Genomic DNA, 98,267 nt, shown 5'->3' with positions numbered 1-98,267 from the left:
GCCCATGCCGGGCATGGACTCGATGATCTCGGCGCGGTCGTCGGTGCGGAAGGTCTCGCGGATCTCGCGGTCGTTGTCCTTGATCCGCTCGTCCAGCGCCAGGAGTTGGTGGGCCAGGTCGCAGACCAGCTTCGCGGCCCGCTTCTCACCGGGCAGTTCGGCCATCTGCGACTGCGCGGCCTCCACCGCCTTCGCGGCGACGACATCGGCGCCGCGGACCTTGCGGCGCTCCAGCCATCAGCCACACCCGGTCCTCCCGGACCGCCTCACATTCTTAGGGAACCGCCATGCACCTCAAGGTCCTCGGCCCCCTCACCGCCGACCTCAACGGCATCTCCGTCGTCCCCACCGCCGGCAAGCAGCGCCAGATCCTCGCCCTCCTCGCGCTCTACCCGAACCGCATCCTGCCCACGGCCACCCTGATCGAGGAGATCTGGGGCGACGACCCTCCCAGACAGGCGCTCACCACGATGCAGACGTACATCCTTCAGCTGCGCCGCCGGATCACCCAGGCCCTCGGGCCCACCCCGCACACCACCGCCAAGGACATCCTCACCACCCGGCACGGCGGCTACCAGCTCTCCACCCACCCGGACGACCTGGACGTCCACACCTACAACCTGCTGACCACGCAGGGCCAGCACGCCTTCAACCACGGCCGGGACCACCAGGCCGCCACCCACTTCCGCCACGCGCTGGCGCTCTGGCACGGCCCCGCGCTGGTCGACGTCCGGCCCGGGCCGATCCTCACCATCGAGATCATGCGCCTGGAGGAGAGCCGGCTGATCACCCTGGAGCGCCGGATCGACACCGACCTGCGGCTCGGCCGGCACAACGAGCTGATCCCCGAGCTCACCCACCTGACCCACCAGCACCCGCACCACGAAGGCCTGCACGCCCAGGCCATGGTGGCGCTCTACCGGGCCGGCCGGCAGACCAGCGCCCTGACCACCTACCACCACCTGCGCCACCGGCTGACCACCGAGCTCGGCATCCAGCCCTCCCCGCACCTCCAGCACCTCCAGCACGCGATCCTCACTCTGGACCCGGCCCTCAGCTCACCCACCACGGCCCACCCGACCACCTACAACCTGTACCCGGCCTGAGTCCCTCCGGCGGGGGCCGCCCCCGCCGATCTCTCCCCGCCCTCACCCACAGGACGCGCCATGACCACCGCACCCGAGAAACCCCTCGCCCTCATCACCGGCGGCACCCGCGGCATCGGTCTCGCCATCGCCCGCGAGCTCGGCAGCCGCGGCCACCGGGTCTTCATCTGCGCCCGCACCGCCCGGGACATCGACCAGGCCCTCGCCGGACTGCGCGACGAGGGCCACCAGGCCGACGGCCTCACCTGCGACGTGCGCGACCCCGCCCAGGTCGGCGAGCTGATCCGCCACGCGGTGACCGAGTACGGCCCGATCACCGTCCTGGTCAACAACGCCGGGCGCACCGGCGGCGGCCCGACCGCGACCACCACCGACGACCTCTGGTACGACGTCATCGACACCAACCTCAACGCCGTCTTCCTCGTCACCCGGGAGACCCTCCGGCACGGCCACATCACCAGCACCACCCACCCGCGGATCATCAACATCGCGTCCACCGCCGGGAAGCAGGCCGTCACCCTGGGCGCGCCGTACACCGCGAGCAAGCACGCCGTGATCGGCTTCACCCGGGCGCTGGCCAAGGAGCTGGCACCCACGGGCACCACCGTCAACGCCATCTGCCCGGGCTACGTCCAGACCCCGCACACCACCAGGATCCACCACGAGTACGCGACGGCCTACAACACCACCCCCGAGACCATCCACCGGCACTTCCAGGCGCACATCCCGCTCGGCCGCTACACCACGCCCGAGGAGGTCGCCTCGCTGGCCGGCTACCTCACCAGCCCGACCGCGGCCAGCATCACCGCCCAGGCGCTGAACGTCTGCGGCGGGCTCGCCACCCAGTAACCCCGGTGCTGTCCCGGCCGGTCCACGGGAAGGATGAGGGCTCCGGTGCCCGCTGACCACTCATGACGAACCGTCAGTTCTCCAGCGCACCCGTCACCTTGCTGGTGGTCGGCGCACCAGCGCCCGAGCCCTGCCTGCCCGCCCCCCGGCCTCCGGGACCGCTGGACGCCGGGGCGGTGCGCGCCGCGCCGGCCGGCGGCCCCGCAGCCCGGACCCGACTTTCCTCCGAACAGCCCGCGGCGGCGCAGGAGTTCACCCTCGTCGAACTGCACCGCCCTTACCCAGCGGAGAAGTTGCGCACCGCGCTGCGGGCCGTCGTGCCGCAGCCGCCCTCCGGGCCGGCGCCGGACCTGCTCTGGCAGCGGACGGTGGACGGCCCGGCCGGGCTCGACCGGGTGCTCGCCGAACTCGGGCGCGGCCTGGCCACCGGCCCCCCGCTCCGGGCCGTGCTGGTCGAGGACGCCCGGGACGGCCGGCGACGGCTCTTCGTCGGCCTCGCCCCCGGCCCGCCCGCCCGCGCCGTCGGCCTGCTGGAGGAGCTGCGCGACGCCGTGGCCCACCCGCCGGAGCCGGTCACCGTGCCGACCAGCGCCCTCCAGCGCGAGCTGCTGCGCCAGGTCATCGGCGCCCCGCGGCCCGACGGACGGCACGTCGAGCAGCTCTCCTGGAGCTGGCACGGGCCGCTGGACACCGACCGCTTCACGGCGGCCTGGCAGTCCGTGTTCGACCACGAGACGGTGCTGCGCGCGGCCTTCGACTGGGACGAGGGCGACGCCGGCGAGCCCTGGATGGTGCTGCACGAGCACGCCGCCCCCGAGGTGACCCGGCACCGGCACGACGCCGCCGACTGGGAGGAACTGCTCGACAGCGACCGCCGCCGCGGCTTCGACCTGCGCCGCCCCGCCCTGCTGCGCGCCACCCTGGTCGACGCCGCGCCGCAGGCCGGGGCCGGGCCGGTCACCCGGGTGCTGCTCACCTACCACCACGCGATGCTGGACGGCTGGAGCGTACGGCTGCTGCTCCAGTCCTTCTACCGCGCCTACCTGACCGGTGGCGTGCTGCCCGGCGGCGAGCGCCGGCCCGACGTACGCGACCACGCCCGCTGGCTGGCCGGCCGGTCCACGGACGCGGCGCGGCAGTTCTGGTCGACCCGGCCGGCCGCCGGCTCCGTCCTGCCGCTCGTCCCGGACCCGCTGCGGCGCGGCAGCGCGCGCACCAGGCGCCGGCTCACCCCGTACGAGGCGGTCCGGCTGCGCGGCTGGGCGGCGGCCTGGGGCGCGGGCGAGAGCAGCGCGCTCCAGGCGGCCTGGGCGCTGCTGCTGTACCGCGCCGAGCAGTCGGACCGCCCCCGCCGCCCGGGCCGGACCGGCCGGGCGGTGCGGGTCGGCTTCGCGGTGACGGTCTCCGGCCGGGGCATCCCGCTGGACGGCATCGACCGGCTGCCCGGCGCCCTGCGCAACCCGCTGCCGATCTCCGTACGGGTGCACCCGGGCACCACCGTGCCGCAGTTGCTCGCGGCGCTGCGCGACGGGGTGCTCGACCTCGCCTCCTACGAGTGGGTCTCGCCCGGCCAGGCCCACCGCTGGACGCCGGGCGCGCGCGGGCAGCGGCCGAACAGCCTGGTCGTGCTGGAGCACCAGCCGACCACCGCGCACCACCTGCGGCTGGAGAGCGACCTGGCCGCGCACGGCATCCACGTGGGGAGCCCGGTCCCGGCCGGCACCCTCACCTCGTACCCGATCACGCTGGCCGCCCACTACGACGCCACCGGCGGGCTGGTCCTCACCACCACCCACGACCGCGCCCTGCTGGCCGACCGGGACGCCGTCGAACTCCTCGACCAGAGCGCCCACCTGCTGCGCTCCTTCCCGGACCTGCCGAGCGGGCTGGGCACCACCGAGGTGCTGCGCTCCACCCTCGCCGGGCAGCCGGCGCCCCGGCTGGGCGAGCCGGCCGGCGCCGCCGCGAGGTCCGGGGAGACGGCCGCTGCGGCGGTGCGGCTGGACGTGCTGTGCCGGCCGGCCCGTCCCGGCGCGGGCTGGGTCCTGCTGCTGCCCCCGCCCGACGCCGCGCCCACCCGCTACCGAGGCGCCACCCGCGGCTGGCCCGGCCCGCAGGCCCTCGGCGTGCTGCGCCCCGCCGGGGACGGCCCGCCCCCGGCCGCGTACCGCCCGGTGCTCGGCCCGCTGCTGGAGTCGCGAGCGCCCGTCGCCCTGGTCGCGCCGCCGGGGCTCGGGGTCGCCGCGCACGAGATCGCCCGGTGGGGGGCTCCGGCGCGTGCGCCGCTGGTGGTGCTGGTCGAGGACGACGGCGATCTGACGGCGGTGGCGAGCCTGCTGGGGCGCCGTTGAGGCCCCGCTGCCGCTAAGGTGACGGACCGTGGCCCGTTTCGTCCTGATCCGCCGTTCCCCGCTGCCGCCCGCCGTGTGCTGGGAGCGACTGACCGCCTGGCCCCGGCACGGTGACCGGGTGCCGTTCACCCGGGTCCGGGTGGCCCGGGGCACCGGCCGGGAGGTCGGCGACCTCGTGCTCGCCCGGACGGCCCTGGGGCCGCTGCGCTTCGACGACCCGATGGAGATCACCGAGCTGGTCGCCCCCGGGCCGGGGCGGGACGGGCGGTGCCGGCTGGTCAAGCGCGGCCGCCCGGTGCGCGGCTGGGCCGAGCTGCGGGTCCGGGCGGCCGGCGGCGGCAGTGCGGCGGTCTGGACGGAGGAGCTGACGGTCACCGGCCTGCCCGGGCCTCTCGATCCGCTCCTCTCCCGGGCGGGCCGCCTGGTCTTCGGCCGGGTGCTGGACGACCTGCTGGGGGCGTAGGCCGGCTCGGCCGCACCCGGTCCGGGCAGCGCCCGCGCTTCCGGGCCGCGGGCCGCTCGGCCCGCCCGCCCGCTCAGGACGGCAGGAAGCGGGCGCCGGGGCCGGGGCTGCGGTAGACGGAGTCCGGGGACAGCCGGGTGTGGCCGGCGGCGCACTCCAGGACGAGGGTGACGGGTGCGTCGCAGCCGTGGCGGTCGTCGGCGGGCCCGTCGTGCTCCTCGGCCGCGCCGTGCCGGACGACGACCGACGGTCCCTCCTCGTCCGCGAGGTACTTGTCACCCCACTCCAGCAGGGCGATCACGGTGGGCCGCAGGTCGAAGCCCTTCCGGGTGAGGCGGTACTCGAAGCGCTGCCGGTCGCCGGGCTCCTGGTACGCCACCCGGTGCAGCACGCCTGCGGCGACCAGCCCGTCGAGCCGGGTGGAGAGCAGGTTGCTGGCGATCCCCAGCCGGGTCCGGAACTCCCCGAAGCGGCTGACACCGTCCAGGGCCTCCCGCACGATCAGCAGTGACCACCGCTCGCCGACCGCCGCGAGCGCGCGCCCGACCGAACAGTTCGCCGGGTCGATCCGCCGTTGCTTCCGCTGCTCCGCCATGGCTCGATCGTAGCCCGCCCGCCGCACCTGGGTTGACAATCTCCACTCAGCCGGGGCTAGGCTCCGGCACAGCTGAGTTGAGAAATTAAACCCAGGTGACCTCCAGGAGGCGACGGCCATGCCGATGCTCGACGTCCACATCCCCGATGGCGCCCTACGGCCCGAGGCGGAAGCGGCCCTGCTCAACCGCATCACCGAGATCCTGATCCGTCACGAGGGCTTCGACCCCGCCGACCCGGCCACCCGCGCGGTGTCCTGGCTCTTCCTGCACCGGCCCGCCGCCGTCTACGTCGGCGGCGAGATCGCGGACGCCCCGCGCTACAAGGTCGTCCCGTCCGTGCCCGAGGGCCAGCTCGACGCCCACAAGCGCGCGGGCGTCATCGCCGACGTCACGGAGGCGATCCTGGACGCCGAGGACGGCGCCTGGCCACGTGACCCCGGCCGGATCTGGGTCTTCCCCACCGAGATCCCCGAGGGTCACTGGGGCGGCTTCGGCGAGGTCAGGCCACTCGCCGCAATCCTCGCCAGGCTCACCGGCCACGACCGCGAACGGGCCCGCGCCCTCGCCGCTCGGCGCATCACCGAAAGCCGCGCCGAGCACGCCCGGCTGCCGTAGGGCGCCGCTTGGGCCGCACCCTCCGGCGCGGCCCGCGCCCGGCGGGCCGGGGCGCCCCCGGTCAGCTCTCCTCCCGACCGCCGCGGCGCCCGGACCGGGCCGGGCTCCGGGACCAGGCCAGGTACTGCTGGCGGACGTACCGCCGCGCGTCCTCGCCGTCGGCGGCGGTGACGCCGTCGTGCTCGGTGAGGCGTCCGGCGGCGAACCGTGCCTGCCCCGCCTTCGCGAGGGCGGTGTCGCCCTCGGCCAGAGCGGCGGTCCGGTCGGCGAGCGCGGCGCCGCGCAGCAGGTACTCGCGCCGCTTGCGGGGCGGGCTCTTCTCAGTGCTCCGCCAGGCCGCCAGGCGCCTCTCCTCCTCCTCGACGCCCGGGGCGTCCGCGTACGCCTCCTCGACCGTCGGCACCGGGCCGGCCGGCACGGCGCGCACCGGCTCGGGCGGCAGCCGCGGCAGCCCGTGGAGGGTGAGCACCGCGTTGGCGAACCCCGGTTCGTCGACGGGCAGTCCGCGCCGGCCGAACAGGGCGAACAGTTCGGCCAGGGCGGCCGGTTCGAAGCCGCGCGGCCGGTCGTCCTCGGTGACGTCGACCCGGCCGAGCAGCGGGCCCCAGAACCGGCCGGGCGGGTCCGTGAGGCGCAGCCGGAGGATCACCTCGTGGCCGCTGGTCTCGATCTCCTCGTGGAACTCCATGGCCAGGCCGCGGATCTCCGACCAGGCGTAGCGGCGCGGGACCAGCAGCCGGACCACGGTGAGGCCGCCCTCCTCCTCGCGCAGCCAGAAGGTGTGCGGCACCCCGACGGCGACGGCGACGGCGATCAGCACGCCGATCACGGTGGCCACCCCCGGGCTGGTGGCCCCGGATCCGCCCAGCGCGACCAACGCGACCAGGGCCAGCGCGCAGCCGATCCCGATGTTGCTCCCCCACCGGCGCATGATCGACAGCCGTATCGTCCGCATCCCGCCCCCTGGTGCCCTTGGTGTGGCTCCACGCTCCCGGGAGCGCCACGGCCCGGGCAAGCGCCGGTGGAGAGCTGTGACGGCCCCGTGACGAACCCGCAGCACGGCGGTTCGGCAGCACCGCCCGGCCGGCGAGGTCGAGCAGGGCGTCGGCGCCGTAGCACCCGGCCGCCAGGACAGCACCCGCACCGGGTCGCGGACCGCCGCAGGAGCGCGGCGAAGAGGACGTAAAAAGTCTTGCAGGTAAGGACTTTGACGCTACGTCACGACGCCTCGGAAGATGGAGTGGTCACGTCGGCCAACGTGCGAGTGGGAGTACGAACTACGTGCTAGCGTCCCCCTCATGGGACGACGCGGGGCTCGTGGGGTGGCGGCACGGTCGGCGATCGAGGGGATGCGGGAGCTCGCCGGGGCGGGGCTGACGGCGCCGGAGGTCTTCCGGCGGGCGGACGAACTGCTGAGGCCGGTGCTGGAGTTCGACGCGGTGTGCTGGCACACCGCGGATCCGGCCACCGGGCTGGTGAACTCGGTGCAGAGCGAGGACCTGACCCTCGACGGGTTCGAGCAGGCCGTGCGGCTGGAGGTGTGGGAGGACGATCTGGCGACCTTTCCCAAGATCCGGCGCAGCGGGGTGAGTGCCGAGACGCTGAGCCGGGTCACCAGGGGGCGGCTTGAGGAGAGCGTGCGGTTCCGGGCACAGATCTCGCCGGCCGGGTTCGGGGACGAGCTGAGGGCGGTGTTCGACGCGGCCGGCGGCATGTGGGGGTGCGCGGCGTTCCTCCGGGCCCCGGACCGGGGCCCGTACCTGGAGCGGCACCGCGAGGTGGCCGATGCCGCCGCCCGGCACCTGGGCCACGCACTGAGGGCGTGTCACGTGCCGGCCGGAGCACCGGACGGGCCGGAGCCCGCTCCCGCGGTGCTGGTGCTGGACCGGCGCAACCGCCTCCAGGCCCTGTCGGGACCGGCCGAGGAGCTGCTCGCCCGGCTGGCCGACCCCACCCCGAGCTCGCTCACCGTCCCGACCAGCGTGGCGATGGCCGCCGAGCACGCCCGCCGGACGGCGCACGGGCTGGCCGTGCCGCAGCTGCCGGTGCGGGTGCGGACCCGGGACAACCGCTGGTACCTGCTGCACGGCGCCGCCCTGCGCGGCGGCGAGGCGGCGGACGCGGTGACGGTGGTGGCCTCACCGGCCTCACCGGCCGAGGTGATGCCGCTCTACCTGGCCGCGTACGGACTGACGGCCCGCGAACAGGAGGTGGCGCTGCTGCTGGTGCGCGGCAGCGACACCCGGGACATCTCCCGGGTGCTCGCGATGGCCCCCTACACGGTGCAGGACCACCTGAAGTCGGTGTTCACCAAGACCGGAGTGGGCAGCCGCCAGGAGCTGGTCGCGCGGATCATGCTCGGCGAAGGCGGCCGCTGCTGATCCACGCCCCCGCAGGCGCGCCCCGGCAGGCGCGCCCCGCTGGTGTGCGCCCCGCTGGTGTGCGCCCCCCAGAAAGCTGGGATGGAGGGAACCCCGCCGCGAACGTGAAGATTTCCTTCACGGGGTTTTACGCCATGAACATGGCGTATCGGAGCGCGTCCCTTTCCACCGGAGGATCACCTTCATGAGTTCCCGCACCACGCGTGCCAGGCGCACCGCCCTCGCCTCTGGAGTCGCCGCGCTCGTCGCGGTCACCGGCCTCGGCCTCGGCGCCGCGCCCGCGCACGCCGACACCGCACCGCCGACCGCCACCTGTGACCCGGCCAAGGACTACCTCTGGGAGGACATCTCCTCGGTCCGCGTCGAACCGACCGTCACCGAGTTCCTCGCGGTCGCGATCGCCCCCGGCACCACGGGCAGCTACACCAAGACCCTCAGCGAGGTCGACTCGGTGAGCACCACGATCAACTCCAGCACGGAGGTGAGCGCCGAGTTCAAGGCGATCTTCGCCAAGGTGAGCGTCAAGGTCGGGTTCTCGGTGTCCAGCACCAAGGCGACCACGCGCACCACCACCGTGACCGACACCGTGAACTTCAACAGCCCCGGCTACTACGGCCTGTACCGCGGCACCCGCAAGGTCTCCGGTGAGTGGGTCCGGTACATCTGCGCCCGCAGCGGCAACACCGGCTACTGGGTCAACACCAATCCGAGCGGCGTCGGCACCTTCACCACCTTCGACGTCCCGGAGCAGGGCACCGTGGCCTGCTCCTTCCCGGAGCCGGCCGGCACCCTGCGGGCGGCCGCGCGGGCGCGGCTCGTCTGCTGATGACCGGAACCACCCGACCGGCCGCCCGACCCGCCCACCGCGAAAGCGAGTCCACGATGCCCCGTCCGCACCGTCAGCGCTCCCGCACCCGCCGCTCCCTGAACGTCCTCGGCACGGTGGCCGTCTCCGGCGCCCTGCTGTTCACCGCCGCCCCCGTCGCCCTGGCCGCCCCCGCGCCGGCCGACGGCCTCGCCGCCGACCCCACGAGCAACTACTCCTGCGACCACCGGCTCAACCGCATCATTCCGGGCGGAGGCGGCGTCCAGCGGCCGCTGACCGTCGCACTCTCCCCCGGCAACCACGGCTCGGTGATCCAGTACCAGCGCGAGGACCAGTCGAACCAGCTGTGGACGGTCTGCCGCAAGCGGGATTCCGACGGCCGTGAGCTGGTGTACCTCCAGGACGCCTGGCGGCGCTGGTGCATGGCGGTCGATCGCTGGGGCCAGGAGAACGGCAACTGGATCATCACGCAAGGCTGCGTCGACGAGGACGTCCCCAGGAACCAGTCGTTCTGGATGGTGAAGGTGGCGGGCAGCAACCTGTTCGCGCTCCAGGCCCAGGTCTCCGGCAAGTGGGTCGCCTCCTCGGCCCACACCAACGACATCAGCCAGATCGTCCAGGACAGCAAGCCGGACCTCTACTACCTGGAACCCGCCTGACAACCCGTCGGTGAGACCGTGGGCGGGGAGGACCGGGCCTCCCCGCCCACACTCCGGCCGCGTCGGAAGGGAGCCGTGGGGACGGAGTGGCAGAACGCCCGGACCGGGGAGTGGCGGCGGCACGACGGCGACGGCGACCGTGGCGGCGGCTGACCGGGGCCCGGCCCAGGGACCGTGGCGCCCGCCGGGTGTCACTCCACGCGGGCTGGGCATCACCAGCGTGGATCACACCCGAGCCGCCGCGAGGCGGCCCACGAAGCGACCGGCACTCCGGCCGGCCGGCGGTCGGGCCCGTCCGCGCGGTCGTGGGCGCCGGTCGCGTCGCGACGGCCACACGGAAGGGAACGCACGAACCGTGACCCAGAACCTGTTCCGGCGGTCCTGGCCGGCCGTCCTCTTCGCCGCGGCCACGGCCGTGGCCTGCGTCTGTGCCTTCGCCGTGCCGGCGGAGGGTGCGGCGGGCCGCTCCGCCGCCGGTGCCGTGGCACCCGTCGAACGGGATCCGGCCCACACCGACGTCCTGTTCATCGGGGCCCACCCGGACGACGAGTTCCAGTCGCTGGCCACCTTCGCCCAGTGGCGGGAGCGCGGCGGGCGGCGCACCGGGGTGGTGACCGTCACGCGGGGCGAGGGCGGCGGGAACGCCGTCGGGCCGGAGGAGGGCGCCCGGCTCGGCCTGATCCGTGAGACGGAGGAACGGGAGGCCGTCGGCCTCGCCGGGATCGACAACGTCTTCTACCTCGACAAGCCGGACTTCTGGTACACCCTCTCCGCGCCCCTGGTCTCCTCCGTCTGGAACCGGGCGCCCGGGCGGCCGACCGACACGCTCGAACGGATCGTCCGACTGCTCCGCGCGACCACCCCGGCCACCGTGGTGACGATGGATCCGCGCCCCTTCGACCAGCACGGCGGGCACCAGGAAGCCGCCCGGCTGGCCGTCGAGGCGTTCCGGCTCGCCGGTGACCCGACGGCGTTCCCCGGGCAGATCACCGACGAAGGGTACCGGCCGTGGCGGCCCTCCGAGTTGCTGGCCCAGAACTGGGGGTTCGACGGGCCCGTCGGACCGTCCTGCGCCGCCGCCCGGCTGACGGATCCCCACACGGGGCTGCCCGTGGAGGGTGTGTGGACCGGAGCCCGCTCCGGCTCCTCGGGCGAGACCTTCGCGCAGGTCGAGCGCGATGCCGCCCGCAGGTACCTGACCCAGGGCCTCGGCTCGCTGCCCGCCACCGTCGACACCCCGCCCGGACGGCTGCCGTGCGAGTGGTTCACCGTCCTCGCCCGGGCCGGCGAACCGGTTCCCGCCGCCGTCCGGGACCAGACGGGGTTGAGGCCGCTGTACGCCGAGTTCCGCGACTGGACCCGGCGCGTGGGCATGCCCTGGCTGGCGGATGGCGCCCAGCCCGACTACCCCGCCGCTCCCGCGACCGAGGTCCCGGCCCTCGATCGCCCACCCGTCGTCGACGGCGCGGCCGGCGCCGGGGAGTACCCCGGGCCCGAACTCGCGCTGCGGCACTGGGCCGGCCGGGACTGCGCCCCCGCCGACTGCTCCGCGACCGCCCGGATCTCCCGTCACGGGGAGGACCTCTACGTGCTCGTCCAGGTCACCGACGACCGGATGGGCAGCGCCCTGGAGGCCGGGAACGACTGCAAGCGGCACTGGCGCACCGACGCCGTCGAGATCGCCATCGATCCGCGCGGCGACTCCGACGACACCTCGACCACGTTCAAGACCGGCATCCTGCCGTTCACCGCGAACGGCGGCGGCCCCTGCGCGGAGCGCGACGGCGACAACCACCAGGGCCCGGCGGACACCACCGCCCCCGGGCTGACCGTCGCCTCCCGGGTCACCTCGCCCTACCGCGGCTACACCGTCGAGGTGCGGATCCCGCTGTCGGTCCTCCCGGCCGCCGTCGACCCCGAGCGGATGACCGCGAACGTCCTCGTGTACGACTCCGACACCACCGACCGGATCGGCAAGAGCCGTCTGGCCTGGTCCCCGTTCGGTAGCGCCCAGGCCGACCCGTACGCGTGGGGCACCGTTCGCCTGCCCGGCTACACCCCGCCCCCGGGCCAGCCGGCCTCGGCGCCGCGGATCCCGACGGAGGCAGCCCGGAGTCAGGATTCACCCGCCTCGGTCGCCCAGTCCGAGCGCCTCGGCGTACCGCTCGCCGCGGGGCCGCGCCTTCCCGGCTGATCGGTTCCCGGCCGATCCCGAGGGCGGGCCTGCGGCCCTCGGGGCGCCTCAGGGCCACCGCTGTCCGGCTCGAACCTCCCCGGCTCCGGTGGCGAGTCCTCACCGGCACCCCGCACGACGCTCCCCGGCGGGCCCTCAAGTGAGGTTCCGGGCCGGGCACCCGGAGCGGGCCGCGCGGTGCGGCGAGCGGTGACGCGCGGACCGGGAGCGGTGGAGAAGGGGCGGTAACCGACGGGCACACATCCTCGGCGTCCGGCCCGGCCGTGCCCGCAGGCCGGTGCGCACCTGCCACCGGGGCCGGGAACCGGAGCGGGGTCCCCGGCGACCCGCCACCGATCCGTGGCCCCCGATGGACACCGACCCATCGGCGCTTCGCCCGAAGGCGGCGGGGCGTGCCGTGGCGGACGCGGTCCGGGCGTGATGCTTCACGGGCCGTGGCCACGGCCTGGAGCCGGGAACAGCGGACCGGGAGGCGGGTGCCTTCAGGAACTCCCCTGGGCGGGCAGGGTTTTGGCCGGGACGGCCGGGTTCGGTCGCGGGCGGGTTCCGGTCCGGCCAGGCTCCGGTCGCGGGTGGGTGCGCTCAGGCCTCCGGGGCGGCCTCCCAGGCGCCGTAGCCGCCGATCAGGTCGTAGGTGTGCGGGTGGCCGTGGTGGCGCAGCAGACTGGCGGCGATGGAGGAGCGGCTGCCGCCGGCGCAGTGCAGGACGACGGGGCGGTCGGTGGGCAGTTCGCCGTGGCGGGCCGGGAGTTCGGCGAGCGGGAGGTGGACGGAGCCGGGGATGGCGCCGGCCTCGCGCTCGGCGGCGCCGCGCACGTCGACGACCAACGGGGGCCGCCGGCCGGCGAGTTCCCCACGAAGGGTGTGCACGGTGAGCCGGGCACCCTGGCGCATCAGCTCGGGGTGGGCGCGGAAGGCCTCCTCCGGGTCGGCGAGGTAGCCGGCCACCCGGTCGAAGCCGATCCGGGCCAGGCGGGTGACGAGTTCCGCGCCGCGCTCCTCGGGGGCGATGACCAGCAGTTCGTTCTCGGGCGCCAGCACGGTGCCGGACTGCTCGGCGAAGCGCCCGTCGGCGGGGACGTTGAACGACTGCGCGAGGTGACCGGCGGCGAAGGCGGCCGGGTCCCGGCCGTCCACCACCAGGGCGCCCCCGGCACGGCGGGCCAGGAACTCGGCACCGGTCAGGGCGCGGACGGCGTCCGGGTCGAAGAGCTCGCGCTCGCGGCGGTTGAGGTCAGCGTCGTAGCCGAAGTAGCCGGGGGCGGTGGGCTGGCCGTCGGTGACCAGGTCGACGAAGGCCGCCTCGTCCATCGGGGCACAGGCGTAGTTGGTGGCGCGCTCGCGGCCGATGGTGGACCGGCGGTCGGTGGAGAGGTTCTTGCCGCAGGCCGAGCCGGCGCCGTGCGCGGGGAAGACCAGGGTCTCGTCGGGCAGGCCCATCAGCTTGCGGTGCACGCTGTCGTACAGCATCGCGCCGAGTTCGGTGGCGGTGACACCGGCCGAGGCGAGCAGGTCGGGGCGGCCGACGTCGCCGATGAACAGCGCGTCGCCGGTGAGCACGCCGTACGGAACGGCGTCGTCGGGCTGCTCGAAGACCAGGATGCTGATCGACTCGGGCGTGTGGCCGGGGGTCTCCATGATCTCCAGGGTGACGTCGCCCAGTTCGATCCGTTCGCCGTCGGCGAGCTTGCGGATCGGGTACTCGGTCTCCGCGCGCCGCCCGTACCCGATCCAGGCGCCGGTGCGGTCGGCCAGTTCGAGGTGACCGGCCAGGAAGTCGGCGTGGAAGTGGGTGTTGATGACCGCCTCGACGGTGAAGCCGTGCGCCCTGGCGTCGGCGACGTACTCGTCCACGTCGCGGCGCGGGTCGACCACGACGGCGCGGCCGGTGCGCTCGTCCGCGATCAGGTACGAGGCCTGGGAGAGGCAGTCGAGGTAGAACTGGGCGAAGTACACGGGGAACCCTCCTGGGCGTCGGGCGCCACAGCGCCGTCTTGATACCCCCCACGGTATGTTTCCGAGCATACGGCTTGCCGTAGCGATACGGGCGGGGGTATGCCGAACGATTTCGATAATACCCCCGGGGGTACTATGGTGGGCGTCGAGGGGCAGCGTCCCGCCGCCGATCCAGGTACGGACGGGGCCGAGGACGCGCCGGTCACCCCGCCGCACCGGGCCGCCAGGCCGGTACGGACGCCCGCGGGACCCGCGCCGCCCCCACCACTCCGGACCACTGCGGTCCGGTCTGCACCACTGGAGAAACCGCATGCCTTCGCTGCCGCACACCCCCGGACCGAACGCCACGCCCGGCCGGGCCACGCCCGTCCAGGCGCACGAGCTGGCCCGCACCGGCGCCGCCGTGCTGCTCGACGTCCGGGAGCCCGCCGAGTTCGCCGCCGGGCACGCCCCCGGCGCGCTGCACCTTCCGCTGATCGCGCTGGTCGCGGGCGTCCCGCTGCCGCCCGAGGCGGCCGGGCGGACCGTGCTGGCGGTCTGCCGCTCCGGGCACCGCGCCCGGCGCGCGGCCGAGCTGCTCGCCGCACGCGGTGTCGAGGTGCTGAACGTGGCCGGAGGCATGGGTGCCTGGGCGCTGGCCGGGCTGCCGGTCACCACGCCCGGCGGCGACGCCGGGCACGTGATATGACCGCGCTGCTCCTGGCGCTCGCCGCCGGCGCGGTGGTCGGGCTCGCCCTGGGCGGGCTGGGCGGTGGCGGCAGCATGCTCGCCGTCCCCGCGCTGGTCTACCTGCTGGGCTTCAGCCCGGCGCTGGCCACCACGGCCAGCCTGGTGATCGTCGCCGCGACCTCGCTGACCGGACTGCTCGCCCACGCCCGGGCGGGCCGGGTCCGCTGGCGCACCGGCGCGCTGTTCGCCGCCGCCGGACTGCCCTTCGCGACGGCCGCCGGAGCGCTGTCCGCCCGTCTGCCGGGCGCGCTGCTGACCAGCGCCTTCGCGGTGCTGGCGGCGCTCGCGGCCTGGCGGATGCTGATGCCGCCCAAGGCGCGGGCGCAGGAACGTTCCGCCACAGGACCCGGCCGCTCGGCGGCGACCGGCGCCGGGCTCGGCGCGGTCACCGGACTGCTCGGCGTCGGCGGCGGCTTCCTCGCCGTCCCGGCCCTGGTCTCGGTGCTCGCCTTCACCATGGCCGAGGCCGTCGGCACCAGCCTGCTGGTCATCACCGCCAACTCCCTCGCCGCCCTGCTCCCCCGCCTCGGCGCGACCGGGGCGATCGACTGGGCCGTGGCCGCCCCCTTCACCGGAGCCGCCGTCCTCGGCGCCTGGGACGGCAAGCGGCTCGCCGACAAGCTCAGCGGGCGCGCCCTCCAGCGGACCTTCGCCCTCGCCCTGCTCGGCGTCGCCGCGCTGATGCTGGTCACCACCCTGAGCTGATCACCCCGTCGGCGCCGATCCCAGCCACCCCCGGCCGACCGCCGAACACCACCGATCCCCCACCCACCGATGGCCCCACCCGTCCCCGAAAGGACCCGGCGAACCCATGACCCCCACCCCGCTGACCGTCGAACAGCTCCAGCCCCGCCTCGGAGAACTCACCCTCATCGACGTCCGCTCCCCCGGCGAGTACGCCGCCGGCCACATCCCCGGCGCCCTGAACGTCCCGCTCGACCAGCTCGACCGCGCCCTTCCCGCCCTGCGCGAGGCCGCCGGGACCAACGAGATCGCCGTCGTCTGCGCCGCCGGACCGCGCGCCGAGAACGCCTGCCACCGGCTGGCCGAGGCCGGTGTCCCCACCCTCACCCTGACCGGCGGCACCAACGCCTGGGCGAGCGCCGGCCGACCGCTGGAGCAGGTCGCCGATGCCCGCCGGGTCTGGGCGCTGGACCGCCAGGTGCGCCTGGCGGCCGGCTCCCTGGTCCTCGCCGGCCTGCTCGTCGACCTCGCCAGGCCCGGCACCCGCTGGATCTCCGCGGCCGTCGGCGGCGGGCTGGCCTTCTCCGCGCTGACCAACACCTGCGCGATGGGCTCGCTGCTCTCCAAGCTCCCGATCAACCGGCCCCGCCCCGGCACCCCGGGCCTGGACCGGACGCTCGCCACCCTGACGAGTCGCCCGATCGAGCGCTGAGCCCCCGCGCCCCTCGCCGCCCCCGAAGGCCCCTGCCCGCCCGGGCAGGGGCCTTCGGGGCTACCGCCCGGAGCGCGTGGCCGGCGTCCGTACCAGGTCCGCCACGCTCAGGCCGAAGATCAGCACGCCCAGCGGCACATGGACCGCCGGAACGTGCGCGACGCCCAGGACCACCTGCGCCGAGGCGAGCGCCAGGAAACCGGAGGCGTGCAGGACCGGGCGCGGCGATCCGCCGCCCGGCCGCCGGGACAGCACCGCCGCGAGCAGGTAGAGCATCGAGGCGCCGTACATCACCCGCGCGCCGACGCTGTGCAGCGGCTCGCCGTAGGAGGTGGAGAGCAGCAAGCCGGCCGTGACCGCCTGGAAGAGGACGGCCGTGGTCTGGAGCGCGATCGAGACCCGCAGAAAGGCACGGGTGCGCCGCTCCACCGCCGTCCCCGCCGCCCTCCCCGACGCCGTCTCCGTGATCGCCCCTGCCGTGGTCGGGATGGCCATGACGTTCCCCTCTTCTGCCTCGCGGCACTCGATCGGTAGTGTCCCGGTGATCCGACGACACAGCCCGGCGAAGTGTGAGGCGGGGCTCCGGCGGCCCGGAGCGCAGGAGCGGCGGCGGACGAGACGAGGCAGGGAGCGGCCCGACCATGAATCCCCCATCCGAGCCCGCGCGGCGGCAGGGCGAGGCGGACCCGAGCGTGCTCCTCGGCGAGCGGCGGCAGCTGATCAACCTCGCCTACCGGCTGCTGGGCTCGCTGGCCGAGGCGGAGGACGCCGTGCAGGAGACGTACGCCCGCTGGTACGCGCTGTCGCGGCCGCAGCGGGAGGCGATCGTCTCGCCCGGCGCCTGGCTGACCACGGTGGCCGGCCGGGTCTGCCTGGACCTGCTCGGGTCGGCACGGGTGCGGCGCGAGCGCTACGTCGGCGAGTGGCTGCCCGAGCCGGTTCCCGACCGTGCCGAGTGGATCGGCGGCTCCACCGGCGGCGGACCGACCGATCCGGCGGACTGGGTCACCCTGGACGAGTCGGTGGACATGGCCTTCCTCGTCGTCCTGGAGTCGATGACTCCGGCCGAACGCGTGGCCTTCGTCCTGCACGACGTCTTCCGCTACCCCTTCCCCGAGGTCGCCGAGATCGTCGGCCGGACTCCGGCGGCCTGCCGCCAGCTGGCCACCTCCGCCCGCCGCCGGGTCCGGGCCGCCCGGGCGCCCGCGGCGCCCACCGCCGCGCAGGCCGGGCTGGTACGGCACTTCAAGGAGGCCTGGGAGGCCCGGGACATCGAGGGCCTGGTCGCGCTGCTCGCCCCCGGCGCCACGATGACCTCCGACGGCGGCGGCGTGGCCGGCTCCGCCCTGCGCCCGGTCCGCGGCGGCGCCCTGATCGCCCAGTACCTGCTCCACTTCGCCGACCGGGCACCCGGGCTCACCCTGCTCGAACGGTCCGTCAACGGCCGCCCCGGCCTGGTGGCCCGGCAAGCGGGCGTCACCGCGACCGTGGCGGCCTTCGAGTGGACGGACGGCCGGATCACCCGGATCTGGGCCATCCGCAACCCGGAGAAGCTGCGCCCGTGGACGGAGCGCGATCCGCGCGGTCACTGAAGGGGCGGACACACCGGGCCACCGCCGTTCCCCCGTGCCGGCCCGGTCGCCGCCCGTACCGAACGCCGTTGTCGGTACGGCGTGGCAGGCTGGGGGCATGTGCGGCCGTTTCGTCTCCACCACCACGCCCCAGGACCTCGTCTCACTGCTCGGAGAGCTCCGGTGGGATCCGGCCGAGACCTTCGCGCCGAGCTGGAACGTCGCCCCGACCGACCCGGTCCCGGCCGTCCTGGAGCGCGTCGACCGGGAGACCGGCGAGCTGCTGCGCCAACTGCGTCCGCTGCGCTGGGGGCTGGTCCCGTCCTGGTCCAAGGACCCGTCCGGCGGCGCCCGCATGATCAACGCCCGCTCGGAGACCGTCGACACCAAGCCCGCCTTCCGCAAGGCCTTCGCCTCCCGCCGCTGCGTGATCCCCGCCGACGGCTACTTCGAGTGGCGCGAGGTCCCCGCCTCCGCCGGCCGCGCGAAGTACAAGCAGCCGTACTTCCTCAGCACCGGCGGCGTGATGCTGATGGCCGGCCTCTACGAGTTCTGGCGCGACCGCACCCGTGCCGAGGACGACCCGCTCGCCTGGCTCGCCACCGCCACCGTGATCACCACCGACGCCACCGACTCCGCCGGCCGCGTCCACGACCGGATGCCCCTCACCATCGCCCCCGACGACCTCGCCACCTGGCTCTCCCCCGACCACACCGACCCCGCCGAGCTCCACCACCTGCTGCGCCGCCCGGCCGACGGCGCCCTGCGCGTGCGCGCCGTCCCCACCATCGTCAACAGCGTCCGCAACAACGGCCCCGAACTGCTGGACGCCGCCCCGGACCCACTGGGTCTGGCGGACCGGGACCGGACCGAGGAGAGCGGATGAACGGCACTTCCGTGAGCGTCGTCGAGGCGGCGTTCCGCCACTACCGGTCGCAGGACCGGGAGGCGGCCCTGCCGCTGTACGCCGAGGACTTCAGCTTCACCAGCCCGCAGGACGACCGCCTCGACAAGGAGGCGTTCTTCCGGCGCTGCTTCCCCACCGCCGACCGGTTCCGCGAGCAGCGGCTGCTGCACGTCACGCCCGCCGACGGGGAGCTCGTCTTCGCCTACTACGAGTACGAGTTGACCACCGGCGGGCGGTACCGCAACGTCGAGGCGATCACGGTGCGGGACGGGCTGATTCACGAGGTGCAGGTCTTCTTCGGCGGCCGGCAGGCGGATCCGGAGGAGCCCGCGGCGCGGTGAGCCCGCCGGCCCACCAACCCGCCGCCCCACCCGGCCGCCGGCCGTCAGGGAGCCGGAGTCGAGGTTCCCCCGGGCCGGCCCAGCGGGAGCAGGTACTGGATCGGTTCGCCCAGGTCGTCCAGGCCGAGGAGCTCGTGGGCGAGGTCGTCCTGGAGGCCGCCGAGGGGGGTGGTGCCGAGACCGAAGGCGGCCGAGGTCAGCAGCAGGTTCTGGGCCAGGTGGCCGGCTTCCAGCAGGCCCAGGCGCAGGGCCCGCAGGCCGTAGCGGCGCCGGAGGTGGGCGAGGTCGAGATAGACGGCGAGGACGGCGGGGGCGTCGTCGATGCCGATGGCGTCCGGAGTGCCGGCCGGGCGGGAGAGGTAGGAGGAGAGGGCCTTGAGGTCGTCGACGGCGGGGGCCGGGCCGATCGGGCGCAGGCTGCGGTGCTCCGGGACGCACTGGTAGGTGCCGGCGGGCAGGCCGTCCACGGCGAGGGCGAGCACCCGCAGCCGGACGGTGTGCAGGGCGCCCGCGCTGGGGTACGGGCGGTGGCCGGTCCCGGCGTCGGGGGCGAGGGCCGTCCAGAGCAGTCCGCCGAGGGCGCCGGCGGTGAGCGGCCCGGCCAGCGTGCCCCGGGTGGAGCGGCGGGTGCGCAGGGCGTCGGCGAGGGTGACGGGCGGCAGCGGGTCGGCGGGCAGCGGGAGGTCACCGGGGCGCGGGACCGGGGCCGGGCCGTACGGCAGGTCGCGCAGGGCGGTGTCCTCGCCGCGGCCGAACTGGAACTTGCTGCGCTCCAGGTACTGGTGGTCCGGGGCGTGGTGGTCGGTGGGGAAGAAGGTGAACGGCTGCCCGTTCTCCATCAGGGTGCGGGCGGCCAGGCGGCAGACCGCCCGTTCCTCGTCGGGGCCGACGCCGAGCCGGTTGAAGAGCATGTGCAGCTGGGAGGCCCAGACCCAGGACAGCCGTTCGTCGGCGTCGGCGGGCGCGGCGGCCCGCATCAGGGCGTCGGCCTCGGCGACCCGCGCCGCCCAGTCGGCGAGCCGGGGTGCGGCCGTACCGGCGTCCAGCGCGGCGCGCAGGGTGCGGGCGCGGTGGGCCAGGGCCTCGCGCTGCCGGGCGAACACCGTGTTGACGCGGGTGTGCACGGCGGCCCCGGGCAGCGGCCGGAACTCGGTGACCCACCGCCAGGAGGCGGCGTGGCGGCGCAGCCAGCGGGAGGCGGCGAGTTCGTCGAGGCCGAGGGCGTGGGCGGTGGTGTGGGCGAGGTCGAGGGCGAGCGACAGCCGCTCCCGGGGGGCCGGGCCGAGGGCGCGCAGGGCGCTGAGGGCGGCGCGGGTGGAGTGGGTGAAGACCTCCTCGGCGATCGGCAGCAGGGCCGGGCCGCCGTAGCGTTCGGTCTCCGGCTCGTAGGGCACCTCGGTGACCGTGCCGTGACCGTCCGCCCACGGTCCGTCGGGCGGGGTGCGGCGGGCGGCGAGGCGGGTGAGGTCGGCGGCGAGGGCGTCGGCCCGCCCGTCCGGGGCGCGGTGGCGGATGCGCAGGTGGGGGCCGCCCTCGCCGTAGCGGATGAAGAACCACTCGCCGTCCGCGAGGCCGTCCATCAGCGGGGCGAGGTCCTCGGTGAGGAAGGCGTCGGCCTCGCGGGCGGACAGCGGCAGCGCGAGGTGCAGGCTGTGCCAGCGGGTGACCGGCATCGGTCGGGTGGTCATCGCGGTCCTTCCGGGCGACTGGGCCGGCCTAGGGGAACGGGTGCGGGTGGAGGGGCAGTTCGTCGTGGCGCAGCGGCGCCGGGGTGCGGCCGAGGCGGTACGGGACTTCCAGCAGCCGGGGCAGGCCCCGGGTGCGGCGGTTGACGTGGCCGAAGGTCATCGGCAGGGTGCCGGGGACGACGACCTTGGCGCAGTGCAGGCCGAGCCGGTCGCGGGCGCCGGGCTCGTCCTGGGTGACCGCGATGACCTCCAGGCCCTCCCTCGCCAGCCGGGCGACGGTGCGTTCCAGCAGGTCGGTGAGGTCGGTGACCGGTTCGGGGGCGCCGGGCCAGCGCTCCGTCCAGGGCACCGGGGGCGGGCCGGCGAAGAGGAAGTCGAGGCGGGGCTGCGCCTCGGGCAGGGTGTTGAGGCCGACGTGGTCGTCCAGGCTGAGGACCAGCTCGGGCCGTTCCAGCATCGGGCGCAGCCGCTCCGGGTCGCGCGGCCCGCCCGGGGCGGTGTCGCGCTGCGGCGCCTCCTGGACGTTGGTGACCACCTCCGCGACGGCGGAGCGGATGGCCGCCCTGGGGTCGTGGTGGGCGCCCGCGGCCAGGAAGGTGCGCGGGGCTTCGGGGTGGTCGCCCCGGTGGCGGCAGAGGGCGACCACGGCGGGGATTCCGAGGTCGTTGGTGGCGTCGAGCAGGGTCAGGCGGTATCCGAACAGCCCGGCGCGGTCCGCGAGTTCGGCGATCTCCTGGTCCTCGGTGGGCAGGGCGACGGCGGGCAGCGGGGTGCGGGCGTACCAGGCCATCAGGAAGGCGTCGCGCTCGGCGACCTCGAACAGGCCGTAGAGCGCGGCCTCCTGGGGGCTGTTGCCGAGCCCGCAGCCGTTCGAGGACTCGTAGACGACGCGGGGGCGGTCTCGGCCCGGCACGTCCCAGTAGGCGACGTGCTCCGGGACGGCGACCGGGCGGCGGTGGGTGAGCGACCAGCCGTGCACCCAGTCGAGGACGAGCTCCGGGTCGTACGGGACGGTGGCCACGGCGGGGTGCCCCGGGTGGGCGGCGTCGGGCAGTCCGAGCCGCACCGGGTCGAGTACGGCGGCTGGGCCCAACTCCCGCTCCAGTGTGGCGTAGGAGGCCCGAAGGACGGTCCGGCGGCCGAGCGGCCGCATGCCCGCGTGGCGCTCCACGGCCTCGAAGAGGGCCACCCGCTCGCTGGCGCGGAAGTCCGCCGCCCGGCCGTACCCGCCGTCGTCGAGCCCCCGGCCGTCGGTGACCCAGGCGGTGGTGAGGGCGAAGGCGGAGTCCTCGCTGCGGAACAGCCGGCGGACCGGCCCGAACCGCTCGTCGTACAGCTCCTCCCTCAACTGCCGCACACCGGAGCGGTCGTTGGGGCCGCGCAGTACGGCCGGGTCGGGCAGCGGGCGGGGGCTGGCGGGCAGTCGGGCGGCGTCGGGGGTGTCGGCGGGCAGCGGGTGGCAGACCTCGCAGCCGCCGACCGGGCGCACCCGGTGGGTGGACCAGGTGGCCCAGCCGCCGTGCACGACGTGGACGGTGGCACCGGCCGGGTCCGGCGGGGCGGCGGCCAGGTCGGCGGCGAGCGCGGCCACCGCCTCGGCGAAGGCCGGGGTGCCGGTGCCGGCCAGCGCCAGGTCCGGGCTCTGCCACGGCACCCGTCCGCCGGCGGTGGCGAGCCGCTGGTACTCGGCGCAGGCGAGGCAGGCCGGCGCGCCGGGGGTGAGCAGCGGCCCGACCACGGTCAGCGCGCCGTCCTCGCACACCGGCACCAGCCGGACGGGGTGCGCCAGGGCGTGCCGGCTGAGCCGGGCGGCCAGGCCGAGGGTCCACTCGGTGAGGTGGACGGCGGCGGTGCCGCCGGTGGCGGCCAGGGCCTCGGCCGGGGTGAGGGTGGGGAGCGCGTTCATCGGGGGCCTTCCGCGAGGACGAGCACCGTGAAGCCGCAGCCGTCCAGGGCGTCGGCGATCGGCCGGGCACCCGGGGCGGAGGGCTGCCGGCGGGCGGTGCGCAGGCCGGTCAGACGCAGCAGCGCGGCGCGCAGGCCGGCCTCCCGGTCGGCGAGTTCGGCGAGCCACCGGCCGGTCCAGCCCGGTCCCGTCCAGGCCGCCGGGGCGCGCCCGGCGGCGGCGAGCGGGGCGGCGGCGCCGCAGAGGGCGGCGTGGTGGGCGGCGGTGAGTCCGGCGTCCCGGGCCAGCAGGCGGGTGAGCGCGTTCACGGCGGCGTGGGCGACGGCGTCGGCGGGGGTGGCCTCGACCGCGTGGACTCCTTCCACCCGGGCCAGGTACGCCTGTACGCCGCCGATCTGATGGACCGTCAGCTTCGGTCGGCGGCCCAGTCGGCGGGCCAGGACGCCGTACCAGTGGGCGGCCTGCGGGTGGTCCCGCCAGGTGCTCTCCGACACCGTGCGGTCGCCCCGGGCGGGCCGGGCGAGGACGGCTCGACGCAGCGCCCGGCCGAGCGCGTGGTCCGGGTCGGCGCCGACCACCGGCGCGGTGCCCGGGTCCAGCGCCGCCAGGTGGAGTTCGGCCGACCGGCAGGCGGCGGCCAGCCGGGCGAGGTCCGTCCGGGCGGCCCCGGCGGCGAGGGTGCCGGACGGAGTGGCGCAGGACACCAGGGCCACCGGCAGCTGGGGCAGTTCGCCGGGGACCGGCGCGTCCAGTACGCCCAGTCTGGGATCGCCGAGGGCGTCCACCCGGCGCAGCGCCTCGGCGAGGTCCCGGGGCGGCGCGGCGGCCTCCCCGGGGGCCGCCGCCCAGGGGCGGTGCTCGGCGCGCGGCGGGCGGGCCTCGGCGACCAGGACGGCCGGGCGCCCGGCGATCAGCCGGGGGTCGTCGGCCGACGCGCCCGGGTCCGGCAGCCCCGCGACGGCGCAGAGCAGCCGCTGGGCGCCGGCGGCGGCGAGCAGGGCGCCCAGCAGCGGCGGGGGCTCGGCGGCGGGGCGGAGGGCCAGCCGGGCGGCGAGCGCCGTGGCGTCCGTCCGCGCCCGGTCCGGGTGGGCGGGCTCGGTGACGAAGCCGCCGTCCGCGCCGCACTGCACGGCGACCGCCACCGGGCCGTCGGCCGTGGCCACCACCCGGCCGGCGGGCAGCGCGGGCTCGGCCACCACCGTGGGTCGGCCGGTACCGCCCCGGGCGAGGGCCCGTGCCACCGCGCGGGCCAGCGGGCCGTCCGGGTCGGCGGCGGCCACCACCGGCCGGGCGGCGGCCAGGGCGGCCGTGGCGCCGCCGGGATCGTCGGCCACCGCGCCGGCCCAGGGCGGCAGCGGGGATCCGTCCGGGTGGTCCACCAGCAGGTCGTGCTCGCGCAGCCGGGCGGTGACGGTGGCCAGCGCGGCCTCCACTCTCGGCTCGGCGGCGGGATCGGCGGGCTCGGCGGGCTCGGGCTCGCCGCCCGGCTCGGTTCCCGCGTCGGGCCCGAGCCGGGCGGCGAGCAGCCGCCACAGCGCCGGGAGCGCCCGGCTGCCCTCCAGGGTGAGGCTGGTGCCGCGCCCGCGCAGGTGCAGCCCGTCGCGCAGCGGTGTCACCGCCACGCCGGGGCGCAGCCGGGGCCGGGCGGGCCGCGGTGCGGCCGTCATGCCGTCCGCTCCGCGTACGCCGCCGCATCCACCGCCGCATCCCCCGCCGACCCGGCGCCGAGGAGCGTCTGCCACCGGTGCCCGGTCAGTTCGGGCACGCTGCGCACCAGCAGGTGCGCGGCGAGGTAGCGCTCCAGCGGGCGGACGTCGCAGATCGCCAGCAGCCGGTACAGGCCGTTGGTGGCGGCCCGGTTGATCAGGTAGTCCGGGCGGCGCCACATCGTGCCGCCAGGGTCGGCCCGGTGCAGCAGGTGGTGGAACTCGCTGTAGCGGGTGCGCAGTTCGGCGTCCCAGCGTTCGGCGGTCGGCCGGTCGCCGAGGGCCCGGGCGCGCTCACGGTACTCGGTGTGGCGGCTGCCGAGGTCGGCGCCGGCCGCGAGCCGCCGCTCGGCCAGGGCCCAGGCGGTCGCCGACCAGTGCGCCCAGTCCCGTTCCCAACCGCGCGCGCCGCCCTCGGTGATCCGGCGCACCAGCGTGGTGACCGAGCGGCCGGTGAGCGCCCACCGGCGCTCGAAGCCGGCCCGCAGTCCGCCGTCCGGGTCCTCGTGGACCAGGAAGTCCTCCAGGTGCGACAGCACCGAGTAGTGGGCTCCGACCAGCCCGTCCGGGTGCGCGGTGGCGTGCGCCGCCAGTGCCGTCACCACCAGGTGCACCCGGGCCTGCGGGAGGTCGCCGTGGGCGCCGAGGAAGTGGCAGGCCGAGTCGACGGCGGGCAGTCCGATCCGCAGCAGGTCCTCGCGCAGATCGGCGGCGTCGGCGCCGAGCAGGGTCCGCAGGGAGTGCTCGACAGCCTGGTCGACGGGGGCCGTCACCACGGTGTTGTCGGGCACCAGCGGCCCGTACGGCGGCGCGACCAGCTCCGACCGCCCGGCGACGGCGGCCTCGGCGAGCAGTTCCTCGTCCGACCGGTCGGCGACGGAGGGGTGGGCGTCCGCCCACTCCCGCAGCGCCTCGGCGGTCCCGCGCGCCGCGTCGGCCACCCGCGCCCGGGGGCCGCGCAGCCGCAGCCGCAGGTGCGGCCCGAACCGCCAGTGCCGCTCCACGTGGACGGCCAGCCCCTCGGCCGCCAGCCGCCGGGCCGCCGGCAGCACGGCTTCGCGCAGAGCGCGGGCCTTGTCGGGCTGGTAGTGGTACAGCACCACGTCCCAGGCGCCCACGGGCCCGTGGCCCTCGGCCGGATCACTCATCGTGCGCCTCCTCGGCACCGGAAGAACGGACGGAACGGCGGACAGCGGACGGCCGCCACGCAGCGCCTCCGCGCCAAGCGACCGCAGCGGTCGCCGGACGCGGACGGCCCCCGCCGGGTCACTCATCGCGCTCCTCCTCGGCCCGGCGGAACGGGCGGAACAGCGAGCACCGCCCGCCCCCGGTGCCGCCTCCGGGCCGCACGGCCGCCGGTGCCGCTCGGCAGAGGCGGACCCCGGCCGCCGAGCCGTCGGCGGACCGCCCTCGCGCACCGCACGGGCCCCGGCGGGCCGGCCCACCGTTGCGGCACCCCCGACCGGCCCGGTCACTCATCGCGGGCCCCTTCGACCGTGGCGCGGTGGGCGCGCGTGCTCCGCCCACGCCCCGGCCGGTACGTCTCCACCACCAGCTCGACGGCCCGGCGCGGCTCGGCCTGCCCCCCGATGCCCGGCAGGGCCTCCTCCAGCACCACGCCGCGCGGGTGCCGGGTGAGCCACCTGGCGAGGTGGCACAGGTGGAGCGGATTGCCGAGGTCGACGGGCTGCGGTTTGGGCGCCCGCAGGTGGGCCACGAAGGCGTCGCCCGGGGTGCCCGCCGGGTCGACGGCCGCCGGTACGGGGTGGAGGAAGAGCTGTTCGGGCAGGCCGAGCCGGGCCCGCCAGCGGGCGACGGCCGCGGCGGGGACGCCGTACGGTCCCGGGTCGGCGGCCAGGTCGGCCCGCAGGGCGTCGAGCACCCCGGCGGGCAGGTGCCAGCGGCGGCGGGCGAGCACGACGTGCCGGTGGCGCAGGCGCGGGGTGCGCTGGACACTGCCGCCGGGCGCGGCCAGCGCGGTGCGCGGCAGCATCGGGCGGAAGTCGACGGCGCCGTTGGGGTGGTCGTCGAGCAGCGGTCCCAGCCGTTGGGGCAGCATGACCGGGGCGAGGAACCCCAGGTAGAGGACGTCGAGCAGTTCGCCGGTGCTCCGCAGCCGCAGGCGGAGCTGGTCGTCCGTGAGGTCGTGCACCAGGTCGAGGTCGGCTTCGGCGAGGCTGGTCCAGCGCCGGTCGGGGCCGATCTCGTCGGCGAGCAGCAGCGGATGGAGGTTGGCGTTGAAGCCGCCGACCGGGCGGACCTGGGCCGCCCGGGCGCCGTCGCCGAGTCCGGCCCGCAGCGCCCGGGCGACTTCGCCGGCGGCCTGCGGGGCCGTGCCGTCGAGGAACCGGCTGGTGAAGCGCCCCCATCCGCCGTAGACGTGGTTGACGCACAACAGTCCGTCCACGCAGTCGCGTTGGAGGAACCAGGAGTAGCTGAGCGGCCGGGCCGCGGTCCAGTCGGGCAGCCGGTCCGCCAGGGCTCGGACCCGCTCGGCGGGAAGCAGCAGTTCGCCGTCCGACTCCGGGAGGTCGGCGAACTCGGCGCGCAGCGCGCCCAGTTCCTCGGGCGGCGCCGCCTCGGCCCAGGCCTGTGCCGCCTGTGCCCCGAAGTCCCACGGGGCGTCGCACACCCCGCCCGCCCCGTAGCGGGCGACGAACCGGTCGCGGGCCGCCCGGCGCATCAGATGGCCGTGGTCGAACAGCTCGGCGAGCGCCGTGAGTTCGGCGAGCGCCGCCCGGTCCGCCGGGCCCGGCCGGGGCTCCGGCGGCGCCGGTGCGTGGACGTCCTCGCCGAGCACGCTGAGCGGCGCGGCCCCGTCCGGTACGGGCCGTCCGGCGTCGGCCAGCACCCGCCGCCAGTCCTCGGCGAGCGCGGCCAGCAGCGCGGGTCGGCGGGCGCCCGGCGCTTCGGCCAGCGCCTGGGTGTCCAGGGCGAGGCGATCGATCCGGTCGGCCGTCCCGGTGTCCTCCGGCCACTGCCGCAGCCAGTGCGCGAGGCCGCGCAGCGGCTGGGGGTCCTGCGGGTCGACCGGCTCGGTGGGCACCAGCAGCCGGGCCGCCAGGAGTCGACCGACGAAGCGGTGCGCGGCCGGGTCCTCCCCCGGGCGGCCGAGGGCCTCGGCGAGCCGGGCGGCGAGCCGGTCCGGCCGGTCCGGGGTGGCCGCGAGCGTGGCGAGCAGGGCCAGTTCGGGCCGGTCGGCGAGTTCGACCTCCTCCTCGCGGGTGACCAGGTAGCGCCCGCCCGCGAACACCGCCTCGGCGCGGGCGTAGCGGGCCCGGCCATCGGCGGTGCGGGCGGCGCTGGTCATCCGGTGCGGCAGGGTCCGGCTGCGGCGCGGGTCGTCGAGCAGGGCCTGGACGAGTGCGGCGACCAGTGCCCGGTTCTCCCGGACGACCGCGCGCGGCTCGCCGACGGCCACCTCCCCCGAGGCCGTCTCCCCGGAGGCCGTCTCCCCCGAAGCCCAGCCGACGGCGGTGAACCAGGACAGCGGGCTGGTCTTGGCGGTGGCCCGCAGGGCGTGGCGCAGCACCGCCGCCTCCTCCTTGCGCGCCCGGCCGCGCGGCTCCCCGCTCGCTCCCGCCGTACGCTCCACCGCGCGCAGCAGTTCGGCGCTGGTGAGCGCGACGGCCCGGGTGAAGGCGGGCTCCCGGCAGATGCCCGCGAGCGCGGCCCGCTCGGCGGCCAGGGCGGGCGGGACGGCGTCCGCGAGCGCGGCCAGCAGCCAGGCCCGCAGCTGCCGCAGTTCCAGCCACTCGGCCAGTCGCGGGAGGCGGCGCGGCAGGTCGGCGAGCCGGTCGAGCAGCGCCGCCCGCGGGGGCCGCCGGTTGTGCAGGTCGCGGCGCAACGGCAGCACGACCCGGCGGTGGAACTCCTCGTCGTGTCCGGCCCGGCTGGCGAAGAGGTCGTCGCACAGGGGCTGCCGAAGGGCCTCGGCCGTGGTCTCGGCGGCGGCGAGTGCGGCCAGCAGCGCCCGGGCGCCGGCCGAGGCCGAGGACTGGGCGGGCCGGGCGAGGACGGTGGAGCGCACCAGGGTGTGGTCGGCGGTGTACGCGGCCGAGGCCGGCGCCTGGGCACCGCCGGCGGCCCGGTCGTCCCGGGGCGGGGCTGCACGGTTGGGCATGGCGGGTCCCTCCGACGGGGCCTGAGGCGTGGCGATGGCGGCACTGCTGGGACCGGCCGGCGAACTCGCGGGCCCGGCGGGGGCTCGCGCGGAGCGCGGGACGGACCCGGCGCGCCCGGGTGGACGCGCCGGGTCCGGGAACCGGGCCGACAGGATCAGCCGACGGCCGAACCTTGGTGGTGGGACGTCAGTCCGTCGTCACGGCCGGTGCCGGCGGGTGGGCGCAGGAGGACGAGCCCCGGCAGGAGCAGGAGGCGTCGGAGGCGCCGCCCTCCGGCAGCGCGACGGTGTCGCGCAGGGAGGTGACGGTCAGCTCACTGAGGTCGAGGTCCAGGAGGCCGAGGCCCTCGGCATCGGTGGGCCCGGTGGTGTCGGACATGGCGAACTCCCTTGTGACGGCGGGCGCCCCGGCCGAACCGGGGTGGGACGCCCGCGAAGCGGGTGTTGCGGGACGCGCCGGCCCCCACGGGTGCGCCGCGCACGGGGCGGATCCGGCACGTCCGGGAGGACGCGCCGGGTCCGCCTCGGGTGGCGGCGCCGGCCCCGCAGGGCCTGACCGACAGGATCAGCCTACGGCCGGGTTCATGACGTGGCGTCAGTCGATCGGGAGAACTCTGTCACCTGCCGCCGGGCACAGCAGGACGACCCCTCGGCAGGAGCAGGAGCAGGAGCGGCGGCGTCAGGCGGTCGGCACGTCCGGGAGCTGCGGCTGCGCACAGGAGGACGAGGCCTGGCAGGAGCAGGAGCCCCAGGAGGCGCCGTTCTCCGGCAGCGCGACGGTGTCGCGCAGGGAGGTGACGGTCAGCTCGCTGAGGTCGAGGTCCAGGAGGTCGAGGCCGTCGGCGGCGGTGGACTCGGTGGTGTCGGACATGTGGGCTCCCTCGGGATGGCAGGTGTGCCGGTCGGACCGGATGGTGTGGCTGCGAAGCGGGCGCCGCGCGATCTGCCGGCCCCGGGGGTGCGCCCGCTCGGGCCTCGCGGGCCCGGGCTTCGCGCCGCCCGTCGACTGACTCTAGGCAGCGGGAAGGCGGCCCCGACACGGGTGATCGACACCTTGGCCGGGGCCCGTCGCCCCGTCGGCTCAAGAACGGCTCGGCTCAAGCGGCGCCCCAGCGCCCCTCCACGGTTCCGCGATCCCGGCTCGTCCCGTCCACGACCGGCGACCGCGCGGGCGGGGGCCCGGCCGGTCCGAGGATCGCGGTGAGCCGGGTCCCGCCGCGAGGACACGTGGTGACCGTGGCAGGGCCGAGCCTCCGGCCGCGCCCCCGAGGCCGCTCAGCCCAGCGGCAGCAGCCCCGGCACCGGGCCGCCGCGCCGGGTGAGGCGCCGCAGGAAGGTGGCGACGCCGGGGGTGCCGACGGCCCAGGCCCGGGACTCGGCGTCGGGGCGGCGGCCCGGCAGCAGCGGCCGGTCCGGCGGACCGCCCGCGCGGGTCAGGATCAGCGCCGCCAGCTCCTCGGCGGCCGCCCAGTGCCGGGCGTCGCCCGTGGCCACCGCGAGGTCGACGAAGAGGTCTCCGACGCCCGCCAGGCCGCAGCAGCGGAAGACCTGCGCCGTCCTCGGGGCGAGCAGCCGGCAGGTGTCGGCCGCCTCGGCGGCCGATCCGAGCAGCGCGTCGTCCCCGTACCGCCGGGCGGCCTGGACCAGCAGGGTGCCGATCCCGGCCAGGCCCCGGCACCAGGCGAGGTAGCGGCGGGTCGCCCCGGGCGCGCGGGCGGCGGCGATGATGCCCGGGAGGTCGGCCGCGAGTGCGTCCACGATCCCGCGGGCGGTGGCCCGGGAGGCCTCGTCCGGCATGGCGAGCAGGAAGTGGGCGATGCCCGCGCGGCCGTGCGCGAAGCCCTCGGCGAGGGCGGCGGTGCCGGGGTTGGGCTCCTCCCCGAGGTCGTCGAGGGGGTGGCCGGCGAGCCAGGCGGCGTGGTCGGCCGCCGAGGCACGGTGCGGTGCGGCCTGCGGGACGGCGGCGGCGGCGAGCAGCAGGTGCCCGGTGCCGATCCCGGCCGCGCCGGCGATCTGGTCCGGGCCGCTCCCCTCGTACCGGCGGTGCTCGGGCGGCTCGGTGCCGAGGACGGCGGCGGCCTGCGCGAGGAACAGGTCGACGCCGCAACGCCCTTGGTACAGCGAGCCGTCCAGGCGGCCGAGGGCCGGGTGGGCGGCCGTCCAGCGGGCCAGCTCGGCGGCGGCCGACCGGGCGTCCGGGCGGTGCGGGTGCTGGAGCAGTTCGAGGCCGAGCCCGGCCGCGCCGTCGTACAGCGACAGCAGGGTCCGGGGCCGGTCACCGCCCGCGCCGGACGCGATCAGCTCGCGGGCCATCCGCACGCAGCCGGTGACGGTGTGGTCGAGCGCCTCGGCCAGCCGGCTGGTGCCGGGCCGCACCGGGGCCCCACGACGCGCGGGCACCCGGCCCTCCCGCAACAGCGCCGCCGTGGCGGTGCGCCGTTCCGGGTCGAAGCTCAGCAGGCCCTCGACCAGCCGCGCCGCCGGGTGGCCGGGCTCCGGGAGGGCGGCGCGCAGGCACTCCAGGGTGCGGTCGCGGTCGGTCGCCGGGTCCGGGTCGATCACGACCGGGTCGAGGCCGGTGAGGGCGTGGTGCAGGGTGGTGCCGAGCGCGTAGAGGTCCTCGGCGGGGTCCTTGCCGGTGGCGCCCGGCAGGCCGTACCCGGCCGTGGCGCCGGGTGGGCGTTCGCCGTCCAGCGCGCTCACGCCGAAGTCGACCAGGGCGGGCCTGCCGTCCGGGCCGAGCACCACGTTCGCGGGCTTGAGGTCGCACACCACCACGCCGCGCGCGTGCACCGCGTCCAGGATCCGCAGCAGTCGGCGCGCCAGCGTCCACCAGTCCCGGTACGGGCCGGAGGTGAGCACGGCGCGGCGCAGGTCGATCGGCCCGCAGGCGCCGCTGACCAGGTACTCGTCGGTGCCGTGCCGGAAGTAGTCGACCAGCGGCGGCACTCCGGGCACCCCGGCCAGCGCGGCGAGCACCCGGTGCTCGTGCCGCAGCCGGCCGCGCGCGTCGGTGCCCGCGCCGTCCTCCGCGACGAAGGCCCGGGCCTGCTTGACCACCACCTCGCGCCCGGTGGCGAGTTCGAGCGCGCGGTAGACGTGGCCGCCGGGGGCGCGGGTGATGCCGGCGGTGATCCGATAGCGGCCGGCGCCGACCCGGGTGGTCGCCGTGCGGGCGGGGGCGCCGGGCGCCTCGAACGGGTCGTCCGCCCAGGGCGGCCGGCGGTAGCGGGCCTCGGCCAGGCCGGGGAACATCGAGCCGTCCGGGCCGGTCATGCCGGCCTCCGCCTCGTCCTCGGTGACCCGGAACGGCCCGTAGCGGTAGTACACCGGGCTGTCCGCCCGCACCGGACGGTCGCTCACCACGGCGGGGCCGTCCCAGCCGGCCAGGGCCCGAGCCAACTCCACGCCCAGTTCCCGGACTTCCTCCTGCCGGGGGTAGACCGTGACGGCCTTGCCCACGGCGGCGGCGCCGTGCCGGCCGCTGTTGAGCTCCGCCAGCGCCGCCGTGCCGACCGCGAACTTCACGTCGCAGACGCGGCGCAGCAGGATCGGCAGCGCCGTGTCCAGCAGCGCCGCGAACCGCTCGGGGCGGGCGGACAGGTGCAGCTTCCAGCCGTGGGCGAGCGCCGGCATCCTGGGGTCCCGGAGGTACCACCACCGGCCGTCGCCGTGCAGCGGGCGGTGCGGGCCGGGGGCCCGGGCGGCCAACCGCTCGGCCCGGCAGCGCAGTTCGTCCTGCTGCGGGGCCTCCTGGCGCGCTGCCCCCGGTCGCGTTGCCACCGGTCGCGGTACCTCGGCGGAGCCGGGGTCGGGCGGTGTGCTCAAGGTCGCCTCCTCCCCCGCTCCGCCGTGGTCCACCGCTTCGGATCCGGATGGATCAGGAGTTGAACTCACAGGGGAAGCGGGTCGGGACGTACGTCACCCACGGGTCGGCGAGACAGGCGACCGGCGTGAGGTCGGCGTCGAACTCGTCCTCGAAGACGATGGCGTCCTCGTCGATCTCCAGCGGTCCGGCGTCGCGGATGTCGGTCATCACGGCACTCATGAGGGTCCTCCCGAGGAGCGGGTCGTTGGGTCCTGCGAGCTGAGCGGGCTCATGCTAGCCAGGCCTCCCGAGCCGGGACAGGCACCTGACAGACCCGCCGGATCGACTACGACAAAGGAGGGTTCCGTTTGTGGACGCCGCCTGCGCCCGCCCCCAGCGGGCCGTTCGCCCGGTCAGCCGCGCAGCCGGCGGGCCCGGAGGTACTCGCGGGCCAGCAGGCGCAGCGCGGCGGGCTTGGCGGGCCCGGCCGAGCGGCGCAGCAGGGCGCCGAGGTCGGCGCGGGCGGCGGCGCCGGTGAGCTCCTCCATCCCGACGATGCAGCGGACCATCGGCCGGTGCTCGGGCGGCACCAGGCCGATGACGGCCCTGCCCTCGGCGAGGGTGCGGCCGGCCCGGTCGAGCAGGGCGCCGAGCAGGGCCCGGACGGCGGGCAGGTCGCGGGCCCGCTCCAGGTCGGCGCGGGTGACGCCGTGTTCGGCGAGCGTCTTCTCGGGGATGGTCAGCCGGCCGTCCGCGAGGTCCTCGGCGAGGTCGTTGACGAAGTCGAGCCGCTGGCTGCCGTCGATGAAGGTGCGGCAGGCGGCGCGGTACTCGCGCTGGTCGCCGTCCGGGCCGATCAGCGAGGCGACCACCATGAAGGCGGGCAGCGAGTACCCGTCGACGTAGGCCTGGTAGTCCTCCTCGGTGGCGAAGCCGGTGAAGTCCAGGTCGGCCTCGGTCGCCGCGAGGAAGTCCAGCACCGGCACGCGCAGGACGGGGTGGGCGGCGACGCTGTTCAGCAGCGGCCGCAGCTCGGGGTCCTCGGTGCGGCCGGCGGCGAGGCCGTCGGTGACCTGCCGCTGCCGGAGGGCCGAGGCCGCCCGGCGCTCGGCGAGCGGGCCGCTGTCGATCAGGGTGTCGGTGCGGTGCATGAAGGCAGCGGCCGCGATCACGTGCGGCACCATCCGGGCGGGCAGCAGCAGGTCGGCGGCGAGGGTGATCTCCCGCTTGTACCGGGCGACCTGCTGCCGCTGCCGGCCGTAGTCGGCCCGCAACCCGGGCTCCCGTATGCCGGCCGCGTCCAGCGCCCGCTCCCACCTGCCCATTTCCCCGCTCACCCCATCATCCCATCGACGGGGACCGAGCGTAGCCGGTGGACGCGGGAGCGCCTATTCGAGGCCCGGGCCCCCAGCCGGGGCCGCGACCGGCCGGTCAGCGGCCGGCCGCGGCCGAGGCCAGGTAGGCGTCCGCCTTGTCCGGGTCGAAGTACCACTCCTCCAGGTCCGCCGGGTGGTCGAAGGCGTTGGCGAAGCGGTGGGCCACCGCGGGCAGTTCGGCCCCGGCGGCGAGGATCCGCAGGACGTGCGGGGGCGGCGGGCGGAGCAGTTCGTTGCTCCAGGTGGTGGCGGGGGCGGCGATCCGCCAGAAGCGGTCGAAGGCCGCCTGCTGGAACGCCCGGTCGAAGGGCCGGTCGCCGTGGGCGAGGATCGCCTCCAGGTAGAGCGCGGCGCACTTGGCGGCGTTGTTGGCTCCCTGGCCGGCGATCGGGTCGTTGAGGACGACCACGTCCGCGACTCCCAGGACGGCGCCTCCGCCCGGCAGTTCGCCGACCGGGCGGCGCACCACCGGGGTGATCCGGCCGGCCAGCGTGCCGCCGGCGTCGGTGAGTTCGACGCCGGCGCGGGTGCGGTCGTACTCCCAGGGCGTGAACTCCTTCATCAACTCCAGTGTCACCCGCAGGTGTTCGGCCGGGTCCCGGATCCCGTCGAAGGCGTCCGCCGGGCCACCGGGCAGGGCCTGCCAGACCATGGCGTCGCAGGGCCCGTCCTCGGTCAGGGCCGGCACCAGGAAGAGCTCACCGACGTCCGGCACCAGGTTGCAGCGCACCGCCGGGTAGTCGTGCTCGGGCCGGGGCGCCAGGCCGTGCACATAGCTGGCGGCGAGCGCGCGCTGTGGCCGCTCGTACGGGGAGCGCTCCGGGTCGCGCTCGAACAGTGAGGCCAGCGAGCCCTTTCCGGAGGCGACCAGCACCAGGTCGTACGAGCCGGCCAGGTTCTGGAGGTCGGCGGCGCTCACCCGGCGCAGTTCGACCCGGCCGCCGCGCTCGGCGAACAGCTCCAGCCAGGTGGACATCTTCAGCCGCTGGTCGACGGACTGCGCGTAGGCGTCCAGCCGACCGACCCAGTCGACCGCGCGCGCCGACTCCGGCCCGGCCACCGACACGCCGAGGCCCTCGATCCTGGGCGCCTGCCCGGCCCACAGGTCCAGGCCGAGGGCGCGCTCGGTGCGCAGCGCGGAGTCGAACATGCACTGGGTGGACAGCACCCGTCCGCCGCGCACCTCCTCCGGGGTGCGGTCGGTCATCATCGTCACGTCGTAGCCGTGGGCCTGGAGCCCCAGGGCCAGTTGGAGTCCCGCCTGTCCGGCGCCGACGATCAGCATCCTGCGCATCGTCCCTGCTCTCCTGGTGGTCGCGTCCCGAGCCGGCGGCCCTCGCCCACCCCGGCCGCCACCGGCCTGCTTACCAGGCATCGCCGCGCCCGTCCACGGGCCGGGCCGGTGCCCGGCGCCACCGTCACGCGGACCGGCCCGCCGACCGCCGGTCCCCAATCCGCCACGGCGGCACAGGCGTTCGATGCGTCGCCCCGGCCGCCGGGCGGCTCCTCAGCCCGTGACCAGCCGGCGCCCGCTGACCTTCTCCGGGTGGATGCGCACCCAGCGCGGTCGCTCCCCGCCCGCCCAGGGGGCCGCCCCGGGCAGGCCGGCCAGGCGCGTGCGCTCCTGGGGGTCCGTCACGTAGTGGGCCGGGCCGAGGGCGAGCACGCTCCAGCCGCGGCCGAGGTACTCGTCGAGGTGGTCGACCTGGAAGGAGACCGCGGCCCCCTCCTCGGGGGCGGTGGCGGTGTGCTCGGCGGTGCGGTAGGCGAAGCAGCCCTGGTCGACCACGTAGTTGACCGGCATGACCACCGGAGCCTGCTCGCCCGGCAGGGCGATCCGGCCGATGCCGTGGCTGCCGACCAGGTGCCAGCACTCCTGCTCGGTGAGGTCGAGCAGCCGGGGGCGCGGACCGGGGCCGCCCTGTCCGGGCGGGGCGTCGGCGCGGCCGGACAGCAGTTCGGCGCGGGTGCTGCCGAGGGCGGCGGCGATCCGCAGGAAGCCCGCCGGGTCGAACCCGGGCCCCGCGTCGAGCAGGGCCCGCAGGTACCGGGGGGCCATCGCGGCCCGGTTGGCCAGGGTCTCCTCGCTGAGGCCCAGCTGCCGGCGCCGCTCGGCGATCCGGCGGGCCACGACGGCGGGGTCAGGGGTGTCGTGCACGGTGGTGACTCCTCGGCTTGCCGGGGGGCGGTCGGGCCGCGTCCGGGCGTTGACCAGGCCGGGCCCATCCAAGCGCCCGGTCCTCGGCAAGTCGAGCAACGGCCCGGCCCGTGCGTGTCGGTCACGGCCCCGCGCCGGGGAGTTGACCACCCGTCCGCCACGGCGGAACTGTGGAAGCATGGCGCGGATGCTGAACATCGAGATCAACGGCCGGCCCGCGGACGTCGAGGACGTGCACCGGGTGGCGATACGGAGTTACGGGCACTTCACGTCGATGCAGGTGCGCCAGGGGGCGGTGCGCGGCCTGGACCTGCACCTGCGGAGACTGGCGGCGGCGACCCGCGCGATGTTCGGTGAGGAGGTCGAGAGCGACGGCGCCGCGGTCCGGGGAATGCTCCGGCACGCGCTCGGCACCGAACGTGACGCGTCGATCCGGGTGACCGTCGTCCCACGGGCCGACACCCCGCTGTCGCCCGACGTCATGGTGTCCGTGTCCGACCCGGTCTCCGACGCGCCGCGGCCGGCGCTGCGCGTCCGCACGGTGACGTACGAACGCGAGTTGCCCCACCTCAAGCACCTCTCGACGATGGGCCTGACCCATCACCACCGCCAGGCGCGGGCCGCCGGGTTCGACGACGTCCTGTTCGCGGGGCGGGACGGGCGCCTTCGCGAGGGCTCGGTGTGGAACGTCGCGTTCTGGGACGGCCGCCAGGTCATCTGGCCGGACGCGCCGGTGCTGCCCGGTGTCACGATGCGGCTGCTGCAACACGGCCTGACCAGGGTCGGTGTGCCCTGGGCCGTCCTGCCGCTGACCTCCGACGACCTGCCGGACCTGCGCGCCGCCGCGGCGGCCAACTCCCACTGCCCCTGCCAGCCGCTCGCCGGCATCGACCGGACGGCCTTCCCGGACGGCGAGGGCGGCCTGGTCGAGGCCCTGACCGCCGCCTGGGCCACCGTCCCCTGGGACGCGCTCTGACACCCGGCGCGCATCCGGCCGTTCACTCCGCGCGGCCCTCTCCGTCGCCGCTCCCCCGGACCGGGCGGCGGTCCCGCCAGGCCGGGGTGAGCGCGGCGAGCATCACCAACGCCGTCAGCACGAACGCCCACGGGTAGCCCGTCCCGCCCGCGACCGCCCCGAAGGCGACCGCGCCGACCCCCATCCCGCCGTCGTAGGCGACGTTCCACAGCGCCGCCACGGTGCCGTACCCGGCGGGCGGCACCCGGGTGTACATCAGGGCCAGCGTCGCGTTCTGGGCGACGCCGAAGCCCGCGCCGAACACCGCCGCCCCGGCCACCACCGCGACCGCGCTGCCCGTCCACGCCAGCAGCAGCACCCCGGCCGCCGCCACCAGCAGCGCGGGCAGCACCAGCCCCGCCGAGCCGCGCCGGTCCCCGTACCGCCCGGCCAGCCAGCGGGTCAGCAGGGCGGCCGCGGGCTGGACCAGCAGCGCCACCGCGACGACGGCGGCGGACGGCACGGCGAGCGGCAGGAAGGTGACCACGATCCCCGCCGCCAGCGCCGTGGCGCCGAAGACCACGGCCGGGCGCAGCAGTGCGCCGCTGCGCAGCCCCTGGCGCACACCCACCGCCGGTCCGGTGTCCCGGGTGCGGTCCGGCAGCCCCGGGACGGAGGCGACCGCGGCCAGCGGCGCCGCCGCCCCGATCCCGAACACCCAGGCCCAGCCGATGTGCTGGGCCAGCCAGACGCCGAGCGGCAGTCCGAACAGGGCGGGCAGTCCGGAGACCAGGCCGATCAGCGCGAGTCCCTCCCCGCGCCGCTCGGCGGGGATCAGCGCGGCGGTCAGCGCCCCGCCGGCCACCAGGGCGACGGCGAAGCCGAGTCCGCGCAGCAGGCAGACCGCCACCACCGCCGCCATGCTCCCGGTCCACACCAGTACCAGGGCGGGCGCGCCGAGCAGCACCAACCCGGCGGCCAGCACCGGGCGGTAGCCGAACCGGGCGGTCAGCGACGGGGTGGCCAGCTCGCCGACCACGGTGGTGAGCATCAGCGCGCCGGTGGCCAGGCCCGCCGCGTGCTCACCGCCGCCGGACTCCTGGGCGTACAGCGGCACCGCCGACAGCAGCAGGTTGAAACCGATGGAGGAGCCGAGCAGGGAGACGAAGCGCAGCAGCAGCGCCCTCGTCACCAGCGGCGGCCGGTCGCGGCCGGAGCCCGCCCGGGCGGAGTCGATCGTCGTGTCCACCCGGCGACGCTATCGGCCCCGGCGGCCCGCCGACAGGGGCGGCCGGTGTCGGGGACCACCGGGATCCGGCGCCCCGTCAGGAAGCCCGTGCGGCCGGTGGCCGCCCCCGCCCGGTCGTGGCGCATACTGGCCTGCGCGGCTCGCACCGTACGACCCGGGGCCCTCCCTCCCCGGCCCGGCCGCGTCACGCCCGCTCGGCCGGTCCCGGACGGGCGCCCGGACCGGCCGGCGAGCCATAGGCCAGGGCTATGACCCCATAGATCAACGCCACCTACTTCGCAGGTCATGCCTCCGGTTTGCTACAAAGGTCCAGACCGCCCTGTGCCGCGCCCGACCGGAGGACCATCCCGTCATGCCCCGCCCGATCCGAGTCGCGATCGTCGGAGCCGGCCCTGCCGGCATCTACGCCGCGGACGCCCTGCTGAAGTCCGACGCCGCCCAGGCCCCCGGTGTCTCGATCGACCTCTTCGAACGGATGCCCGCCCCGTTCGGTCTGATCCGCTACGGCGTCGCCCCCGACCACCCGCGGATCAAGGGCATCGTCACCGCCCTCCACCAGGTGCTCGACAAGCCCCAGGTCCGGCTGTTCGGCAACGTCGACTACCCGACCGACCTCGCCCTGGACGACCTGCACCGCTTCTACGACGCCGTGGTCTTCTCCACCGGCGCGATGGCGGACCGCGCGCTGGACATACCCGGCATCCACCTCGACGGCTCCTACGGCGCGGCCGACTTCGTCTCCTGGTACGACGGCCACCCGGACGTGCCCCGCACCTGGCCGCTGGAGGCCGAGAAGGTCGCCGTCCTCGGCGTCGGCAACGTCGCCCTGGACGTCGCCCGCATCCTCGCCAAGACCGCCGACGAGCTGCTGCCCACCGAGATCCCGCCGAACGTGTACGGGGGCCTCAAGGCCAACCGGGCCGTCGAGGTGCACGTCTTCGGCCGCCGCGGCCCGGCCCAGGCCAAGTTCAGCCCGATGGAGCTGCGCGAGCTGGACCACTCCCCCACCATCGAGGTGATCGTCAACCCCGAGGACATCGAGTACGACGAGGGCTCGATCGCCGAACGCCGCGCGGTCAAGCACGTCGACCTGGTCGCCTCGACGCTGGAGAACTGGGCGATCCGCGACGTGGGCGACCGCCCGCACCGGGTCTACCTGCACTTCTTCGAGTCCCCGACCGAGGTGCTCGGCGAGGACGGCCGGGTGGTGGGCCTGCGCACCGAGCGCACCGAGCTGGACGGCACCGGAAACGTGCGCGGCACCGGCCGCTTCACCGACTGGGACGTGCAGTCGGTCTACCGCGCGGTCGGCTACTACTCCGACGAACTGCCCAAGCTGCCCTTCGACCCGGTCTCGGGCACCGTCCCGCACGCGGCCGGCCGGGTCCTGGACGGCGACGGCTCGCACCGCACCGCCACGTACGTCACCGGCTGGATCAAGCGCGGCCCGGTCGGCCTGATCGGCCACACCAAGGGCGACGCCAACGAGACCGTCGCCTGCCTGCTGGAGGACCACGCGGGCGGCCGGCTGCCCGGCGCCGTCGAGCCGGACCCGTCGGCGATCGAGGAGCACCTGCGCGCCCAGGGCGTCCGGTTCACCACCTGGGACGGCTGGAAGCTGCTGGACGCCCACGAGCGCGCGCTCGGCGAGGCCGAGCAGCGCGAGCGCGTCAAGGTCGTCGAGCGCGAGGACATGCTCCGCCACAGCGGGGCCTGAGCCGACCGGCCCCGGCCACCGGGTGCCACCGCCGAAATCCCGTGGGAATTCCCTCCGGAACCACTCCCCCGGGATTTCGGCTTGTCACACGGACGGAAAATCCGAAGACTGCCGTCCTGCCGCCCTGGCGAAATCCCCCGCTCAGGGGCGGACGATCGGCAGCAGCAGCTCGTCCACGATCGCCGACGGATCGAGCCGCACCGCGTCCCCGCCGCACATCTTGATCCGGTACAGCATCAGCGCCGGCACCAGATCGGTGACCAGCGGGGTGACCGCCCCGGGGCGGACCTCACCGCGCGCGGTGCCGCGCTCCAGCACCTCGGCGATCAGCGCCGTCGTCGGCTCGACCACCCGCTCCACCACGATCTCCAGGAACGCGTGCGCCCGCTGGTGGTCGAGTTCGCTCATGACGGCCCGCACGGCCGCGCCCATCTCGCTGAACATGGCGGCGCGCAGCCTGGTGACCACCTCCAGCAGGTCCCCGCGCAGGCTCCCGGTGTCGGGGGCCGGGCCGGACGGCGGCAGGCTGGCCCGCAACGCGTCCTTGACGAGTTCCTCCTTGGACGACCAGCGCCGGTAGAGCGCGGCCTTGCCGGTCTGCGCACCGGCGGCCACCCCCTCCATGGTCATCCGGGCGTAGCCGCCGGTGATGAGCTGCTGGAGGACCGCCTCGTAGATGGCGCTCTCCAGCGCCTCGCCGCGCCGCCTCAGCGGGACGCCCGTCACCGGTCCGTGCCCGGTATCCGTTTCAGCGGTCATGGTCGCGCACCTTCTTCAATCGCCCTTCCTCGATGGCCGTCGCCCCGCGCATTCGCCCCGGTCCTCCGGAAGTCCGGAACCCCGGAAGTCCGGAACCGGCCGCGCCATGGTGAATCCATTTCCTATATCACGGTCATCGCCGGGGACTACTGTCGATGTTAGTGAACGAACCCGTTCCCGACGCCGCCCCGGCCCACCGTGACGCGCTCCGGTGTCCACCTCCGGCGGCTCCCGTCCGGCGCGGGGCCCACCCGCACGACGGGACCGGGAGGGGACCGTGGCCCCATGCGGCTGGGGCGAGGCCGGCGGTCGGATGGAAGAGCAGGTCGAAGCGGCCTGCCTGCGGAGATCCCGTGGAGGACCCCATGACCGACAGAACGGCCGGCACCGCACTGGTGGCCGCCGGTGTCGCCGCCGTCTTCGCCGCGGTGAGCGTCGCCGCCGCCATCCGGGCGTGCAGGTGCCCGGTGCACCGCGGCGAAGGCACCGCCGAAACGAAGCGGCCAGGCCCCCCGATCGTCAAACCTTTCTGCGCCAATCCGCCCTTCTGCTAGTGATTCCGTCGGCGGCTCTCCGCGCGGCCCCTGTCGCACCGGAGACGTCGCCCAGTCCCAGCCCCCGGCCCGCCGACCGTCGCGCCGGGGGCCCGTCGCGCCGGGGGCCGTCGTGCGGGACGCCCGTCTGCCCGGGGGCCATCGCGCCTGAGCCGGTCGTTCCCGCCGGGGGCGGTTGACGGGACGGCGGCCCGCTCGGGCCCCGGGCGCGGGCATCAGCCGCCGGCCGGGCGGCGCGGCAGCACCGCGTGGACCCGGGTGCCGTGCTGAAGCGCGTCCACGGTGCAGCTGCCGCCGATCTCCGCGGCCCGCTCGGACATCGAGCGCAGCCCGACCCCCGGGTGCACCGGCAGCCCGTGGCCCGGGCCCCGCCCGTCGTCCTCGACGTCGAGCCGCAGCTGCCCGGCGTCCACCCGGACGGACACCGTGGCGGTGCTCGCGCGGGCGTGGCGCACCACGTTGTTGAGCGCCTCCGCGGTGATCCGGTAGACCGCGACCTCGACGGCCGCGGGCAGCTCCGGCAACGGGTCGGGCTCCAGCCGGGTGGCGACCGTGAGGTCCGGTCCGCTGAACGTCTCGGCGAGCCGGGCCAGCGCCCGGGACAGTCCGTAGTCGCCGAGGGCCGTCGGCCCGAGCCGGTCGGTGATCCGCCGGACCTCCCGGACCGCCGTGGCCAGGTCGTCCGCGACCCGGTCCAGCACGGCGGAGTAGAGCGCCGGGTCGTCCACCGCGGCCGCCCCCTGGAGACGCAGCCGCAGCCCGGCCAGCATTGGGCCGAGCCCGTCGTGGATGTCGCGCCGCAGTTGTCGGCGCTCCTCCTCGCGGGCCGCGACGATCCGCTCGCGGCTGGCCCGCAGGTCCTCCGTCAGCTGGAGCGAGGCGACGGCGGGCGCGGCCTGGTCGGCGAGCGACCGCAGGATGTCGCGGTCGCTGTCGTCGAGCACCCGTTGGCCCTCGCGCGGGGCGGCCGTGAGCCGTCCGATCCGCTCCCCGCGGTGCACCAGCGCGAAGCCCTCGCCGCTGCCGGAGAGCTCTCCGACGGCGGCCAGCGACCTTTCGCCGCCGCGCGTGTGGACGCTCAACTCCACGCCGGGGAGGCGCAGTTCGTCGGCGATGGTGTCGCACAGCACGGTCGGCACCTCCTGCGGGTCCACGGTGTGGCTCACCCGTCCGGCCAGGTTGCGCAGCACCTGGTACGGCTGGGCGCGCGAGCCGTAGTACCAGCGGTCGACGAGCGCCGACGCCCAGCGCACGCCCCGGGGCAGGCCGACCGCCAGCAGGAAGACGGCGGCGACCACCGCCAGCGCTCCGAGGCCGCGTCCGGGCATCAGCATGGTGGAGAGCAGACAGGCCACCAGCACGAACACCACGGCCAGTCCGGCGGCCACCAGCAGGCCGACCAGCACCCGGCGGGCGGCCCGGTCGAGCCGCCAGGAGCCGTCCCGGACCACGACGACGGCCAGGGCGACGGTCCACAGGATCGAGGTGACCACGAGCGCGACGTACGAGGGCGTGCGCTGGTCGTCGAAGTAGTAGCCGAGCTCGGCTCCGGCCCACAGCAGGTAGACGCCCAGGCCGATCAGCACGTTCTGGCGCCGCCACCGGGACACCCCCCGGACGCGGAGGAGCGGAACGAGCCACACCAGCAGGACCATGGCGATGTACGCGGCGAGCTGGGCGATGTGCAGCCGTTGGTCGAAGTCCCGCAGCCAGGTCGCGACGGCGCTGCCGGCGAACGGGTTCGGCCGGCCGAAGACGGTGGGCTGGTAGACGTCGTAGCAGGCCTGGGGCAGCTCCCAGAGGGCCACCGCCCCGATCGCGAACCACCATCGCCCGCTCGGCAGCGTCCCGTACGGCAGCCACAGGGGAAGGGTGATCCAGATGGTGCCGCTGACGACGAAGCCCACCGACTCCAGGACCACCGCGGCCCCGACCGCGCGCGGGTCGCTCACCTCGACCCAGATCGGGGCCTGGACCGCCATGGGCAGGATCAGCGCCGTCGCGTACGCGAGCAGCACCCAGCCGAGCTGGTTCCCGGGCCGGTGGGCGTGCAGCAGCACCCCTCCGGCGACGGCGGCGAGGCCGTAGCCGAGCACCGTCAGGTGGTGGGCGGGCGCCGAGACCCCGGGCGCCCCCAGGTGGCTCACCACGTACCCGGCCCACAGGCCGCCGGCCACCAGGCAGAGGAGCGCGACCAGTCCGGACGCGGCCAACTGCCGCTCCGCCCGGCCGGACCGTGGCCGCCACCAGCCTCTTCGCACGCTCTCCGCAGCCATCTCCGCCCTCTCCACGCCGGGCCCCTCCGGATGGTTGAAGTCTGCTCCACCCGTTGTCCCGGGCGCATGAGGCAGCGGCCCCGGCGCTCCTCGCGGCGGTCCTCATGACAGCCCTCACGGCGGCCCTCACGGCGGCCCCGGGGGCGTCCGCCGGGCCGTCAGACCGGTGGCTGGGGGCGGGTCAGTCCGCGGTCGTAGGCGAAGATCACGGCCTGGACGCGGTCCCGGGCGCCGATCTTCGACAGCACCCGGCTGACGTGCGTCTTGACCGTCGACTCCGCCAGCACCAGGCGCTGGGCGATCTCGCTGTTGGACCAGCCGCGGGCGATGGCGACCAGGATCTCCCGCTCGCGGTCGGTCAGGGCGTCCAGCCGCGGGTCCGCGGCGGGTTCGGCGCCGGGCGGGCGGACCGGCAGCCGGTGGGCGTAGGCGTCGAGCAGGCGTCGGGTGACGGCGGGGGCGACCACGGCGTCCCCCGCGGAGACGGCGCGGATGCCGGCCAGCAGGTCCTCCGGGCGGGCGTCCTTGAGCAGGAAGCCGCTGGCCCCGGCGCGCAGCGCTGCGTGGGCGTACTCGTCGAGGTCGAAGGTGGTCAGCACCAGGATGCGGGAGCGCCCGCCGGTCGCCACGATGTGGCGGGTGGCCTCGATGCCGTCCATGCCGGGCATCCGGATGTCCATCAGGACGACGTCGGGGCGCAGGTCGGCGGTGAGCCGGACGGCCTCCCCGCCGTGGGCGGCTTCGCCGACCACCTCGGTGTCGGGCTGGCTCTCCAGCAGCATCCGGAAGCCGTAGCGCTGGAGGGGCTGGTCGTCCACGATGAGGACGGTGGTCACGTCGGGCCGCCTGTCGGGTCTGGGGTGAGGGCCTGGTCGGGGGTGGGAGCCGGGTCGGGAGTCGAGGCCCGGACGGGGGCGGACGACCGGCCCGGGGTGGGCGCCTGGCCCGGGGTGAGGTGCAGCACGGCCTCCACCGCCCACCCCGCACCGGGGACGGGGCCCGCCGTGACGGTGCCGCCGTAGAGGGCCGCGCGTTCGCGCATCCCCGCCAGGCCGTGGCCGAACCCCTCGGTGCGCCCGTGCCAGCGGGAGCCGGCGGGCGGGCCGGTGTCCTGGACGCGCACCCGCAGCCGGTCGGGGCCGGCGCTCACGGTGACACGGGCGCGGGTCTCGGTGCCGGCGTGCTTGAGGGTGTTGGTGAGCGCCTCCTGGACGATCCGGTAGGCCATCAGCTGGACGCCGCGGTCCAGTTGGTCCAGGGCGCCGGCGGCCGTGTACACCACCTGGGGACCGGCGGCCCGGATCCGGGCGCACAGCCCGTCGAGGTCGGCGATGCCGGGCTGGGGGTTGTACTCGGCGTCCGGCTCGCCCTGGTCGCGCAGGACCCCGAGCATCCGCCGCAGTTCGCCGAGCGCCTGCCGGCTGGTGTCGCCGATCAGCAGCAGCGCCTCCCGGCCTCGCTCGGGGGCGGCCTGCGCCGCGTAGGCGCCGCCGTCGGCCAGGGTGACGATGACGGACAGGTTGTGGCCGATGATGTCGTGCATCTCCCGGGCCACCCGGGCCCGCTCGGTGGCCGTGGCCAGCCGGCTGCGCTGGTCCCGCTCGATCTCCAGCCGGGCGGCCCGCTCGCGCAGCCCGGCGAGCTGGGCGCGCCGCACGCGCATCGCGATGCCCAGGGCCACGGCCGCCGTCGCGGCGCTGAGCAGGAAGAACAGCGCGTCGCCGACCGGCAGCCGGTGGCCCGAGACGGCCACGGCGACCAGCGACACGGCCACCGCCATGGCGGCGCAGCACCACGCGAGGTGCCGCAGCCGGCCGTGCAGCGCCAGGCTGTAGAGGGCGACCAGCAGGGCGGCGTCGGCGCGCAGCCCGACGTGCAGTGACCACTGGAGGACGAACACGGCCATGATCGCGGCGAACGCGGCGGTAGGCCGCCGACGGCGCCACAGCAGGGGCAGCACCAGGCCGATCTGTAGCGCCAGGATCTGCGGCAGCGGCGGCCGGACGAGCACGATCCGGTGGTCGCGCGCGCCGCCCTCGACACGGCCGTGGAGGAGGTCGGGTACGCAGAACAGCAGGAAGACGACGGCCAGCAGGGCTGCGTCGAGCCCCCAGGGGTGGTCGCGGGCCACCTGCCGAAGCCCCTGGCCGAACCTGGCCAGCCGGGCGACCAGCGGATGGCCGGACAGCTGGTCGAAGGGCGGGGCGCCGCCGGCCGCGGTGTCCACCGGCGGGTGGACGTCCGCGTACGGGCTCGTCGGGCTCGTCGGGCTCGTCGGGCTCATGGCGGTGGCGTGCTCGCTCATCGGTGGCACCTCCCTGATCGGCCTGGCCCACGTCGTCGTGGGGGCGGCGCCGGTCGCCCCGGCGCCGCGGTGGATCGTCTCGCCGTCGAGTCTCTCAGGCGTCGGTGCGTACCAGTCGCACGGCCGCCGCACCGAGGGCGAGGACCGTCCAGCCGAGGAAGACGACCAGGCCGGCTGTCGGCGAGAGCATGGTCGAGTCGTGCTGGAGGGCGAACATCGCCTGGCCCGCGTGGCTGGGCAGGTAGGGGCTGATGTGGTTCTGCCAGGAGCTGGGCAGCAGCGACGTCAGCCCGGGGATCAGCATCAGCGCGGCCACCAGCACCGCGATGCCGCCGGCCACCGAGCGCAGCAGCGCGCCGAGCGCCACCCCGATCACGCCGACCAGCGCCAGGTAGAGCCCGGCGCCCAGCAGGCCCCGCACCGCACCGGCGTCGGAGAGCGTCATCGCCGCGCGGGTGCCGGAGAGGATTCCGCTGTCGGCGACGAAGACGGCGAACGCCCCGGCGGTGGCGAGCACCAGCGCGATCAGCCCGTACACGGCGGCCTTGGACCAGAGCACCGGCAGCCGGCGCGGCACGGCGGCCAGGGTGGAGCGGATCATGCCCGTCGAGTACTCCCCGGCGGCGACCAGCACGCCGAGGACGCCGAGCGCCAGCTGGGCGAAGTTGGTGCCGAACAGCGACAGGCTCAGCGTGCTCGCGTCCGCGAAGTCCCGGTCCATCGGTCGGCCGGACGTCATCCGTGACTTGAACTGGTACGCGGCGATCAGGCCGAAGCCGACCAGGAACAGCAGGGACAGCCCGAGGGTGATCCAGGTGGAGCGCAGCGACCAGAGCTTCGCCCACTCGGAGCGCAGCACCCGAGCCGCCGTCACCTTGTAGGCGGGACGTGCGGGGCGCGGCGCGGCGGACGCGGACGGCCGGCTCTGTGCGACGGTGCTCATGCCACGCTCCTCGGGGATTCGGCGGCGGTGCCGACGGTGGTGGTGCCGTGGTACTCGACGGCGTCGCGGGTCAGGTCCATGAACGCCTCCTCCAGGGAGACCGTCCGGGGGGTGAGTTCGAAGAGCGCGATGCCCTGCTCGGCGGCCGTCAGGCCGATCTCGCGGGCGGTGCGGCCGGTGACCAGCAGTTCCTCCGAGCCGGCCCGGCCGGTGATCTCCACGCCGGGGCCGGCCAGCGCGGTGCGCAGCCGTGCCGGATCGGCGCTGACCACCTTGACGGCGTCGCCGCCGGCCTCGCGGACCAGGTCGTGCACGGTGGTGTCGGCCAGCAGCCTGCCCCGCCCGACGATGATCAGGTGGTCGGCGACCAGCGCCATCTCGCTCATCAGGTGCGAGGAGACGAAGACGGTGCGGCCCTCGGCGGCCAGCGAGGTGAGCAGGTTGCGGATCCACAGGACGCCCTCGGGGTCGAGGCCGTTGACCGGCTCGTCCAGCATCACCGTGGCCGGATCGCCCAGGAGGGCGGAGGCGATGCCGAGCCGCTGGCCCATGCCGAGCGAGAACGCCCCGGCGCGCTTGCGGGCCACCGAGGTCAGCCCCGTCAGCTCGATGACCTCCTCGACCCGGCGGCGGGGGATGCCGTGGGTGTGGGCCTGGGCCATCAGGTGGTTGAAGGCCGAGCGGCCCGGGTGGACCGACTTGGCCTCCAGCAGCGCGCCGACCTCCTGGAGCGGCGCGGCGTGCTCGGCGTAGCGGCGGCCGTTCACCCGCACCGAACCGCCGGTGGGCGCGTCCAGCCCGACGATCATCCGCATCGTGGTGGACTTGCCCGCGCCGTTCGGCCCGAGGAAGCCCGTCACCGTCCCGGGCCGGACCGTGAAGTCCAGCCCGTCCACGGCCGTCTTCTCCCCGTACCGCTTCGTCAGCTGGTGCGCCTCGATCATCGCTCACCCCAGTGCTCCCGGGCCGGTCCGTCCGGCCACCGTCGAGCTCCACGCTAAGTGCGGAGACGGCTCCGATCCGTGGTACCGGGGGCCGATCATCGGCGCGCCCGTAGTACCGCGGTACCACTCCCACATCCCGCCCCGGCAGGTCGGCGCACCTGCGGCCGACAGGCGGCGGGGCCGGGGGCCGCCGATACTGGGGCCTGTCGTCGGCCCTCGGACGGGCCCGGCGGCGGGCCGCAGGACGGCGATCCCCGGGAGGAAGCATGGACTACGGTCTCGGCGTACGACTCGACCGGCCGTTCGACCAGGCGGTGGAGGCGGTCACCGCGGCGCTCAAGGAGCAGGGCTTCGGTGTCCTGACCACGATCGACGTCCGGGCGACCCTGCGCGAGAAGATCGGCGCGGAGGTCGAGGACTACCTGATCCTCGGCGCCTGCAACCCGGCCCTGGCCCACCGCGCGCTCCAGGCCGACCGCCGCATCGGGCTGCTGCTGCCCTGCAACGTGGTGGTCCGGGCGGACGGCGACGGCACGGTGGTGGAGGCCGTCGACCCGCGGACGATGGTGACCCTGGCCGGTCCCGGGGGCGGGCTGGACGAGGTCGCGGACGAGGCGACCCGGCGGCTGGACGCCGCCCTGAACGAGCTGCGTGGATGAGGAGTCGGCCATGACCGGACCCGTCGTCGTCGGATTCGACGGCTCACCCGAGAGCGTCACCGCCACCGAGTGGGCGGCGCGGGAGGCACAGCGCCGCGACTGCCCGCTCGACCTCCTCCAGGCCTGGCCGTGGCCGCACAAGGACACGGTCGGCAGCGAGGAGACGTACCGGCGGGCCCTGGACCGGCTGGAGCTCCGGGCGGCGGAGTTGCGCGCCGCCGCCGGGGACGGCCCGATCACCTCGGCGATCGTGCCGACGGACCCGGCCGAGGCGCTGGAGGCCGCCGGGAAGACCGCCTCGCTGCTCGTCCTCGGCTCGCGCGGTCTGGGCCCGGTGCGCGGCTTCCTGGTCGGTTCGGTGAGCCAGGAGGTGCTGCGCCGGGCGAGCTGTCCGGTGGTGCTGGTCCGGGCGGAGCCGGTGGAGTCGGCGGGCGCGGTGCTGGTGGGCCTGGACCTGGCGCACTCCATGGACGACGTGCTGGCCTTCGCCTTCGACGCCGCGCTCCGGCGCCGGGCCCCGCTGCGGGTGGTGCACGTCTGGTCGCCGCCGGTCGGCAGCCAGTACATGGCGCTGGAGGCGATGGGCGGGGTGACGGGGGCGCTGTCCTCGGTGGAGCGGGCCCGGTTCGCCGAGCTGGTGGACCCCTGGCGGGAGCGCCACCCCGAGGTGGCGGTGACCGGCGACCTGATCCGCGGCAGCGCCTCCGTCGCCCTGGTGGACGCGGCGGCCGACGCCCGGCTGCTGGTGGTCGGCCGCCGTGTCCGCCGGACCCTGCTCGGCGCCCACCTGGGGCCGGTCGCGCACGCCGCGGTCCACCACGTCCGCTGCCCGGTCGCGCTGGTCCCGCACGCCTGAAGCGGAGCCGACGGGCGCCGCGAGGCCGTTCGCCGGCCCGGCCGGGCGCGGACGGCCGGGCAGGGACTCCCGGGCCGCCCGGCCGGCGTGCCGGCGGGCCGGTCGGCTCAGCGGAGGCTACGACGGCGGGCGAAGCGGGTGAGCGCCGAGCCGGACAGCAGCGCGACGGCACCGGCGGCGCCCACCGCGGCGACGGCCCCGCCGTGGGAGCCGGTGGCCGCGAGCTCCGCCGGGGCCGCGCCACCACCGGCGCCACCCCCGCCGTCACCGCGCCCGCCACCGCCACCGCCACCGGCGGCGCCCGCGGCCTCGCGGATCTGGCGGACGACGACGTCGGGGTGGGACATCATCGACACGTGCGAGGAGTCGATCTCGACGGTGTGCGACTTGGCGCGCTTGGCCTCGAAGCGCTCCAGGTCGGGGGCGATCGCCTTGTCCTGCCGGGAGACGACGAACCAGGACGGGATGTCCCGCCAGGCGGCCGCGGTGGCCTTCTCCGCGAACCCGGACTGGGAGAGCGGGCGCTGCTCGGCGGACATCAGCCGGGTGCGGGACTCGGGCAGGTCGGCGGCGAAGACCGCGCGGAACTTCCCGTTCTGGATGTACAGGTCCGTCCCGCTGCCGACGCGGTCCGTGAAGGGAACGGGGTTGAGCGCGGTGGCGAGGTCGCTGCCGGTGAACTTCGTCGACAGCTCGGCCGGGGACTCGCCCACGTCGGGTGCGAACGCCGACACGTAGACCAGGGCCTTCACGTTCGGGTTCCCGGCGGCGGCCTGGGTGATCACGGCTCCGCCGTAGGAGTGACCGGCCAGCACGATCGGGCCCTTGATGCTCTTGAGCACACTGGCCACGTCGGCGGCGTCACTGGCCAGGCCGGGCAGCTCGTTGGGCGGGGCGACGACCGGGTAGCCGTCGTCCATGAGGCTCGCGATGACGTCGTCCCAGCCGGAGGCGTCGGCGAAGGCCCCGTGGACCAGGACCACCGTCGGCTTCCCCGTACCGTCCGTCCTTCCGCCGGTGGCGGCGGCGTCGGCGGCCGACGCGGGGGACGCCGTGGCGGCGACCGCGCAGGTCGCGAGCGCCACCGTGACGGCGGAGGAGATCGAGCGGCGGGACAGCGATATGCCCATGGTTCCTGCCCTTTCAGAGGAGGTGGGGGGCTGGGACCACCCTGCCCACACGGTCTCCCGGGCGGCACATCACGCTGCGCACCCGAGTGATTCCGCTCCGCTGTTCGAGTTCCGCTGGGACTCCGCCGGGTTTGGCGGGCGGAGCCGCCGGTCCCGGTTCCGGGCGAAAGCCCGCTCCCGGCCGTGCGGGGAGCCCCGAAGCCCGGGCCCCGGCCCGGAGGTCGGCCGGAGGGGCCGTATCACGCCCGGCTGACGACCGTTAGCATGACGGGCATGGCGCCGGCGGTTGGCGCCGGTTCGCACGGATTCCACAGCGGTTTCGAGGAGTTGACGATGGGTCGCGCTTTCCCTCTGTTCCGGACGACCGGTCCCGTCCCCGAGGAGGAGCGCCGCACCATCCTCGCCGCGCCGGGCTTCGGCAGGCACTTCACCGACCACATGGCCTCGGCCACCTGGACGCCCGCCGAGGGCTGGCACGACCGCAAGGTCGGCCCGCTGGTGCCGTACTCGCTGCACCCCAGCGCGGCCGTGCTGCACTACGCCCAGGAGATCTTCGAGGGGCTGAAGGCGTACCGCCACGCCGACGGCAGCGTCTGGCTGTTCCGCCCGGAGTTCAACGCCCGCCGCTTCGCCCGCTCCGCCGAGCGGCTCGCCCTGCCGGTGCTGCCCGAGGAGGACTTCCTCGCCAGCGTCGAGGAGCTGGTGCGCGCGGACGAGGTGTGGGTGCCGGACGCCTCCGACGAGAAGAGCCTCTACCTGCGGCCGTTCATGTTCGCCGCCGAGGCCTTCCTCGGCGTGCGGCCCGCCGAGCGGATCGCGTACTCGGTCATCGCCAGCCCGGCCGGCCCGTACTTCGCCGGCGACGTCGCCGGCATCACCCTCTGGGTCAGCAGCAACTACACCCGCGCCGGGCGGGGCGGCACCGGCGCCGCCAAGTGCGGCGGCAACTACGCCGCCGGCCTGGCCGCGCAGCTGGAGTCCCGCGAGCACGGCTGCGACCAGGTGCTGTTCCTGGACGACACCGGCGGCGAGGGCGACCTGGAGGAGTCCGGCACGATGAACCTGTGCCTGGTCACCTCGGGCGGCGAGCTGGTCACCCCGGCGCTGGGCAACATCCTCGACGGGGTGACCAGGGACTCGATCCTGGCCCTGGCGGGCGAGTTCGGACTGACCCCGGTGGAGCGCCCGATCACCCTCTCCGAACTGCGCGCCGGTGCCGCCGACGGCACCGTCACCGAGGTCTTCGCCGCCGGGACGGCCGCCGTGGTCACCCCGATCGTCGGGTTCAAGGGCGAGGGCTACGGGTTCACCGTCGGCAACGGCACGCCCGGCAAGCAGACCATCGCGATCCGCGAGCACGTGCTGGACATCCAGTACGGGCGGGCCGAGGACGTCCACGGCTGGATGCGCCGGGTCGTCTGACCTCCCGGGGGCGGCCCTCCCCGGGCCGCACTCCCCCGGGCCGCCGCCCGTCCCCCCGGGCCGCACTCCCCCCGCGCCGGCTCAGATCCCCTCGGGCACGACGACCTCGCGCTTGAGGATCTTCCCTGTCGCTCCCTTCGGCAGCGCGTCGACGGTCCAGACCAGCCGCGGGTACTTGTGCGGGGCCACCCGCTCCCGGACGAAGTCGCGGATCTCCTCGGTGCCGGCCGAGGCGCCCGGGCGCAGCACCACGGCGGCGCCCACCTCCTGGCCGTGGGTGGGGTGGGGGACGCCGACCACCGTGGCCTCGGCCACCGCCGGGTGCTCGTACAGCACGTCCTCCACCTCCCTCGGGTAGACGTTGAAGCCGCCCCGGATGATGACGTCCTTGCGGCGGTCCACGATCCGGAAGTCGCCGCGCCCGTCCCGGGTGCCGAGGTCCCCGGTGTGCAGCCAGCCGTCCCGGACGGTCTGCGCGGTGGTGTCCGGCCGGCGCCAGTAGCCCTTCATCACGTTGTGGCCCCGGATCACCACCTCGCCGACGGTGCCGTCCGGGACCTCCCGGCCGGACTCGTCGACGATTCGCATCTCCACCCCCTCGATCGGGATGCCGACGGTGCCCGCGACCCGCTCCCGGTCGGCGCGGTTGACGCAGGCCAGCGGCGAGGACTCGGACAGCCCGTAGCCCTCCAGCACGACGCAGCCGAACTCCGCCTCGAAGCCGCGCAGCACCTCCGGCGGCGTCGGCGCGCCGCCGCACAGGCCCAGCCGCAGCGAGGAGACGTCGAACTCGGTGCGCCGCGGGTGGTTCAGCAGCAGGGCGTACATGGTCGGGACGCCGAGGAAGACGCTCACCCGGTCGCGCTGGATCGTCGCGAGCGCGGCCGGCGGGTCGAAGCGCGGCACCAGGGTCAGGCACGCCCCGACGGCCACCGCGCAGTTGAGGCCGAGCACCTGGCCGAAGGAGTGGAACAGCGGCAGCCCGCCGAAGACCACGTCGTGCTCGGCCGTCCCCAGGACCCGCACGCCGGCCCGGACGTTGCACACCACGTTGCGGTGGGTCAGCTCGGCGCCCTTGGGCGCCCCGGTGGTGCCGGAGGTGTAGAGGATGACGGCGGTGTCCGCTCCCCCGCGCGCGGCGGTCGGCGGGTCGGCCGGCTGTGCGGCGAGCGTCGCGGCGAGGGCGGCCGGCTCGACGGCGACCAGCGTGGTCCCGGTGCGCCGCGCTCCCTCGGCCGCCTGCTCGGCGCCCGCCCGCCAGGCGAGCAGCAGGGCGGCCCCGGCGTCGGCGAGGCAGTGCTCGACCTCCCGGGCCTTCAGCAGCGGGTTCATCGGGACGACCACCGCCCCGGCGCGCAGGATGCCGTAGTACAGCACCGCGGAGTCCGGCACGTTGGACAGCAGGACGGCCACCCGGTCGCCGGGCGCGACGCCGAGTGCGGCCAGCCAGTGCGCGGCCCGGGCGCTGAGCGCGTCCAGTTCGGCGTAGGTCAGCACCTGCTCGTCGAGCCGCAGGGCGGGGCGCTCCGGGCAGCGGGCGGCCGTCCTGGTCAGCAGCTCGGGGACGCTGTGCGGCAGGCCGGGGACGCTGTCGGACGGGTGGGAGTCGCTGTCGGACGGGTCGGCAAGGGTGGGCATGCGGGCGCTCCTCGGGTGGCGGGTGGTTCCTCGGGCGACGGTGGTTCCTCGGCTCGGCGGCGGGCCGTCCCCATGGTCATACCCTCGGACGGACGCCGCCGTGCGGAGCGGCGCTCTTCCCGGCCGCCCGCAGCGGCGGGCGGCATCCACGCGGCGATCCGCCCGCGCGACGCCGGCCCACGCGACCCCGCCGGTCCGCTCCCCGACGGTCCGGCACCCCTGCTCCCGGGCCCGGCGGCCGGACGGGCACGCCAGCCGGACGGGCCCGGAACGGAAAATACCGGGCGGGGTATATTGGGAGGGTGGCCCCGCCCCTGGGGGCTTCGAGAACGGAGAACGACATGTGCCGACGAGTCGCCTGCCGCACCTGCGGGAAGCCGACCTTCGCCGGGTGCGGGATGCACGTGGAGCAGGTCCTGGCCGGGGTGCGCAAGTCCGACCGGTGCGACTGCGCCGGACAGGGCCGCACCGGCAAGGGCTGGCTCGGCCGGCTGTTCGGCCGCCGCTGACTCCCGCTCCGCACCGTCCGCCACTCTGGCCGTACGCCGCCAACCGGCCAGGGTGGCGCGAAAGATGACAGTAAGTCGGCCGAACACACGATGTTTCGGACAGGAACTGATCTCGGCATTGATCCACCACCCGGCCGCCCCTAGGTTGCAGCGCAATGTCACACTGAGCTGCCGCAGGGCGGGCCCGGGGAGAAGACGATGCCGGACACCGCGTTGGAAACACCGCACCAGACCACGGACAAGCTGCCCCGGGTGTTCTACCGGCTGGCCGCCGGCGACGCCCTCTCCACCTACGGGAGCCAGCTCGACCTGGTCGCACTGAGCCTGTTCGCCTACGAGGCCGCCGGGAACGCGCTCGGCACCGCCGGGTACCTGGTCCTGCGACTGGGCGGTGGCCTCGCCGGCGGACTGGTCGCCGGGCGTCTGGTGGCCCGGCTGGAACGGCGCCGGCTGATGACCGGCTGCGCGCTCGCCCAGGCGATCGCACTGGTCGCGGTGGCCCTCGCCCCGGCCTCCGCCCGCATTCCGGTGCTCTACCCGCTCGCCCTTGTCCTCGGCGGCGCGGCCGCGGTGTGCGCCGTCGCGCTGCGGACCAGCATCCCCGAGATGGTCGGCACCGACCGCAGGGCCCGCGCCAACAGCCTGATGGCGAGCTGCCGTTCGACCGCGATGGTGCTCGGCTTCGCCTCCGCGGGCGTGGTCGCCGCCTGGGCCGGCTTCCGGGCCGCGCTGCTCATCGACGCGGCCAGTTTCGTCCTGTTCGCGGCGCTGGTGCTCCGGCTGCCGCTGCCCACCCGGGCCGTGCCGTCCGAGGAGGCCGCGGCCCGGCCGCAGGAGCCCGCCGCCGAAGCGGACGGGCCGACGACGGGTGCGAAGCGGCGCGGGAGCCGGTGGCAGGCCCTGGTCGTGCTGCGGGCCACCCCGGTGGTGGGCGCCATGGCCGGGATCCGGCTGCTGGACGCCTTCGGCTCGGCCGCCCACAACATCAGCCTGCCCGTCTTCGCCAACCAGTCCTCCCCCGGCAACCCGGCCGCGCTGCTCGGCACCTTCTGGGCCACCTGGGCGATCGGCAACCTCGCCGCCCAGCAACTCGTGTCCCGGTTCATGCTGCGGCGGGGGATCGAGCCCGGCGAGCGCGGCTTCGCGCTGGGCACCTGCCTGATGTCCGCCTGCTTCATCCTGGCCTTCACCGGGCTCCCGACCCCGCTCTTCCTGCTGGTCGCGATCGGCGCCGGGCTCGGCGACGGCTTCACCGAGATCTCCTACACCACCCGGATCCAGGCCCTCGCCGACGAGCGGCGCGGCGAGGCCTTCGGCATCCTCACCTCCGCCGAGAACGTCGGCATGGGCACCGGGATGCTGCTGAGCGGCTCGCTGCTGGCCCTGCTCAGCCCACTGACCGTGGTCGGCGTCTCGCACTCCGTCCCGATCGTGCTGGCGCTCGGCTTCCTGGTGATGGTCGCCCGCGCCCGCCGCCGCTGAGCGCGCCCCGCCGCCGCACTTCCCCGCAACCGCACACCCCGCACCGCCGGCGCCCCCGCGCCGTGAGCACCACCGACACCTCCGCTCCCCTCCCTCACCGGGGCGGCCCACACCCGCGCCCCGGCACCGATCCGAAAGGTGCCGAACCTGATGAGCCCCACCGGTCCCGACCACGGCCGGCTGCGCGCCCTGGAAGCCCGGCTGCTGCTGCGCCCGGAGATCGCCGACTGCGCGCTGCTGCCCGTCGAGCACGCCGACGGCCGGCCCGGCCTGCTGGCCTACCTGGTACCCGCCGTCGACGGCGAGCCCGAGGCCCTGCGCCGGCTGGCCGCCGCCGCGCTGCTGGACGCCGATCCGAGCGCCGAACTGCACCTCCTGGACGGCATCGTCCGCACCCCCGACGGGGAACCCGACGCCGCCGCGCTGGCCGCGGCGCTCGGCCGGGCACCTGCCGCACCCGGCCCCGCACTGCGCCATCTGCGCGAACTCACCGACCACTGGCGCCCGTTCGGCGAGGGCTCCGCGGCGACGGGCAGCGCCCCGGCGCAACCGGCCGCCGCGCCGGAGGCCCCGGGGGCGGAGGCCGTCGGCGCCCCGCTGCCCGAGCCGGCACCGGACGCGCCGCGGACACTGCCGGAGGCGCTGCTGCGCGCCGCCGAACGGCACCCGGAGCGCGGGCTGCACCTGATCCGGGCGGGCGGCGAGGCCACCAGGCTGACGTACCCCCGACTGCTCTCCCGGGCCCGCGGGATCCTCGCCGTGCTGGCCTCCTCCGGGGTCCGGGCCGGGGACCGGGTGATCCTCCAACTCCCGGAGCCGGAGGTCTACTTCCCCGCCCTGTGGGCCTGCCTGCTGGGCGGGATGCGGCCCGTCACGGTGGCCCGCCCGCCGGACTACCACGAGCGCAACCCCGTCCTGGAGAAGCTCTGGCACGCCTGGCAGACGCTGGAGGAGCCGCCGGTGCTCGCCTGCGGTCCGGCGGTGGCGGGCCTGGAACGGCTCGGGGAGCTGTACCCGGCGCCCGGCCTGCGGGTGATCGCGGTCGACCGGCCCGCCGAGGGCGACGGCCCCGCCGCCGAGCACGCGCCCGCAGCCGGGGACGCCCCCGCACCCGAGCACGCCCCCGCGCCCGAGGACGTCGCGATCCTCCAGCTGTCCTCCGGCAGCACCGGCCGGTCCAAGGCGGTGCAGATCACCCACCGGGGCATCCTGGAGTACGTGGCCGGCGCCGTCTCGCACGGCTGCGACCCGGCCGACACGACCGTCAACTGGCTGCCCCTGGACCACGTCGCCGGCCTGCTGATGTTCCACCTGCGCGATGTGGTGCTGGCCGCCGACCAGGTGCAGATCCCCACCGAACTCGTGCTCGCCGACCCGCTGGTCTGGCTGGACGCGCTGGAGCGCTACCGGGCGGCCCACTCCTGGTCCCCCAACTTCGGCTACCGGCTGGTCGCCGAGGCCGTCCGGGCCGCCGGGCCCGGCCGCCACTGGGACCTGTCCTCCGTCAAGTCCCTGATCAACGCGGGCGAGCAGTGCACCGAGGCGGTGCTGGACGAGTTCCTGTCCGCCACCGCCCCGTTCGGCCTCCGCGCCGAGCACCTGCTGCTCGGCTGGGGCATGGCCGAGACCTGCACCGCCATCGCCTACAAGCGCTACCACGAGGCCGGCGCCCGCCGGCTGGTGCGCACCGACTCGCTGAGCGGCCGGCTGGAGCCCCTCGACCCGGACTCGGCCGAACGCGGCACCGCCTTCCTCAGCATGGGACGGCCCGCACCCGGCACCCGGATGCGGGTGGCCGACGACGCCGGACGAGCGCTGCCCGAGCACTGGGTCGGCCGCCTCCAGGTCCGCTCCGGCCGGGTGACCCCGGGGTACCTGAACAACCCGGGCGCCAACCGGGAGGCCTTCGTCGGCGACGGCTGGTTCGACACCGGGGACCTGGCCTTCCTGGCCGACGGCGAGGTGGTGCTCACCGGCCGCCGCAAGGAGATCATCATCGTCAACGGCGTGCACTACTTCTGCCACGAGCTGGAGGACGTGGTGGCCTCGGCGGCGGGGGTGCGCTCCGGACACGTCGCGGCCTTCGGGGTGCCGGACGAACGCACCGGCACCGAGCAACTGGTGATCGCCTACGTCCCGAGCGACCCGGACGCACCCGCGCCGCCGGTCGCCGCCGAGGTGCGGCAGCTGCTGGCGGCCCGCCGGCAGCCCGCGCCCGCCCTGGTGCTCCCGGTGCCGGTGGCCGACTTCCCGCGCACCACCAGCGGCAAGATCCAGCGCACCGCGCTGCGCCGCCGGCTGCTGGACGGCGAACTCGACGAGCACATCGTGGCGCTGGACCTGGCCGAGGCCAACTCCCGTACGCTGCCCGACTGCGTACGGCAGCTGCGCTGGGAGCCCCGCCCGGCGCCTCGGGTCCCGGGGGTCCCGCCGTCCGAAGAAACGATCCTGCTGCTCGGACCGGCCGGACCCGGCACCCTCACCGAGGCCCTGGCCGCCGCCCTGCCGAACGCCCTGGTGGTCGACCGGCCGCCGACCGCCGACCCCGAGGAGTGGCTGCGGGCCCTCAGGGACCGGACGGCCGACCGGCTGGTCTACCTGTGGAGCGCCACCGCCGGGGCCTCGGCGCCCGGTCCGGACCGCGAGTCGGCGCCGCGCCCGGACGAGGCCCTGCTCGCCCTGCTGCGGGCACTCCCGGCGTGGCCACCGGTCCGCGAACTGGTCACGGTCAGCGCCGGCCTGCACGCCGTCCTCCCCGATGAACTCCCCACCCCCCGCGCGGCGTTGACCGCCGCCCTGACCGCCGGGGCACGGGCCGAGCAGCTCGTCCCGGCCGCCCGGCACCTCGACCTGCCCGACGGCGCACCCACCGCCGACCAGGCCGCCGCGCTGCTCGCCCTGCTGGCCGATCCCCGCCCGGAGCCCGAGTGCGCCTGGCGCGCGGGCCGCCCGTGGGTCCCCCGGCTGGCGGCGGTCGAGGCCGTCCCCGAGCCGTCCGAGCCGGGCTGCTCGCTGCTCACCCCCGGCGCCCGCTACCTCGTCACCGGCGGCCTCGGCGGGATCGCCGCCGAACTGCTGCCCGGACTGCTGCGCGAGTACGGCTCCCGGCTGCTGATCGTCGGCCGCGGCGACCTCGACGCGCCGACCGCCGAGGCCGCCGAGCGCCGGGCCGCGCTGAGCCGACTGGCCTCCCAGGGCGGCCAGGTCACCTACCGCCAGGTGGACGTGACGGATCGCCGACGACTGGAGGAGGTGCTCGCCGAAGCCGAACGGGAGTGGCGGGCGCCGCTGGACGGCGTGCTCCACCTGGCCGGCGGCTACCGGCTCGCGCTGCTCGCCGACACCGACACCGAGGGCTGGAACGAGGCCGTCCGGGCGAAGACCGAGGGCACCGACCACCTCGTCGAGCTGGTCCGGCAGCGGCCCGGCGCTCAGCTCGTCGCCTTCTCCTCGATGATCGGCCTCCAGGAGGCGGTCGGCTCCACCGGGTACGCCGCCGCCAACCGCTACCTGGAGAGCGCCGTCGACCGGCTGCGCCGGGAGACCGGCACCCCCACCTGGACGATCTCCTGGGGCCTGTGGCGCGGGGTCGGCATGAACCGCGACACCGAGAACGAACAGGCCGCCGCCGGGCGGGGCATCGCGGTGCTGAGCGCCGCGCACGGCCGCCGGCTGGCCGCGCTGCTGCTGGCCGGCGCCCCGGGCCACCGCTACGCCGGTCCGGACCCGAGCTCCCCCGCCGCCCGGCGCCGCCTGCTCGCCACCGCGCCGCGCCCGGTGTCCGGTGCCGCCGCGCCCGAGCCGGCCGCCGCGGCACCGGACACCCGGACCGCCGCCCGGCCGGCCGCCGAGCGGCCCGCGCCGTCCGCGCTGCGCCGGCTCGTCCTGGACGCCTTCGAGTCGGTCCTCGACACCCCGCTGGACCCGGGCCGCCCGCTCGCCGAACTCGGCATCGGCTCCCTCCAGTTGATGCGGGTGCACGGCGCGCTCAGCGCCGCCCTCCCGGCGCCCCCGTCGCCCACCGAACTGTTCCGCCACGCCACGGTGGACGCCCTGGTCTCCCAGCTGGCCGCCGAGCCGGAGGCTCCCGCCGCCCCGCTCGCCTCCCCCGCCGCCGGGCCGGGCGAGGACCGCCGGGTGGCGATCGTCGGCCTCGCGCTGCGCCTGCCGGGCGCCGACAGTCCCGAGCAGTACTGGCACAACATCGTCGAGGGCGTCCGGAGCACCACCCGGTTCACCGAGGCCGAGCTGGCCGCGGCGGGGCTCCGCCCGGAGGAGTACCGCCACCCCGACTACGTACCGGTCACCGGGGCCCTGCCGGACATCGACCACTTCGACGCCGAGGCCTTCGGCATCAGCGGCACCGAGGCCGCGCTGATGGACCCCCAGCAGCGCCTGCTGCTGGAGATCTGCCGCCAGGCCCTGGAGGACGGCGGCTACGACGCACCCGACCCCGAGCGCAGGATCGGCGTCTTCGCCGGCACCGGGATGACCCTGTACGCGCTGCGCACCTACTACCAGCACACCCTGGCCGCCACCGCCGACCCGGCCGAGCCGGTGGCCGCGCTCCAGACCGCGATCGGCAACCAGGCGGACTTCGCCGCCACCCGGGTCGCCTACCGGCTGGGCCTCACCGGACCGGCCGTCGGCGTGCAGACCGCCTGCTCCACCTCCCTGGTCGCGGTGCACCTGGCGGTGCAGTCGCTGCTGGCCGGAGACTGCGAACTCGCCCTGGCCGGCGCCGCCGCCCTGCACATCCCGCAGGCCGCCGGGTACCGCTACGAGGAGGGCTCGATCCTCTCCCCCGACGGTGCCTGCCGGGCCTTCGACGCCGACGCCGGCGGCACCGTCGGCGGCAACGGCGTCGCGGCCGTCCTGCTCAAGCGCCTGGACCGCGCGCTGGCGGACGGCGACACCGTGCACGGGGTGATCCTCGGCTCGGCCGTCAACAACGACGGCGGGCGGAAGGTCGGCTACACCGCGCCCAGCGTGGACGGCCAGGCGGCGGTGGTCGGCCGGGCCCTGGACCTGGCCGGGGTGCCGGCCGAGAGCATCGGCTACATCGAGGCGCACGGCACCGGCACCCCGCTCGGCGACCCGATCGAGTTCCGGGCACTGGAGCAGGCCTTCCGCGCCCGGACCGACGCCGCCGAGTTCTGCTCGCTCGGCTCGGTGAAGCCCAACATCGGCCACCTGGACACCTGCGCCGGGATGGCGGGCCTGATCAAGGCGCTGCTGGTGCTGCGGCACGGCACCATCCCGCCGCTGGTGAACTTCACCCGCCCCAACCCGGCCCTGGAGCCGGCCGGCAGCCCCTTCCGGCTCTCCGCCGAACGCCGGGACTGGCCGCAGGGCCCCACCCCCCGCCGCGCCGGGGTCAGCGCGCTCGGCGTCGGCGGCACCAACGCCCACCTGGTGCTGGAGCAGGCCCCGCCGCTCCCCGAGCCGGCCGCCGAACCCCGGCCGGCCCCGACCGTGCTGCCGCTCTCGGCCCGCACCGCCCAGGGCCTGACCGAGCTGGCCGAACGGCTGCGCGACCGGCTCGCCGCCGCACCGGCACCCGCGCCCGGCGACCTGCCGCTCACCCTCGGCGGCGGCCGGCGCCCGCTGCGACACCGGCTGGCCGTCACCGGCGCCGACCCGGCCGCCCTGGTCAAGGCCCTGGACGCCTTCCTCGCGGGACGGCCCACCGCCGCCGCGGCCCACCACGAGGCCGGGCGCGGCGAGGCCCGGCCGGTGCTGCTCTTCACCGGCCAGGGCTCCCAGTACCGGGGCATGGCCGCCGAGCTGTACCAGGCCTTCCCGGGCTTCCGCGCCGTCCTCGACACCTGCGACCGGCTGCACCGGGAGAACTGGGACGAGCCGCTGCTGCCCCTGCTGCTCGACCCCGCGCCCCGGGGCACCGAGGACACCTGGACCACCGAGGCGGCGCAGCCCGCCCTGTTCGCCCTCCAGGCCGCCTACCTGCGGCTCTGGCAGGACCTCGGGGTCCGGCCGGCCGCCGTCGCCGGGCACAGCGCCGGGGAGTACGCGGCCTTCCACGCGGCCGGGGCACTCGACCTGGCCGACGGGATGTTCCTCACCGCGCTGCGCGGACGGCTGATGCACCGGCTCACCGGCCCGGGCGCCATGACGGTCGTCCCGGCCGGCCTCGACCGGCTGGCCGGGCTCCTCGACGGGCTGCCCGGCGTGGAGGTGGCCGTGGTCAACGGCCGGGGCCAGTGCGTGCTGGCCGGGCCGCCGTCCGGGATCGCCGCCGCCGAGGCCGCCCTGGCCGCCGAGGGGCTGGCCACCGAACGGACGGCCACCGACCGGGCGTTCCACTCCAGCCTGCTCGACCCGGTGCTCGGCCCGTTCCGCGACCAGCTGGCCCGGCTGCGGCTGCGGCCGCTGACCGTACCGCTGGTCAGCAACCTCGGCGGCGAGGTGCTGGCGCCGGGGACCGTCCCGACGCCCGGGTACTTCGTCCGCCAGACCCGGGAGACCGCCCGGTTCGACCTCGTCCTCGCGGCGCTGGACGGGCAGGGCCACGAGCTCTTCCTGGAGGTCGGCCCGCACCCGACGCTGACCGGTCTGGGCCGCCGGGAGCTGCCGCACCGCCACTTCGTGCCCGGCGGGCGGCGCGGTGCCTCGCCCGAGCAGCGGTTCGACGCCGCCGCGGCCGAACTCTGGGTGCGCGGCGTGCCGCTCAACTGGGCCCGCTTCGCCGCCGCCCGGGACTGGCCGGACGGACCGGCCCGCCGCGTTCCCCTGCCCACCACCGTCTTCCAGCGCCGCCGCCACTGGTTCACCGCCCCCGCCCGGCCGACCACCGAGGACCCCGCCATGCGTCAGGAACCGCCCCAGCAGCAGCACGCCCCGGCCGCCGAGCCGACCCCGGGGCCCGGCCCGGAGGAACTGGCCGAGCAGGCCGTCCTGCGGCAGGTCGTCGAGCGGACGGCCCGCCAGCTCGGCTACGACGAGGCCGCGGTCGGCGTGGACGAGCCGTTCTTCGACCTGGGCGCCGACTCGCTCTCGATGATCAACATGATCCGGGACCTGGAGCGGGCGTTCCGGGTGCGGCTGTCGATGCGCGAGCTGTTCGAGGCGGCGGACACCCCGGCCCGGCTGGCCGGGCTGATCGCCTCCCGGCTGGATCCGGCGGTGCTGGCCACGCTGCTGCCGGCCGCCGAGCCGGAGCCGGTGGCGGCGCCCGAGGGCGCGCCGGTGGCGGTGGCGGTGGTGGCGGAATCCGAGCCCGTGGCCGCGGCGCCCGTCCAGGCCGCCCCGGCTCCCGTCCACGTCCAAGCCGTCCAAGCCGTCCAAGCCGTCCCGGCCACGCCGCCCGCCCCCGCCGCCCAGGCCCCGGCGCCCCTGCCCGGGCACCCCGCGCCGGCCGTCCCGCAGGCCCCGGCCGCGCTGCCACCGGTGGCGGACGGCAACACCGGCCTGATCGAGCGGCAGCTCGCACTGCTCGGCCAGTTCTCCGACCTGATGCGCGACCAGCTCGGCCTGCTGGCCGGCACCGCCGCCGTGCCCGCCCTCCCCCCGGCGGCCTCGCCCACGGTGCTCCCCCCGGCGGCCGCTCCGGTCGCCACCCCGGCCCCGGCGCCCGCCGCGGCACCCGTGCCCGCCCCAGCACCCGTGCCCACCGCGGCACCTGCCGCCCCGCAGGTGCACGGCCCCCGGGTGACCGTCCCCCGCGAGTCCGGCATGGCCGCCGGCGGCCTGACCGAGCAGCAGCGCGCCCACGTGGACGAGCTGGTCGCCCGCTTCACCGCCCGCACCACCACCTCCAAGGCGATCACCCGCCGCCACCGCCGCACCCTCGCGGACAGCCGCGCCGTGGTCGGCTTCCGCTCCGGGACCAAGGAGATGCTCTACCCCCTCGCCGCCCGCCGGGCCCGGGGCTCCCGGCTGGAGGACGTCGACGGCAACCCGTACGTCGACATCACCATGGGCTTCGGCGTCCTGCTCTTCGGCCACGATCCGGAGTTCGTCACCGAGGCCGTCCGCGAGCACCTGGCCTCCGGACTGCGGCTGGGCCCGCGCGGTCCGGAGACGGGCGAAGCCGCCGAGCTGCTGGCCGAGCTGACCGGCACCGAGCGGGTCGCGTTCGCCAACTCCGGCACCGAGGCGAACGCCGGGGCGATCCGGCTGGCCCGGGCGCACACCGGCCGGGACAAGATCGTCATGTTCGAGGGCTCCTACCACGGCCACTTCGACCACACCCTGGGCCGGACGCTGGGCCACGGCGCCGACCGGGAGACCGTCCCGGTGTCCATCGGCATCCCCGGCAGCGCGGTCGCGGACCTGCTGGTGCTGCGGTACGGCGATCCGGAGAGCCTCCGGGTCATCGAGGAGCACGGCGACCGGATCGCCGCCGTCCTGGTGGAGCCGGTGCAGAGCCGCCACCCCGGGCGCCGGCCCGTCGACTTCGTCCGCTCGCTGCGCGAACTGACCACCCGGCTCGGCATCGTGCTGGTCTTCGACCAGATGCTCACCGGCTTCCGCCCCCACCTGCGCGGCGCCGAGGGCTTCTGGGGCGTCACCCCGGACGTGTCCACCTACGGCAAGGTGCTCGGCGGCGGCTACCCGATCGGCGCGATCGCCGGGCGTGCCGACATCCTGGACGGGATCGACGGCGGGCACTGGGACTACGGGGACGACAGCTATCCGCCCAAGGACACCACCTTCTTCGGCGGCACCTACATCCAGCACCCGCTGGCGATGACCGCCGCGGGAGCGGTGCTGCGCCACCTCAAGGCCGCCGGCCCCGGCCTCCAGGAGCGGCTGAACGCCCGCACCGACGAGCTGGCGGCCACCCTCAACGGGTTCTTCGAGGAGGAGGAGTTCCCGCTGCGGCTGGCCCACTTCGGCTCGCTCTTCCGCTTCGAGCCCCGGGCCGACATGGAACTGCTCTTCCCCCACCTGCTGACCCGCGGGGTCTACGTGTGGGAGTGGCGCAACTTCTTCCTCTCCACCGCCCACACCGACGGCGACGTGGAGTTCGTGATCGACGCCGTCCGGGAGTCGCTGCGCGACCTGCGGCGCGGCGGCTTCTTCCCGGCCCCGCCCGGCGTCCGGCTGCCCGAGCCCCGGCCCGCCGCCCAGCTCCCCGCACCGGCCGGGGAGGTCCGCACCGAGGCCGCCCCGACCGCGTACCGGCCGGTCAGCGACCCCCAGCGCCCGGTCGACTTCAGCCTCTACTTCTTCGGCGACTACCCCCTGGACTCCCCGGAGGACGAGAAGTACCGGATCGTCCTGGAGAGCGCCCGCTTCGCCGACCGGCACGACTTCCACTCCGTCTGGCTGCCCGAACGCCACTTCCACTCCTTCGGCGGCATCTTCCCCAACCCCTCGGTGCTCGCCGCCGCCCTGGCCCGGGAGACCAGCCGCATCCGGCTGAACGCGGGCTGCGCGGTGCTGCCGCTGCACCACCCGGTGCGGGTCGCCGAGGAGTGGTCGGTGGTCGACAACCTCTCCGGCGGCCGGGTCGGCCTGGGCTGCGCCAGCGGCTGGCACCCCAACGACTTCCTGTTCTTCCCCGAGCACTACGGCAGCCACAAGGAGCTGATGCACCGGCAGGTCGACACCGTCCGGGCGCTGTGGCGCGGCGAGGCGTACCGGGGCCGCAACGGCAACGGCGAGCCGATCGAGGTGCGCCTCCACCCGCGCCCGCTCCAGGAGCTGCCGCCGATGTTCACCGCGATCGTCGGCAACCCGGACAGCTTCCGCGAGGCGGCCCGGCACGACCTCGGCGTCATCACCAACCTGATGACCCAGGACGTCGCGCAGCTGGCCGAGAACGTCGCGCTCTACCGGCGCACCCGGGCCGAGCACGGCCTCGACCCGGAGGCCGGCCGGGTGGTCGTGCTGGTCCACACCTACCTGGGCACCGACCTGGCCACCGCGCGCGAGCAGGCCTACCGCCCGTTCTGCCACTACCTGCGCTCCTCGCTCTCGCTGTTCGGGCAGATGGCCAACAGCCTGGGCCTGACCCTCGACTACGAGAACGCCCGCGAGGAGGACCTGGAGTTCGTGCTGGAGCGCGCGTACGAGCGCTACTGCGCCTCCCGCGCGCTGATCGGCACCCCGGAGAGCGTCCGGGGGGTGCTGTCCGAGCTGCGGGCGGCCGGCGCCGACGAGATCGCCGCCTTCGTGGACTTCGGGCTCTCCCCCGAGCTGGTCGCGGCCGGCCTGCCCCAGCTCGACGCCCTGCGCCGGGACACCCTGCGCGGCGCCCCGCTGTCCTACGCCCAGCAGCGGATGTGGTTCCTGCACCGGATGCTGCCGGACGGCGGCCAGTACAACGAGGTCAAGGCGATCGCCCTGGACGGCCCGCTCGACCCGGAAGCGCTGGACGGCGCGCTGCGCCTGCTGGTCGAACGCCACGTCGCGCTGCGCAGCGTCTTCCGGGAGCAGGACGGCGAACCGTTCCAGCAGGTGCTGGCGCCGCCCACCGGCCCGGTCCTCCAGCGGGTCACGGCCGACGGGGACTCACCGGACGCCGTCGCCGACCTGGTCGCCGCCGAGGGCGCGCACCGCTTCGACCTGGCCGAGGGCCCGCTGTTCCGGGCGCTGCTGCTGGAGCAGGCCGCCGACCGGCACGTCCTGGTGCTGTCGATGCACCACATCGTGATCGACACCCTGTCCACCGTGGTGATCACCCGGGAGCTGGGCGAGCTGTACCTGGCCGCCCGGGAGGGCCGACCCGCCCGGCTGCCGCTGCTCACCACCGCCCCGGCCGCCGAGGCCGCCCGGGAGCGGGCCCGGGTGGCCGCCGGCGAGTACGAGGAGAGCCTCGCCCACTGGCGCAAGGTGTTCGGCGGCGGCGACCTGCCGGTGCTGGCGCTGCCCACCGACCGGCCGCGCCCGGCCGTGCCGGACGGCCGGGGACGCGCCTTCGTCCACCACCTGCCCGCCGAACTCGCCGACGGCCTGCGCGAGTTGGCCAGGAGCCAGCGCTCGACCCTGTTCATGGTGCTGCTGACCGCCTTCGCCGGCGTCCTCCAGCGCTACGCGGGCCAGGACGAGATCGTGCTGGGCACCCCGGTGGCCAACCGGGCCGAGGGCACCGAGGACCTGGTCGGCTTCTTCGTCAACACCCTGGCGCTGCGCCTGGACCTGTCCGGAGAGCCGGACTTCGCCGAGGCGCTGGCCCGGGTCCGCTCCACCGCGCTGGACGCCTACGAGCACCAGGAGCTGCCCTTCGAGGTCCTGGTGCAGGAGCTGAACCCGCCGCGCGACACCAGCCGCAACCCGCTGTTCCAGGTGCTGGTCGAGTTCGAGAACCACGCCGTCTTCGAGCTGGACCTGCCCGGGGTGACGGCCCGCCCGCTGGACCACGTCGCGGACCGCTCCGCCTTCGACCTGACGCTCTTCCTGACCAGCCTGCCCGACGGCATCCGCTGCCACGTCGAGTACGCCGAGGCGCTGTTCGACCGGGCCACCGTCGACCGGCTGGTCGACGCGTTCCAGCGGCTGCTCGCCGCCGCGGTCGCCGACCCGCGGCGCCCGCTCGCCGAGCTCACCGCCGTACCCGCCGCCGAGGCCGACACCGCGCTGGAGTGCGGACCGGAGGCCATCCAGGACCCGCCGCACCCGCTGGCCACCATCGCCGCGACCGCGGCCGAGCGGCCCGGGCAGGCCGCGGTGGTCGCCGCCGACGGCACCGAGACGGACTACCGGACGCTGCTGGCCCGGGTCGAGGACCTGGCCCGCCGGCTGCTGGCCGCCGGCGTCCGCGAGGGCGACCGGGTGGGCGTGCTGCTGCCCCGCTCGGTGGACCAGGTGGCCGCCATGCTGGCCGTCCTGCGCCTCGGCGCCGTCCACCTGCCGATCGACCTGCTCCAGGGACCGGAGCGCTGCCGGCTGATCGTCGAGGACGCCGGACCCGCCGTCCTGGTCACCGCCTCGGACGAAGCCCCGGCGGCCCTCGGCCTGACCGTCCCCACGGTGCTCACCGGCGCCGCCCCGGCCGCCGCCGAGCCGGTCGAGCTGCCCCCGTTGCCCGTCCCCTCGCCGCGGGCGCCCGGGTACCTGCTGTACACCTCCGGATCCACCGGCCGCCCCAAGGGCGTGCTGATGCACTCCCTGGGCGTGGCCCACCTCGCGGCCTGGAACACCGCCGCCCACCCCGCCGCCCGTACCCTCCAGTACGCCTCCTGCGGATTCGACGTCAGCATCCAGGAGGTCCTGGCCACACTGGGCGCGGGCGGCACCCTGCTGCTGATCGACGAGGAGACCCGCTACGACGCCCGGGCGCTGGCCGCCGTGGTCCGGGCCACCCGGGCCGAACGGGTCTACCTGCCGTACACGCCGCTGGCCGCCCTGGTCGACGCCCTCGGCGAGGAGCCGGTGCCGCACCTGCGGGAGATGGTCTCGGGCGGCGAGCAGGTGCTGGTCACCCCCGGCCTGCGGACCTTCCTGCACCGCAACCCCGGGTGCCGGCTGATCAACGAGTACGGCCCGACCGAGACCCACGGCCTGACGGTCTGCGAGGTCGACCCGGACGGCCCCGAGCACGCGCCGGTCGGCCGTCCGGGCGTGGGCGTCCGGATCGTGCTGCTGGACGCCGCCGGACGCCGGGTGCCGCCGGGCGCGGTCGGCGAGATCCACGCGCTGGGCGTCCAGGTCGGCATCGGCTACCTCAACCGCGAGCAGGAGACCGCCGCCCGCTTCGTCGACACCCCCGACGGCCGCTGCTACCGCACCGGCGACCTCGGCCGGTGGCGGCCGGACGGCCTGCTGGAGTACCTCGGCCGGGCCGACCGCCAGGTCAAGATCCGCGGCTACCGGGTCGAGCCGGGCGAGATCGAGACGGTGCTGCGCGGCATCCCCGGGGTGGCCTCGGCGGTGGTGACGGCGCGCCGGACCGCGGCGGGCACGGCGCTCGCCGGGTACGTCGGCTGCCCGGCCGCCGAACTGCCCCGGATCGCCGACCGGCTGGCCGACCTGCTGCCCGACTACCTGGTGCCCTCCCTCTGGGCCACCGTCGACACCCTGCCGTTCACCACGAACGGCAAGCTGGACACCGCCGCCCTGCCCGAGCCCCGGCCGCTCGGCGCCGACCGGCCGCAGGCCGCGCCGGCCACCGACCTGGAGCGCACCGTGCAACGGCTCTGGGAGGAGGAACTCGGCCGCCCGGCCGGGGTGGAGACCTCCTTCTTCGACCTGGGCGGGCACTCGCTGGCCGCCACCCGGCTGCTGAACCGGGTCCGCGAGGCGACCGGGCTGCGCATCGGCGTGCTGGACTTCTTCCGCCGCCCGACCATCCGCGCGATGGCCGCCCACCGGCCCGCCGCCGAGCAGGCCCCGGCCTACGAGGAGGGCACCCTGTGAGCACGGCCGAGAAGGAGTGGGCCCGGCTCCTCGAACTGCTCGACGAGCGCGAGATCGTGCTGCGCACCACCGGCGAGCGGCTCGGCTACCTGGCCCCCGCGGGGGCGATGGACGAGGAGGTCACCGGCCTGGTCCGGGCCCACCGCGAGCGGCTGCTGTCCACCCTGACCGGTGCCGGGGCCGCCCTGGCCGCCGCGCCGGCCGGGGTGGCGCAGCACCGGATGCACGGCGCCCACGCCGCGTCGGCCGACCCGGCGGTGTGGAACATCACCGAGCGGATCACCCTGCGCGGACCGCTGGAGCCCGGGCGGCTGGCGGACGCCCTGACGGCGCTGACCGAGCGCCACGAGAGCCTGCGGACCCGGTTCGCGGACACCGCGCTCGGGGTGCTCCAGCAGGTGCTGCCGAACACCCCCGTCGAGCTCCCGGTCGAGGACCTGCGGGCGCTCGACCCCGCCGGGCGGGCGGCGGCCCTGGCCGCCGCCACCGACGCCGAGATCCGCCGCCCCTTCGACCTCGCCGCGCCGCCGCTGCTGCGCGCCCGGCTGCTGCGGTCGGCGGAGCGGGAATGGGTGCTGCTGCTGACCATCCACCACATCGCGGTCGACGGCTGGTCCCTGGCCACCGTGCTGGACGACCTGGGCGCGCTCTACCGCACCGGCGGGCCGCTGCCCGACGATCCCGGCCGGATGACCGACCACGCCTGCTGGGAGCGGACGGTGGTCACCCGGGCCACCGTCGAGGCGTGCGCCGACCACTGGGCCGAGGTCCTCGGCGGCGCCCCGCTCTCGGTGGACCTGCCCACCGACCGGCCCCGCCCCGAGCGGCGCTCCGGGCGCGGTGAGACCCTCGGGTTCCGCGTCCCGGCGGCCGTCGCCGAGGCGGTCGGCCGGTACGCCGCCGCGCACTCCACCACCGCCTCCGCCGTCCTGCTGGCCGCGCTCGCCCGGCTGCTCGGCTCGCTCAGCGGGGCGCCGCGGGTGCTGATCCTGCTCTCCAACGCCAACCGCACCCGGCCGGCCGACGAGAAGGTGGTCGGACTGCTCACCAACGGCCTGCCGATCCTGGTGCCGACCGGGGGCGAAGGCGGGTTCGGGGCGCTGGTGGACACCGCCGCCGAGACGATCGCCTCCGCCCTCGACCACGGGGTGACGCCGTTCCGGATGCTGGTCGAGCCGCTGCGAACGCGCGGCGTCGTCCTGCCCGCCTCGTACCCGCAGGTCATGCTCGCCGTCCAGAGCACCCCGCCCATCGCCCTCGACCTGCCCGGCCTGACCGCCGAGATCGAGGACCTCCCGGGCCCCTCCACCCGCGCCGACTGCTCGTTCGGCCTCACCCCGGACGGGGACGGCTACGCGGGCCAGGTCGAGTACGACGCCGACCTGTTCGACCCCGGCACGATCCGGGGCTGGCTGGACTCCCTGGTGGCGGACCTGGCGGCACAGTTGGAGGTGCCGCTGCCCTGACACCCGTGGGGCCCGGCGGTCGGCACCCCGACCGCCGGGCCCCGCCCGCGTCCGCGGTGGCGAGGGGGCGTGGGAGGACGGGGGTGTGCCGCTCACCGTCTCCCGCGCCGCCCGCGGCCCGTCGCGGTCACACGGGCGGGATCGGGCCGAGGTAGGTGCCGCCGGAGGCGTCGATCGCCTGACCGGTCACCCAGCGGCCCCGCGGCCCCGCCAGGAAGCCCACGACGTCCGCGACGTCCTCCGGCAGGCCGACCCGGCCCAGGGCGGTGATCGACTCCACCCAGGCCGTGGTCTCCGGGCCGCCGATCCACGGGGACGTCATGTCGGTGACGATCACCCCGGGGTTGACGGTGTTGACGGTGATCCCGCGCCGGCCGAACTCGTTGGCGAGCGGGGCGGCGAGGGCCGTCAGCGCCGTCTTGCTGACGGCGTAGCCGATCTGGACGGGCGCGCCGATCCGGGCGGCCGTCGAGGCCACGTTCACGATCCGCCCGCCGTCCCGCAGCAGCGGCAGGGCGCGCTGGATCAGGAAGAGCGGGGTGCGCACGTTGATCGCCATCACCCGGTCGAACTCCTCCTCGGTGATCTGCCCGATCGAGGCCATCAGGTGGATGCCCGCGTTGTTGACCAGGACGTCCAGGCCGTCCTCGCCGTGCTCCGCGAGCCCGGCCGTGAGGCCCTCGACCAGCCGGTCCAGCGCGCCGTCCTCGCCGAACCGGGCCCGCACCGCGAACGCCCGGCCGCCGGACTCGGCGATGCGGTCCACGGTCTGCGCGGCGGCCTCCTCGTTGCCGCCGTAGTGCACGGCGACCAGCGCCCCGTCGGCGGCGAGCCGCTGCGCGACCGCCCGCCCGATCCCGCGCGAGCCGCCCGTCACCAGTGCCGTCCTGCCGTCCAGTTCACCCATGGCGGAGCACTCCCCTTCTGTCGCCCCGGCCGGTTCCGGGGCGGTTCCAGGCCGTCGCGACCCGGTGCCGGACGGGCCCTCAGTCATGTACATGCCCGCGCTGGGCGACCTCGGACCGCGCGGACGGCCGGTTGGCCTGTATACGACCTCCTGGCCCGAACAGCGGCACGACGGCGGCTCTCCAGCCCCCGTGGCCCCAGCAGGCGCCCGCCGGTGGGCTACGAACCGGTGGGGGCGCCGCCGTCGAGGGCCCGGAGCGCGTCGCCGAAGCGCCATGCCGCGATGTCGCGGTAGTGGATCGGCCCGGGGCCCCGGCCGATGTTGCTGCCGACCAGGTGGAGGCGTTCGGTCCGCCAGAGGCCGCCCGTGAACCCGGTGAGCCCGGCCGCGGCCAGCGGGACGCTGACGGAGTCGTCGCGGCGGGAGCGCGCCAGCGTCAGGTGCGGGCGCAGCGGCCGCTCCCTGAACTCGATTCCGCAGGAGCGGACCAGGCGCCGGACGTCGGCGGCGAGCCGGTGCAGTTGCTCCAGGTCCCCGTCGATCCCGGTCCACAGCAGTCGCTGGTCGAAGTGGCCGCCGCCCCGCAGGGCCAGGTGCAGGGCGGGGTGCGACCCGGCCCGGTCGGCCAGCGCCTCGCGCAGCGGGGGCACCGCCGTGGACGGCTGTTCGCCGAGGAAGGCCAGGGTGATGTGCCAGTCCTCGATCCGGTTCCACCGCAGCCGCGGGTACCTGGCGTAGGCGGGCTCCAGGGCCCGGGCCAGTTCGTCCTTGGCCTCGTCGGGCGGAGCCAGGGCCACGAAGATCCGCCGGGTCGGGGGTTCGGTGTGATCGTCCACGAGGGGAGGCTAGCCGAGGGCGGGCCTCGGGGTGCCCGGCCCGGTGCCCACCGGTGGCAGCGCCCGTGTGCGGCCACCCCGCCGAGCAGCTCACCGGGCCCGTGCGGTACGGCTCATGACGATCCGTGGACGGATCTGGCGCCTTCCTTCACCGTTCCGCTACGGTCTGGACCAATCAGCGGCCGATCTTCCTCCGGTGCCGCTCCGCCGCGCTCCGAAAGCCCCTTGGGAGTCGTCATCAGCGCCCAGCCCGCCTCCGTCCCGCTCACGCTCCCCGCGCTCCTGGACCACCGGGCGGCGCTCCATCCCGACCGCACCGCCCTGCTCGTACCGGGCGGCGGGAGCCTCACCTACGGCCGGTGGCGCGAGCGCGCGGTGCGGGCCGCGCACGGGCTGGCCCGGGCGGGGGTCCGGCCGGGGGACACGGTGGCGCTGCTGTTCACCAACCGGGAGTGGGACGAGTACGCGGTGGCGTTCCTGGCGGCCCACTACGCGGGCGCGGCCGGGCTGGTGATCCGCGAGGACCTGGGCCCGGCCGACGTGGCGCGGCTCGTCGAGGTGGCCGGAGCGAGCCTGGCGATCGCCGGGAGCGGCCCGCGCACCGAGCTGCCCGGCTACCGGCTGGAGCGGCTGGAGGAGTCGGACGAGCCTGGCGGCCGGGGCGGCGAGGAGCCGCCGCACCGGGTCGGCCCCGGGGACCCGGCCCAGGTCATCGGGACCTCCGGGACGACCGGCACCCCGAAGGGCGTCCGGGCCGCGCACGCGAGCCTGACCGCCGGACTGGTCCTCGACCCCCGCCCCCGCCCGTACGCGCACTCCCGGCACGCGGTGCACGCCTTCCCGATCGGGACCAACGCCGCCCAGGCGGTCCTGGTGAACGCCCTGACCGCGCAGCCCACGACGGTCTGCCTGCCGCGCTTCGACGCGGAGGAGTTCGGGCGGGTGGTCGAGGAGTTCGGCGCGGGCACGGTCTTCCTGGTGCCGTCGATGGCGGTGGAGCTGCTGAACTCCGGGATCGCCGAACGCCGGGACCTCGGCAGCGTCCTGCTGGTCGGCTCGACCGCCGCCGCGCTCCCGCCGGCCGTCGCCGCCGGGCTGTCCGCCGCGCTGCCGAAGGCGACGGTCGTCAACACCTACACCTCGGCCGAGGCGTCCCCCGCCCAGATATCCGCGATCGTGGACCCGGGCCGCCCGGGATCGGTGGGCCGCCCGACCGACCCGGCGGACCTGCGGATCCTGGACGACGCCGGGGAGCCGGTGGAGCCCGGCGCGACCGGTGAGATCTGGCTGCGCCAGCCCGGCCCGCCGCGCGAGTACGTCGGCGCGGCCTCCGGCTCCGTCTTCCGCGACGGCTGGGTGCGCATGGGCGACCTGGGCCGGCTGGACGGGGACGGCTACCTCCACCTGGTCGACCGGGAGAGCGACATCGTCAAGTCCGGTGCGCTGAAGGTCTCGACGCTGCGGATCGAGGCGGTGCTGCACGAGCACCCGCAGGTCGCCGACGCGGCCGCGCTCGGCCTGCCGCACCCGGTGATGGGCCAGGTGCCGGTGGCCGCGGTGGTTCCGCTGCCGGGCGGGATCGACCTCGACGGCCTGCGGCTGTTCCTGAGCGAGCGGCTGGCCCGGCCCGAACTGCCGGTCCGCGTCCTGGTGGTGGACTCCCTGCCGCGCAACCCCAGCGGCAAGGTGGTCAAGCACCGGCTCCGGACCGCGTTCGACGAGCCCGCCCCGGCGGTCGGGCGGGCCCCGGAGACGGAGCGCGAACTCGCCCTGGCCGGCCTGTGGAAGACCGTGCTGGGGCGGCCGGTCCGCGCGGTGGAGGACGAGTTCTTCGCACTCGGCGGGGACTCGTTCCGCGCCGTCCAGCTGGCCGCCGCGATCTCCGCCGAGTTCGGCGTGGCGGCGCGCACCGCGCTGGTCTTCGAGCGCCCCTCGCTCCGCGCCCAGGCGGCCTGGCTGGAGCGGGCCGGGAACTCCCCGGCCGGGCCCGCGGACCGGCCCGGCGCCGAGGTGTCGGACTTCCTCCGCTCCCTGCGCGCCCAGCCGCACGACCTGCCGCTCACCTCGCAGCAGGAGAACTTCCTGCGCTGGATGGCCGAGGCGCCGGGCCGCAACGTCGGCTCGGTGGCCGTGATGTTCCGGGTGACCGAGGACCTGCGGACGGACGTGCTGGCCGACGCCCTGCACGAGGCGATCCGCCGCCACCCCGCGCTGCGGACCGGGTTCGTCCCGGTGCCCGACGCCGAACCCGGGGTGCTGCGGGCCGTCCTGCACGACGAGCCGCGCGCGGACGTGGTGCTGGTGCGGGCGCCCGGCGACAGCGACGAGGAGGTGTCGGCCCGGCTGGTCGCCGTCCGCGACCGGCCGACGGACCTCGCGTCGGACCCGATGACCAGGCTGGCCGTGGTGAGCCGGGGGCCCGGGGACCACGTCGTCCTGCTGGCCGTCCACCACCTCGTCAGCGACGGCTGGTCGCTCGGCCTGCTGCTGCGCGACCTGGGGGTGCTGTACTCGGCGCTGGGCAACGGCCGCCGGGGGCCGGCGGCCCGGCCCGGACCGGAGTACCGGGAGCTGGTGGAGTGGTCGAACGCCCACTGGCCGGCGTCCCGGACGCACTTCGCGGCGGCGCTCGCGGACGCGCCCGAGGCGATCGACCCCTTCCCCGGGCGCCGCCACACCGAGGTGGTGCTGAGCGCCGCCCACGCCTTCACGGTGCCCGCGCGGGGGGCGGACGCGCTGCGGGCCAGGGCGGCGGAGCTGGGGGCGACCCCGTTCCTCGCGGTGGCGGCGCTCTGGAGCGGCCTGCTGGCCGCCCGCAGCGGCCGGGAGGACCTCGTCCTGATGACGCCGGTGCCCGGCCGGACCCGGCCGGAGGCGGAACGGGCCGTCGGCTGCTTCGTCCAGTCGCTGCTGGTGCGGGTGGACGCCTCGGGCGCGCCCGGCTTCGCCGAACTGCTCGACCGCGTCCGCTCCGCCGCCACCGCCGCGCTCGACCACCAGCTGTACCCGTTCGCGGAGTTCAGCCCGCGGGTGCCGTTCGCGGCCTGGCTGAGGTACGAGAGCTGGAGCGCGCCGGCCCAGCTGCCGGGGGTGGCCTGCGCCGCCTGGGAGCTGCCGCGCAACGCCACCGTGCCGTACCCGCTGCCCGGCGGCGACCGGCACGTCCCGGAGCTCGCGGTCACCGAGCAGCCGGACGGCGAACTGCGCTGCTGGCTGCGGTACAACGAGCACGCCTTCGACGCGGGGACGATGGCGGCGCTGGCCGAGGACCTCACCGCCGCGCTGGCGGCGGCCGTCGGCGGCTGACGCGGACGCGCCGGGGCCCGGCCACCGCGTGCCGCGGAGCCGGGCCCCACCCCTTCGGCCGGTCAGCCGGTCAGCCGACCAGCCGCCTCCTCCTCGCTGAGCGCGTCGATCTCGGCGATCAGCAGCGCCTCGATCCGCGCCGCGAGGGCCGCCGGCGTGCTGCTCTCGAACACGTCGCGGATCGGGATGTCCAGGCCCAGGCCGGACCTGATCCGCGCGGCGACCCGGGTGACCAGCAGGGAGTCCCCGCCCAGCGCCAGGAAGTCGTCGAACACCCCGACCCGCGGCACCCCGAGGACCTCCTGCCACAGCTCGGTGACCAGCTGTTCGGCGTCGCCGCGCGGCGCGACGTAGCCCTCCCCGGCGGCCGTCCCCGGGTCCGGCAGGGCCGCGGGGTCGAGCTTGCCGTTCGCGGTCAGCGGCAGCCGGGCCAGGGTGAGCACGGCGTCCGGGACCATGTACGAGGGCAGCCGCAGGGCCAGGTGCTCGCGCAGCTCGGCCGGGCCGGGCTCGGCCCCCGGGCTCGGGACGGCGTACGCCACCAGCCGCCGGCCGTCGCGGACCAGCACCGCGGCCTGCGCCACGGCCGGGTGCGCGGTCAGCGCCGACTCGATCTCCGCGGGCTCGATCCGGTAGCCGCGCAGCTTCACCTGCGCGTCCGCGCGCCCCAGGAACTCCAGCCGGCCGTCCGCCCGCCACCGCGCCCGGTCGCCGGTGCGGTACATCACGCCGCCCGCGAACGGGTCGGGCAGGAAGGCGGTCGCCGTCAGGTCGGGCCGGCCCAGGTAGCCCCGGGCCAGGCCGCTGCCGCCGATGTACAGCTCGCCCTCGGCTCCCCGGGGCAGCAGCCCGCCGCGCTCGTCCAGCACGTGGAGCCTGACCCCGGGCAACGGCCGGCCCAGCGGGGGCCGGCCGTCGGCGTCCGCCTCCGTCAGCTCGGCCGCGGTGACGATCACGGTGGCCTCGGTGGGCCCGTAGGTGTTGACCAGCCGGACGGCGTCCCCGTGCCGTCGGCGCCAGCGGGCGACGGTGTCGGCGTGGGCCTCGGAGCCGCCGATGATCACCAGCCGCAGCGCCTGCGGCCAGCGGGTCTGCTCGCCGAGGCCGACGAGCTCCTCCCAGTAGGCCGTCGGAAGGTCCAGCACGGTGACGGAGCGTCCGGACGGGCCGTCCAGCAGGTCGGGCAGGGTCCGCCCGCCTCCGGGCAGCAGCACGACGCACGCCCCGGCCGCCAGCGCCGGCCAGAGTTCCTCCACGTGGGTGTCGAAGCCGAGGGAGGCGAACTGGACGATCCGGTCGGCCGGGCCCAGCGCGTAGCCGTCCGGGCCCGTCATCCAGTCGACCCGCGCCGCCACCGCCGCGTGGTCGACCGCGACGGCCTTCGGCGTCCCGGTGGATCCGGAGGTGTAGAGGACGTAGGCCAGGCCCTGCGGGTCCACCGGGGCCGGCTCGGCGGGGGTCCCCGGGTCCGGCAGGTCCGTCCCGGTGAGGGTGAGCACGGCGCCGGCCTCGCGGACCATCAGGGCCCGGCGGTCCTCGGGGTGGGCCGGGTCGAGCGGCAGGTAGGCGGCACCGGCCTTCCAGACCGCCGTCAGGGCGACGACCAGGTCGACGGAGGGCGCCATCGACACCGCGACCACCCGGCCGGCCACCGGGCCGAGCCGGCGCGCCAGTTCGGTGGAGCGCCGGTCGAGTTCGGCGTAGGACAGCGTCCGGCCGTCGCACTCCAGCGCCGGCGCGTCCGGCCGTGCGGCGGCCTGCTCGGCGAACCGCTCCGGCACCGTGCGCACCGCGGCCGCGGCGGCCGGCCCCGAGCCCAGCGCGAGCAGCGCCGCGCGCTCCCGCGCCCCGACGAACCAGTCGCCGTGCAGCGGGAGTTCCGGGTCCTCGGCGATCCGCGCGTACAGCTCGCGGCACCGGCCGCCGAGCGCCTCGACCGTCTCCCGGTCGAACAGCTCGCGGTCGTAGCAGAAGGAGAGCGTGACCCCGCCGTCGGCGGTGCGCCAACTGTCCAGCAGCAGATCGGTCTTGGCCTGCTCGAAGCCGGAGTCCATGCTGGTCGTGCGGACGCCCTCGGGCAGTGCGGGCCCGCCGGAGCCGTCCGTCACCTCGTTCTGGCTCTGGTGCACGAAGACGGCCTGGTAGAGCGGCCCGGCTCCGGTGTCCGCGGGCAGTCCCAGGTGGGCGGCGAGCCGCTCGGCCGGGGCGTCGGGGCGGCTCAGCGCGGCGAGCACGGCGGACCTGGTCCGCTTCAGCACGCCGCGGAAGTCCGGGTCCCCGGTCAGGTCCGACCTGATCACCGCGGTGCGGTTGAAGTAGCCGAGCAGCGCCTCGTGCGCCTTCTCGGTCCGGCCCGCCAGCGGGGTGCCGACCACGAAGTCCCGGCAGCCGGTCCAGCGCGCGAGCACGCACTGGTAGCCGGCGAGCAGCACCATGAACGGGGTGCACCGCTCCTGCCGGGCCAGCCGGTCGAGGTCGGCGGTCAGCTCGGGACCGAGGTCCACGGTGACGAACCCGGCGGGCCGGGTGGGGGCCGAGGGCCTCGGCCGGTCGAAGGGCAGCCGCAGCGCCCCGGTGCCGGCCAGCCGCGCCGCCCAGAACCGGAACGCCTCCTCGCCCGACGCCCCGCCGGTCCTGGCCTGTTCGGCGCGGGCGAAGTCCCCGTACTGGAGCTGGAGTTCCGGGAGGTCGGCGGGCGCCTCGCCGATCGCCTCGCGGTAGAGGGCGAGCAGCTCGCGCCACATGGTGCGGAAGGACCAGCCGTCGGCGACGATGTGGTGGACCACGACGCTGACCGCGTGCTCCCGCTCCCCCGCGCTGATCAGGGTCGCCCGCAGGGGCGGCGCGGCGGCGAGGTCGAACGGCGCGTTGACGTACGGGCGGCAGGCGTCCGTGAAGTCCGCCTCGGTGGCGCCCTCGGGCAGCCGGAGCGTGACCAGGTCGATCTCGGCCGGGGGCTCGACCAGCTGGACGGGCTCCGCCGCGTCGGGGCCCTCGACCACGAAGCGGGTGCGGAGGATCTCGTGCCGCGCCGCCAGCCGGCTCAGGGCGGTGCGCAGGGCCCGAGGATCGATCGGCCCGCTCCAGCGCCGGTTGAGGTACATGTTGAACCCGGCGTCCTGCGGGTGGAGTTGCTGGAGGAACCAGAGCCGGCGCTGCTCGGCGGTCAGTGGGTGGGTGGCGGTGGTCACCGGACGGTCACCTCGGTCTCGGAGCGGTGCGGGAGTTCGGAGCGGTACGGCGGGGCCGCCTCGGCGGCCACCGCGGTCTCGACGGCGGCGACGGCGGCGGCCCGGTCCTGGAGGGTCTTCAGGCCGACCAGGTCGTCGGGCTCGGCGTCGGGCACGTCGCGGTCGAAGTGGCGCAGCACCGGGACGGCCAGGCAGACCAGCGCGAGGGCGGCCATGGCGAGGCCGAACAGCAGGTAGAGCAGGCCGATGCCGCGGCCGTCGCCGGTGCCGATGAGCCGCCCGACGGTGGAGGCGAGGGCGCCGTCACGGTCCATCAGCGGCTGGAGCAGCCCGGGGCCGAACGGGGCGACCACGGCGAACCCGACCGGCAGGGTCGACCAGGCCACCATGGTGTTGACGGCGATCACCCGGCCGTGGAAGCGCAGCGGCACCTTGGTCTGCACGATGGTCGCGTAGGAGCCGTTGAGCAGCGAGAGCGCGAAGGTCATGCCGAAGGCGCCGAGGGCGACCGTCCAGGTCGACGGCCGCAGCCCGGTGAGCAGGCAGGCCGCGGCGACCGCGAGGGTGGCGAGCAGCACCCCGCGCAGCTTCCGCCGGCGCGGTCCACCCCAGGCGACCAGGGTGATCCCGCCGAGCACCGCGCCGAGGCCGGCCGCCGTGGACACCCAGCCGGCCGCGGCGAGCGGGGCGAAGGAGAGCACGAGCGGGGTGGTGAGCAGGAACAGCGGGGAGAGGAAGACGTTCAGGACGGCGAAGTACAGCAGCATCGCCCGGAAGTGCCTGCTGCCGAGGGCCCGTCGGAATCCCTCCCGGATCTCGGCGGGGATGCTCTCCCGCCGGGTGGCGCCCATCACGTCCGGGAACCGTACGGCCAGGGTGACGCCGACGGCGACGGCGTAGCCGGCCACGTCGACGGCGAGGATGCCGCCGAGCCCGATCGCGGCGAGCAGGCCCACGGCGAACAGCGGGACGAGGAACTGGGCGAGGCCGAAGGCCATCTGGACCACGCCGTTGGCGCGGCCGAGGTAGCGCTTGGGGACGAGCTGCGGCACGGCCGCGTTCCAGGCGAGCCGCTGGAAGCAGAGGGCGGCGGACAGCACGGCGACGAGCGCGTAGGCGTGCCAGACCTCCAGCCCGCCGGTGGCGTACAGGACGAGCAGCAGCGCCTGGGTGGCGCCGGCGGCGAGGTCGCCGAGGAGCATGGTGCGGCGCCGGTCCCCCCGGTCGACGACGGCGCCGGCGAGCGGGGCGGCGAGGATGCCGGGCACCAGGCCGCAGGCGGCGAGCAGCCCGAACTGGGCCAGGGAGCCGGTGCGCAGGTAGATCCAGACGGGGAGGGCGAACTCGGTGAGCGCCGATCCGATCATCGACACCTGCTGCCCGGAGGCGACGGTGAGGAAGCGGCGCATGGTCGGGCGGACGGGTGCGTCCGCGTCCTTTGGCGCCGGCCGGTCGGCGTCCCGGGAGAGCCCGGCCAGCCACCAGGTCGCGCCGTCGGTGCGGCGGTGGCGTTCCTCCTCCCCTGCGGCGATGGACCGGTGGACGCCGGTGACGATGTCCGCGAGTTCGGCGGCCCGGTACTTGAGGTAGAAGTGGCCGGCCTCGTCGAGGACCACGACGGCCGTGGTGCCGGAGATCCGGTGCCACTCGCGGAAGCGCTCCTGGTAGAACTCGGTGGCCGGGTCCCGCTCGCCGCAGACGGCGATCACAGGCGCCTCGATCCGGCCGCCCTCCGTCGCGAACATCCGGGTGAAGTACCGTTCGACGTCCTTGGTGCCGGTGCGGCGGTTGCGGACGATCAGCCGCAGCTGCTCCGGGTCCAGGTCGTCGGTGTCCAGCCCGGCGGCGGCCAGGCCGTTGATCATGTCCTGGTCGCTGCGCATCCGGTCGAGGAGCCGGGCCCACCGTTCCCCCACGGCCGCGCCGCGCCCCTTGGGGCGGGCGAAGGGGAAGATGCCGCCGAGGTGGACGGCGTCGATCTCCCGCCCGGCGGCCTCGACCCGGCGGGCGATCTCGACGGCGAGGCGCACGCCGACGCCGCAGTGCCCGTACAGCACGATCCGGCCCTCGACGCTCTCGACGATCTCGCGGGCGCAGCGGTCGGCGACCTCCTCGACGTCCATCGGCTCCTCGCCGAGTTCGTGGCCGGGCACGGCGATGGAGTGCAGCGCCCAGTCCTCGGGCAGGGCGTCGGCGAGCGGTTTGTAGATCAGCGCGCTGCCGCCGCCGTAGGGCGCGCAGACCACGCTCGCGCGGGTGCGGCGGCGTTCGGGGGTGAGCCGGTGCAGCAGTCCCCGCGGCCCCCGGTCGGCGCCCGGGTCGGCGACGAGCCCGGCGAGGCCGCGGACGGTCGGGAAGCGGAAGAGGTCCATCACGCCGACCGGGGTGGGCAGGTCGGGGAAGGCGCGGCGCAGCCGGGCGACGACCTGGGTGGCGAGCAGCGAGTGCCCGCCGATCTCGAAGAAGTCGTCGAGGGCGCCGACCCGGGCGACGTCGAGCACCTCGGCCCAGATCGCGGCGATCAGGGTCTCGGTCCCGCCCTCGGGTTCGACGTGCCCGGCGGCCGGGGCGGCGTCCTCGGGCTCCGGCAGCGCCTTGCGGTCGATCTTGCCGTGGGCCAGCAGCGGCAGCCGGTCCAGGACGACGAACCGGGCGGGGACCATGTAGTCCGGCAGGACGGCGCCGAGTTCCGTCCGCAGTTCGGCCGCGGCCGGGAGGGTCGCGCCGTGCGCGCGTTCCAGGTAGGCGACGAGGTTCTGTCGGAGGCCCTCGCCCCGGACGGTGACGAAGGCCTGGGTGACGCCGGGCAGCGCGGTGAGCGCGGCCTCGATCTCACCGGGCTCGACCCGGTAGCCGCGGACCTTGATCTGGTCGTCGGCGCGTCCCAGGTACTCCAGGACGCCGTCCGTCCGCCAGCGGGCCAGGTCGCCGGTGCGGTACATCCGGCCGCCGGCGAACGGGTCCTCGACGAAGCGTTCGGCGGTCAGGTCGGGGCGGCCCAGGTAGCCGCGGGCCAGCCGCTGTCCGCCGAGGTGGAGCTCACCGGTCACGCCGGGCGGCACCGGCTGGCGTGCGCCGTCGAGGACGTAGCAGCGCGCGCCGGCGAGGGGGGTGCCGATCGGGGTGTTCCCCGGTGCGTGGTCCCCGGGGAGGACCTCGTGGACGGTGACGCCGACGGTGGCTTCGGTCGGGCCGTAGTGGTTGAACACCGCGCAGCCGCCCCGGCCGGCCAGGTCGGCGGCCCAGGCCTGGGCGGAGGCCTCCCCGCCGAGCACCAGGGCCCGGCGCGGCAGCAGCCGCTCGATCGGGGCGTCGGCGGACAGCGCGGCCAGGTGGGAGGGCGTCATCTTGAGGTAGTCGAGGGCCGAGGCCTCGATGTGTTCGGCGAGTTCGGCGCCGGCGATGCGGCGCGGCAGCAGGTGCACCCGCCCGCCGGTGGTGAGCGCCAGGTACAGCATCGTGATGCTGAAGTCGAAGGAGAGGGACTGGAGCAGGCCGTAGCGGGCGCCGGGCTCGATCCGCAGCCGTTCCCGCACGCCGGCCAGGTAGTTGAGGATCTCCCGGTGCTGGACGGCGACGCCCTTGGGCTGCCCGGTGGAGCCGGAGGTGTAGATGACGTAGGCGAGGTCGTCGGGGCCGGAGGCCTCCGGGAGCGGCGCTCCGTCGGGCCGGAGGTCGATCCGGTCCACCAGCAGTTCCGTGCCCCGGTACCCGGGGATGCGGTCGCGCAGGTCCGAGTCCGTGACCAGGACGCGCACGTCGGCGTCGGCCACCAGGTGGGACAGCCGCGCGGGCGGCTGCTCCGGGTCCAGCGGCAGGTAGCAGCCGCCGGCCTTCAGCACCGCGACCAGGGCGACGGCCAGCTCCGGGGACTGCTCCAGGCACACCGCGACCCGGTCGTCCCGGCCGACGCCGAGCTCCCGCAGGCGGCGGGCCAGTGCGGCGGCCCTGGCGTCGAGTTCGCGGTGGGTGACGGTGGCGTCCTCGAAGACCAGCGCGGGGCGGTCGCCCGCCCGCCGGGCCGCCGCCGAGAGCAGCGCGGTCAGCGTCCCGGCGTCGTCCTCGGGGAGCGCCGGGCCGGCCGCCCAGCGTTCGAGCACGTCGTGGCGCTCGGTGCCGGTCGTCACCGGCAGGGCCTCGACGCTCTGGTCCGGGTCGGCCGTCGCCGCCGTCATCAGGACCTCGAAGCGCTCCACGAGCCGCCGTACGGTGTCGGCGTCGAAGAGGTCGGTCCGGTAGGTGATCAGGCCGAACAGCCCGCCGTCCTTCTTCTCCCGCAGGTAGAACGCGAGGTCGGAGTGGCTGGTGGTGGCCGCGTGCCCGAATCCCTCGGCGGGGGCGCCGGGGGCGGTGGCGGCCGCGCGGTCGCCGTAGTTCTGGTAGGCGAAGGTCACCTGGAACACCGCCGAGCGGCTGACGTCGCGCTCGATGTCCAGGTCCGCGACCATCTGCTCGAAGGGCACCTCCTGGTGGGTGTAGGCGTTGAGCGTCGTCTCCCGCACCCGGCCGACCAGTTGTCCGAAGGTGAGCCCGTCCGCGAGCCGGGCCCGGATCGGCAGCATGTTGACGAAGGCGCCGACCACCCCCTCCAGTTCCCGGTGCAGCCGGCCCGCCACGGCGGATCCGATCGCGAAGTCCCGCCGGCCGGTGTGCCGGCCGAGCAGCAGCTGGAGCCCGGCCATCAGCACCATGTACGTCGAGGCGCCGTGGGCGCGGGCGCACTCGGCGACAGCGCGGGCGAGTTCCGGGCTCCAGTGCAGTTCGACGGCCGCGCCGTCGAAGGTGAGCAGCGGCGGCCGGGGGCGGTCGGCGGGCAGCTCCAGGGCGGGGACGTCGGCGAGTTCGGTGCGCCAGTAGTCGCGGGAGGCGGCCAGCGCGCCGCTGTCCAGCCGGTCGCGCTGCCAGCGCGCGTAGTCCCCGAACTGCACGGGGACGGGGGGCAGTTGTGTCTGGGAGCCGTGGGCGTGCCGGTCGTACAGCACGTCCAGTTCCCGGTTGAGGATGTCGATCGACCAGCCGTCGCCGATGATGTGGTGCATGACGAGGGCGAGGACGTGGTCCTCGTCGGCCAGCCGGACGAGCAGGGCCCGCACCAGCGGTCCGGCCGCGAGGTCGAAGGGGTCGGCGACCAGTGCCCCGATCTCCCGCGCGGCTCTTCGCTCGGGGGCGGGATCGTCCGAGGCGTCGACGAACCGGGCGGCGAAGGGACCGGGTTCGGCGACCAGGACCTCGGCCCGGCCGTCCTCGGTGGCCGGGAAGGTCATCCGCAGCCCCTCGTGCCGGGCCACCAGGTCGGTCAGGGCGGCGTCCAGCGCCGGGCGGTCCAGCGGCCCGCGCAGCCGGCGGGCCGGGGCGAGGGTGTAGGCCGTCCCACCGGGCGTGAACTGGTCCATGAACCAGAGCCGTTCCTGACCGCTGGACAGGGGCGGGGCGGTGCCCTCCGGGCGGGGCTCTACCACCCGCACCGGGGCCGTGGCGCCGCGCAGGCGCTGGGCGAGGAGGGATCGTTTGGTGGCGGACCAGTCCGCGGGCAGGTCCTGGGTGTCGGTCATCGGCAGTCCGTTCGGGCGTGGAGCGGGGAGGACGCGGCGGGGCGGTCGACGGCGGTCAACGCGGCTCTCGGACGACGGCGGCCAGGGCGGCCGGGGTGGAGGCGTCGAAGAACAGGTCGAAGGCGAGCTCGACCCCGAAGGCGTCGCGGATCCGGGCGGTGATCTGGATGATCGTCAGGGAGTGTCCGCCGAGGTCGAAGAGGTCGTCCTCGGGGCCGATGCCGGAGATGCCCAGGACCTCCTCCCAGATCGCCAGGATGCCCGCGGTGAGCTCGTCGGTCTCCGCGCCGGCGGGCTGCTCGGCGATGGCCTGCTCACCGGTGCCCTCCGCGGCGATGGCCTGCTTGGCGATGGCCTGCTCGGCGGACGGGCGCGGCGGGGCGGGCAGCGCGCGGCGGTCGAGCTTGCCGCTGGGGGTGAGCGGCAGCCGGTCGAGGGCCACGAACTGCCGGGGCACCATGACGGCGGGCAGGGTGCGCCGCAGGTGGTCCCGCAGGTCGGCGTCCGACAGCGGCGCGCTGCCGGGTGCGGGCACCCGGTAGCCGACCAGCGCGGAGGACCCGTCGGCCTGTTCGAACACCGTGACGGCCGCGGCGGCCACGGCCGGGTGTTCGAGCAGCGCGGCCTCGATCTCGCCGAGCTCGATCCGGTGGCCGCGGATCTTGACCTGCTCGTCGATCCGGCCGTGGAACTCCAGTTCGCCGTCCGGCGTCCAGGCCGCGAGGTCGCCGGTGCGGTACATCCGGCCACCGGCGAACGGGTCTTCGACGAAACGTTCCGCCGTCAGTTCGGGCCGGCCCCGGTAGCCCTCGGCGAGGCCGTCGCCGCCCAGGTGGAGTTCACCGGGGACACCGACCGGCAGCGGCCGGCCGTTCGCGTCCAGGACGTACGCCCTGGTGTTGGCGACCGGCCTGCCGATCACCACGGCGTCCGCTCCGGCGGGGACGTCGGCCCAGGTGGCGTAGATCGTCGCCTCGGTCGGGCCGTACCCGTTGACCAGCCGGTCGAGGGAGCCCCTGAGCTCGCGGGCCAGCGGGAGCGGCAGCGCCTCCCCGCCCACGATCCCGGTCAGCCCGGCCAGCAGCGGCCCGGCGCCGAGCAGCACGCGCCAGCCCGAGGGGGTCGCCTGGAGGTGGGTGACGCCCTCGCGGCGGATCAGCCCGACCGTGCCCGGCGCGTCCAGGGCCGCGCCCTCCGGCGCGAGGACCAGTCGGCCGCCGGTGGTCAGCGGCAGCAGGATCTCCACCCCGGATATGTCGAAGGAGAGCGAGGTCAGGCCGAGCCAGACGTCCCGCGGCCCCGAGTCCAGCAGCGCCGCGAACGAGGTCAGCAGGTTCACCAGGGCCCGGTGCCCGATCTCCACCCCCTTGGGCCGCCCGGTCGAGCCGGAGGTGTACAGCACGTAGGCGAGGCCCCCGGGCGTGGCCGGCGCCGCCTCGGCGGGCACCGGCTGCCCGCCGCCTTCCCCGAGCCGGAGTACGGCCGGGGCCGCCGCCACCACGCCGGGCGCGGGCTCCCGGTCGGCGACCAGCAGGGCCGCGCCCGAGTCGGCGAGGAGGAAGGCGAGCCGGTCGGCGGGGTGGGCCGGGTCGAGCGGCAGGTAGGCAGCCCCGGCGGCGTGCACCGCGAGCAGGACGGCGGGCAGGTCGGCGGAGCGCTCCAGGTGCAGGGCGACGACGTCACCCGGGCGGACCCCGGCCCCGCGCAGGACGGCGGCCAGTTCGTCGACGCGCTCCACGAGCGCCCGGTAGGTCAGCCGCTCGGCGCCCGCGCTGACGGCGGGGGCGTCCGGCGTCTCGGCGGCCCGCTCCCGGACGAGGTCCAGCGCGGTGCTCCGGTGCGGGTGGGCGCGCGCGGTGTCGTTCCACCCCTCAGTCACCAGCCGCCGCTCGGCCTCGCCCAGCAGCGCCAGGGCGCCCAGCGGGGCGCCGGGCTCGGCCGTCGCGGCCTCCAGCAGGGCCGCGTAGTGCCCGGCGACGCGCTCCGCGGCCTCCGGCGCCAGGACCGCCGGGGCGTACTGGAGCGAGAACGCGATCCCGTCGGCGGTGTCGACCGCCTGGAGGTGGAGCGTGTTGCGGGCGGCGCCGTTGAACGCCGCCCGGTCCACCCGGACGGCGCTTCCCGGGAACACCGGCTCCACGGCCCGGCCGCGCCGGTAGCCGAAGGACACCGGCGCCAGCCCGGCCCGCGGGGTGAGACCGCCGACCGCCGCGCCGAAGGGCACCGAGCGGAACGGGTAGCCGCCGCGGGCCTCGGCGCGCACCGCCCGGGCGTACGCGGCGAAGGGCGTCGCGGTGTCCACCCCGGCCGGCGCGTGCACCGGCAGCTCGTTGACGAACAGCCCGATCTCCCCGGCCTGTCCGGCCGTCCGGACGGACAGCGGCACGGAGACGGCCACCGCCTCGCCGCCGTAGCGCAGCAGCAGTCCGTGCAGGGCGGCGAGCAGGAACTCGAAGACGGTCACGCCGCAGCGCTCGGCGGCCTCGGCCAGTGCCGCCCGGCCCAGCGCGTCCGTCCGCCACCCGACCGACGCCCCGGAGGCCGGGGCGGTGACGGCGTGGGGCAGTCCGGGCAGGACGGGCTCGGTCGCCGCGGCCCACCGCGGTCCGTACCAGTCCGCCGCGCGGCGGACCAGTTCCGGGTCGGGCGCGGACGGCGGCTCGGGCGGGGTCCGACCGGGCGCGGACGGCGGCGCGGGCGGGGTCCGGTCGGCCGCCGGAACGGGCCCGCCCAGGGCCCGCGCGTAGGCGTCGGCGAGCTCGGCCACCAGGACGTCCTTGGACTCCCCGTCGAACACCGCGTGGTGCACGACCACCAGCAGGACCGCCGCCTCGCCGCGGCCCCGGTGCAGGGTGAACCGCGCCGGCGGGCCGGCTTGCAGGTCGAACGGTCGCGCCACGTCCTCGGCCAGCCGCTTCTCCCGGCCCTCCGCGCAGTCCCCGGAGGCGTCGACCACCTCCAGGACCGGAGCGGCGCCCGGCTCCAGGACGAGGTCGCCCTCGCGCTCCACGAACACCTGGGACAGCGAGGGGTGACGCTCCGTCACCGTCGCGACGGCCCGGGCGAGCGCCTCGGCGTCGACCCGGTCGAAGGAGAGCAGGAGCGGCATGTGGAACACCCCGTGCGCCCGGCCGAGGCGCTCGGTGAACCAGACGCCCCGCTGTGCGGGCGAGGCGTGCGGGGGGAGGGAGTGCGGCATGTGCGACTCGATTCGGCAGTCGGTGAATGGTGCGTTCCCCGTGGCCGGGCGCCGGCGTGATCGGCACCGCGGATGCTCTGGTGACGCGGCCGGCGGGCCGCTGCGGCCTCGGCCCGCCAGGCCCGCAGATCCCCCCTGCGGACCATCGGATCGGCGCCGGCCCTCTCCCCGGCGAAGAGACCGATCTTGGTCCAGACCTGCCGAGAGGTTCGCAGAGAACCCAAGCGCCGTCAAGGGTCGTCCCGCCCGCCGGAAAAGGCGTCATGCACGCGCCCAACCTGCGGGAACGCCGTGCCGTGACAGGGCTCCTGATCGTTCGTCATCGTCTCGACGGCGGCCCTCGGCCGGGGACCGCCGCGCCGCAGGAAGGTACCCGGCGGTAGCGACGCTCCGCGCCTCCCTGAACCCCGGTGCCCGGGCCGGCGTCACCCGGGCGGCGGACCGTGGTGGCGGAGGCGCCGGACGGCCAGCACCGTGGTGGGGGAGGCCGGCGACCCACAGGACGGTGCAGATGAACGCGAACGACTCCGCGCCCCGCGTCGTGGTCGGCGTCGACGGCTCGCCGTCGTCCTACGCCGCCCTGCGCTGGGCGGCCCGGCACGCCACGCTGATCGGCGGGGTGGTGGACGCGGTGGGCGCCTGGGAGCCACCGAGCCACTTCGGCTGGTCGGCACCGGTGGTCGACCCCACCTTCGACCGGGAGCTGGCCCAGCGCCGCTTCGCCGACGAGCTGCACACGGTGCTCGGCGACGACTGCCGGGCGGAGGTCCGCCAGAGCATGGTCCTGGGCGACCCCTCCGACGTCCTGCTGGACGCGGCCCGGGGCGCCGAGGTGCTGGTCGTCGGCAGCCACGGCCGCGGCGGCTTCACCAAGGTGCTGCTCGGCTCGGTGAGCATGCACTGCGCACAGCACGCCGACTGCCCGGTGGTCATCGTCCGGGCCCGGTGACCTCGGGTACCGGTCACCTCGGTACCGGCCACCTCGGTACCGGCCACCTCGGGGCCCGCGGGCGAGGGCGCGGAGGACACACCGCGGGCGAGGACGACGGCGCTCGGGACGCGTGACGCCTGTCCGTAATGAACGATTGTGTTCCCTATCACCCGGGGCTACCGTCGGTGGTGGTGAACGAATCCGTCCCCTGCCCGTCGTTCACTCCCGAGCCATTGGGAGACCTGCCATGGCCACCTCCCGAGCACTGGCCGAGGCCGCGCCCGCGACCGCACGCCGGGGCCAGCACCCAGGGATCGCACTCACCGTCATCGCGGCGACCCAGCTGATGGTCGTCCTGGACATCACGATCGTGAACATCGCGCTGCCGCACATCCAGCAGGCGCTGAGGTTCAACACCACCGACCTGTCCTGGGTCATCAACGCCTACACCCTGACCTTCGGCGGACTGCTGCTGCTCGGCGGACGGGCCGGCGACATCCTCGGGCGGCGGCGGGTCTTCGTGGTCGGCGTCCTGGTGTTCAGCCTGGCCTCGCTGCTCGGCGGCGTCGCGCAGTCCTCCGCCTGGCTGCTGACCGCCCGGGCCCTCCAGGGCGTGGGCGGGGCCATCGCCTCGCCGACCGCGCTGGCGCTGATCGCCACCAACTTCAAGGAGGGCCCGGAACGCAACCGGGCCTTCGGCGTCTACTCCGCCGTCGCCGGCGCGGGCGGCGCCGTCGGCCTGCTGCTCGGCGGCATGCTCACCTCCTGGCTGTCCTGGCGCTGGGTGCTGTTCGTCAACGTGCCGATCGGCATCGCGATCGCGCTGCTGGCACCGCTCTACATCAACGAGTCCGAGCGGCACCCCGGGCGCTTCGACCTGACCGGCGCGTTCTCCGCCACCGCGGGCATGGTCTCGCTGGTGTACGGCTTCATCCGCGCCTCCGACCACGGCTGGACGGACTCCGTGACCCTGACCGCCTTCGGCCTGGCGGTGCTGCTGATCGTGGCGTTCGTGGCGAACGAGCGGCACGCGCGGCAGCCGATCATGCCGCTGCACCTGCTGCGGGACCGCAACCGCTCGGGCGCGTACGGGCTGCTGCTCTGCGTGGCCGCCACGATGTTCAGCATCTTCTTCTTCATCACCCTGTTCGTGCAGGAGATCCTCGGCTTCAGCCCGCTGCGGGCCGGCTTCGCGTTCCTGCCGATCAGCGTCGCCATCGTCGCCGCCGCCCAGTTCGCCGCCCGCACCCAGCTGCGCTTCGGCCCCAAGCCCTTCCTGGTGGCCGGCTCGCTGCTGGTCCTGGGCGGGGTGATCTGGGCGACGCGGATCGAGATCGGCAGCGACTACGTCGGCGGCATCCTCGGACCGACCATGATGTTCGGCTTCGGCATGGGATCGATCTTCGTGCCCGCCACCCTCACCGTCGTCTCCCGGGTCGCCCCGCACGAGACCGGCGCCGCCACCGGGATGCTCAACACCACCCAGCAGGTCGGCGGATCGCTCGGGCTGTCGATCCTCGTCACGGTGTACGGCACCGCCGGCAGCAACGAGGCCCGGCGGCAGGCCGGGGCGTTCCTGCGGCAGGCCACCCCGCAGCAGGCCGCCCAGTTCCGGGCCACCGGCCGCCTCCCGGCGCCCTACTCCTCGCAGGTCCTGGTGCACGGCATCAGCAGCGCGTTCCAGCTGGGGCTGGTGTTCGCGGCACTGGCCGTGACCATCGCGGTGTTCGTGATCAAGGTCAGCCGGCTGCCGGGGCCCGTCGCCGCCGCCGACCACGAGGCCCGATGACCCACTGAGGTCGGCCCGGGCCCGATCGGCCGCGCGAGTCGGCGCGGTGGGTCCGCCGTCAGCCCTTCGAGGGGCCGCGCTTGACAGGGCGTCAGGGCGACCGGAAGAGTCTTCCTTGCAATGGTTTTCATCTTCGATAGCCGTTGCGGGTGACCGCTGCCCGCCACGGGCCGCTGCCCAGAGAGCCCGACGCATCCCCCGAAAGAGGACCTCCATGTCGCTCGACGTCTCCCCCGCCCTCCTCGCCCAGGCCCAGCAGGGCCGCGTCGACGAGGCCGCCTTCCTCGACACCGTCCGCGCCTCGCTCCCGTACGCCTACCAGGTCGTGGCCGGGCTCAGCACCGAACTCGCGGCCGGCGAGGCGGAGTTCACCACCGACAACACCACGCCCAGCGACGAGCAGCGGGCCCAGCTGCTGCGCGCGCTCGCCAGCAACGCGATCCGGGGCAGCCTGGAGGACCACTTCGGGGTGAAGCTCGCCTTCGTCAACTGCCACCGCGTCGGCGCCTTCCGCCCCGGCGCCGAGGACAGCGAGGCGTACCGCGAGTTCACCTCGCTGCACAACCAGATCCGCAACCAGAGCCCCGAGCTGCGCAGCTGCTGACGGCGCCCCGGCGGGGCGGCTCCCACCCGATCGGACCGGGTGGGAGCCGCCGCATGTGACACCCGCGTTTCGCCGCGTTGCGGGACGTGTCCGGATCCCGCGTCGATCTTGTCGGGCGGTGCGGCGGCTGCGTACGTTCGACAGCACGCACCACCCGACCGGCCCGCCCAGGGCCGCTTCCCACCCGCGGAGCCCACCATGTCGCCGATCCCTCGCCCACTGCGGAAACTCGGCTTCCTGACCATCGGGCTCTTCGACGAGGCGGACCCGCGCCGGGGCCACGAATCCACCCTCGACCTCATCGCCCTCGGCGAGAGCCTCGGCTTCGACAGCGCCTGGCTGCGCCACCGCCACCTCCAGTACGGCATCTCCTCCCCGGTCGCCGTCCTCGCCGCCGCCACCCAGCGCACCAGCCGCATCCAGCTCGGCACCGCCGTCACCCCGCTCGGCTGGGAGAACCCGCTGCGGCTCGCCGAGGACCTGGCCACCGTGGACGTGCTCTCCGGGGGCCGGCTCAACCCCGGCTTCAGCGTCGGCCCGCCCGTCCACTACGAGCAGGTGCGCGGCGCCCTCTACCCGGACACCGGCGACCAGGAGGACTTCAGCCCCCGGCGCGCCGAGCGGCTGATCGCCCTGGTCCGCGGCGAGGACGCCTCCGGCTTCTCCGGCACCGAGGGCATCGAGGTGTACTCCTCGCGGGTCCAGCCCCACTCCCCCGGGCTCGCCGACCGGCTCTGGTACGGCGCCGGCAGCCTGCGCTCGGCCCGCTGGGCCGGCGAGCAGGGCCTCAACCTGCTCACCAGCAGCGTCGTGAAGGCGCAGGGCGACGGCCCGCACGACTTCGCCGACATCCAGGCCACCCTGATCCGCGCCTTCCGCGAGCGGCACCCCGACGGCGAGCGCGCCCGGGTCTCCCAGGGCCTGGTCGTCATCCCCACCGACAGCGCCACCCCCGAGCAGCGCGCCAAGTACCGGGACTACGCCCTCGCCCGCACCCCGCGCACCCGCACCCCGCAGGGCCCGGCCCGGCTGCTGTTCGCCCCGGACCTGGTCGGGACCTCCGAGGAACTCGCCGAGCGGCTGCGCGCCCATGCCGGCTACCGCGAGGTCGACGAGGTCGCCTTCGCGCTGCCGTTCAGCTTCGGGCACGAGGACTACGTGCAGATCCTCACCGACCTGGCGACCCGGCTGGGGCCCGCCCTCGGCTGGGCGCCCGGCCGGGGCTGATCCGCCGGCCCCGTTCGAGGGAGCCGGCGTGAAGGGGCTCCGGCGTGCGAAGGGAGCCCGGCGCACGAAGGAGCCCGGCGGCCGTCGTCAACCGCGACCGGTCCGGTCCGGTCCGGTCCGGGGTGCGCCCCCGGCGGGTGCCGACGGCCGACCGGCCGGGGTGACCGGCCGGGGCGCCGTGATCGACACCCACTACCCGCTCCCCGGCGTCGGCAGGCCGTCGCGAGCGCCCTGTTCGTCCGCCGTCGCCGTCCCACCGCGCGGCGACGCCGATCGCGGACCGGCTGCCCCCGGGCCGGAGTCCTCCCGGGCCCAGGCCGGTACGGCGGCCGCTGCGGGGGCTGTCCGCCAGGGCAGGGCGCGGCGGCCGTTCGTCCTCGCGGACGACGGTGTTCGCGCGGCCGTGGCCGACGGTCCGGCGGTCGCGCCCGGGACCGGAACGGGCGGTCAGAGCCAGCCGCGCTCGTCGGCGATCCGCAGGGCCTCGGCGCGGTTGCGGGTGCCGGTCTTGGCGATGGCCGAGGAGGAGTAGTTGCGGACCGTCCCCTCGGACAGGTAGAGCTTGGCGGCGATCTCGGCCACCCCGGCGCCCGAGCGGGAGGCGTTCAGTACGTCGCGTTCGCGGGCGGTGAGGGGGGAGGCGCCGGCGGCGAGGGTGGCGGCGGCCAGTTCCGGGTCCACCACCCGCTCCCCGGCCGCGACCCGGCGGATCGCGTCGGCCAGCACCTCGGCGGGGGCGTCCTTGACCACGAAGCCGACCGCGCCCGCCTCCATGGCCCGGCGCAGGTAGCCGGCCCGGCCGAAGGTGGTGAGGATGACGACCCGGCACCACGGCGCCCGCTGGGCCAGCACGGCGGCTGCCGCCAGGCCGTCCAGCCCGGGCATCTCGATGTCGAGCAGGGCGACGTCCGGCCGGTGCTCCAGGGCCGCCTGTGCCACCTGGTCGCCGCGGCCGACGGCGGCGACCACGGCGAAGTCGTCCTCCAGGTCGAGCAGGGTGCGCAGCGCGGTGCGGACCAGTTCCTGGTCCTCGGCGAGCAGCAGGCGGATCGTCATGGCGTCCCTTCGCGGCCTTGGTGGCGTTGCTGGCATTGCTGGCGCTGCTGGCCCGGGTGGCGTCGGCGGCCTCCGCGGTACTCACGGCCTTCGCGACGTTCAGGGCCTTTCACGGCCTTTCACGTCCGTTTACCGCCTTTCACGGCCGGGGTCCGGGCCGCCCGAGGGGACGGTGACCAGCAGCCGCCACCCGCGCGGGTCGAGCGGGCCCGCCTCGACCGTACCGCCCGCCGCGGCGACCCGTTCCCGCAGGCCCGTCAGGCCCCTGCCGCCGGCCGTGCCGCCGGGGCCGCCCGGGGTACCGGTCCCGTCGTCGCGGATCTCCACCGAGGTGGCGGTGAGCAGCACCGAGCAGTGGTCCGCCCGGGCGTGCCGCACCACGTTGGTGATCCCCTCGCGCACCACCCAGCCGAACAGTTCGCGCACCCCCGGCGGGACCGCGTCCGCCGCCGTCGGCAGGTCGGCCACCACCCCGGCGGCGCGCAGCAGTTCGCGTCCGCGCGCGAGTTCGCCGGCCAGGGTCACCTCGCGGTAGCCGGTGACGGCGGCGCGGACGTCGGACAGCGCCTGCCGGGACAGCGTCTCCACGGCCGCCATCTCCGCGACCGCCTGGTCCAGGTCCTTGCCCGCGAGCCGCTGGGCCACCCGGGACTTGACGGTGATCGCGGTGAGCGAGTGCCCCAGCAGGTCGTGCAGGTCCCGGGCGATCCGGTCGCGCTCGGCCTCCGAGGCGAGCCGCGCCACCTCGGCCCGGGCGGCGAACAGGGCCTTGTTGGTGGCGGCGATCTCGGCGAAGGCACCGCAGGTGAGCGAGGTGAACAGCAGGGCCAGGGCCTGGAATCCGCCGGGCCCGGTGTGCCAGGGGCGCACCGCCCAGGGCACCACCAGCGCGGCCAGTGCGCCGGCCGCGACCACCCTCGCGGCGTGCCGGCGCCACAGGATGGCGACCGCGGAGACGATCACGGTGGCGAGGAAGAAGGCGTTCTCGTGGGCGAACGGCAGCGCGGCCAGGAACAGCGCCGTCATCGCCGCCAGCAGCGGCGCGATCCAGCCCCGCCGGCCGCGGCCGAAGGCGAGGACCAGGAGCACGTAGCAGACGCAGAAGGCCACGACCACGGCGTGTCCGGCGATCGCGGCGGCCCCGGAGACGGTGTTGCCGACGGCGACGGCGGTCAGCGCCGGAAAGACCACCATCCCGCTGCCCAGCAGGGCGCGTCGCCAGCCCTGCGCCCAGGGACGGGCGGGGCTCGCCGCGCTCCCGGGACCGGGGCGGGTGGCCTCCGGCCCGGGGGGCGTGGTGGCCGGCTGGTCCCCGCCGGAGCCCGCGTGGTCGAGGCCCATCACTCCTGCGTCTCCCTCTCAGCGCCCGGCGAACAGGCCACGCAGGTGCCGTCCGTTGATCACGACGGTCACGCCCAGCAGGGCGAGCCCGCAGACGCCCTGCTCGGCCTTCATCCACACCGGGAAGGTACCGGGAAACGCGACGATCGCCACGATGGCGGCGAGCATGACGGCCGAGACGATCCGCAGCCGCCGGAAGGCGCCCCGGGAGCCGTTGGCGGCCCGGACGGTCAGCAGGAGGGTGAAGGCGGCGCCGGCCACCACGATGGTGCCGCGGACCAGCACCGGAGCGGTGACCACCGAGGGGTGGTCACGGAGGGCGATGGCGCCCGCCAGCGTGGCGACGCTGAGGCCGAGGTAGGCGAGCACGAGCAGCCGCACGGTACGGAAGGCCCGACGGGTGTCGGGGTGTAGCAGGTCGGTGGAGGTCATGGCACCCATGCTGGTCGCCGGCCCGGTACGCGGGGCAGTGTGTTCGCGCACCGGCCCACCGTGACAATTGTCAGCCTCCGGCCGGCCCCGCCCGCTCGCCGTCCAGCAGGCGCACCATGTGCAGCTTCGCGACCGGCTGCCCGTCGACCAGGACGGCCCTCGGCTCCCGCCCCCACACCTCGAAGCCGCAGGCGGTGTAGAGCCGCAGGGCCGGTTCGTTGCCCTCCGAGACGGTCAGCAGCACCTGGCGCAGCCGCCCGTCCCGGACCGCCGTGCGCAGCACCTCCCCCACCAGGGCGCGGCCGATCCCCCGGCCGCCGGCACCACGGGCCACCGCCATGCCGTACAGGGTGCCCTTGTGCCGCTCCCGGCTCCGCGACGGCACCTTCAGGCCCGCGGTGCCGACCAGCGTGCCGGCCCCGTCGAACGCGCCGATCAGGGCGCCGGGGCCGGACTCGGCCTCCGCCAGCCGGCGCAGCGTCACGGACGGCGGCCTGGCGGCCTCCTCGGCGTGGCCGGAGGTGAAGGCGCTCGGCGTCGCGCGCAGCGCCTCCAGCCGGAAGGCCCGGTACGGTTCGGCGTCGGCGACGCCGAGGCGGCGCAGCAGCACGCCGCCCTGCCCGGCCGTCGGGCGCCCAGGACGCTCGGTGCACTCATGATGCTCAGAGCGTTCAACCGAGCCGGACACGGGTGCACCTCGTCACGTACGGCAGGGCGATCTCCTCGCGGCCCGCCAGGTCCGGGTGGGTGGCCAGCAGCTGTTCGACGTCGGCCAGCAGCCGGACCCGCTCCTCCTCCGGCAGGGCGATCACATAGCTGCGCGAGGCGACCATGTCGACGATCCCGGCCCGGGTGGTCGCGTGCTCCCAGCGGATCTCCAGCCGCTCGGGCGCGCCGAACGGGGCCGGCACGACCGGCCGGGTGTCGATCCGCTGCGGCGCCGAACGGTGCATCAGCACACCGAGTGCGGCGGCCCAGGGCTCGGACTCGTCCCGGACGTTCCACACCAGCGCGAGCGTCCCGCCGGGGGCGAGCACCCGGGCGATCTCCGGCACCGCGACGGCCGGGTCGAACCAGTGCCAGGCCTGCGCCACCACCACCGCGTCCACGCTGCCGTCCGGCAACGGGATGCTCTCGGCCGAACCGGCCCGGACCGCCGCCTTCGGCACCGCCGCTGCCAGCCGCGCCCGCATCCCCTGGTCGGGCTCGACCGCCACCACGTCCAGCCCGGCCTCGACCAGCAGGGCGGTCAACTTGCCCGTCCCGGCGCCCAGATCGAGCACCCGCCGGGCCTCCCGGGGCACCGCCGATCCGACCAGCGCCCGCGGATAGCCCGGCCGGCCGTGCTGGTACGCGTCCACGGCCTCCCCGAAGGACCGCGCCCGCAGCCGCCCCGCCCATCGCCGGGTCGCCCCCTGCCGCGTCATTCCGCAGGCCCGCCCGACCTCCTCCCAGGTCGCCTCCCGCCCGCGCCGCAGCTCCTCCACCAGCTCCGTCCGCCGCTCCTCCAGCGCCTCGATCACCCCCGACAGCCGCCGCAACCCCTCCAGCCCGCCGCCACCGGCCACGTCCTCCGCCACCCGCCGACCAAGATCGCCCGTGTCCATGGCCCGGGACTGTACGGACCGGCGGCCTCGGACGTCAACAACAATTGCCCGACCACGCAACGTCCGTTGCCTCCAGCGGGCCGCCGAGGGACACCCCGACGGCCCGCCCCTCACAGCGGACGGAGGGTGAGCGCGAACTGCGGAAGCGCCAGCAGCAGGAGGGCGGTACCGGCCTCGATCCACCGGTACTTCGCCCGGATGATCGCGCTGGTCCCGGCCAGCGCGCAGAGCAACGGCCCCGCCGGATCCTGCGCGGCGCCGCACCGAGGAGAAGGCGAGGCGGCGCACACGGCAAGACGGCTATGCTCTCAGGTCCGCAGCTGACCAACCGTCAGTTTCCGATGGTGACAGACGATCGAGGGGGCCATCTTGGAGACAGCTCGTGTTGCACTCGGCATCGCCGCGGCCGTGCTCGTCCCGTGGGGGCTGGGGTGGAACGGGCCGCAGTACGCGGCCGGCGAGCCCAGGCGGTACCCGCGCCTGACCTTGGCGCTCTTCGCCGCCTACGCCTCCTACACCATGATCGGCGCGCCAAGGAACCTCTGGCTCGTCGCGTTCGTCGGTGCGTGCCTCACCCTGGCCTCGGTCCTTCGGTCGAGGCCTTGGCCCCCACGCGGTACGGACGTGCGCCGGCACCTCTCAACCGCCTTCGCCACCATCGGACGCGCCGCCGCCGTGCCCCTCGTACTGGCTCTGCTGATCGCCGTCTGGGCTGCCGGGCCGTGGTCGACGATGCGCGCACACCACATAGTCCTCGACGACCGAGTCGCGGTGATGACTTCGTGCCTTCTTCTCACGGTCTTCTGCGGCGGGAAGGTAGCGCTCTGGGTGACGCATCACGTCAAGGTGGAAGTCGAAAAGCTGGACGATGCCAACCAGAGGACGCACGCACTGGACTTCATGCGCCGAGGGCTCGTGATCGGGTGGCTGGAACGAGGTGTGCTCTTCGCGTTCCTGATCGCCGGCCACTCCGAGGCGGCGGCTCTGGCCCTGGCCGCGAAGTCCCTCGCCCGGACTCCGGAGCTCGACAAGGGGGGCAAGTACGTGTCGGAGTTCTTTCTCCTCGGTACGCTGACCAGCGTCTCCACCGCACTCGCCATGGGTGTGGTCGCTCGCCTGGCGATGGGCCTGTCGCCGCTTTAGGAGGTCCGGTGGACCTGAGCCGGCACCCGCTGGTCCAGAAGCTCATGTCCCTGCACCTGCCGACCTGCGACTACGTCGTCGCGGGGAGCGGCCCACTGCTCGCACACGGCCTGAAGCTGAACGTCGGCGACCTGGACATCGTGGCCCGCGGTCGGGCATGGGAGATCATCACGGCGATCGCGCAGCCGATTCCCGCACCGTCCGGCCACGGACGAATGGCCCTGCTGTTCGATGGCGCGATCGAAGCCTTCGACACGTGGCTCCCGGGAACCTGTGAGCGCGACGAACTGATCGAGGAAGCAGAACTGATCCACGGCATCCCGTTCTCGCCCCTCCGTCGCGTCCTTCGCTGGAAACAGCTCTACGACCGCGGCAAGGACCGCGCCGACGTCGCACGGATCCGCAGGCACCTCGCAGAGTCGGGCGAGCCCCTGTACTGATCCGTGCCGGTTTCCGCCCGCCTCGTCAGCCCTCGTCGCGCGGTGCCGTGGCCGCGCGGCGGAGGGCGGCGAGGTCGGCGACGGCGATGGACTTCCGGCCGGCCTCGACCCGGTGGGCGGCAAGGGTCGTGAGTGCCGCGGTGACGGTGTTGCGGGAGACGCCGAGGTACTGGGCCAGTTCGTCCCGGGTGAGGGCGAGTTCGATCCGGCGGCCGGGGGCCGGCGCCGCCGCGGTGGAGAGGTCGGCCAGGGCGACGAGGGCCGCCGCCAGCCGCGGTACGACGTCGCCGCCGGTGCGGGCCAGGTCCGACTCCCGCAGCCGTCCCATGGCGTAGCGGACCATCACGGGGAAGAGCCGGCGCTCGCCGACGAGGCGCAGGAAGGCCTCCTTGGCGAGGACGGCGACCACGCAGTCGGAGATCGCCTGGACGCTCGCCGAGCGGACGCCGTCGTCCAGCACGGCGACCTCCCCGAGCAGTTCCCCCGGCCCCCGGAAGGCCAGCAGCCGGACGTCCCCGTTGCGCTCCCGCCGGCTCACCTTGGCCACTCCGGACAGCAGGGCGAGGACGTGGGTGCCCGGCTCGCCCTGGCGCAGGAGGGTGGCGCCGATCGGATGCCGGCGCTCGAACGCCTCGGCCAGCAGGCCCGTCCAGGCCGGTTCGCCCATGAGGTGGCGCAGGGTGCGGCCCGGCGCGTCCGGCCCGCGGCTGACGTGATCGGTCATTGGTAGTCAGGGGCGCGGTGCCCAGTGGGCCCGTTTCCCCGTTCCCCTTTCAATCCGTGCGTGCGGTTTTCCCGCACACGGCTTACCGAT

The 98,267-nt window shown here is 75.8% G+C and carries 69 protein-coding genes and 1 pseudogene; 32 read left to right on the top strand and 38 right to left on the bottom strand.

Annotation, left to right across the window (positions count from 1 at the left end):
* Nucleotides 1-237, bottom strand: a pseudogene (locus ACZ55U_RS20615) (IS110 family transposase); the annotation flags it as partial.
* A 50-nt stretch (nt 238-287) separates the two neighbouring features.
* On the opposite strand from ACZ55U_RS20615, the gene ACZ55U_RS20610 reads away from it, so the two are divergent.
* From ACZ55U_RS20610 to ACZ55U_RS20595, 4 genes are all read left to right on the top strand, one after another.
* Nucleotides 288-1,106, top strand: coding sequence for an AfsR/SARP family transcriptional regulator (locus tag ACZ55U_RS20610; RefSeq protein WP_465527591.1), 819 nt, complete (start codon nt 288-290; stop codon nt 1,104-1,106).
* A gap of 60 nt (nt 1,107-1,166) precedes the next feature.
* On the top strand, nt 1,167-1,955 hold the full coding sequence (locus ACZ55U_RS20605; RefSeq protein WP_465527590.1) for an SDR family NAD(P)-dependent oxidoreductase: 789 nt from the start codon (nt 1,167-1,169) through the stop codon (nt 1,953-1,955).
* 62 nt (nt 1,956-2,017) lie between these two features.
* Entirely contained in the window at nt 2,018-4,306 is a 2,289-nt protein-coding gene (locus ACZ55U_RS20600; RefSeq protein ID WP_465527589.1) for a condensation domain-containing protein, read from the top strand.
* A gap of 28 nt (nt 4,307-4,334) precedes the next feature.
* A complete protein-coding gene (locus tag ACZ55U_RS20595) occupies nt 4,335-4,769 on the top strand; it encodes an SRPBCC family protein (RefSeq protein ID WP_465527588.1) in 435 nt (144 codons plus the stop codon).
* A 73-nt stretch (nt 4,770-4,842) separates the two neighbouring features.
* Here the strand turns inward: ACZ55U_RS20595 and ACZ55U_RS20590 are convergent, their stop codons facing one another.
* Nucleotides 4,843-5,364 carry a winged helix-turn-helix transcriptional regulator gene (locus ACZ55U_RS20590; protein WP_465527587.1) on the bottom strand — a complete coding sequence of 174 codons (522 nt, stop codon included), beginning with the start codon at nt 5,362-5,364 and terminating at the stop codon, nt 4,843-4,845.
* 118 nt (nt 5,365-5,482) lie between these two features.
* Here ACZ55U_RS20590 and ACZ55U_RS20585 point away from each other — a divergent pair, with 118 nt between their 5' ends.
* Complete coding sequence (locus ACZ55U_RS20585) at nt 5,483-5,980, top strand: hypothetical protein (protein ID WP_465527586.1); 498 nt, start codon at nt 5,483-5,485, stop codon at nt 5,978-5,980.
* 61 nt (nt 5,981-6,041) lie between these two features.
* Here the strand turns inward: ACZ55U_RS20585 and ACZ55U_RS20580 are convergent, their stop codons facing one another.
* Nucleotides 6,042-6,935 carry a hypothetical protein gene (locus tag ACZ55U_RS20580; protein WP_465527585.1) on the bottom strand — a complete coding sequence of 298 codons (894 nt, stop codon included), beginning with the start codon at nt 6,933-6,935 and terminating at the stop codon, nt 6,042-6,044.
* A gap of 343 nt (nt 6,936-7,278) precedes the next feature.
* Here ACZ55U_RS20580 and ACZ55U_RS20575 point away from each other — a divergent pair, with 343 nt between their 5' ends.
* From ACZ55U_RS20575 to ACZ55U_RS20560, 4 genes are all read left to right on the top strand, one after another.
* Nucleotides 7,279-8,361, top strand: a complete 1,083-nt coding sequence (locus ACZ55U_RS20575; RefSeq protein WP_465527584.1) for a helix-turn-helix transcriptional regulator — start codon at nt 7,279-7,281, stop codon at nt 8,359-8,361.
* A gap of 184 nt (nt 8,362-8,545) precedes the next feature.
* Nucleotides 8,546-9,187 carry a hypothetical protein gene (locus ACZ55U_RS20570; protein ID WP_465527583.1) on the top strand — a complete coding sequence of 214 codons (642 nt, stop codon included), beginning with the start codon at nt 8,546-8,548 and terminating at the stop codon, nt 9,185-9,187.
* A complete protein-coding gene (locus ACZ55U_RS20565) occupies nt 9,187-9,846 on the top strand; it encodes an RICIN domain-containing protein (protein WP_465527582.1) in 660 nt (219 codons plus the stop codon). The genes ACZ55U_RS20570 and ACZ55U_RS20565 overlap by 1 nt, the downstream gene beginning before the upstream one ends.
* A 355-nt stretch (nt 9,847-10,201) precedes the next feature.
* The gene (locus ACZ55U_RS20560) at nt 10,202-12,040 is read left to right on the top strand and encodes a sugar-binding protein (RefSeq protein WP_465527581.1); all 1,839 of its coding nucleotides are present in this window, start codon (nt 10,202-10,204) and stop codon (nt 12,038-12,040) included.
* A 582-nt stretch (nt 12,041-12,622) separates the two neighbouring features.
* Here ACZ55U_RS20560 and ACZ55U_RS20555 read toward each other — a convergent pair.
* Nucleotides 12,623-13,996 carry an MBL fold metallo-hydrolase gene (locus ACZ55U_RS20555; protein ID WP_465527580.1) on the bottom strand — a complete coding sequence of 458 codons (1,374 nt, stop codon included), beginning with the start codon at nt 13,994-13,996 and terminating at the stop codon, nt 12,623-12,625.
* 310 nt (nt 13,997-14,306) lie between these two features.
* Between ACZ55U_RS20555 and ACZ55U_RS20550 the strand changes: the two genes are divergently transcribed.
* The 3 genes from ACZ55U_RS20550 to ACZ55U_RS20540 all read left to right on the top strand — a co-directional run bounded on the left by ACZ55U_RS20550 (nt 14,307) and on the right by ACZ55U_RS20540 (nt 16,121).
* Nucleotides 14,307-14,684: a rhodanese-like domain-containing protein gene (locus ACZ55U_RS20550; protein WP_465527579.1), complete on the top strand. Its 378-nt coding sequence runs from the start codon at nt 14,307-14,309 to the stop codon at nt 14,682-14,684.
* Nucleotides 14,681-15,430, top strand: a complete 750-nt coding sequence (locus tag ACZ55U_RS20545) for a sulfite exporter TauE/SafE family protein (RefSeq protein ID WP_465527578.1) — start codon at nt 14,681-14,683, stop codon at nt 15,428-15,430. The genes ACZ55U_RS20550 and ACZ55U_RS20545 overlap by 4 nt, the downstream gene beginning before the upstream one ends.
* A gap of 106 nt (nt 15,431-15,536) precedes the next feature.
* Nucleotides 15,537-16,121 carry a rhodanese-like domain-containing protein gene (locus tag ACZ55U_RS20540; RefSeq protein WP_465527577.1) on the top strand — a complete coding sequence of 195 codons (585 nt, stop codon included), beginning with the start codon at nt 15,537-15,539 and terminating at the stop codon, nt 16,119-16,121.
* Nucleotides 16,122-16,181: 60 nt separating this feature from the next.
* Here the strand turns inward: ACZ55U_RS20540 and ACZ55U_RS20535 are convergent, their stop codons facing one another.
* Nucleotides 16,182-16,616 carry a hypothetical protein gene (locus tag ACZ55U_RS20535; protein ID WP_465527576.1) on the bottom strand — a complete coding sequence of 145 codons (435 nt, stop codon included), beginning with the start codon at nt 16,614-16,616 and terminating at the stop codon, nt 16,182-16,184.
* Nucleotides 16,617-16,762: 146 nt separating this feature from the next.
* Here ACZ55U_RS20535 and sigJ point away from each other — a divergent pair, with 146 nt between their 5' ends.
* The 3 genes from sigJ to ACZ55U_RS20520 all read left to right on the top strand — a co-directional run bounded on the left by sigJ (nt 16,763) and on the right by ACZ55U_RS20520 (nt 18,940).
* Nucleotides 16,763-17,713: an RNA polymerase sigma factor SigJ gene (sigJ, locus tag ACZ55U_RS20530; RefSeq protein WP_465527575.1), complete on the top strand. Its 951-nt coding sequence runs from the start codon at nt 16,763-16,765 to the stop codon at nt 17,711-17,713.
* A gap of 97 nt (nt 17,714-17,810) precedes the next feature.
* A complete protein-coding gene (locus tag ACZ55U_RS20525) occupies nt 17,811-18,578 on the top strand; it encodes an SOS response-associated peptidase (RefSeq protein WP_465527574.1) in 768 nt (255 codons plus the stop codon).
* A complete protein-coding gene (locus tag ACZ55U_RS20520; protein ID WP_465527573.1) occupies nt 18,575-18,940 on the top strand; it encodes a nuclear transport factor 2 family protein in 366 nt (121 codons plus the stop codon). The genes ACZ55U_RS20525 and ACZ55U_RS20520 overlap by 4 nt, the downstream gene beginning before the upstream one ends.
* A 44-nt stretch (nt 18,941-18,984) precedes the next feature.
* Here the strand turns inward: ACZ55U_RS20520 and ACZ55U_RS20515 are convergent, their stop codons facing one another.
* The 12 genes from ACZ55U_RS20515 to ACZ55U_RS20460 form a co-directional block, all read right to left on the bottom strand.
* Entirely contained in the window at nt 18,985-20,628 is a 1,644-nt protein-coding gene (locus tag ACZ55U_RS20515) for a thiopeptide-type bacteriocin biosynthesis protein (protein WP_465527572.1), read from the bottom strand.
* A gap of 28 nt (nt 20,629-20,656) precedes the next feature.
* The gene (locus ACZ55U_RS20510; protein ID WP_465527571.1) at nt 20,657-22,534 is read right to left on the bottom strand and encodes a TOMM precursor leader peptide-binding protein; all 1,878 of its coding nucleotides are present in this window, start codon (nt 22,532-22,534) and stop codon (nt 20,657-20,659) included.
* Nucleotides 22,531-24,201, bottom strand: a complete 1,671-nt coding sequence (locus ACZ55U_RS20505) for a hypothetical protein (RefSeq protein ID WP_465527570.1) — start codon at nt 24,199-24,201, stop codon at nt 22,531-22,533. Before ACZ55U_RS20505 ends, ACZ55U_RS20510 begins: the two co-directional genes overlap by 4 nt.
* A complete protein-coding gene (locus tag ACZ55U_RS20500; protein ID WP_465527569.1) occupies nt 24,198-25,388 on the bottom strand; it encodes a hypothetical protein in 1,191 nt (396 codons plus the stop codon). The genes ACZ55U_RS20505 and ACZ55U_RS20500 overlap by 4 nt, the downstream gene beginning before the upstream one ends.
* 323 nt (nt 25,389-25,711) lie before the next feature.
* A complete protein-coding gene (locus ACZ55U_RS20495; protein ID WP_465527568.1) occupies nt 25,712-28,363 on the bottom strand; it encodes a lantibiotic dehydratase in 2,652 nt (883 codons plus the stop codon).
* A 187-nt stretch (nt 28,364-28,550) separates the two neighbouring features.
* Nucleotides 28,551-28,742, bottom strand: a complete 192-nt coding sequence (locus tag ACZ55U_RS20490; RefSeq protein WP_465527567.1) for a thiazolylpeptide-type bacteriocin — start codon at nt 28,740-28,742, stop codon at nt 28,551-28,553.
* Nucleotides 28,743-29,042: 300 nt separating this feature from the next.
* A complete protein-coding gene (locus ACZ55U_RS20485) occupies nt 29,043-29,234 on the bottom strand; it encodes a thiazolylpeptide-type bacteriocin (protein WP_465527566.1) in 192 nt (63 codons plus the stop codon).
* A 404-nt stretch (nt 29,235-29,638) separates the two neighbouring features.
* Nucleotides 29,639-32,146 (bottom strand): class IV lanthionine synthetase LanL, encoded by a 2,508-nt coding sequence (gene lanL / locus ACZ55U_RS20480; RefSeq protein WP_465527565.1) that lies wholly within the window; start codon nt 32,144-32,146, stop codon nt 29,639-29,641.
* Between the two features lie 97 nt (nt 32,147-32,243).
* Nucleotides 32,244-32,411, bottom strand: coding sequence for an SflA family class IV lanthipeptide (locus ACZ55U_RS20475; RefSeq protein ID WP_465527564.1), 168 nt, complete (start codon nt 32,409-32,411; stop codon nt 32,244-32,246).
* A gap of 173 nt (nt 32,412-32,584) precedes the next feature.
* Entirely contained in the window at nt 32,585-33,496 is a 912-nt protein-coding gene (locus tag ACZ55U_RS20470; protein WP_465527563.1) for a phytoene/squalene synthase family protein, read from the bottom strand.
* Between the two features lie 106 nt (nt 33,497-33,602).
* Nucleotides 33,603-34,841, bottom strand: coding sequence for a styrene monooxygenase/indole monooxygenase family protein (locus ACZ55U_RS20465; RefSeq protein ID WP_465527562.1), 1,239 nt, complete (start codon nt 34,839-34,841; stop codon nt 33,603-33,605).
* A 213-nt stretch (nt 34,842-35,054) separates the two neighbouring features.
* A complete protein-coding gene (locus ACZ55U_RS20460; protein ID WP_465527561.1) occupies nt 35,055-35,705 on the bottom strand; it encodes a helix-turn-helix domain-containing protein in 651 nt (216 codons plus the stop codon).
* Between the two features lie 178 nt (nt 35,706-35,883).
* Between ACZ55U_RS20460 and ACZ55U_RS20455 the strand changes: the two genes are divergently transcribed.
* Nucleotides 35,884-36,681, top strand: a complete 798-nt coding sequence (locus ACZ55U_RS20455; RefSeq protein WP_465527560.1) for an aminotransferase class IV — start codon at nt 35,884-35,886, stop codon at nt 36,679-36,681.
* A 22-nt stretch (nt 36,682-36,703) separates the two neighbouring features.
* Here the strand turns inward: ACZ55U_RS20455 and ACZ55U_RS20450 are convergent, their stop codons facing one another.
* Nucleotides 36,704-37,909: an MFS transporter gene (locus ACZ55U_RS20450; RefSeq protein WP_465527559.1), complete on the bottom strand. Its 1,206-nt coding sequence runs from the start codon at nt 37,907-37,909 to the stop codon at nt 36,704-36,706.
* 352 nt (nt 37,910-38,261) lie between these two features.
* Here ACZ55U_RS20450 and ACZ55U_RS20445 point away from each other — a divergent pair, with 352 nt between their 5' ends.
* Entirely contained in the window at nt 38,262-39,626 is a 1,365-nt protein-coding gene (locus ACZ55U_RS20445; RefSeq protein WP_465527558.1) for an FAD-dependent oxidoreductase, read from the top strand.
* 141 nt (nt 39,627-39,767) lie between these two features.
* Here ACZ55U_RS20445 and ACZ55U_RS20440 read toward each other — a convergent pair whose 3' ends face one another.
* Nucleotides 39,768-40,385 carry a TetR/AcrR family transcriptional regulator gene (locus ACZ55U_RS20440; RefSeq protein WP_465527557.1) on the bottom strand — a complete coding sequence of 206 codons (618 nt, stop codon included), beginning with the start codon at nt 40,383-40,385 and terminating at the stop codon, nt 39,768-39,770.
* 365 nt (nt 40,386-40,750) lie between these two features.
* Here ACZ55U_RS20440 and ACZ55U_RS20435 point away from each other — a divergent pair, with 365 nt between their 5' ends.
* Complete coding sequence (locus ACZ55U_RS20435; protein ID WP_465527556.1) at nt 40,751-40,939, top strand: hypothetical protein; 189 nt, start codon at nt 40,751-40,753, stop codon at nt 40,937-40,939.
* 215 nt (nt 40,940-41,154) lie between these two features.
* Here ACZ55U_RS20435 and ACZ55U_RS20430 read toward each other — a convergent pair whose 3' ends face one another.
* The 5 genes from ACZ55U_RS20430 to ACZ55U_RS20410 all read right to left on the bottom strand — a co-directional run bounded on the left by ACZ55U_RS20430 (nt 41,155) and on the right by ACZ55U_RS20410 (nt 47,407).
* Nucleotides 41,155-43,152 carry a sensor histidine kinase gene (locus tag ACZ55U_RS20430; protein WP_465527555.1) on the bottom strand — a complete coding sequence of 666 codons (1,998 nt, stop codon included), beginning with the start codon at nt 43,150-43,152 and terminating at the stop codon, nt 41,155-41,157.
* 221 nt (nt 43,153-43,373) lie between these two features.
* On the bottom strand, nt 43,374-44,051 hold the full coding sequence (locus tag ACZ55U_RS20425) for a response regulator (protein WP_465527554.1): 678 nt from the start codon (nt 44,049-44,051) through the stop codon (nt 43,374-43,376).
* Nucleotides 44,048-45,520 (bottom strand): sensor histidine kinase, encoded by a 1,473-nt coding sequence (locus tag ACZ55U_RS20420; protein ID WP_465527553.1) that lies wholly within the window; start codon nt 45,518-45,520, stop codon nt 44,048-44,050. Before ACZ55U_RS20420 ends, ACZ55U_RS20425 begins: the two co-directional genes overlap by 4 nt.
* A gap of 94 nt (nt 45,521-45,614) precedes the next feature.
* Nucleotides 45,615-46,463: an ABC transporter permease gene (locus ACZ55U_RS20415; protein WP_465527552.1), complete on the bottom strand. Its 849-nt coding sequence runs from the start codon at nt 46,461-46,463 to the stop codon at nt 45,615-45,617.
* Nucleotides 46,460-47,407, bottom strand: a complete 948-nt coding sequence (locus ACZ55U_RS20410; RefSeq protein WP_465527551.1) for an ABC transporter ATP-binding protein — start codon at nt 47,405-47,407, stop codon at nt 46,460-46,462. Before ACZ55U_RS20410 ends, ACZ55U_RS20415 begins: the two co-directional genes overlap by 4 nt.
* 266 nt (nt 47,408-47,673) lie before the next feature.
* On the opposite strand from ACZ55U_RS20410, the gene ACZ55U_RS20405 reads away from it, so the two are divergent.
* Both ACZ55U_RS20405 and ACZ55U_RS20400 read left to right on the top strand, forming a co-directional pair.
* Nucleotides 47,674-48,066: a DUF302 domain-containing protein gene (locus ACZ55U_RS20405; protein ID WP_465527550.1), complete on the top strand. Its 393-nt coding sequence runs from the start codon at nt 47,674-47,676 to the stop codon at nt 48,064-48,066.
* A gap of 10 nt (nt 48,067-48,076) precedes the next feature.
* Complete coding sequence (locus tag ACZ55U_RS20400; RefSeq protein ID WP_465527549.1) at nt 48,077-48,922, top strand: universal stress protein; 846 nt, start codon at nt 48,077-48,079, stop codon at nt 48,920-48,922.
* 107 nt (nt 48,923-49,029) lie between these two features.
* On the opposite strand, the gene ACZ55U_RS20395 is transcribed toward ACZ55U_RS20400, so the two are convergent.
* On the bottom strand, nt 49,030-50,052 hold the full coding sequence (locus ACZ55U_RS20395) for an alpha/beta fold hydrolase (RefSeq protein WP_465527548.1): 1,023 nt from the start codon (nt 50,050-50,052) through the stop codon (nt 49,030-49,032).
* 333 nt (nt 50,053-50,385) lie between these two features.
* Here ACZ55U_RS20395 and ACZ55U_RS20390 point away from each other — a divergent pair, with 333 nt between their 5' ends.
* Entirely contained in the window at nt 50,386-51,474 is a 1,089-nt protein-coding gene (locus ACZ55U_RS20390) for a branched-chain amino acid aminotransferase (RefSeq protein WP_465527547.1), read from the top strand.
* A gap of 81 nt (nt 51,475-51,555) precedes the next feature.
* Here ACZ55U_RS20390 and ACZ55U_RS20385 read toward each other — a convergent pair whose 3' ends face one another.
* Nucleotides 51,556-53,112 carry a long-chain-fatty-acid--CoA ligase gene (locus ACZ55U_RS20385; RefSeq protein ID WP_465527546.1) on the bottom strand — a complete coding sequence of 519 codons (1,557 nt, stop codon included), beginning with the start codon at nt 53,110-53,112 and terminating at the stop codon, nt 51,556-51,558.
* A gap of 341 nt (nt 53,113-53,453) precedes the next feature.
* Between ACZ55U_RS20385 and ACZ55U_RS20380 the strand changes: the two genes are divergently transcribed.
* The 4 genes from ACZ55U_RS20380 to ACZ55U_RS20365 all read left to right on the top strand — a co-directional run bounded on the left by ACZ55U_RS20380 (nt 53,454) and on the right by ACZ55U_RS20365 (nt 69,892).
* The gene (locus ACZ55U_RS20380) at nt 53,454-53,621 is read left to right on the top strand and encodes a hypothetical protein (RefSeq protein ID WP_465527545.1); all 168 of its coding nucleotides are present in this window, start codon (nt 53,454-53,456) and stop codon (nt 53,619-53,621) included.
* 198 nt (nt 53,622-53,819) lie between these two features.
* Nucleotides 53,820-55,103 (top strand): MFS transporter, encoded by a 1,284-nt coding sequence (locus ACZ55U_RS20375; RefSeq protein WP_465527544.1) that lies wholly within the window; start codon nt 53,820-53,822, stop codon nt 55,101-55,103.
* Nucleotides 55,104-55,253: 150 nt separating this feature from the next.
* Nucleotides 55,254-68,426, top strand: a complete 13,173-nt coding sequence (locus ACZ55U_RS20370; RefSeq protein WP_465527543.1) for a MupA/Atu3671 family FMN-dependent luciferase-like monooxygenase — start codon at nt 55,254-55,256, stop codon at nt 68,424-68,426.
* Entirely contained in the window at nt 68,423-69,892 is a 1,470-nt protein-coding gene (locus ACZ55U_RS20365) for a condensation domain-containing protein (protein WP_465527542.1), read from the top strand. Before ACZ55U_RS20370 ends, ACZ55U_RS20365 begins: the two co-directional genes overlap by 4 nt.
* 127 nt (nt 69,893-70,019) lie before the next feature.
* On the opposite strand, the gene ACZ55U_RS20360 is transcribed toward ACZ55U_RS20365, so the two are convergent.
* Nucleotides 70,020-70,799: an SDR family NAD(P)-dependent oxidoreductase gene (locus tag ACZ55U_RS20360; protein ID WP_465527541.1), complete on the bottom strand. Its 780-nt coding sequence runs from the start codon at nt 70,797-70,799 to the stop codon at nt 70,020-70,022.
* Nucleotides 70,800-71,017: 218 nt separating this feature from the next.
* Complete coding sequence (gene thpR / locus ACZ55U_RS20355; RefSeq protein WP_465527540.1) at nt 71,018-71,635, bottom strand: RNA 2',3'-cyclic phosphodiesterase; 618 nt, start codon at nt 71,633-71,635, stop codon at nt 71,018-71,020.
* Nucleotides 71,636-71,860: 225 nt separating this feature from the next.
* Here thpR and ACZ55U_RS20350 point away from each other — a divergent pair, with 225 nt between their 5' ends.
* A complete protein-coding gene (locus tag ACZ55U_RS20350) occupies nt 71,861-74,941 on the top strand; it encodes a class I adenylate-forming enzyme family protein (protein WP_465527539.1) in 3,081 nt (1,026 codons plus the stop codon).
* 62 nt (nt 74,942-75,003) lie between these two features.
* Here ACZ55U_RS20350 and ACZ55U_RS20345 read toward each other — a convergent pair whose 3' ends face one another.
* The 3 genes from ACZ55U_RS20345 to ACZ55U_RS20335 are packed head-to-tail and all read right to left on the bottom strand — an operon-like array spanning nt 75,004 to nt 86,883.
* Nucleotides 75,004-78,132 (bottom strand): non-ribosomal peptide synthetase, encoded by a 3,129-nt coding sequence (locus ACZ55U_RS20345; RefSeq protein ID WP_465527538.1) that lies wholly within the window; start codon nt 78,130-78,132, stop codon nt 75,004-75,006.
* The gene (locus ACZ55U_RS20340) at nt 78,129-83,684 is read right to left on the bottom strand and encodes an amino acid adenylation domain-containing protein (protein WP_465527537.1); all 5,556 of its coding nucleotides are present in this window, start codon (nt 83,682-83,684) and stop codon (nt 78,129-78,131) included. Before ACZ55U_RS20340 ends, ACZ55U_RS20345 begins: the two co-directional genes overlap by 4 nt.
* 55 nt (nt 83,685-83,739) lie before the next feature.
* Complete coding sequence (locus ACZ55U_RS20335) at nt 83,740-86,883, bottom strand: non-ribosomal peptide synthetase (protein ID WP_465527536.1); 3,144 nt, start codon at nt 86,881-86,883, stop codon at nt 83,740-83,742.
* A 511-nt stretch (nt 86,884-87,394) separates the two neighbouring features.
* Here ACZ55U_RS20335 and ACZ55U_RS20330 point away from each other — a divergent pair.
* From ACZ55U_RS20330 to ACZ55U_RS20315, 4 genes are all read left to right on the top strand, one after another.
* Nucleotides 87,395-87,832, top strand: a complete 438-nt coding sequence (locus ACZ55U_RS20330) for a universal stress protein (protein WP_465527535.1) — start codon at nt 87,395-87,397, stop codon at nt 87,830-87,832.
* A 229-nt stretch (nt 87,833-88,061) separates the two neighbouring features.
* The gene (locus tag ACZ55U_RS20325) at nt 88,062-89,603 is read left to right on the top strand and encodes an MFS transporter (RefSeq protein ID WP_465527534.1); all 1,542 of its coding nucleotides are present in this window, start codon (nt 88,062-88,064) and stop codon (nt 89,601-89,603) included.
* A 214-nt stretch (nt 89,604-89,817) separates the two neighbouring features.
* Entirely contained in the window at nt 89,818-90,207 is a 390-nt protein-coding gene (locus ACZ55U_RS20320; RefSeq protein WP_465527533.1) for an SCO5389 family protein, read from the top strand.
* Between the two features lie 198 nt (nt 90,208-90,405).
* Nucleotides 90,406-91,434 carry an LLM class flavin-dependent oxidoreductase gene (locus ACZ55U_RS20315; RefSeq protein WP_465527532.1) on the top strand — a complete coding sequence of 343 codons (1,029 nt, stop codon included), beginning with the start codon at nt 90,406-90,408 and terminating at the stop codon, nt 91,432-91,434.
* A gap of 447 nt (nt 91,435-91,881) precedes the next feature.
* On the opposite strand, the gene ACZ55U_RS20310 is transcribed toward ACZ55U_RS20315, so the two are convergent.
* The 6 genes from ACZ55U_RS20310 to ACZ55U_RS20285 form a co-directional block, all read right to left on the bottom strand.
* Nucleotides 91,882-92,490 carry a response regulator transcription factor gene (locus ACZ55U_RS20310; protein WP_465527531.1) on the bottom strand — a complete coding sequence of 203 codons (609 nt, stop codon included), beginning with the start codon at nt 92,488-92,490 and terminating at the stop codon, nt 91,882-91,884.
* Nucleotides 92,491-92,619: 129 nt separating this feature from the next.
* Nucleotides 92,620-93,831 (bottom strand): sensor histidine kinase, encoded by a 1,212-nt coding sequence (locus ACZ55U_RS20305; protein ID WP_465527530.1) that lies wholly within the window; start codon nt 93,829-93,831, stop codon nt 92,620-92,622.
* 18 nt (nt 93,832-93,849) lie between these two features.
* Nucleotides 93,850-94,263: a hypothetical protein gene (locus ACZ55U_RS20300; protein WP_465527529.1), complete on the bottom strand. Its 414-nt coding sequence runs from the start codon at nt 94,261-94,263 to the stop codon at nt 93,850-93,852.
* A 70-nt stretch (nt 94,264-94,333) separates the two neighbouring features.
* Nucleotides 94,334-94,873, bottom strand: coding sequence for a GNAT family N-acetyltransferase (locus tag ACZ55U_RS20295; protein WP_465527528.1), 540 nt, complete (start codon nt 94,871-94,873; stop codon nt 94,334-94,336).
* Nucleotides 94,874-94,934: 61 nt separating this feature from the next.
* Nucleotides 94,935-95,870, bottom strand: coding sequence for a class I SAM-dependent methyltransferase (locus ACZ55U_RS20290; RefSeq protein ID WP_465527527.1), 936 nt, complete (start codon nt 95,868-95,870; stop codon nt 94,935-94,937).
* A gap of 110 nt (nt 95,871-95,980) precedes the next feature.
* Nucleotides 95,981-96,103 carry a hypothetical protein gene (locus ACZ55U_RS20285; RefSeq protein WP_465527526.1) on the bottom strand — a complete coding sequence of 41 codons (123 nt, stop codon included), beginning with the start codon at nt 96,101-96,103 and terminating at the stop codon, nt 95,981-95,983.
* Nucleotides 96,104-96,239: 136 nt separating this feature from the next.
* Between ACZ55U_RS20285 and ACZ55U_RS20280 the strand changes: the two genes are divergently transcribed.
* The gene (locus ACZ55U_RS20280; RefSeq protein WP_465527525.1) at nt 96,240-97,013 is read left to right on the top strand and encodes a hypothetical protein; all 774 of its coding nucleotides are present in this window, start codon (nt 96,240-96,242) and stop codon (nt 97,011-97,013) included.
* An 8-nt stretch (nt 97,014-97,021) separates the two neighbouring features.
* Nucleotides 97,022-97,453: a hypothetical protein gene (locus ACZ55U_RS20275; protein ID WP_465527524.1), complete on the top strand. Its 432-nt coding sequence runs from the start codon at nt 97,022-97,024 to the stop codon at nt 97,451-97,453.
* A 25-nt stretch (nt 97,454-97,478) separates the two neighbouring features.
* Here the strand turns inward: ACZ55U_RS20275 and ACZ55U_RS20270 are convergent, their stop codons facing one another.
* Nucleotides 97,479-98,177 (bottom strand): Crp/Fnr family transcriptional regulator, encoded by a 699-nt coding sequence (locus ACZ55U_RS20270; RefSeq protein WP_465527523.1) that lies wholly within the window; start codon nt 98,175-98,177, stop codon nt 97,479-97,481.
* Nucleotides 98,178-98,267 lie beyond the last annotated feature (90 nt).

This window comes from Kitasatospora sp. NPDC034533 (assembly GCF_055575155.1).
This window is presented reverse-complemented; position numbering and strand designations above follow the sequence as displayed.

What these genes read in the sequence shown, in the direction of transcription:
- ACZ55U_RS20610 (WP_465527591.1), top strand. Translation starts at nt 288, where the DNA reads ATGCACCTCAAGGTCCTCGGCCCCCTCACCGCCGACCTCAACGGCATC.
- ACZ55U_RS20605 (WP_465527590.1), top strand. Translation starts at nt 1,167, where the DNA reads ATGACCACCGCACCCGAGAAACCCCTCGCCCTCATCACCGGCGGCACC.
- ACZ55U_RS20600 (WP_465527589.1), top strand. Translation starts at nt 2,018, where the DNA reads ATGACGAACCGTCAGTTCTCCAGCGCACCCGTCACCTTGCTGGTGGTC.
- ACZ55U_RS20590 (WP_465527587.1), bottom strand. Translation starts at nt 5,364, where the DNA reads ATGGCGGAGCAGCGGAAGCAACGGCGGATCGACCCGGCGAACTGTTCG.
- ACZ55U_RS20585 (WP_465527586.1), top strand. Translation starts at nt 5,483, where the DNA reads ATGCCGATGCTCGACGTCCACATCCCCGATGGCGCCCTACGGCCCGAG.
- ACZ55U_RS20580 (WP_465527585.1), bottom strand. Translation starts at nt 6,935, where the DNA reads ATGCGGACGATACGGCTGTCGATCATGCGCCGGTGGGGGAGCAACATC.
- ACZ55U_RS20575 (WP_465527584.1), top strand. Translation starts at nt 7,279, where the DNA reads ATGGGACGACGCGGGGCTCGTGGGGTGGCGGCACGGTCGGCGATCGAG.
- ACZ55U_RS20570 (WP_465527583.1), top strand. Translation starts at nt 8,546, where the DNA reads ATGAGTTCCCGCACCACGCGTGCCAGGCGCACCGCCCTCGCCTCTGGA.
- ACZ55U_RS20565 (WP_465527582.1), top strand. Translation starts at nt 9,187, where the DNA reads ATGACCGGAACCACCCGACCGGCCGCCCGACCCGCCCACCGCGAAAGC.
- ACZ55U_RS20550 (WP_465527579.1), top strand. Translation starts at nt 14,307, where the DNA reads ATGCCTTCGCTGCCGCACACCCCCGGACCGAACGCCACGCCCGGCCGG.
- ACZ55U_RS20545 (WP_465527578.1), top strand. Translation starts at nt 14,681, where the DNA reads ATGACCGCGCTGCTCCTGGCGCTCGCCGCCGGCGCGGTGGTCGGGCTC.
- ACZ55U_RS20540 (WP_465527577.1), top strand. Translation starts at nt 15,537, where the DNA reads ATGACCCCCACCCCGCTGACCGTCGAACAGCTCCAGCCCCGCCTCGGA.
- ACZ55U_RS20535 (WP_465527576.1), bottom strand. Translation starts at nt 16,616, where the DNA reads ATGGCCATCCCGACCACGGCAGGGGCGATCACGGAGACGGCGTCGGGG.
- sigJ (WP_465527575.1), top strand. Translation starts at nt 16,763, where the DNA reads ATGAATCCCCCATCCGAGCCCGCGCGGCGGCAGGGCGAGGCGGACCCG.
- ACZ55U_RS20525 (WP_465527574.1), top strand. Translation starts at nt 17,811, where the DNA reads ATGTGCGGCCGTTTCGTCTCCACCACCACGCCCCAGGACCTCGTCTCA.
- ACZ55U_RS20520 (WP_465527573.1), top strand. Translation starts at nt 18,575, where the DNA reads ATGAACGGCACTTCCGTGAGCGTCGTCGAGGCGGCGTTCCGCCACTAC.
- ACZ55U_RS20515 (WP_465527572.1), bottom strand. Translation starts at nt 20,628, where the DNA reads ATGACCACCCGACCGATGCCGGTCACCCGCTGGCACAGCCTGCACCTC.
- ACZ55U_RS20510 (WP_465527571.1), bottom strand. Translation starts at nt 22,534, where the DNA reads ATGAACGCGCTCCCCACCCTCACCCCGGCCGAGGCCCTGGCCGCCACC.
- ACZ55U_RS20505 (WP_465527570.1), bottom strand. Translation starts at nt 24,201, where the DNA reads ATGACGGCCGCACCGCGGCCCGCCCGGCCCCGGCTGCGCCCCGGCGTG.
- ACZ55U_RS20500 (WP_465527569.1), bottom strand. Translation starts at nt 25,388, where the DNA reads ATGAGTGATCCGGCCGAGGGCCACGGGCCCGTGGGCGCCTGGGACGTG.
- ACZ55U_RS20495 (WP_465527568.1), bottom strand. Translation starts at nt 28,363, where the DNA reads ATGCCCAACCGTGCAGCCCCGCCCCGGGACGACCGGGCCGCCGGCGGT.
- ACZ55U_RS20490 (WP_465527567.1), bottom strand. Translation starts at nt 28,742, where the DNA reads ATGTCCGACACCACCGGGCCCACCGATGCCGAGGGCCTCGGCCTCCTG.
- ACZ55U_RS20485 (WP_465527566.1), bottom strand. Translation starts at nt 29,234, where the DNA reads ATGTCCGACACCACCGAGTCCACCGCCGCCGACGGCCTCGACCTCCTG.
- ACZ55U_RS20475 (WP_465527564.1), bottom strand. Translation starts at nt 32,411, where the DNA reads ATGAGTGCCGTGATGACCGACATCCGCGACGCCGGACCGCTGGAGATC.
- ACZ55U_RS20470 (WP_465527563.1), bottom strand. Translation starts at nt 33,496, where the DNA reads ATGGGCAGGTGGGAGCGGGCGCTGGACGCGGCCGGCATACGGGAGCCC.
- ACZ55U_RS20465 (WP_465527562.1), bottom strand. Translation starts at nt 34,841, where the DNA reads ATGCGCAGGATGCTGATCGTCGGCGCCGGACAGGCGGGACTCCAACTG.
- ACZ55U_RS20455 (WP_465527560.1), top strand. Translation starts at nt 35,884, where the DNA reads ATGGCGCGGATGCTGAACATCGAGATCAACGGCCGGCCCGCGGACGTC.
- ACZ55U_RS20445 (WP_465527558.1), top strand. Translation starts at nt 38,262, where the DNA reads ATGCCCCGCCCGATCCGAGTCGCGATCGTCGGAGCCGGCCCTGCCGGC.
- ACZ55U_RS20440 (WP_465527557.1), bottom strand. Translation starts at nt 40,385, where the DNA reads ATGACCGCTGAAACGGATACCGGGCACGGACCGGTGACGGGCGTCCCG.
- ACZ55U_RS20435 (WP_465527556.1), top strand. Translation starts at nt 40,751, where the DNA reads ATGACCGACAGAACGGCCGGCACCGCACTGGTGGCCGCCGGTGTCGCC.
- ACZ55U_RS20420 (WP_465527553.1), bottom strand. Translation starts at nt 45,520, where the DNA reads ATGAGCGAGCACGCCACCGCCATGAGCCCGACGAGCCCGACGAGCCCG.
- ACZ55U_RS20415 (WP_465527552.1), bottom strand. Translation starts at nt 46,463, where the DNA reads ATGAGCACCGTCGCACAGAGCCGGCCGTCCGCGTCCGCCGCGCCGCGC.
- ACZ55U_RS20410 (WP_465527551.1), bottom strand. Translation starts at nt 47,407, where the DNA reads ATGATCGAGGCGCACCAGCTGACGAAGCGGTACGGGGAGAAGACGGCC.
- ACZ55U_RS20405 (WP_465527550.1), top strand. Translation starts at nt 47,674, where the DNA reads ATGGACTACGGTCTCGGCGTACGACTCGACCGGCCGTTCGACCAGGCG.
- ACZ55U_RS20400 (WP_465527549.1), top strand. Translation starts at nt 48,077, where the DNA reads ATGACCGGACCCGTCGTCGTCGGATTCGACGGCTCACCCGAGAGCGTC.
- ACZ55U_RS20395 (WP_465527548.1), bottom strand. Translation starts at nt 50,052, where the DNA reads ATGGGCATATCGCTGTCCCGCCGCTCGATCTCCTCCGCCGTCACGGTG.
- ACZ55U_RS20390 (WP_465527547.1), top strand. Translation starts at nt 50,386, where the DNA reads ATGGGTCGCGCTTTCCCTCTGTTCCGGACGACCGGTCCCGTCCCCGAG.
- ACZ55U_RS20385 (WP_465527546.1), bottom strand. Translation starts at nt 53,112, where the DNA reads ATGCCCACCCTTGCCGACCCGTCCGACAGCGACTCCCACCCGTCCGAC.
- ACZ55U_RS20380 (WP_465527545.1), top strand. Translation starts at nt 53,454, where the DNA reads ATGTGCCGACGAGTCGCCTGCCGCACCTGCGGGAAGCCGACCTTCGCC.
- ACZ55U_RS20375 (WP_465527544.1), top strand. Translation starts at nt 53,820, where the DNA reads ATGCCGGACACCGCGTTGGAAACACCGCACCAGACCACGGACAAGCTG.
- ACZ55U_RS20370 (WP_465527543.1), top strand. Translation starts at nt 55,254, where the DNA reads ATGAGCCCCACCGGTCCCGACCACGGCCGGCTGCGCGCCCTGGAAGCC.
- ACZ55U_RS20360 (WP_465527541.1), bottom strand. Translation starts at nt 70,799, where the DNA reads ATGGGTGAACTGGACGGCAGGACGGCACTGGTGACGGGCGGCTCGCGC.
- ACZ55U_RS20340 (WP_465527537.1), bottom strand. Translation starts at nt 83,684, where the DNA reads ATGACCGACACCCAGGACCTGCCCGCGGACTGGTCCGCCACCAAACGA.
- ACZ55U_RS20335 (WP_465527536.1), bottom strand. Translation starts at nt 86,883, where the DNA reads ATGCCGCACTCCCTCCCCCCGCACGCCTCGCCCGCACAGCGGGGCGTC.
- ACZ55U_RS20330 (WP_465527535.1), top strand. Translation starts at nt 87,395, where the DNA reads ATGAACGCGAACGACTCCGCGCCCCGCGTCGTGGTCGGCGTCGACGGC.
- ACZ55U_RS20325 (WP_465527534.1), top strand. Translation starts at nt 88,062, where the DNA reads ATGGCCACCTCCCGAGCACTGGCCGAGGCCGCGCCCGCGACCGCACGC.
- ACZ55U_RS20320 (WP_465527533.1), top strand. Translation starts at nt 89,818, where the DNA reads ATGTCGCTCGACGTCTCCCCCGCCCTCCTCGCCCAGGCCCAGCAGGGC.
- ACZ55U_RS20315 (WP_465527532.1), top strand. Translation starts at nt 90,406, where the DNA reads ATGTCGCCGATCCCTCGCCCACTGCGGAAACTCGGCTTCCTGACCATC.
- ACZ55U_RS20310 (WP_465527531.1), bottom strand. Translation starts at nt 92,490, where the DNA reads ATGACGATCCGCCTGCTGCTCGCCGAGGACCAGGAACTGGTCCGCACC.
- ACZ55U_RS20305 (WP_465527530.1), bottom strand. Translation starts at nt 93,831, where the DNA reads ATGGGCCTCGACCACGCGGGCTCCGGCGGGGACCAGCCGGCCACCACG.
- ACZ55U_RS20300 (WP_465527529.1), bottom strand. Translation starts at nt 94,263, where the DNA reads ATGACCTCCACCGACCTGCTACACCCCGACACCCGTCGGGCCTTCCGT.
- ACZ55U_RS20290 (WP_465527527.1), bottom strand. Translation starts at nt 95,870, where the DNA reads ATGGACACGGGCGATCTTGGTCGGCGGGTGGCGGAGGACGTGGCCGGT.
- ACZ55U_RS20270 (WP_465527523.1), bottom strand. Translation starts at nt 98,177, where the DNA reads ATGACCGATCACGTCAGCCGCGGGCCGGACGCGCCGGGCCGCACCCTG.